Origin of the sequence: Pseudomonas sp. RIT-PI-r (genome assembly GCF_001297015.1) — a bacterium.
Lineage (GTDB): Bacteria > Pseudomonadota > Gammaproteobacteria > Pseudomonadales > Pseudomonadaceae > Aquipseudomonas.
In genome coordinates this window covers 978,430-1,090,433 of record NZ_LIGE01000025.1, presented here as the reverse complement: position 1 = coordinate 1,090,433, position 112,004 = coordinate 978,430, and the positions used below count along the sequence as shown (strand labels likewise).

Genomic DNA, 112,004 nt, shown 5'->3' with positions numbered 1-112,004 from the left:
CGTACATGCCACCGGAGTTGGCGCACGAACCCATGGAGATAACCCACTTCGGCTCGAGCATCTGCTCGTAGAGACGCTGAATGATCGGCGCCATCTTGATGAAGCAGGTACCGGCGATAACCATGAAGTCGGCCTGACGCGGCGATGCCCGGATAACTTCGGCGCCGAAGCGCGCGATGTCGTGGGGCGCCGTGAAGGCGGTGGTCATTTCCACGTAGCAGCACGACAGGCCGAAGTTGTACGGCCACAGGGAGTTCTTACGTCCCCAGTTGACCGCGCCACTCAGCACGTCTTCCAGCTTGCCCATGAAAATGTTTTTGTGGACTTGATCTTCTAACGGATCGGAAACGGTTTCCCGTTCGCCAATCGGATACTGCTCGTTAGGAGCATCGGGGTCGATCCTGGTGAGATTGTATTGCATTGCCAAAGCCTCATTGTTTCAGCTTCGCCTGCCGCTTGCGACGAGCTTCCGGAGCCCAGTCAAGGGCGCCCACTCGGAACAGGTAGACAAGACCTGCCAACAGAATTGCTATGAAAACGAGAGCTTCGACGAATCCGGTCCAGCCGCTTTCGCGGACGGACACAGACCATGCAAAGAGAAAGAGGGCTTCGATATCGAAGATCACGAAGAGCATCGCGACCAGATAGAATTTGGCTGAGAGCCGCAAGCGGGCGCCACCGGTAGGTAGCATGCCGGACTCGAACGGTTCGTTTTTGCTGCGACCCCAGGCTTTTGACCCGAGGAGGCTGGAGACGCCAAGCATGAAGGCACACAGGCCGACGACACCCAGAAGGAAAATGGCAAAGCCCCAGTTGTGGGCCATGAGTCCTGTCGCTTCGGGCATGCTGGTAATCCTTAACAGAGAGCAAAGGTCTCTGAGCTTGATAAAGAAATAGGCAGTGACGATATGTCGCAGCAATCAATCGCGCTGATTTTATGGCTAAACACCCTGCAAGTAAAATTCCTATAGCGAAATTATTTATTGGAATAAGGACATAGCGCATCTCCACTGCCCTGCAGCCCATGCGTTGCGGGCATTAGGCGGGTTTATGCAAATAATGTTTTGTAGGGAATGTAACGAACATAGTTGCGGCTAAATGATAATTGATATCGTTTGTAGTGGTTTTGTAACTGTTTAACGGGATGGAAGTTGGGAAGTTGTCTTACTTGCGCGTTACTGCAAGTAGCGACGGGGCCCGTTTTAGCGGATTTTTCTGACGGATGTACCGCGCTGGATCAATGTTTTCTCCGAACGACGCCGATCCCTGTAGGAGTGAGCCTGCTCGCGATAGCGGTGGGTCAGTCACAGTATGCGCAAGCTGACACACCTCTATCGCGAGCAGGCTCACTCCTACAGGGATTTGTGGTGTTCATTAAATCGGGGCAAAAAAACGCCCCGAACCAGTCGGGGCGTCAGTTTTTCGGCTCTGCGGTTAGCTTTTTATTCGATCCGCAGAGGCCGTTTGCTCAGGCGAAGCAGATCAGTGGAACTGTTCTTCTTCAGTCGAACCGGTCAGTGCGGTTACCGAAGACGAGCCACCTTGAATCACGGTGGTCATGTCGTCGAAGTAGCCGGTGCCCACTTCCTGCTGGTGAGCCACGAAGGTGTAACCCTTGGCAGCGTCAGCGAATTCCTGCTCTTGCAGCTTCACGTAGGCAGTCATGTCGTTGCGGGCGTAGTCGTGCGCCAGGTTGAACATGCTGTGCCACATGTTGTGAATGCCAGCCAGGGTGATGAACTGGTGCTTGTAACCCATGGCGGACAGTTCGCGCTGGAACTTGGCGATGGTCGCGTCGTCCAGGTTTTTCTTCCAGTTGAAGGAAGGCGAGCAGTTATACGACAGCAGTTGGTCCGGGTATTCCTTTTTGATCGCTTCAGCGAAGCGACGAGCCTCGTCCAGATCCGGCTTGGCGGTTTCGCACCAGATCAGGTCGGCGTATGGCGCGTAAGCCAGGCCACGAGCGATGGCTTGATCGAGGCCAGCGCGAACCTTGTAGAAACCTTCCTGAGTGCGCTCGCCAGTCACGAACGGCTGGTCGTACGGGTCGCAATCGGAAGTCAGCAGGTCAGCAGCGTTCGCGTCGGTACGGGCCAGGATGATGGTCGGCGTACCGGCAACGTCAGCGGCCAGACGTGCAGCGGTCAGCTTCTGTACGGCTTCCTGGGTAGGAACCAGTACTTTACCGCCCATGTGGCCGCATTTTTTCACGGAAGCCAGTTGGTCTTCGAAGTGAACGCCGGCGGCGCCTGCTTCGATCATGCTCTTCATCAGCTCGTAAGCGTTCAGGACGCCACCGAAACCGGCTTCAGCGTCAGCCACGATCGGCGCGAAGTAGTCGATATAGCCGTCGTCGCCCGGGTTCTTGCCGGCTTTCCACTGGATCTGGTCAGCACGACGGAACGAGTTGTTGATGCGCTTGACCACGGTTGGAACCGAATCCACCGGGTACAGCGACTGGTCCGGGTACATGGATTCAGCGGAGTTGTTGTCCGCAGCAACCTGCCAGCCCGACAGGTAGATCGCCTGGATACCGGCTTTAACCTGCTGAACAGCCTGGCCACCGGTCAGGGCGCCCATGCAGTTGACGAAATCTTTCTCAGGACGGAAGGACGGCTTGGCACCCTGGGTGACCAGGTTCCACAGCTTGTCGGCGCCCATTTTTGCAAAGGTGTGCTCAGGTTGAACCGAGCCACGCAGACGGACGACGTCAGCAGCGGAGTAAGTGCGTGTCACGCCTTTCCAGCGCGGGTTTTCAGCCCAGTCTTTTTCGAGGGCTGCAATTTGCTGTTCGCGTGTCAGTGCCATGGAGATAAACCTCGTCGCGTCTTTTATGAAAAGTTGTTCTGCGGTGGAAAATTCCTGCGCTCGCTGACCAGAAGCTTAGGTGGTCAAGTCGGTTTCGGCGGGGTAGGCGACGGGATGAACGATGGGCTCGAGGGGAAGTGAGCAGGTAGTGGCGGACTGTGGGCGCATTCGGGCGTCGTGGGCCTCTATACGGTCTACAGTGTGGAGCCGGGTTACCTAATTACGCTTCCGTCCCTCGGGACAACTTCGTTCCAGTCGGCAACCTCGTCAAACACACCTTGTGGGCGGTACAGACACGAAACGGTTCGCGGGGTAGGTGCGAACATCGCTTCGAAGGCCCTTGCCAGGGCCTCTGATTAGCGGGAGCGAGGCCATCATGCCTTCGCTTTTTTGCCTCGTCAAACGTTTTGTAGTGCTTTTTTTCAAGCACTACATCTTTCGTCTAATACGACTAATCAGTCAGTTTTCGGTGCTTTAGTCCAACGTGTCGACTTTGACCCGCAAGGTCATGTCATCCCGACCTTGAGTCGAGTAGCTGCGGGTCAGACCCTGTTTGTCAGCCTGGGTCTGGCTGTTGACGCCGGCGAGGGTGATCCATTCACCGAGGCGTCCGCTGACAGTTGTGTCGGTACTTTGTACGTTCACTACATCGGAACGTTCCTGGCTCATTCGGTCATTGTTGGTCGTGATCGCCAGGTGAACGGTGTCGCCGGTGACGCTGGCGGTGACGTAAAACCCTCGAGTGACGTTGCGGTATTGGGTCTGGCTGTTGTAACCGCCATAGGAATCGCTCTGCACGTTGGTGATCGGCACGCTTTGCCCGACCTGGATCAGCGCCGGCATGCCTTCGCTGGCTTGCACCTGTTGCACGCCGCCGTTACGGCTGGTGGTGCTGCGGCTGATGATGCGGGTTTGACTTGGCTGGGCGCCATTGACCGAATAACCCTCGTCGCCCCGACCATTGTTTTCGTTGGTGTCGACGGTGATCAGCAGGCGCTTGGGCGCGGTGTCGAGTTGGGTGATCAGCGCCTTGAGTTCCTGGATCTTGTCCGGCTCTGCCTTGATGATCAGTTGATTGCCGTAGGCGCTGACTTGACCGTCCTTGCCGAGGAAGTCTTGCGCCATTGGCAGCATGTCGGTGCTGGTGCGGTAATTGAGAGGCACGATTTCTGTGGCTGCCATCACCGAAAAACTGCAGCCGAGCAGCAGGGTGGTGAGCAGGGTGCGTAGGGACATGTCCGTTATCTCCGCTTTCGAAAGGCTTGATATTGCCAGTTTGTCGGCCTGGGGTGGGGCAAGTTGAATCGTAGACAGCAAAACGCCCCGGCATCGGTGATGCCGGGGCGTTTTGGGGTGTGCTTGCGGGCGCCATCGCGAGCAGGCTCACTCCTACAGGGAATCGCATTTCAATTGTAGGAGTGAGCCTGCTCGCGATCGCCGCGCCGCGGTCTTATGCCGAATGGCGAACCATGTCGACATGCGGAATCCCGGCTTCGAGGAATTCCTCGCTGACCAAGCTGAAGCCCAAACGCTCATAGAACGCCGTGGCCTGCACCTGCGCGCTGAGCATTTGCTGCTTCAACCCGCGTTCTTCAGCTTCAGCAATCACCGCTTGCATCAGCGCATCACCGACTTTCATGCCGCGCCAGTCTTTCAGCACCGAAACCCGGCCGATGTGCCCATCAGGCAACAGACGCGCAGTGCCAATCGGAAAGTCGCCTTCAAACGCCAGAAAATGTACGGCGGTCGCGTCATCCGCGTCCCATTCCAGCTCAGGTGGCACCGATTGCTCGGCAATGAACACCGTTTCACGAATGCGCCGGATCTCGGCGATGTCCTTCTGCCAGTCTGCGACACGAACGCGAATTTTATTCATCAGCGAACCCCAGGCTACCTTGCTTGACCAGTTCGCAGAGCAGGCCGCGACCGTCTTCGTCGTTCAGCCACTCACCGAGGTTCTCGGTGTGCAGGGCGTCAGCGGCGCAGATCAGCTTCAGCAGTTCGCGCAGCTTGCCCGGCAGGTAACGGCTCTGGCCGCTGGCGAACAACAGCAGATCGTCATCGACTTCCGACCACGCCAGGCGCGCGCTCGGGTTGCGGATCAAGATGGCGCCATCCTGCAGAGCGCTGAGGAAATCTTCTTCTTCGACGTCTTCCGGGCCAACCACCAGCTCTGGATAACGCGGCTCGGTCATGTACTGGCCGAACCAGGTCAGCAGCAGGCGCTCATCGCTCATGTGCTCGGCGAGCAGGCTTTTCAGGCGATCCAGCGCATCGTGCTGAATCTGGTGCGGATCGACGGCTGGCTTGGCGTCAGCATCGGTGTAGCGCTCTTCGTCAGTCAGGAACTGGCTGAGGAAGTCGGTGAAGTGGGTCAGCACTTCGGAGGCGCTTGGTGCACGGAAGCCGACCGAGTAGGTCATGCAGTTGTCCACGGCGACACCGCAGTGGGCCAGACGCGGCGGCAGATAGAGCATGTCGCCTGGTTCCAGAACCCATTCTTCGGTTTCGTGGAATTCGGCGAGGATGCGCAGATCCGCGTGTTGTAGCAGCGGGCTCTCGGAATCGCACATCTGGCCGATTTTCCAGTTGCGCTTGCCGTGACCTTGCAGCAGGAACACGTCGTAGTTGTCGAAGTGCGGACCGACGCTGCCACCCGGGGCGGCGAAGCTGATCATCACGTCGTCGACGCGCCAGCTCGGCAGGAAGCGGAAGTTTTCCAGCAGCTCGCTGACTTCCGGGACGAATTGATCGACGGCTTGAACCAGCAGGGTCCACTCTTTTTCCGGCAGCTTGCTGAACTCGTCTTCAGCGAACGGGCCGCGACGCAATTCCCATGGGCGCTCGCCGTGCTCGATCACCAGGCGCGATTCGACTTCTTCTTCCAGGGCCAGGCCGGCCAGTTCGTCGGCGTCGATCGGGCTTTCGAAGTCAGGAATCGCCTGGCGGATCAGCAGCGGCTTTTTCTGCCAGTAGTCGCGCAGGAATTCACGTGCTGTGATGCCGCCCAGAAGTTGAAGAGGAATATCGGGATTCATATGTAACCTATTGAAAAAAAGCACTTTTCAGACGGGAATAAAAACGCCCGGCGCGGCCGGGCGTCTCAAACGGGTCAAACGGTCGATCAGATGCGTTTGGCTTGCGCTACAGCGTTGCCGATGTAGTTGGCCGGAGTCAGTTGCTTGAGCTCGGCTTTCGCTTGCGCAGGCATGTCCAGGCCGTCGATGAAAGTCTGCAACGCTTCCGGGCTGATGCCCTTGCCGCGGGTCAGTTCTTTCAGCTTTTCGTACGGGTTTTCGATGTTGTAGCGGCGCATCACGGTCTGGATCGGCTCAGCCAAGACTTCCCAGCACGCGTCGAGGTCAGCGGCAATCTTCTGCTCGTTGAGCTCCAGTTTGCTGATGCCTTTGAGGCTGGCTTCGTACGCGATCACGCTGTGGGCGAAGCCGACACCGAGGTTACGCAGTACGGTGGAGTCGGTCAGGTCGCGCTGCCAGCGGGAAATTGGCAGTTTGCTCGCCAGGTGCTGGAACAGTGCGTTGGCGATGCCCAGGTTGCCTTCGGAGTTTTCGAAGTCGATCGGGTTGACCTTGTGCGGCATGGTCGACGAGCCGATTTCGCCAGCGATGGTGCGCTGTTTGAAATAACCCAGGGAGATGTAGCCCCAGATGTCACGGTCGAAGTCGATCAGGATGGTGTTGAAGCGCGCAATGGCGTCGAACAGCTCGGCGATGTAGTCGTGCGGTTCGATCTGCGTGGTGTACGGGTTGAAGCCCAGGCCCAGTTCGTCTTCGATGAAGGCGCGGGCGTTGGCTTCCCAGTCGATCTGCGGGTAGGCCGACAGGTGCGCGTTGTAGTTGCCGACGGCGCCGTTGATCTTGCCCAGCAGCGGCACGGCAGCGACCTGAGCGATCTGACGCTCGAGACGGTAAACCACGTTCGCCAGCTCTTTACCCAGAGTAGTCGGCGAAGCCGGCTGGCCGTGGGTACGCGACAGCATCGGCACGTCAGCGAAACGGATGGCCAGTTCGCGGATGGCTTCGGCGGTCTGGCGCATCAGCGGCAGCATCACGTCGTCACGGCCTTCGCGCAGCATCAGGGCGTGGGACAGGTTGTTGATGTCTTCGCTGGTGCAGGCAAAGTGGATGAACTCGCTGACCTGGGCCAGCTCCGGCAGCTTGGCCGCCTGCTCTTTGAGCAGGTATTCGATCGCTTTGACGTCGTGGTTGGTGGTGCGCTCGATCTCTTTGACGCGCTCGGCGTGCTCCAGCGAGAAGTTTTCAGCCAGTTCATTGAGAACGGCGTTGGCCTCGGCGGAGAAGGCTGGCACTTCAGGAATGCCAGCGTGGGCGGCCAGGCGCTGGAGCCAGCGCACTTCAACCAGAACGCGGGCACGGATCAGGCCGTACTCGCTGAAAATCGGGCGCAGGGCCTGGGTTTTGCCGGCGTAGCGGCCGTCAACAGGGGAAACCGCAGTGAGCGAAGAAAGCTGCATGGGGTGTTCTCGGACAGTCGGGCAACGAAATGGGGCGCGTATCATACATGAAAAAATCCGCCGGTCCGTTGCCAACTGACCGGCGTATTACGCGTTACAGACTACAAAGCTTTTATTGCGTGGCGTTTACTCGCTGCGCATCAACGGATACAGCTCTTTGAGCAGCTTGCGCCGGCTGATCACCAACTGCCAGCGATGGCCGCCGAGCTGTCGCCACAGGCGTGCCGAACGAATGCCGGCGAGCAGCAGGGCGCGAATTTTCGAAGCGTTGCTCGGCTGCTGCAGGTTGCGCATGTCGCCGTGCACCTGGATGCGTTGGCGCAGGGTGCTCAGGGTGTCCTGATACAGCGCACCGCAAGCCGCGACCACGTTTTCGTGGGCCGGGCCGAAATGCTCGACCTGCGACTGGATCTGCGGCAGACGCTTGCCGATGGTGTCGAGCATGTCGTCGCGCTTGGCCAGTTGACGTTCCAGACCGAGCATCGACAGGGCATACCGCAGCGGTTCACGCTGCAACGTACTCGGGTCGCGTTCGAGGGCGCCGATCAGCGCTCGGTAACCTTCACGCAGATTGAGATCGTCGCCGCCGTACACGTCCAGCGTGTCCTTTGGGTCGCGCACCAGCAGACTGCCGAGCATGCAGGTCAGGCCGGCCTCGCTGGTCTGGCCGGTCTTGGCGATCCGGTCGACCAGCACAGCGGCGAGAAACACGCCGCCCAGCGCCGTCAGTTGCTCCTGAGTCGGGCTCATGCCTGGCCGCTCCATGGCTCGGCCACTTCGATCACGCCGCCACCGAGGCAGATTTCACCGTCATAGAACACCACCGATTGGCCCGGCGTCACCGCGCGTTGCGGTTCGTCGAACACGGCGCGGTAGCCGTTGGTGGTTTTTTCCAGGGTGCAGGCCTGGTCACTCTGGCGATAACGCACCTTGGCGGTCAGGCGCAGCGGCTGGCTCAGGTCGATCGGGTTGACCCAATAGATTTCCGAAGCGAGCAGGGCGCCGGAGAACAGCCACGGATGGTTGTTGCCCTGGCCGACGATCAATTCGTTGGTGTCGAGATCCTTGCGCAGCACGTACCACGGCTCATCGCCGGCGTCTTTCAAGCCGCCGATGCCGAGGCCCTGGCGCTGGCCGATGGTGTGGTACATCAAACCGTGGTGGCGGCCGATGACTTCGCCTTCGGTGGTCTTGATTTCGCCCGGTTGCGCTGGCAGGTATTGCTTGAGGAAATCGCTGAAACGACGCTCGCCGATGAAGCAGATCCCGGTGGAGTCTTTCTTCTTGGCGGTCGCCAGCTCGTATTTCTCGGCAATTGCGCGCACTTCCGGCTTTTCCAGTTCGCCGACCGGGAATAGGGTCTTGGCGATCTGTTCGCCGCCGACGGCGTGCAGGAAGTAGCTCTGATCCTTGTTCGGATCGAGGCCTTTGAGCAGTTCGGTGCGGCCATCGATGTCGCGGCGGCGCACGTAGTGGCCGGTGGCAATCAGGTCGGCGCCGAGCATCATGGCGTAGTCGAGGAACGCCTTGAACTTGATCTCGCGGTTACACAGGATGTCCGGATTCGGCGTGCGCCCGGCCTTGTATTCGGCGAGGAAGTGCTCGAACACGTTGTCCCAGTACTCGGCGGCGAAGTTGGCGGTGTGCAGTTTGATACCGATTTTGTCGCAGACAGCCTGAGCATCCGCCAGGTCGTCCATGGCGGTGCAGTATTCCGTTCCGTCGTCTTCTTCCCAGTTCTTCATGAACAGGCCTTCCACCTCGTAACCCTGCTCGATCAGCAGGAGAGCGGAAACGGAAGAGTCCACGCCGCCGGACATGCCGACAATGACGCGCTTCTTGGATGTGTCAGAAGGGGCTGGATCACGCATAGGGATTCAATGAGTGTCTTGAAAAAGGACGCGATTCTATCAGGCTCACGGCCTCAAGGCTAAAGAGAAGGGCGGATCAGTTCGAGGCTGAAGTGATGGCCGGCCAGATAATCGTCGATGCAACGGATGATCAGCTCACTGCGCCAGTTGTCGCGCTGGGCGATTAATTCGTCGCGGGTCAGCCACTTGGCGCCGACGATGCCGTCGTCGAGCTGGTAATCCGGGTGATGTTTCAAGGCTTTGGCGCTGAAGCACACGCGTTGGTAGGTCACGCCGTTGCTTGGGGCGGTGTACAGATAAATGCCAATGACGCCGGTGGGTTCGACGTCCCAACCGGTTTCTTCGAGGGTTTCGCGCACGGCGGCTTCGACCAGCGTTTCGTCCGGGTCGAGATGGCCGGCGGGCTGGTTGAGCACATTGCGCCCGGCCTTGTGTTCTTCAACCATCAGGAAGCGACCGTTGTCCTCGACGATGGTGGCGACGGTGATGTGGGGGAGCCAATCCATAAAACCTTCCTCAATTCTGGGATTGAAATGCAATCCAATGTAGGAGTGAGCCTGCTCCGGGCGGCGTTCCGACGATAGCGGTACACCAGCCACCATATTTGTTGAATGGTATACCGCTATCGTCGGAACGCCGCCCGGAGCAGGCTCACTCCTGCAGGGGATTTATGTTGTATTCAGAAACACAAACCCCGGCACTAGGCCGGGGTTCGTTTACAGCGCTACAACCTTAAACCAGCGCAGCAATCGCCGCGTTGAGGGTTGCGCTCGGGCGCATGGCCTTGCTGATCAGCTCGGCATTGGCGTGGTAGTAACCGCCGATGTCGACTGGCTTGCCCTGAACCGCGTTGAGCTCGGCAACGATGGTTGCTTCGTTCTCGGTCAGGGTTTTTGCCAGCGTCGCGAACTGCGCTTGCAGTGCAGCGTCTTCAGTCTGGGCGGCCAGGGCCTGAGCCCAGTACATCGCCAGGTAGAAGTGGCTGCCGCGATTGTCGATGTTGCCGACTTTGCGCGATGGCGACTTGTTGTTGTCGAGGAACTGGCCAGTGGCCTGATCCAGAGTCTTCGACAGCACCAGTGCTTTCGGGTTGTTGTAGTTCACGCCCAAATGCTCGAGGGATGCTGCCAGTGCGAGGAACTCGCCCAGCGAATCCCAGCGCAGGAAGTTCTCTTCAACCAGTTGCTGCACGTGCTTCGGAGCCGAACCGCCGGCGCCGGTTTCGAACAGGCCACCGCCGTTCATCAGCGGCACGATCGACAGCATCTTGGCGCTGGTGCCCAGTTCCATGATCGGGAACAGGTCGGTCAGGTAGTCGCGCAGTACGTTGCCGGTCACCGAAATGGTGTCCTTGCCTTCGCGGGTGCGCTGCAGGGTGAACTTCATTGCGTCGACCGGCGCCATGATCTGGATGTCCAGACCGGCCGTGTCGTGATCCTTCAGGTAGGCCTGAACTTTCTCGATCACTACGCCATCGTGAGCGCGCATCGGGTCGAGCCAGAAGATCGCTGGCGTGCTGCTGGCGCGAGCACGGTTGACAGCCAGCTTGACCCAGTCCTGGATCGGCGCGTCTTTGGTCTGGCACATGCGGAAGATGTCGCCGGCTTCAACAGCCTGTTCCATCAGCAGGTTGCCCTTGCTGTCGGTGACGCGAACCACGCCGTCAGCCTTGATCTGGAAGGTCTTGTCGTGCGAGCCGTACTCTTCGGCTTTCTTCGCCATCAGACCAACGTTTGGCACGCTGCCCATGGTGGTCGGGTCGAAAGCGCCATTGGCTTTGCAGTCTTCGATCACGGCCTGGTAGATGGTCGCGTAGCAACGATCCGGGATCACCGCCTTGGTGTCGTGCAGTTGGCCGTCGGTGCCCCACATTTTGCCGGAGTCACGGATCATCGCTGGCATCGAGGCGTCGACGATAACGTCGCTCGGCACGTGCAGGTTGGTGATGCCTTTGTCGGAGTTGACCATCGCCAGCGATGGACGAGCAGCGTAGACCGCGGCCATGTCGGCTTCGATCTGCGCTTGCTGCTCGGCCGGCAGGGCCTTGATGCGCGCGTACAGATCGCCGATGCCGTTGTTCAGGTTGAAGCCGATCTCGGCCAGCACTTCAGCGTGCTTGGTCAGGGCATCTTTATAGAACTCGGCAACGATCTGGCCGAACATGATCGGGTCGGAGACCTTCATCATGGTCGCCTTCAGGTGCACCGAGAGCAGCACGCCTTGCGCCTTGGCGCTCTCGATTTCAGCAGCGATGAACGCGCGCAGGGCGTTTTTGCTCATCACGGCGCAGTCGAGGATCTCGCCAGCCTGAACGGTGGTTTTTTCTTTCAGAACGGTTGCGGTGCCGTCTTTGGCGATCAGCTCGATCTTCACGGCGTCAGCGGCGTCGATCAGGGCAGCTTTTTCGCTACCGTAGAAATCGCCGGTGCTCATGTGAGCGACGTGGGACTTGGAGTCTTTGGCCCAGGCGCCCATTTTGTGCGGGTGCTTGCGCGCATAGTTCTTCACCGACAGCGGTGCGCGGCGGTCGGAGTTGCCTTCACGCAGAACCGGGTTCACGGCGCTGCCCTTGACCTTGTCGTAACGCGCCTTGGCGTCTTTGTCGGCGTCGCTGGTTACGGTTTCCGGGTAGTCCGGCAGGTTGTAACCCTGAGCTTGCAGCTCTTTGATCGCGGCTTGCAGCTGTGGCACCGAAGCGCTGATGTTCGGCAGCTTGATGATATTGGCTTCAGGCGTAACGGCCAGGTCGCCCAGTTCAGCGAGGTGGTCGGCTACGGCTTTGTCGCCCAGTTGCTCGGGGAAGCTTGCCAGGATGCGTGCTGCAAGAGAGATATCGCGGGTTTCCACGGCGATATCGGCCGAGGCGGTGTAAGCCTCGATGATCGGCAGCAGGGAATAGGTGGCGAGGGCAGGAGCTTCGTCGGTGAAGGTATAGATGATCTTCGAGCGGGTGGGCATATTCGGATTAACTCTCTCTTCTTTGCTAAAGCGTGCGCAGAAACTCGAGGGGCGCCGGGTAAGCGCGTTCGTTCAAAGTCATCCATGAACCGAATGTCGAGATTCTTCGCGGTGATGTTGGGTGCATCAGTAGAGCGTCAAGCAGTCAGGCTGCGGTAACAACCCGACCAATCAGGCGGAAAGTCTCGTACTAGAGAGGCCAGCCGTCGTGACCCTGTGGTCAGCGGGCGGCATTATACATAGGTAGCTGGCAATCTGCCGATGGTTCATATGCAACGATTCTCGTCCATTGGTCTAAAGGTCGCAGGGCAGGATGGCGACTAAGGTCAATGGGAATGCTTGAGTTTGGCGCTTTTCCCTTTGCTTTCAGGCTTGTACGAAACGACTTGTGCGAATGCCGGGAACTGAGGGTTTGCGTGTTGATTTAACTGGGTTACGCTCGAACCAAGCCAGATGTTCAATCCAAACAATGGAGTTCAGCATGGGTTACAAGAAGATTCAGGTTCCAGCCGTCGGCGACAAAATCTCCGTCAATGCAGACCATTCTCTCAATGTTCCTGATAACCCGATCATCCCCTTCATCGAAGGTGACGGCATTGGTGTCGACATCAGTCCGGTGATGATCAAGGTTGTCGATGCTGCAGTTCAAAAGGCATACGGCGGTAAGCGCAAGATTTCCTGGATGGAAGTCTACGCCGGGGAAAAAGCCACTCAGGTTTACGATCAGGACACCTGGCTGCCTCAGGAAACCCTCGATGCAGTCAAGGACTACGTGGTTTCCATCAAAGGCCCGCTGACCACGCCGGTCGGTGGTGGCATCCGCTCGCTGAACGTGGCCCTGCGTCAGCAACTCGACCTGTACGTCTGCCTGCGCCCGGTGCGCTGGTTCGAAGGCGTGCCGAGCCCGGTGAAAAAGCCAGGCGACGTCGACATGACCATCTTCCGCGAGAACTCCGAAGACATCTATGCCGGCATTGAGTGGAAGGCCGGTTCGCCGGAAGCCACCAAGGTCATCAAGTTCCTTAAAGAAGAAATGGGCGTCACCAAGATCCGTTTCGACGAAAACTGCGGTATCGGCGTCAAGCCGGTTTCGCTGGAAGGCACCAAGCGCCTGGCACGCAAGGCCCTGCAATATGTGGTCGATAACGACCGCGATTCGCTGACCATCGTGCACAAAGGCAACATCATGAAGTTCACCGAAGGTGCCTTCAAAGAGTGGGCCTACGAAGTGGCCGCTGAAGAGTTCGGCGCGACCCTGCTCGACGGCGGCCCGTGGATGCAGTTCAAAAACCCGAAAACCGGCAAGAACGTTGTGGTCAAGGACGCCATCGCCGACGCCATGCTCCAGCAGATCCTGCTGCGCCCGGCGGAATACGATGTGATCGCGACCCTGAACCTCAACGGCGACTACCTTTCCGACGCCCTGGCGGCGGAAGTGGGCGGTATCGGTATCGCGCCGGGCGCCAACCTGTCCGACACCGTGGCGATGTTCGAAGCCACCCACGGTACGGCGCCGAAATACGCCGGCAAGGACCAGGTCAACCCGGGTTCGTTGATTCTTTCGGCAGAAATGATGCTGCGCCACATGGGCTGGACGGAAGCGGCGGATCTGATCATCAAGGGCACCAACGGCGCCATTGGTGCCAAGACCGTGACTTATGACTTCGAACGTTTGATGGAAGGAGCCAAGCTGGTTTCGTCGTCGGGCTTTGGGGATGCGTTGATTTCGCATATGTAAGAAACACCGGCAAACGAAAAAACCGCCCGACTCAGATGATTGAGGAGGGCGGTTTTTTATGGCTGAAGGTTCTGAGGCGTCAGCTGGTCACCGTTTGTTTTTCGGTGGTGATCGGGGGCGCTTCTTGTTTGGCTTCGGCCGACTCAATCTTCACCGCATGCAAGCCTTTCGGGCCCTGCACGATGTCGAATTTCACCAGTTGTCCGGCCTTGAGGGTTTTATACCCTGCCATTTCAATGGCCGAGTAATGGGCAAAGAAATCGATGTCTTTGCCATCCTCATCGCGGCCTTCGCGGGCATCGGTATTGATAAAGCCGAATCCCTTGGCATTGTTGAACCATTTCACCTTGCCGACAGCCATGCTCAAATCCCTCTGCAACAGACTCCATCGCTGGAGTATCATCCAGGTCATCCGCAATCTAATCCGTTAAAAGAATTGACTCCGCGGATCTTTTTTACCCACTGTGGGCTCTATTGGTTGTAACACCGTTTTCCCGATAGTCAAGGTGACCGGGCAGTCGGAGTTGAAAACGTGGACAACCGCCCCCACCACTGTATTTGCACAACTGACGAACCTTTCTTTCCCATGCATGCAATCAGCCAGATTCGACTAACATTCAATCAGGATCGCCCGCTTCTCCAAAAGGATCTTCCACAGGAGCACGACGACGATTCGGCAGGCGTTGCTGTTCAGGAAGCAAAGCCTGCGTTACAGGCGCCGCCAATGTACAAGGTGGTTTTGTTCAATGATGACTACACACCGATGGATTTCGTCGTCGAAGTGCTCGAGGTGTTTTTTAACCTGAATCGCGAGCTGGCGACCAAGGTCATGCTGGCCGTCCACACAGAAGGACGGGCAGTATGTGGAGTGTTTACCCGCGACATCGCCGAGACAAAGGCCATGCAGGTCAACCAGTACGCCAGGGAAAGCCAGCATCCGCTACTCTGTGAAATCGAGAAGGACGGTTAATCGCCGACCACTTGGGTATGAGGTGAAGCTATGTTAAACCGCGAGCTCGAAGTCACCCTCAATCTAGCCTTCAAGGAGGCTCGTTCGAAACGTCATGAATTCATGACCGTCGAACACCTTTTGCTGGCCCTATTGGACAATGAGGCTGCCGCCACCGTTTTGCGTGCCTGCGGCGCAAACCTCGACAAACTCAAGCATGACCTGCAGGAGTTCATCGACTCCACCACGCCATTGATCCCCGTTCATGACGAAGATCGCGAAACCCAGCCAACCCTGGGCTTCCAGCGTGTACTGCAACGTGCTGTTTTCCACGTACAGAGCTCGGGCAAACGCGAAGTGACCGGCGCCAACGTGCTGGTTGCCATCTTCAGTGAGCAAGAGAGTCAGGCGGTGTTCCTGCTGAAACAGCAGAGCGTTGCGCGCATCGATGTCGTCAACTACATCGCTCACGGCATTTCCAAAGTGCCGGGGCATGGCGATCACTCTGAAGGTGAACAAGATATGCAGGACGATGAGGGCGGTGAGTCTTCTTCTTCAGGCAATCCTCTGGATGCTTATGCCAGCAACCTCAACGAACTGGCGCGCCAGGGTCGCATTGATCCGCTGGTCGGCCGTGAATCGGAAGTCGAGCGTGTCGCGCAGATTCTCGCGCGCCGACGCAAAAACAATCCGCTGCTGGTCGGTGAAGCTGGCGTGGGTAAAACCGCGATTGCCGAAGGCCTGGCCAAGCGCATTGTCGACAACCAGGTGCCTGATCTGCTGGCCAACAGCGTTGTCTACTCGCTCGATCTTGGCGCCCTGCTCGCGGGGACCAAGTATCGCGGTGATTTCGAGAAGCGCTTCAAGGCGCTGCTCAATGAACTGAAAAAACGTCCGCAGGCGATCCTGTTCATCGACGAGATCCACACCATTATTGGTGCCGGCGCTGCGTCGGGCGGGGTCATGGACGCTTCGAATCTGCTCAAGCCACTGCTGTCGTCTGGCGACATTCGCTGCATCGGCTCGACCACGTTCCAGGAATTTCGCGGCATTTTCGAGAAGGACCGTGCCTTGGCGCGTCGCTTCCAGAAAGTCGATGTCGTCGAGCCATCGGTGGAAGACACCATCGGTATCCTGCGCGGCCTGAAAGGGCGTTTCGAGCAGCACCACAACATCGAATACAGCGATGAGTCGTTGCGCGCCGCTGCTGAACTGGCATCGCGCTACATCAATGACCGGCACATGCCGGACAAGGCCATCGACGTGATCGACGAGGCGGGCGCCTACCAGCGTCTGCAACCGGTCGAAAAACGTGTGAAGCGCATTGAAGTGCCACAGGTCGAAGACATCGTCGCGAAAATCGCGCGGATTCCGCCCAAGCACGTCACCAGTTCCGACAAGGAACTGCTGCGTAACCTGGAACGTGATCTGAAGCTGACGGTGTTTGGTCAGGACGCGGCGATCGATTCGCTGTCGACTGCGATCAAGTTGTCCCGTGCCGGCTTGAAGTCGCCTGACAAGCCAGTCGGTTCGTTCCTGTTCGCAGGGCCGACCGGTGTCGGTAAAACCGAGGCCGCGCGGCAATTGGCCAAGGCGTTGGGGATCGAACTGGTTCGCTTCGACATGTCCGAGTACATGGAGCGCCATACCGTATCGCGTCTGATCGGTGCACCTCCAGGCTATGTCGGTTTCGATCAGGGCGGTCTGTTGACCGAAGCGATCACCAAGCAACCGCATTGCGTATTGCTGCTCGATGAAATCGAGAAGGCGCATCCGGAAGTCTTCAACCTGCTGTTGCAGGTGATGGATCACGGTACGCTGACCGACAACAACGGGCGCAAGGCGGACTTCCGCAACGTGATCGTGATCATGACCACCAACGCCGGTGCCGAAACGGCGGCGCGTGCTTCGATCGGTTTCACCCATCAGGACCACTCGTCTGACGCGATGGAAGTGATCAAGAAGAGCTTCACGCCGGAATTCCGTAACCGTCTGGACACCATTATCCAGTTTGGTCGCCTCAGTCATGAGGTCATCAAAAGTGTGGTGGACAAGTTCCTTACCGAGCTTCAGGCGCAGCTGGAAGACAAGCGTGTGCTGCTTGAGGTCACTGATGCCGCGCGTAGTTGGCTGGCGGCGGGTGGTTATGACTCGGCGATGGGTGCGCGTCCGATGGCACGTCTGATCCAGGACAAGATCAAGCGTCCGTTGGCGGAGGAGATTCTGTTTGGCGAGCTGGCCGAGCATGGCGGTGTGGTACACATCGACATCAAGGATGGTGAGTTGACGTTTGACTTCGAGACTACGGCTGAGATGGCCTGACGGTTTGATGTTGATTGGGAAGGCGCCTTCGGGCGCCTTTTTGTTGTCTGGTGTTTTTGTGTGTATATCCGTTGCTGCGGTAACGGCTTCTTAGGGTTCCGCCCTTACGGCGGGTCACTTTTTCCAGACGCCCGGAATGCCGGCCCAGAAAAAAGTAACCAAAAAGGCTTGCTCCTACGTGCGGCCCGCTCGCTGGGGCTCGGGGTCCCTTCGCTCCGGGATCGATCCGGGCGCAGCGCCTACGGTTTGCTGCGCTGCACCTCCTCTCGCTGTGTTTGGCTTCGCCAAACGGTCGCTGCGCTCCCACGCCCGGATCAATCCCTCCACTCAGCCTTCCGACGTCGCCTTACAGATCAAGAGCTGCAGCCGAGCTAACGCTCATCCTGTTGAGTGGTGAAGAGCGCGGGTGTTCGGCTTTAGATTTGTGGTGGTGCTTCCCCTCACCCCAGCCCTCTCCCGGAGGGAGAGGGGGCCGATCTGTGGGCTTGTCAAAATTTTCGTTCAACTCGGTATCCCAGGTCGGCGTATCTCTTCCAGTCCACGCGATCAGTTCCCTCTCCCTCCGGGAGAGGGCTAGGGTGAGGGGCTCTTGATCCGGCTTTTGATCTTGCTTTAGCTTTGGCTTTGGCTTTGGCTTTGGCTTTTGATCTTTTGCCCCATCGGCAGGCCGAGCGAAGGTGTTCATCCGGGGGTTAGGCGCGCAGCGCCGTGCGGCGTAGCCGCATACATCGAGAGGAGGTGCAGCGAAGCAAACCGTAGGCGATGCCCCCGGATGGACACCGTAGCTCGGGAACCCCGAGCCCCAGCGAGCGGGCCGTACGCCAGGGGCAAAGCCTTTTGGTTCCTTTTTGGCCTTTGAAAAAGGGACTCGCTGTAAGAGCGAAACCGCCAGCGGCAACAACCGCAGCAACGGATATGCCCCCAAACCCAAACCCAAACCCAAACCCCAAAACGCAGATACAAAAACGCCCGGCATAAACCGGGCGTTCTGTATTGACTTGATTAACGAGCGCGGTAAGTGATGCGCCCTTTGCTCAAGTCATAGGGCGTCAGCTCGACGCGCACTTTGTCACCGGTAAGAATACGAATGTAGTTCTTGCGCATCTTGCCGGAAATATGCGCGGTTACGACGTGCCCATTTTCCAACTCCACACGAAACATGGTGTTGGGCAGGGTGTCGACGACAGTGCCTTCCATTTCGAAGCTGTCTTCTTTCGACATGCAGTAAAGCCCTCGGTATCCAATGAATGGCCCGGTGCAACTGCGCCAGGCAAAAGCGGCGTGCATTGTGCCCGAAAAATGGGGTTTACGCCAAGGGGTTTACGGCTTGGGTTTAGTTGAGGATGACCCAGCGTTGATTAATCAGCAATTCGATGGGTCGATATTGCGTCTTGTAGTTCATCTTTTTGCAGTTCTTGATCCAGTAACCAAGGTACACCGCCTCAAGCTCGAGGCGCTGTGCCTCGGCGATTTGCCAGAGGATGGCAAATCGGCCAAGGCTGCGGCGCTCTTCGGCGGGTTCGTAGAAGGTGTACACCGCCGACAAACCGTTCGGCAGCAAATCGGTCACCGCCACGGCCAGTAACCGTCCGTCGAGTCGGAATTCGTAAAAGCGCGAGAAGGGTAGGTCACGGACTAGAAAAGTCGAGAATTGATCACGACTTGGCGGGTACATATCGCCGTCAGCGTGGCGTTGTTCGATATAGCGCTGGTACAGATCGAAATATTCTTCGCTGAACTGCGGTTTGGCCGGGCGCACCTGCAAATCCGTGTTGCGTTTGAAAATCCGCTTCTGCTGACGATTGGGTGCGAACTGCGCCACCGGAATGCGCGCAGGCACGCACGCATTGCAGTTCTGGCAATGCGGGCGGTACAGATGATCGCCGCTGCGACGAAAGCCCATTTCCGACAGGTCTGCGTAGACATGCACATCCATGGGCTGACTCGGATCGAGAAACAGGGTCGTGGCCTGCTCCTCGGGCAGATAACTGCAAGAGTGAGGCTGAGTGGCATAGAACTTCAACCGCGCCAACTCGGTCATGATCAACCCTCGGGATAAGCTGGTGAATTAAGTGTAAGCCACGCGCGCAAAAGTCGCTCAGCAAACCCAGGTGGCACGATTGGGTTGATCCAGGTGCCGGGCCAGATAATCAGCGAATTCGTCGCGGGGAATGGCCCGGGCGCCGAGACTGTGCAGATGATCGGTTGGCATCTGGCAGTCGATCAGCACGAACTCCGAATCTTTCAGATGGCGCACCAGCGTGGCAAAACCATATTTCGAAGCGTTGTCGGCACGGCTGAACATCGATTCGCCGAAGAACAATTGGCCCATGGCCAAGCCGTAGAGGCCGCCGACCAACTCGCCCTCATCCCAAACCTCCACCGAATGGGCGAAGCCGCGCCGATGCAGTTCAATGTAGGCATCCTGCATCGCTTCGGTGATCCAGGTGCCATCGGCGTAATCCCGGGGCGCAGCACAGGCGCGTATCACCGCGTCGAAGTCCTGATCGAAGGTCACTTGATAGCGCGCTTTGCGCAGCAATTTACCGAGACTGCGCGAGACATGCAGTTCGTCGGGAAACAGCACAGTGCGTGGATCCGGTGACCACCAGAGAATCGGCTGGCCCTCGGAAAACCACGGAAAGCAGCCATGCCGATAAGCCTGAATCAGTCGGTCGGCCGACAGATCGCCACCGGCGGCGAGCAGTCCGTTGGGGTCGCGCATGGCCTTTTCCAATGGCGGAAAAGTCAGGGAATTACGTTGTAACCAAGTCAGCATGGCATCCAGGCTTGCAGAAGGGGAGGGCGGTGCGAGCCGTTTGGCCCGCGATAAAGTGTGCCGTTAAATGACAGGAATGTCGTCCAGATACTTCTCGGCATCGAGCGCGGCCATGCAGCCGGCGCCCGCTGAGGTGACAGCCTGACGGTAAACATGGTCGGCGACATCGCCAGCGGCGAACACCCCCGGGATCTCGGTAGAGGTGGCGTCGCCGTCGCTGCCGCCCTTGATCAGCAAGTAGCCGTCGCGCATCGGTAACTGCCCTTGAAACAGGTCGGTGTTCGGTTTGTGACCGATAGCGATGAACACCCCGGCCAATGGCAGCTCGCAGGTGTCGCCAGTGTGGCTGTCGCGCAGGCGGGCGCCGGTCACGCCGCTGGCGTCCCCGAGCACTTCGTCGAGATTCTGATTCCAGTGCAGGCGCACGTTGCCGTTGGCGGCTTTCTCGAACAGTTTGTCCTGAAGGATTTTCTCCGAGCGCAGCTTGTCGCGACGATGAATCAGGTGCACCTCTTTGGCGATGTTCGACAAATACAGTGCTTCCTCGACAGCCGTGTTGCCGCCGCCGACCACTGCGACCACCTGATTACGGTAGAAAAAGCCGTCACAGGTCGCGCAGGCAGAGACACCCTTGCCGGCAAAAGCCTCTTCCGAGGGCAGTCCGAGGTATTGCGCCGAAGCGCCGGTGGCAATGATCAGTGCGTCGCAGGTGTAAGTGCCGCTGTCGCCGACAAGCTCAAACGGGCGCTGCTGCAACTTGGCGGTGTGGATGTGGTCGTAAACGATCTCTGTGGCAAAGCGTTCGGCGTGCTTCTGCATGCGCTCCATCAGCACCGGGCCGGTGAGGCCTTCGACGTCGCCAGGCCAGTTGTCGACCTCGACGGTGGTGGTGAGTTGGCCACCGGCCTGCAGGCCGGTGATCACCACGGGTTTGAGGTTGGCACGGGCGGCATACACGGCAGCGCTGTAACCGGCCGGGCCGGAGCCGAGGATGATCAGGCGTGAATGCTTCGCTGCGTTCATCAAATACACCTCATAAGCCTTTGTCACAAAAGGTAATGCATGCTCAAATTGAATCGCGGCTTCTGTGTGCTTGACTATGCTCAATGCTGGGGTTTGAAGCATGGCATCGGACGCACAAACCCGTACAATGACGAGCTGTTACAGAATGTTCGCGGTGCGCTGTGTTTATAAAAGCGCCAGCACAGTGTTAAAAGTAGTCTCAGTTGCGCTCGTTCACTTTTTTACCTGCCTGGATTGGGCAGTTTTTTATCGTCATTCAATAGATGGACGCGCCTCGGGCGCAGGAAAAGAAGCGTTTTGAAGAAATCCACCGAAGCAGCAAAAACAGTCGTTCCGCTCTGGCGCCAACAGTTGCACTACCGGCTCAAGGAAGGTGCATTGATCGCCATTGGTGCCTTGTGCCTGTTCCTGATGATGGCCTTGCTGACCTACGGCAAGGACGATCCGGGCTGGAGCCACAACAGCAAGATCGACGACGTGCAGAATTTCGGCGGCCCGGCGGGCTCCTACAGCGCCGACATCCTGTTCATGGTGCTGGGTTACTTTGCGTACATCTTCCCGTTGCTGCTGGCGATCAAGGCCTACCAGATCTTCCGCCAGCGCCACGAACCGTGGCAGTGGAGCGGCTGGCTGTTCTCCTGGCGCCTGATCGGTCTGGTGTTTCTGGTGCTGTCCGGCGCGGCGCTGGCGCATCTGCATTTTCACGCTGCGTCGGGTCTGCCGGCAGGTGCTGGCGGGGCGCTGGGCGAAAGCCTCGGTAATCTGGCGAAGAACGCGCTGAACATTCAGGGCAGCACGCTGCTGTTCATTGCCTTGTTCCTGTTTGGCCTGACGGTGTTCACCGACCTGTCCTGGTTCAAGGTGATGGACATTACCGGCAAGATCACTCTCGATCTGTTCGAACTGTTCCAGGGCGCGCTCAATCGCTGGTGGTCGGCGCGTACCGAACGCAAGCAACTGGTCGCGCAACTGCGTGAAGTCGACGATCGTGTGCATGACGTGGTCGCGCCCACGGTCACCGACAAACGTGAGCAGGCCAAAGTCAAAGAACGCCTGATCGAACGTGAGCAAGCCTTGAGCAAGCACATGTCTGATCGCGAGAAACAAGTTCCGCCGGTCATTGCGCCAGCTCCGGTCAAAGCGCCCGAGCCAAGCAAGCGCGTACAGAAAGAGAAGCAGGTGCCGTTGTTCGTCGACAGTGCCGTGGAAGGCACCTTGCCGCCGATCTCGATTCTTGATCCTGCGGAAAAGAAACAACTCAATTACTCACCGGAATCCCTGGCGGCAGTCGGCCATTTGCTGGAGATCAAGCTCAAGGAGTTCGGTGTCGAGGTCACGGTGGATTCGATCCACCCGGGCCCGGTGATTACCCGTTACGAAATCCAGCCTGCCGCCGGCGTGAAAGTCAGCCGCATCGCCAACCTCGCCAAAGACCTCGCGCGTTCGCTGGCCGTGACCAGTGTGCGGGTGGTTGAGGTGATTCCGGGCAAGACCACCGTTGGTATCGAGATTCCCAACGAAGACCGGCAGATCGTGCGTTTCTCTGAAGTACTGTCGACACCCGAGTACGACAACTTCAAATCGCCGGTCACCCTGGCACTCGGTCATGACATCGGCGGCAAACCGGTCATCACCGATCTGGCGAAGATGCCGCACTTGCTGGTGGCCGGTACGACCGGTTCCGGTAAGTCGGTGGGTGTGAACGCGATGATCCTGTCGATCCTGTTCAAGTCTGGCCCGGAAGACGCCAAGCTGATCATGATCGACCCGAAGATGCTGGAGCTGTCGATCTACGAAGGCATTCCGCACCTGCTGTGCCCGGTCGTGACCGACATGAAGGACGCTGCCAACGCCTTGCGCTGGAGCGTTGCCGAGATGGAGCGCCGCTACAAGCTGATGGCGAAGATGGGCGTGCGAAATCTCTCTGGCTTCAACGCCAAGGTCAAGGAGGCCCAGGACGCCGGCGAACCGTTGAGCGATCCGCTGTACAAGCGCGAAAGCATCCACGACGAAGCGCCGCTATTGCAGAAACTGCCGACCATCGTGGTGGTGGTCGACGAATTCGCCGACATGATGATGATCGTCGGCAAGAAGGTTGAAGAGCTGATCGCCCGTATCGCCCAGAAGGCCCGTGCGGCCGGTATTCACTTGATCCTTGCGACCCAGCGGCCGTCGGTGGACGTGATCACCGGTCTGATCAAGGCCAACATTCCGACGCGGATGGCGTTCCAGGTGTCGAGCAAGATCGACTCGCGAACCATCATCGACCAAGGCGGCGCCGAACAACTGCTCGGCCACGGTGACATGCTTTACATGCCACCGGGCACCAGCCTGCCGATCCGCGTTCACGGTGCGTTCGTTTCCGACGATGAAGTCCACCGCGTGGTGGAAGCGTGGAAGCTGCGCGGCGCGCCGGAATACAACGATGACATCCTCAACGGTGTCGAAGAAGCCGGCAGCGGTTTTGAAGGCAGCAGCGGTGGCGGCGATGGCGATGATCCGGAAGCCGACGCGCTGTACGACGAAGCCGTACAGTTCGTCCTGGAAAGCCGTCGTGCCTCTATTTCCGCTGTACAGCGCAAGCTGAAGATCGGCTACAACCGTGCCGCACGGATGATCGAGGCCATGGAAATGGCCGGCGTCGTCACCTCGATGAACACCAACGGTTCCCGTGAAGTCCTGGCCCCGGGCCCGGTTCGCGACTGATTGCAAAAGCAAGAGGCGGGACAATGATGTTCCGCCGCTCTCCCACGAGTATTCAAGAGGACTCCCATGCGTCTTATCCGCATGCTGTTGCCAGTACTGGCGTTGACCACGCTCACGGCCCACGCCGATGACAAGGACGTGGCGCGCCTGACCCAATTGCTGGAAACATCCAAGACCCTGAGCGCGAATTTTTCGCAGCTGACCCTCGACGGCAGCGGCACGCAGCTGCAGGAAACCACTGGCGACATGACCCTGCAGCGTCCGGGCCTGTTCTACTGGCACACCAATGCGCCGGCCGAGCAGACCATGGTTTCCGACGGCAAGAAAGTCACTCTGTGGGACCCGGATCTGGAACAGGCGACCATCAAGAAACTCGACGAGCGTCTGACCCAGACCCCGGCACTGCTGTTGTCCGGCGATGTTTCGAAGATCAGCCAGAGCTTCGACATCAGCGCGAAAGAGGCGGGCGGCGTGATCGACTTCACCCTCAAGCCGAAGACCAAGGACACCCTGTTCGACAACCTGCGTCTGTCGTTCCGTAACGGTCTGCTTAACGACATGCAACTGATCGACAGCGTCGGCCAGCGCACCAATATCCTGTTTACCGGGGTCAAGGCCAACGAGCCAGTACCGGCATCGAAGTTCAAGTTCGACATCCCCAAGGGTGCCGACGTGATCCAGGAATAAACCCAAAACCTTGTAGGAGCGAGCCTGCTCGCGATTCGATTTGTCAGTCACATCTTCATCGTCTGACCCACCGCTATCGCGAGCAGGCTCACTCCTACAGGGTCAATGATCGGCAAAATAGAGGTTTCAACGCTACGTGATGGATCTGTTTCGCAGTGCACCGATTGCCCAGCCACTGGCCGCGCGTTTGCGTGCGACCAATCTGGATGAGTACGTCGGTCAGGAGCACGTGCTAGCTCGCGGCAAGCCTCTGCGTGAGGCGCTGGAGCAGGGTGCCCTGCATTCGATGATCTTCTGGGGCCCGCCGGGCGTGGGTAAAACCACTTTGGCGCGGTTGCTCGCGGAAGTCTCCGATGCGCACTTCGAAACGGTCTCGGCAGTGCTCGCCGGGGTCAAGGAGATCCGTCAGGCCGTTGAAATCGCCAAGCAGCAGGCCGGCCAGTACGGCAAGCGCACGATTTTGTTCGTCGATGAAGTGCACCGTTTCAACAAGTCGCAGCAGGATGCTTTTCTGCCGTACGTTGAGGACGGCACGCTGATCTTCATCGGCGCCACCACCGAAAACCCTTCGTTCGAACTCAACAACGCCTTGTTGTCGCGCGCCCGCGTCTACGTGCTGAAAAGCCTCGACGAAGCGGCGCTGCGCAAACTGGTACAGCGCGCGCTCACCGAAGAGCGCGGCCTGGGCAAGCGCAATTTGACGTTGAACGACGAAGGCTTCCAGATGCTGCTGTCCGCCGCCGATGGCGATGGCCGGCGCCTGCTCAATCTGCTGGAAAACGCTTCCGATCTGGCCGAAGACAACAGCGAGATCGGCACGGAGTTGTTGCAAAGCCTGCTCGGCGATACGCGTCGACGCTTCGACAAGGGCGGTGAAGCTTTTTACGACCAGATCTCGGCGCTGCACAAATCGGTGCGCGGTTCCAACCCCGACGGCGCGTTGTACTGGTTCGCGCGAATGATCGACGGCGGTTGCGATCCGCTGTACCTGGCCCGGCGCGTGGTGCGCATGGCCAGCGAAGACATCGGTAATGCCGATCCGCGCGCCTTGAGCCTTTGCCTTGCGGCGTGGGAAGTGCAGGAGCGCCTCGGCAGTCCGGAAGGTGAGTTGGCGGTGGCGCAAGCCATTACCTATCTGGCCTGCGCGCCGAAAAGCAACGCGGTGTACATGGGCTTCAAAACTGCCCTGCGTGCCGCTGCTGAAAACGGCTCGCTTGAGGTGCCACTGCACTTGCGCAACGCACCGACCAAACTGATGAAACAATTGGGCTACGGTGACGAATACCGCTACGCCCACGATGAACCGGACGCTTACGCCGCCGGCGAAGACTATTTCCCGGAAGAACTCGAGCCGATTCCGTTCTACCAACCGGTGCCGCGCGGCCTGGAATTGAAGATCGGCGAGAAGCTCAACCACCTCGCCCAACTCGACCGTTTAAGCCCTCGGCAGCGGAGAAAATAGTGCTTCCATTGATTGTTGCGGTCTCCGTCGGCGGTGTCGCCGGCACCTTGTTGCGCTTCGCCACCGGCAATTGGGTCAACGCCAATTGGCCGCGGCACTTCTATACCGCGACGCTGGCCGTTAATATCGTGGGCTGTCTGTTGATTGGCGTGTTGTACGGCCTGTTTTTGATACGCCCGGAGGTGCCGATCGAGGTGCGCGCCGGGTTGATGGTCGGCTTCCTCGGGGGGCTGACGACTTTTTCATCCTTCTCACTGGATACGGTGCGCCTGCTGGAAAGCGGGCAAGTGCCGCTGGCCCTGGGCTATGCGGCACTCAGCGTATTCGGCGGGCTGCTCGCAACGTGGGCTGGCCTGTCTTTGACCAAACTTTGATAACGAGAAACCGACATGCTCGATTCCAAACTGTTACGTAGCAACCTTCAGGACGTAGCGGACCGCCTGGCTTCCCGTGGCTTTGCCCTGGATACCGCGCGCATCGAAGCGCTGGAAGAACAGCGCAAGACCGTCCAGACCCGCACCGAAGCACTGCAGGCTGAGCGTAACGCGCGTTCCAAATCCATCGGTCAGGCCAAGCAGCGCGGTGAAGACATCGCGCCGTTGATGGCGGACGTCGAGCGCATGGCGGGCGAACTGAGTGCCGGTAAAGTCGAACTGGACGCGATCCAGACTGAACTGGACTCGATCCTGCTCGGTATCCCCAACCTGCCACACGAATCCGTGCCGATCGGCAAAGACGAAGACGACAACGTCGAAGTGCGCCGCTGGGGCACGCCGACTGCATTCGATTTCGAAGTGAAAGACCACGTGGCGCTGGGCGAGAAGTTCGGCTGGCTGGACTTTGAAACCGCCGCCAAACTGTCCGGCGCGCGTTTCGCCTTGCTGCGTGGCCCGATCGCCCGTCTGCACCGTGCCCTGGCGCAGTTCATGATCAACCTGCACGTCAATGAGCACGGCTACGAAGAGGCGTACACGCCTTATCTGGTTCAGGCCCCGGCGCTGCAAGGCACCGGTCAACTGCCGAAGTTCGAAGAAGACCTGTTCAAGATCGCCCGCGAAGGCGAAGCCGATCTGTACTTGATCCCGACCGCCGAAGTGTCGCTGACCAACATCGTCGCCGGTGAAATCGTCGATTCGAAACTGCTGCCGATCAAGTTCGTCGCCCACACCCCGTGCTTCCGCAGTGAAGCCGGCGCATCGGGTCGCGACACCCGCGGCATGATCCGTCAGCACCAGTTCGACAAAGTCGAGATGGTCCAGATCGTTGAACCTTCGACCTCGATGGAAGCGCTGGAAGGCCTGACCGCCAACGCCGAAAAGGTCCTGCAACTGCTCGGTCTGCCTTACCGCACCCTGGCACTGTGCACCGGTGACATGGGCTTCAGCGCGGTCAAGACTTACGACCTCGAAGTGTGGATCCCGAGCCAGGACAAGTACCGCGAAATTTCCTCGTGCTCGAACTGCGGCGACTTCCAGGCCCGCCGCATGCAGGCGCGTTTCCGTAACCCGGAAACCGGCAAGCCTGAGCTGGTGCACACCTTGAACGGTTCTGGTCTGGCCGTAGGCCGTACTCTGGTGGCCGTGCTGGAAAACTACCAGCAGGCCGACGGTTCGATTCGCGTGCCAGACGTACTGAAGCCGTACATGGGTGGCCTTGAGGTCATCGGCTAAATGAAATATCTGCCGCTGTTTCACAACCTGCGCGGCAGTCGTGTGTTGGTTGTCGGTGGGGGGGAAATTGCCTTGCGCAAATCCCGCCTGCTGGCCGATGCCGGTGCGCTGCTGCGGGTGGTCGCACCTGAAATCGAAGCGCAACTGCGTGAACTGGTTACTGCCTCCGGCGGTGAATGCCTGTTGCGCGGTTACGTCGAGGCGGATCTGGACGGTTGCGGGCTGATCATTGCCGCCACCGACGATGAGACGCTGAACGCCCAAGTCTCCACCGATGCGCACAAGCGCTGCGTGCCGGTCAACGTGGTCGATGCGCCGGCCTTGTGCAGCGTCATCTTCCCGGCGATCGTCGATCGCTCGCCGCTGATCATTGCCGTGTCCAGTGGCGGCGATGCGCCGGTGCTGGCGCGGCTGATCCGAGCCAAGATCGAAACCTGGATTCCATCGACTTACGGTCAGTTGGCCGGACTCGCCGCGCGTTTTCGCAATCAGGTGAAAAGCCTGTTTCCGGATGTGCAGCAGCGTCGTGGTTTCTGGGAAGACGTGTTTCAGGGCCCGATTGCCGACCGCCAACTGGCCGGGCAGGGCGCTGAAGCCGAGCGTTTGCTGCAAGCCAAGATCGATGGTGAAGCCATGGTCACCACCGGCGAGGTGTATCTGGTCGGGGCAGGGCCGGGCGATCCGGATCTGCTGACCTTCAAGGCTCTGCGCCTGATGCAGCAAGCCGACGTGGTGCTTTACGACCGCTTGGTCGCGCCGGCGATTCTTGAGCTGTGCCGTCGTGATGCCGAGCGAGTCTACGTCGGCAAGCGTCGCGCCGATCACGCCGTGCCGCAGGATCAGATCAACCAGCAGCTGGTCGACCTGGCCAAGGCCGGCAAACGTGTGGTGCGGTTGAAGGGCGGTGATCCGTTCATCTTCGGCCGTGGTGGCGAAGAGATCGAAGAACTGGCAGCCCACGGCATTCCGTTCCAGGTCGTGCCGGGTATTACAGCGGCCAGCGGTTGCGCGGCGTATGCCGGGATACCGCTGACCCATCGTGATTACGCGCAGTCGGTGCGCTTTGTCACCGGGCATTTGAAGGACGGTTCCACCGATCTGCCTTGGTCCGACCTCGTCGCGCCGGCGCAGACGTTGGTGTTCTACATGGGCCTGGTGGGTTTGCCAGTGATCTGCGAACAACTGATCAAGCATGGTCGTTCGGCGGATACCCCGGCGGCGTTGATCCAGCAGGGGACCACGGTCAATCAGCGGGTTTTTACCGGCACGCTGGCTGATCTGCCGCGACTGGTGGCGGAGCATGAAGTGCATGCGCCGACATTGGTGATCGTTGGTGAAGTGGTGCAACTGCGCGAGAAGCTGGCGTGGTTCGAAGGGGCTCAGGCGCAGGTCTGAGTCAGATCAAAAGATCGCAGCCTTCGGCAGCTCCTACATGAGAATGCGTTCCCTGTAGGAGCTGCCGAAGGCTGCGATCTTTTGCTTTTTGCTATTAACCCTTCAACCAAACCCCTTTCCCAGCCAGCCGCGCCCGATCATGCGCCAAGGTGAAATCCTGCTCCGGCCCCTTCGGCACAACCCCCGTTGGGTTGATGGTCTTGTGGCTGCCGTAGTAGTGGTTCTTGATGTGCTGGAAATCCACTGTCTCGGCAATCCCCGGCAGCTGATACACCTCACGCAGCCAGTTCGACAGATTCGGGTAATCGGCAATCCGCCGCAGGTTGCACTTGAAGTGCCCGTGGTACACCGCATCAAACCGGATGATCGTAGTGAACAGACGCACATCCGCTTCGGTCAGGTATTCCCCGCTCAGATAACGGTTGGCGCCTAAAACGCGCTCCAGATGATCAAGCTCGGCAAACACTTCATCGAACGCTTCTTCATAAGCTTGTTGCGACGTAGCGAATCCGGCGCGATAGACACCGTTGTTTACCGCCGGATAGATCCGCTCGTTCAACGCATCGATTTCACCGCGCAACGGCGCCGGGTAGAAGTCCAGATCGTTGCCAGTCAAGCCATCGAACGCGCTGTTGAACATGCGGATGATCTCGGCTGACTCATTGCTGACAATACGCTTGAGTTTCTTGTCCCACAGCACTGGCACGGTAACGCGGCCGGTGTAATCGGCGGTATCGGCGGTGTAGCGCTGGTGCATGAATTCGAAGCCATCGAGCTTGTCGCCGGTCGAGCCGAGTGCTTCGTCGAAGGTCCAGCCGTTCTCCAGCATCAGCCAACTGACCACCGACACGTCGATCAGACTTTCCAGACCTTTGAGCTTGCGCAGGATCAGCGTGCGATGCGCCCACGGGCAGGCGAGGGAAACGTAGAGGTGATAGCGCCCGGCTTCGGCGGCAAAGCCACCTTCACCGCTCGGGCCGGGTTGACCGTCTGCGGTCACCCAGTTGCGGCGCTTGGCCTGTTCGCGCTGGAACGCGCCGTCCTTGCTGCTTTCGTACCACTTGTCCTGCCAGTGGCCATCGACGAGTAAACCCATGATCAAGACTCCGTAAACCAATAATCGTTGGAGTCGAGTCTATTCCGATGAGTTCGAACAAAAAGCGCAAAGATCGGGCGCGAATGATCGGTTAAATCGATTTGTCCCGCGCAGCCCAGTATTGCTCGGCAGTTTCGAAGGCTTGCTCACGCGGCTGGCCAAGGCCACGCAGGGCCAGCGCCATCGTCGAGATCAGCGCCATTTGCGGGTAGCTGTCGACCACTTCACCGCGCCACACGGCTTTCAGATGTTCGACGTCCAAAGTTGCCGGTTTGACGTGGCGTTGTGCCGACATCTGTGGCCATTCCTCATCCCAGCTCTCGCCGCCCGTGGTGCCGTAGAGATGGCTGTCAGCGTCCGGGTTGATCTCGATTTCGCCGCCGTCACCCTTGACCACAATCGCCGTGTCGCCCAGCAGCCCGCTGGCATCGCGATGCACTGCCTGATAGCCAGGATGGAAAATACTTTGCAGCCCGCAACGTGCGCCCAGCGGATTGAGAATCCGCGCCAGCGAATGAATCGGCGAGCGCAGGCCCAAGGTGTTGCGCAGGTCGATCATGTTCTGCAGTTGTGGCGCCCAGTCCACCAACGGCATGAACGCCAGGCCACCGTTATCCAATGCTGTACCGACCTGCTGCCAGGTGCGGCACAACGGGATGTTCAGCTCGCCGAGCAGTTGCTCGCTGTACAGACGCCCGGCGGTGTGCGCGCCGCCGCCATGCATGAAAATGCGCATGCCGTTCTGCGCCAGACACTTGGCGGCCAGCAGGTACCACGGCAGATGGCGCTTCTTGCCGGCATAGGTTGGCCAGTCCAGGTCGACATTCAATGCAGGCGCCTGCAAACGCGCGCGCAGCGCTTCGGTGAACCCAGCCATTTCCTCGGCGCTTTCTTCCTTGTGCCGCAGTAACATGAGAAAGGCGCCGAGCTGGGTGTCTTCGACCTTGTCGTCGAGGACCATGCCCATGGCTTCGCGAGCTTCCTCGCGGGTCAAATCGCGGGCGCCGCGCTTACCCTTGCCGAGGATGCGCACGAATTGAGCGAATGGGTGTTCGGCAGGCGTTTCGAGGGTCAGCGCGGGAAAGTCGGTCATAAGCAATTCGTCGGTTTGGGCAGGCCCGCCAGTTTCGCGGCGAGTTTGGCAGGGGTGCCTTTGAACAGTCGGTTCAGGTGCAGGCTGTTGCCTTTGTCCGGGCCGAGCTTCAGTGCTGTGTACTTGATCAGCGGTCGCGTGGCCGGGGACAGCTCGAATTCTGCATAAAAGCTGCGCAGCAGTTCGAGGACTTCCCAGTGCTCAGGGGTCAACTCGATCTCTTCAGCGGCGGCGAGGGCGCTGGCGACATCAGCCGACCAGTCACTCAGGTCGACGAGAAAGCCATCCTTGTCCAGTTCGATGGCGCGGGCGCCGACGGTCATCGAATTCATAGCCAGCTGTTGACCTTGTCGTGGTGGATCGACAGCTCGACGAAGGCAGGATAATCGATCACTTCGGCCCATTCCGGAACTTCGATGGCGCGAGCCTGAGCATCTTCGGCAAGGACGAATAATTTGATTTGGCGGGTTTGCAATGCGCTGAACGGCGCGGTGCCCGGTTGCAGCGCATAAACCGCATCGCCGGACAGTAATAAGGCATCAGCGCTGCCGACCAGGCGCAAGCAACTGCTCAGGCGATCGTCGCCGAACGGGGAATGAGACAACACATGCAAAGTCGACATCAGAGGGTGATCACCTGGTCGTAACGGTCAATAAGGGCGGTGATGTGCTCGGCGGCCAGTGGCTGCGCTTCGTCCAGCGACAACTTGTCGAGGCCTCGGGCGCTGGCGCTGTCGGCGCAGTAGAACAACTCTTCTACACCAAACATCGGCAGCGCTTGAAGGTTGGCGCTGAGGTCTTTCTGTTGCAAAGCCTTGGCGTTTTGCCCGGCAGCCAGTTGCAACACACCGTCATCGAGAAACAGCAGGCCGATCGGCAGATCGAAGGCGCCACCGGCGAGGACGATGTCCAGCGCTTCGCGGGCAGCGGGGCCGGACCATGGCGATTGGCGACTGATGAGCAGCAGGGATTTGGCCATGTTACGCACCTCCGAAGCAGATCAGACGGTCGGCGTCTTGCACCGCGTCGTGCAACTGGCCCAGACCGGACAATTCCCACGGTGCGCTGACGGAGACCGCTTCACGCTGATAGCGCCTGGCTTCTTCATTGTTCAGCACGCCGCGACGCAGGGCGGCGGCGATACACACTACGCCGTCGAGCTTCTGCTCAGTGATGAATGCGCGCCACTGCTTGGGCAGGTCGAGTTCATCCTGCGGCGTGACCACCGCATCAGAGGCGTTGTAGACGCCGTCCTGATAGAAGAACAGCCGGACAATTTCATGCCCACCGGCCAGCGTAGCCTGCGCGAACAGCAGGGCGCGGCGCGAGGAGGGCGCGTGGGCGGCGGAAAACAGCGCGATGGCAAACTTCATGACGGACTCGATCAGCAAAACTGCGGCCATGATAAAGCATTGCAGACCGCAAAGGATCGCAGCGCTTACAGGGAAACACGATCTCTGTAGGAGCTGCGGCACGCTGCGATCTGTTGATTTTGATTTTGAGAAACAAGATCAAAAGATCGCAGCCTCGTTTCACTCGACAGCTCCTACAGGGAGTACGGGTCGGGCGTTGGTTAGCGGGGCATATAGCCCAGTTGCCAGCGCCGCGGGATTTTCAGAGAGAGCAGCCCGATCGTCGCGGCCAGCAAACCGCTGACAAACATCGCTTTGAGTCCCAGATGGTGTTCCAGCACCGCCCCCAGAATCGCGCCGACAAACATCCCGCTCCAAGGCACCAGTTGCACGCGCCAGCCGCTGCGCCGTTCGCCGAGCATCCAGCGGCCCAGTCCTCGCCCGAATCGCGACAATGCACCCGTGACATAGGTAAGTCCGACCGGTAAACCATTCACTTCTTCGACGGAGGCATTGAGCATGCCCATCGCAATGATCGCCGCCATCAGCGCCGGCAGTTGTGTGTCGAATGGCCAGACCGCCGCCGCACAAAGCAGGGCGGCGATACACAGCAGCAGCGGTAACGCCCGGCGTCCGCCGAAACGTGCGACGACAACCCCCAAGGCATTCCCGACAATAAATGTTGCGACGAGGATCAACAGGCGCACAGTCAACCCGACGTCGCCATCACTGATCGCCACGGCAAGTCGGGTGGTGTTGCCGCTCATGAACGAGACGAAGTCACCGCTGGCCATAAAGCCAATGGCGTCGGTCATTCCGGCCAGCACCGAAAGGCTGGCCACCAGCGCCAGACCAATCCGCCCGCGCCACTTTTGTGTGTGCAGATGGCCGGGGCTGGCGCGGTGAGTCGAGGCGGATGGCAGCATGAGTGCGGTGTCCTGGGGCGACAGTTACGGTTCTATGCCATATAGATCGCAATATTCCAGCCAATCCATCCCGGCCATTTCCGCCACCTCACGGTGGACTTCCAGCCGCTGCGCCTGATACTCCTCAGGCGAATCAGCGGTCAGTTGCAAGGTCAACTCCCAGGCGAACAGCCCAAGACTTTCCGCCTCGGCTTCAAATGCTTCGTGCAGGCGCTCTTCACGATACTGCGCCTGAGTTTCGCCTTTGGCCTGGGCCAGCAACGGGTTGAGATGATCGAGGGTTTCGCGCAGTTCGGGACGCGCGTCGAGAAATACTTGCAGGGCATGTTCATGTCGCTGGTCGGTAGGCGCCATGTGGTTTCCTTATGAGGCTGATGAGCTTGGGTTGCCGCAGCGGCCTGCGTGTGTCGCGCTATAAATGCAGTAAAGCAGAACGATTTCTGCTGCTGCAATGATACAGTCCGCTTTTTTCTGAATGAGCGAATGCAATGCGAATTCTGATGGTAGCGCTGGCGGCGACGATGCTGGCCGGTTGCGCGGGTTCGGCGATGAACGATGCTCGCACTCAAGCCCCTTACAAGGTACTGACTTCGGACAAAGCCGAGAAAGTCGTGGCCCAGTGCGTGCAATTCGGCTGGCAGGATGAGGCGGTGTTCGGTGTCGATGCGGCGGCTTATCTGGAACCGCGCAAGCTCGGCGGGACGACGGTCTACACGCGTTCGGCGGAGTCGTTTGTGGACGTGATCACCGAAGCCTCGGGCACGACGTTGAATTACTACGCGCAGAAGGATGATTTTGTTGCCAAGCGCCGGTTGGCGGCGTTGGCGACCTGCCTCTGATCATGTGTTGACGCAGCTGTCGGCATCGTCGGAACGCCGCCCGGAGCAGGCTCACTCCTACAGTGGAATGCATTCCAGATGTGGGAGCGAGCCTGCTCGCGAAGGGGCCGCAACATTCAACCGATCAATCGCTTCTGGAAGAAATGCCGCTTATGCCCCAGTGGATAATCCAGAATCTCTCCGCATTCGCTGAATCCAAGCTTCTTGTAAAACTCCGGTGCCTGGAAGGAGAAGGTGTCGAGCCAGATGCCAACGCAGTCTTTTTCCCGTGCCAGATCTTCTGCCCTCTGCATCAACTGCGAGCCGATACCCTTGCCGCGACCTTGCTCCGGCACGGCCAGTAACTCAATGAACAGCCAACGATAGAACGTGTGGGCATACAAACCACCTAGAATCGCGTCGTGTTCATCACGTACTAACAGAGCGATCGGCTCGAAGGTCGACGGTCCGGCTTTGGCAACGTTGTGCGCACGCAGCGGCGCGAGGATGGCTGTGCGTTCTTCTTCGGTCGGGTTTTGTGACAGCTCGATACGCAGGTTCATGCATGACTTCCTTGTTGTTTGAGTTCGCAGCCTATCCTGCCGCGCGGTCATCTTCCAAGCCCCGTTTCAACCCTTTGGAACTGCCGCTCACGCGCCGGGGTCTAGCTGTTACAGCGTCATTCCAGCACGCGGTTGATGAGGACATCCCATGAACATTTTCGAAGCCCTTCGCGAAAGCCATGACCGCCAGCGTACGTACGCCAAGACGTTGATCGAAACCAGCGGTGACACGCCTGAGCGGGTCGAAGCCTACAAACAGCTCAAGGCAGAACTCCAGGCCCATGAAACCGCCGAAGAGCGCCATTTCTACATCCCGTTGATGGAGCTTGACGAGGGGGTCGATCTGAGCCGCCATGCCATCGCCGAACACCATGAAATGGACGAGATGATGGAAGAACTCGACGAGACCGAGATGTCCAGTCCGGCGTGGTTGGTAACTGCCAAGAAGCTGTCGGACAAGGTTCATCATCATTTGAAAGAAGAAGAGCAGAAATTCTTCCAGATGGCCGGCAAATTACTCAACGAAAAACAGAAAGTACAGCTCGCCGGTCAGTACGAAAAGGAGTTCAAGGCACAGCTGCCGTGAGTACTGAATGGCAGCTTTTGCAGCATTGACGTGTAATCCTTTGGCGTCATTTAGGGTGGGTTTTATCGCAATGGCTGTATATACATCCAGTGTTTGCGGTGTTTTCAGGTTTTAACGCCGCTAACTGCGACAAAACCGCCGATGGACAAAAAATCCGTCTCCGTTAGCTTGAAGGCCTCTCCTCGGAAAGGAGAGTTCTTAAATCAACGGAGTGAAAAACATGAATCAACCACAAACCCAACTGCGACACGGTCGTGTGATTTCCCCTGCAAGCCGCGGTGCGGTAGCGATCGAGCAAGGATTGCTCGGCGCCTGGCAGGTCAATGAAATGGAAGGCGGGAAAAATTTCCCGGCGCTGGCAGCGGGCCCGTTCCCGGCCCCTTACCAGACCGACTCGGACAGTGTCACGCCACCGGCTGATGGCTACATACTCAGCGGCGGCAAGAGCGATGCCCGCGATTGCGTGAACTTCACCAATGACGAAATGAGCAAGAAGCTCTCCCGTCCATTCACCTGGCCGCTGCTCAATGTCACCCCGGGGCAAACCCTCGAAATCAAATGGGAATACACCGCGCCGCACACCACCCGTGGTTACCGCTGGCTGATCACCAAGGATGGCTGGGACCCGAAACAACGCATCACTCGTGCGCAACTGGAAGCCCAACCGTTCTTCGAGGACTTCTACACTCAGGTGCCTTATTACAGCTACCCGAATGAGTTGAAGGCCAAGGTCAATCATGCGGTGAAACTACCGGCCAACAAGACGGGCCATCATGTGATCGTACTGATGTGGATCGTTGCCAACACCGGCAACGCCTTCTATCAGGCCTTCGACGTCGACTTCAAGTAACGGCGCTGCGTCGTCAAACCCACACGTTCTGAAGGATTAGAACATGTCAAAAATCGATTTCTCTTTAGTGCAAAGCGCGGTGAGCGATGCCGCCTCGCTGATGCCGAGCATTGCCGGTAAAAAGATCCTTATGGGCTTCTGGCACAACTGGCCGGCGGGCCCGAGCGACGGTTATCGCCAGGGTCGCTTCGCCAGCCTTTCGCTGGAGGAGGTGCCCAAGGAATACAACGTCGTTGCGGTCGCTTTCATGAAGGGCAGCGGGATTCCGACCTTCAAGCCGTTCAACGTTTCCGATGCCGAGTTCCGCCGTCAGGTCGGCGTACTCAACAGCCAAGGGCGGGCCGTATTGATTTCCCTCGGCGGTGCCGATGCGCACATCGAGTTGCGCAGCGGTCAGGAACAACCGTTGGCCAATGAAATCATCCGTCTGGTGGAAACCTACGGCTTCGACGGACTGGACATCGATCTTGAACAGAGCGCGATTGACTTCGCTGCCAACAAGACCGTCCTGCCGGCCGCGCTGAAACTGGTCAAGGATCACTACGCAGGCCAGGGCAAGCACTTCATCATCAGCATGGCCCCGGAGTTTCCGTACCTGACCAGCACCGGTAAATACGTGAGCTACCTGCAGGCACTGGAAGGCTACTACGACTTTGTCGCCCCACAGTTCTACAACCAGGGTGGCGACGGGGTCTGGGTGCCGGAGGCCAACAATGGTGCGGGTGCGTGGATTGCGCAGAACAACGATGCGCTGAAGGAGGATTTCCTCTATTACCTGACCGAAAGTCTGGTGACCGGCACTCGCGGCTTCACGCGGATCCCGGCGGACAAGTTCGTCATCGGCATGCCAGCCAACAATGATGCGGCGGCTACCGGTTATGTGATCGATAAAACCGTGGTCGGGAATGTCCTCAAGCGTCTGGCGATCAAGGGGCTGCCGATCAAAGGCTTGATGACCTGGTCGGTGAATTGGGACAACGGCACCAGCAAGGATGGCGTGCCGTACAACTGGGAGTTCAGCCGGCGTTATGGGCCGTTGATTCAGGGGGGGCGTTCCGTTGGGCAGGATGTCGATGACATGCAATCGCACATCGCCCGGTAGTTGCAAATAAAGAAGCCCGGTAGCGCTGCCGGGCTTTTATTTTTTAAACGGTTATTGCATCAAGTCGGTAATGGGTGCGTAGAGTCGAGTGACTCAATCCAACGTTTGTAGTGTTTTTTCTGCTCTTCTATGTCGCTCGTTAGATCGTTTTCCTCGTAATCAAAAATACGAACGAGGTCTTCCTCTTCGGTCGGATGTCCCGCTCTGACTTCGTAAGCGACCAGACCTGCTGACATTTGCGAGCTCATGCGGGAAGGGTGGACGTTTATTTTGGCGCCTTTGCATAGAAATTTGATGTCGGGGAAGTCTGCTCTGATCAAGCCGAAGCATTGGTATAGATCTTCGGAGGTACGCGTTGTTGATAAACCATCCTTGGTAGAAAAAATAAGCGTTTTCGTTTTTCTATCTACCACTAAACTCGCCGTTTCTTTGATTTTGTTTTTTATTATCTGGATTTCTATTTTTTTCACGGTCACTTCCTATAGGGGTTGGGTATCGAATAGCCGATGTACTCACCGTCCTCTGTAACGGGAGTGGCGCCAACAATGTCCCTATTGTTGATACCTCCGGGAACGGCTATTTCTACCTCACGACGGTGCGGCGACATGGCCCCCAACTCTTTGTTGACGTTAAGGCCACGTATATTTTTCAGGATATAAATGTATCCATCAGCAAATCCATGACCAGTTGCGAATTTCATCGCTTCTTTTTCGGATACGGTGGTACTGACGAACCAGCTAGGAGGACTCTTGTTATCCAGAGCATGCAGATACAAATCTGTGCTATCGCCCCATGGTTCAAACCCTGCTTCAAATACCTCCCAAGGCTCTCGATCGTCTCCACGATAAAGGTAGTAGTTTTCATGGTGTGGGGTGGGAGGCTTGGGTTCACCCTCATCAACCTTAGCCCCACCAATCCCGCCCGGCACCTCACACCCAGGTTTCTTCGGCGGCGGGCAGTTAGAGTTCAACCCCAACGGATCCACCCACCCCGTTGGATTCGGCACGTACTGGTACTGATTCAATCCACCGGCCAACTTGATCGGATCCGGCGTCAGGTACCGCCCCAGCCTCGGGTCGTAATACCGGTGCCGGTTGTAATGCAGGCCGCTTTCGCCGTCGAAGTATTGCCCCTGAAAGCGCAGCGGCTGGTTGAGGTAGTCCTCGCCGGCCAGGCTCAGCGCGGCGACCTTGCCGTAGGCGTCGTACTGCGCAGCCCAGACGATTTCTCCGCTGTAATCCGTGAGTTCCAGCGGGGTGCCGAGGTGGTCGAGTTGGTAATAGAACGGGCAGGCCTTTTTCGGGCCTTTACCGTCGAGCAGCGCCAGCGGGCGGAAGGTGCCGGGTTCGTAGACGTAGCTGCGGTATTCGTGTTCGCTGCTTTCGGCGACGAGGTGGTCGCCCTGCCAGAAGAACTCGGTGGTCTCACCGTTGACGGTTTTGCTGATGCGCCGGCCAAAGGCATCGTAGCGGTAACTGGCGGTCTGGCCGTCGGGGCGGGTCAGGCCGATCAGGCGGTGCTGGCTGTCGTAGCGGTATTCGGTGACGAGTGTCTGGGCGCGGCCGCGGCGTTCGCGGATCAGGTTGCCGAAGGCGTCGTAGTCATAGTGGCGGTCGCCCTGCATCAGCAGGCGATTGCCCGTGATCTGACTGGGGCCGGGGCGGTCCTGCATCAACAGGTTGCCGGCCGGGTCGTGGGCAAAGGATTCCGGCAGTTCGTCGCGCGAATGGCGCACGCGGATCAGCCGGTCGAGGGCGTCGTAGGCGTAGGTGCGCTGGCCGTGGCGGCTGTCGGCAATGTGAGCGAGATTGCCGTTGGCGCTGTAGGCATAATCGCGGCGGTACAACGAATCGCGCTGATGGCCTACGGCGTGGGCGGTTAATCGTCCCTGATCGTCGTAGGAGTATTCGCTGAGCAGCAAACCCTGTTGGCGTTGCAGTTCGCGCCCGGACTGGTAGACGTGGCGGGTCAGCGGCGTGCCGTTGAGGTCGATGTCGGTCAACGCGCCACCCTTGGCGTGGCGGTAGTCGAGCACGCTGTTGTCCGGCAGGCGCATGCGTTTGAGCTGGCCGCAGGCATCGTAGCGGTAGCGCAGAGTGCCCCAGCCCTGATGCTCGGTGATCAGCCGGTCCTGACGGTCGTACTCGAAGGCCAGCGGGTGTTGCTGGCCGTCGTCGACCCCAATCAAACGACCGAGTCGGTCGTATTGGTAGGTGACCTTGATCCCGTCGGGCAGGGTTTTGAGCAGAAGACGCCCGGCAGCATCGCGCTCGTAAGCAGTGGCCAGTTGCGAGCCGTCATCACCGAACTCGGTCTTCTCCAGCAGATGCCCATTGAGGTCATAGGCATACGCTGTACGCCGGCCGTCAAAACCGCTTTCCTGACGAATCAGCCCGGTCGGCGTGTAGTCCAGCCGATATTTTTCCCCGGACTCGTTTTCGATCTCGGTGAGCAATAACTGCGCATGGTCGTAGCGGTACTGCACCCGTGTGCCATCAGGGTTGATCCGCCGCGAAACCAAGTGCAGGTCATCGTCGTATTCATAACGAGTGATGCGCCCGAGTTCATCGCGCTCGGCAGTGACCTGACCGTAGGCGCCGTAGCTGTAGGCGCGGGTGCTGCCGTCAGGAAATGTCGTCTGAATCAGTCGGCCGACGGCGTCCCAATGTTGCCGGATGACCGCACCGTGTTCGTCGGCGGTGGTGGTCCGTCGCCCCAACGCATCGTAGGAAAAGCGCCGTACGCCGCCGTCGGGCAGCGTTTCTTCGGTCAACTGGCCGAGGGCATTCCAGGCCAGCCGATGCCGACTGCTGTCCGGATAGCGGATCGACAGCAACTGGCCACGGGTGTCGTAGTAGTAATGGGTAACCTGACCGTCGGGGTCGACCGCTTCGGTGACATCACCCTCGGCATTGCGCCGGTAGATCCACACCGCCTCGCCGCGCGAACGCCGATGCAGGAAACCGTTGCGATACTCGTAAGAAGTGGGCGCCTCGTCCGGTGGAATCAGCGCAATCAGCCGTCCGACCTCGTCGTAGCGGTAATCGGTGACGGCGCCCAAGGCATCCTGCTCGGCTATCAAGCGGCCCGAGGAGTCATAGGCCTTGAGCTGCTCGCCGCCATCGGCCTCGACCTTGCGCACCAGCCGCGCACGCTCGTCGTGGACGTACGTCTCTTCGGTGCCATCGACGTAATGCACCGCGACGCTGCCGTCGTCCTTCCAGACGTAACGGGTGTCCATCTGCGAAAACGACGCCCAGTGACGCACGCAACGCGCGGCTTTCCCCGACCGCTCCCATTCCCAGAAGAAACTCGCCCCACCGGCTAGTTGCCGCTTCAGGATCACGTGGGCGTCGTCGTAGTCGTAGCGCTCGCTGTCACCGACGGCGTTGCTGGCTTCGATCAGGTGCTGATAGGTGTCGCAGCGATAACTGACCAGCGCCTGTTCGGTGCTCCAGGCACCGTCACGAAACACCTGATAATCAACACCGAGCAATTGCGCGCGGTCATACCGCAACAGCAGCGAGCGTCCGGCGCCGTTATCCAGTCGCTGCACCCGGTCAGACCGATCGCGCTGCAGCGTCAGACGATTGCCATAGGCATCGCTGATCGCCGTCAGCCGTCCCGCACGAAAGTGATAAAACCGCGCTGTTTCCCCGGCCAGCGCGAGAATCAGCTCCTCCGGCTCATCGCCAAGAAAGATCGCCGCCCGCGACAAACTGTTGTGAATCGCCGGCTGTTCAATACTCGGCAACGGAAAACGGGTACGCCGGTTTTCGTGATCGACCCAAACAACCTCATCAGCGAAAAATTCCAGCCGATGCGCCAGCGAATGACTCCAGCCAAACCCCAACCCAACATCGATTTCGGCGGCGCTGGAGCGATACAACCGCGTGAACTCAAAAGGCAACACGCCATCGAGCACGGCATCAGTCAGGGTCAGCAGTTCTTCACCGGTGACCATCGACACCGGACAACCGTTGGTGCAGGTGCGCGGCACGCAATCGGCGCTGTCACCGTTGGGATTTTTCGCCTGATCCGGCGAATCGTCATGCGGCTCATGTCGCTCGATCCTGCTCGAACCGCCAGGCTTGTCACGCACAACAGGTGCCGGATTCGGCACGGTCAACACCAGCGAATCGGCCTGACGAATGTTCAGCGGTATCGCCGGTGTCGGTTTCAACTCAACGTCACGCACATTGAGCATCAGCGGCTTCAAAACGCTGGCATGCCGCGTCAAATCCGCCGAGGACGTCAGTTCGGCCAAGCGCAAAGCCGAAGCCGCCAGCCATTCCCGCGCGCGCGGCGACTTGATCTTCGCCAGCACCTTGCTGCTCAAGCGCAGCGGCACGCCGACGCCACCCGACAAGCCCATCAGCAGAAAACTGATCAGCAGTTCGACCCGCACCTCGGCCACCACTTCGGCCAGGTACTGCGGCGGCAGCATCTTCAGCCAACTGGTAAACGCGGCCAGATGAATAAACAGAAGAGGTTCGTCACTGAGGATCAGCAGACCGTTGGCGATGGCGTCGCTGGAGGCATTCAATAACGCCTCAAGCTCGGCCTCGCTGAGGTATTCCAGCAATTTTTCACTGTTGGCCTGCAAGTCGGCGAGCAGGGCGAATACCTGGCGGATGTCATCCCAGACGCCATTCAGAGCTTTCTCGAACCCGCGCCAGTCGGCCTGTTGCAACTGACCGTAACGCTGAAGAAACCCGGCGCTGGAAAACTCCGTCCACTGTGGTTGAAACTCGCGCCATTCCCCGCGTAACCAGCCCTCCAGGCCATCGATGATGCCCTGATAGGAGGCATACAACGCCTGCACATGGTCGGTGGAAACATCGGGAAAGAAGGTGATGCGATAACGCTGGCCCCGATCGCAATCGGTCACCTGCAGAATGCCGCTGGGGCCGATGGTGTGGTGCCGTGGTTCGCCGAAAGTCAGTACGCCGCCGACATCGCCAAGCACCGGTTCGAGCGTCACCGGCGTATCGCCGATCGGCACGAACCGCGCGGCCTCGAACATATGCACCAGCGTCAGCGACCCGCTGGCCGAGCACATGACCACCGATGAACTGAGGGATTGGCGCGACGTGATCGGCGCGCTGAGGCGCACGTCGTTACCGACGGTGAAGACCTGCTCGACATCCAGCGCGGTGCCTGTCCAGAACTGCTCGGCCCAGGCGTCGTAGTGGTTCAGGCACAGGCGGAATTCGCGGATCAGGTGTCCGAAGTCCGGCTCATCGGGATTCAAAGCAGCAACAACGAGCAGGCCGATGCTGTTGTTCAGGGCCAGCAGCCGATCGGTTGGAAGCATTCGCAGTCTCTCGCGCACATCAAAAAGGTGCGGGGACTTTGCGGGGGGTCAGTCAGGAAAGAAGTCGGGCGAGTAGGTGATGTCTGTAGGATGTTTCGACATTGTTTGTAGGGCGGTATAGGGTTTCGTTTTTTCGTTCACAAAAAAGGCCTTTTACCTACCCAGGTGCCTTCAATGACAAAAGGATCAAGCGTCATGTCCAACACAGCCGAGCGGGTCAACATCGTCGACACTCAGGTGTTGTCCCATGACTGGTATCTGCTGAAGAAAATCACCTTCGACTATCACCGCAACAATGGCGAGTGGCAGCGTCAGACCCGTGAGGTCTACGACCGTGGTAACGGTGCAGCGATTTTGTTGTTCAACCGCGAGCAGCGCACGGTGGTATTGACCCGGCAGTTTCGCTTGCCGGTGTTCGTCAATGGTCATGATGGTTTGCTGATCGAGGTGGCGGCGGGGTTGCTCGAAGGCGCGGCACCGGAGCAACGGATTCGCGACGAAGCCGAGGAAGAGACCGGTTATCGCGTACATGATGTGAAGAAGGTATTCGAGGCTTACATGAGCCCCGGCTCGGTGACCGAGAAGCTGCACTTTTTCATTGCCGAATACGACGCCGCATCGAAGGTCAGCGACGGTGGTGGTCTGGAAGAGGAGACCGAAGAACTGGAAGTGCTGGAATGGGCGTTCGATGACGCGCTGGCGGCGTTTCAGCGCGGTGAGATCTGCGACGCCAAGACCATCATGCTGTTGCAGTATGCGGCGATGAATAACTTGTTTGACTGATAAATCAAAAGATCGCAGCCTTCGGCAGCTCCTACAGGTCAACGCATTCCAGGGTAGGAGCTGCCGAAGGCTGCGATCTGACGGCTAAAACAAATCCCCGGTTTTGCCAATCTGCGACCAGTCGCCACCTTCAAGTGTCAGCAAGCGCTCTTTCGCCTCCAGGCCCCCGGCAAATCCGGTCAGTTTCCCTGACGCGCCGATCACCCGATGACACGGTGCCACAATGGAAATCGGGTTGCGTCCGTTCGCTGCGCCCACTGCCCGCACGGCGCTGGGATTGCCGATCTGTTCGGCAATCTGGCGGTAGGTCCGCGTCTCGCCAAATGGAATGGTCAGCAGCGCCGCCCAGACCTTTTTCTGAAAATCGGTGCCAGCGAAATCCAGTTCCAGATCAAAACAGTCACGCGTCCTGGAAAAATATTCTTCAAGTTGTCGAGCCGTTCGAATCAGGATCGGATTGTCGTGTGCCTCGCTCATCGGCCCGAGGCGCACGCGGTTCGGTTTGTCATTTTCCCAGAGGATGGCCGCCAGTCGTGAACCGTTCGCGACCAGCTTCAGCTCGCCGACGGGCGAGGGCAGGGTGATGAACGTATAGGACATGACGGCAGACTCCGGATCAGGACGGCAACAGCGCCCAGCATACTGCCTGAGCGGGGAGGCGCAATACGCAAAGCCGACCATACTGCTTGGTGCTCTTGCAGCGTTCCCCGCTCTGTTTTGCACAGACCCTTGAAAACAAAAAAAGAGATCGACTCATGAAGTACGAACCTTTGGCCAGATCGCTGATTGCGACCTCACTGGCACTCAGCTGTCTCATGGCTCACGCGGCGTCAGTCGCACCGGTTGCAGCCGAAAACGGCATGGTGGTTACCGCGCAGCATCTGGCCACTCACGTGGGCGTCGACGTATTGAAAAGTGGCGGCAATGCCGTCGATGCGGCGGTCGCTGTGGGTTACGCGCTGGCGGTGGTGTATCCCGCAGCCGGCAACCTCGGCGGTGGCGGCTTCATGACCATTCAATTGGCGGACGGGCGCAAGACCTTCCTCGATTTCCGCGAAAAGGCCCCGTTGGCGGCGACGGCCAATATGTACCTCGACAAGGAAGGCAACGTCATTCCCGACCTGAGCACCCGTGGCCACTTGGCCGTCGGCGTACCGGGGACCGTGTCCGGCATGGAACTGGCGCTGAGCAAGTACGGCACCAAGCCGCGCAAGGAGATGATTGCCCCGGCGATCAAACTGGCTGAAGACGGTTTCGCGCTGGAGCAGGGCGACGTCGAGTTGCTGGAATACGCCACCGATGTGTTCAAGAAGGACATGCGCGATTCCGGTTCGATTTTCCTGCACAACGGCGAGCCGATGCAGGTCGGACAGAAACTGGTGCAAAAGGATCTGGGTAAAACCCTGCGGACCATTTCCGAAAAAGGCGCCGATGGCTTCTATAAAGGCTGGGTCGCCGATGCCATCGTCACTTCCAGTCAGGCCAACAAAGGCATCATCACTCAGGCCGACCTCGACAAATACAAGACCCGCGAACTGGCCCCGGTGGAGTGCGATTACCGTGGTTACCACGTGGTCTCGGCGCCACCGCCAAGCTCCGGTGGTGTGGTGATCTGTCAGATCATGAACATCCTCGAGGGCTATCCGATGAAGGATCTGGGTTTCCATTCGGCCCAGGGCATGCATTATCAGATCGAAGCGATGCGCCACGCATACGTGGATCGCAACAGCTACCTCGGCGATCCGGATTTCGTGAAAAATCCCATCGAGCACCTGCTCGACAAGAACTACGCCACCAAACTGCGCGACGCCATCCAGCCACAGAAGGCCGGGGTCTCGGCTGAGCTGAAACCCGGCGTCGCACCGCATGAAGGCAGCAACACCACGCATTATTCGATCGTCGACAAGTGGGGCAATGCGGTCTCGGTCACTTACACCCTCAATGACTGGTTCGGCGCCGGTGTGATGGCCAGTAAAACCGGGGTGATCCTCAATGACGAGATGGACGACTTCACCTCCAAGGTCGGCGTGCCGAACATGTACGGCCTGGTGCAGGGCGAAGCCAACGCCATCGCTCCGGGCAAGGCGCCGCTGTCATCGATGAGCCCGACCATCGTCACCAAGGACGGCAAAGTGGTGATGGTGGTGGGCACGCCGGGTGGTAGCCGCATTATCACGGCGACTTTGCTGACCATGCTCAACGTCATCGACTACGGCATGGGCCTTCAGGAAGCGGTCGATGCGCCACGCTTCCATCAGCAGTGGATGCCGGAGGAAACCAACCTCGAGGACTTCGCCGCCAGCCCCGATACGCGCAAGATTCTCGAGAGCTGGGGCCACAAGTTCGCCGGCCCGCAGGACGCCAACCACATCGCCGCGATTCTGGTGGGGGCACCTTCGCTGGGCGGTAAGCCCGTTGGCAAAAACCGTTTCTACGGCGCCAATGATCCTCGCCGCAACACCGGCTTGTCACTGGGTTACTGAGGGGCGTAAAAAAGGGGCGGGCTCACGTCCGCCCCTGTCTCAAGGACTGATCAAGGAAGGCTCATCATGACCACCGCATTACTGATCATCGACGTCCAGCGCGCCCTCTGCTCGGGCGAATATCAGTGCCATGACATTCACCGGGTGATCGACACCATCAACGGTCTCAGCATCCGCGCCCGCCAGGCAGGTGTGCCAGTGGTGCTGATTCAGCACGAAGAGAAGGACAGCCCCTTGGCCCATGGTGCCGAAGGCTGGCAATTGGCCGAAGGGCTTGAGACATCGCCCAAAGACCTGCGCGTACGCAAAACCACCCCGGACTCGTTCTACCAGACTGACTTGCGCAAACTGCTGCCGAGCGAAGATTTCGAAAAACTGGTCATCTGTGGTCTGCAAACTGATTACTGCGTCAACGCCACCGTGCGTCAGGCCCATCAACTGGGTTATGACGTGGTGCTCGTTGCGGACGCCCATTCCACCGTCGACAACGGCAAAATGAGCGCCGAAGACATCATCGCCGAACACAACAAGGATCTGGCGCACCTGACCGGCTCCGTGGCGCGTATCGACGTCAAACCCGCAGCCGACATCACGTTCTGACAACCCACACAAAACCTGTAGGAGTGAGCCTGCTCGCGAAGGCAGTGTGTCAGTTGGCGCAGCATCGTCTGACTGGACGCTATCGCGAGCAGGCTCACTCCTACAGTGATTGCGAAACCCTGATTGCCATGTACATCAGGGATTTCCGCTGGCGGCACTGGCATACTGCCCGCCGTCCGAAGAATGGAATCTCTCGATGTTCGCTATTTCCCTGCGTCACGTTCTGGCGCTGACGTCCTTTGCATTTGCCTCCGTCACCCACGCCAGCAGTTTCGATTGCGCCAGCGCTGCCAGCAAAACTGAAAAAGCCATTTGCGCCGATTCGTACCTCTCGAATCTTGACCAGAAACTGGGTTCGCTTTGGCGTTCCACTCTGGCAGAGGTTGCCGATCCGAAGGCGCTTAAAACGGATCAGCGAGGATGGTTGAAGCAACGTAATCAATGTGAAGACCGGGTTCCCTGTTTGCGCCGGCAGTATTTGATGCGTCTCACGGCACTTGAATACATGGTCAAACCGTTTTCCTGGGACGCCACCTGGCAGCTCATTCCCTGGGGAGTTTCGGAAGGGGCAGAAATCACCACCAGGCGCCAGGATGCTTCTCACATCGCCTTTGATATTTCAGCCGCAAACGGCTCCCACTCGGGGGAACTGGAAGGCATTGCAACGATAAAGGGGACGCAGGCCCGATACGAGCAGGGAGAATGTGTCTTGACCTTCAAGGCTCTCAACGGCCTGATCGATGTAGTACAGGATGGCGCTGATTCCGATTGCGGCGCCGGCATGGGCGTTTACTACGGTGGACGGTATGTGCCATCGAAGCAGGCAGTCTTGGTCGACTATGATTTGCTCACGCTGGGTGTGGCACAAACCCAGCGGGAAAACGAAATCCTGCACACGCTGCTCAAGGACGACTATCAGACGCTACTGCAAAACTGCGGCTTGAAGATGGACGGTGAGTCCTCTGAAGACGTGCCGAACAGTGAGGTCAGCAACTATTGGGTCCGGGGATTGCCATCGAGCAACGCGGCGATTGTCATGCGTGCACCGAATGAGCAGTTCTGGATCATAGTCCTGGTACCCCAGTCCGGGGGTAAAACCCTTGCGCGTTACTACACCAATGTTGCGCAATGGAAAGGGCGTATGCCCGACGTCCTGCAAGCCTGGTATGCAAGTAAAGGCGGGGAAGGCCATATGCCTGTGGATTTCATGCCCTGACCCGCATCAATCCTGCTGGCGTCCGAGGGGTTGTGAAACCACAGCCCTTCAAGTCGCAAACAAAACCCCACGAATCTCGCCGACTCGCGGCGCTACGACCACGCCCTCAAGCACCATACGCGTAATCGTCTGCGCCGCCATTTGATAATCCTCATCCTGCGGCACTTCGCGCCCGGTGATCCGGCCCATTTGCCAGCCAATATTGGTGTACGTCCACGTCGCCGACCAGATGAACAGCATCAAATGCTCCGGGTCCACCGGCGCGAGCAAACCGCGTTCGATCCAGCTGCGCAGGCATTCAACATTGCGCCGCGCTTCGGTCCGCAACAGATCGCGGCACTCGTCGGGCAACTGTCGACCGCCAAGCAGTAACTCGCCACTGAACACCTTGGCAATCGCCGGATGTTCGCGGGCTATACCAATCCGCGCGGCGACGTAGGCGCGCAGCCCCGTCAGCGGATCATCGCTTTCACGCAGCACTGCCGAGGCCTCCAGCAGCGGTTCGACAAAACCCAGCAGCACTTTGCTGTAGAGGTTTTCCTTGGTCTGGAAGTAATAATACAGATTGGCCTTGGGCACCCCAGCACGCGCCGCGATATCGCGGGTCTGGGTGGCGTCGAAGCCGTTGGCGGCAAACTCCTCGCTGGCGGCGGCGAGGATCAACTGCTCGTTGCGGACGCGGATGGCACTCATGGACACACAGATTGGCTGGACGGCATGAAAAGGTTCTGGCGATTTCGGATTCGCAATATACAAAACTATATAGCGATGAGGCCAGTACACTCGACAGACAGCGCTATGATGATTCGATCATTGATTGGAAACGGAGCGAGGCCATGTCCCTTCATGCTTTGCGGGCCGACGCGACACATCTGGATGCGGTGGCGGCGTTGTTCGACGCTTATCGAAGCTTTTATCAGCAGCCGTCGAACCTTGAGCAATCGCGCGCCTTCATCGCCGAGCGCATGGCCGGTGACGAGTCAGCGATTTTTCTCGCTCAGGATGAGAACGGTGAAGCGCTGGGTTTCGTGCAGCTGTATCCGACATTCTCGTCAATCGATGCCCACCGCACCTGGCTGCTCAGCGACCTGTTCACTGCACCTGCCGCCCGTGGGCGCGGCGTTGGCCGACTGCTGATGAACACGGCGCGGGATTTTGCCTTGGCGACCGGCGCCAAGGGATTGGTGCTGGAAACCGCCACGGATAACTTCACGGCGCAAGGCTTGTACGAATCCCTCGGCTACGTACGCGACAGTGGTTTCTACACCTACATGCTCGACTTGCGGCAGGGCTGAGCAATTTTTTTGCCGATTTCGCCATTTCAGGCTTTCGCTGGAAGGCCGCTCTCTCTAGAATCCGCCCGGCCTTCGCAATGAAGGCTCAATGCCATCATTTGGTCGTGTACACATAGGGACGGACATCATGCAATTCGGGAAAATTCTGGCGCTGGGGCTGGTACTTGCGCTGGGCGGCTGTGCCAGTTTCACCAAAGACGAAGTGGCGCCGGTGACCATGCCGTCGATGGCCAGCTACACCAACAAGCCAAACGTCTACGTCGATTTCGATTTCTATCAGGGCGAGCCGAAAAGTGGTTCCGCCGTGGAAGTGCCGCAGGCACGTGATCAACTGAAACCACAGCTGCAAAAAATCCTTACCGATTCGGGTCTGTTCGGCCGTGTCACTCTGGACGAGTTCCAGAAGCAGCCGGGCGACTACAGCCTGCGTCTGAAAATGTACAACCATCCGCCGAATGCAGGTTCCATGGTGCTGGCCTTCATCAGCGGCTTCAGCATGATGGTGATCCCGGCGTACGGCACTGATCAGTACACCTTGAGCCTGGAAGGCATGGATGGCCAAGGTCAGGCCCTGACCACTGCGAGCAACCACGATGCGGTCGGTACCTGGATCGGCATCTGGTTTATCCCGCTGATGGCCAACACGACTAAAGACGCGGTAAATGACACCTTTACCCGTCAGGTCAACGCGTTGCTCAAGCAAATGGTTGATAACAAAAACCTGAAGTACTCGGCACTCGAAACCGGTATTCCACGGGTTTGAAGCGAAAAAAGAGCCGCAATCGCGGCTCTTTTTTTTGCCCTTATTTCAGGGCCTGAATGAACTGTGGATCGCTGTACAGTTCCTTCAGCAAATCGCGCACCATTGGGTTGTAAGCGTTGACCGCGTTCGGGATCGCAATGAAACCGAAGAAGCTGCTGCTCCACTGGCTGCTGACATCTTTGGTGGCGTCGTACACCACATCGTTGCCGTTGAGCAGTGTAAAGCGAGCGGCCAGTTTGCCGTCGCCGGTGCCCATGCCGGCGGACAGTTCGTTCTTCACCACCAGTACTTTCAACTGACGCTGCGCCTGTGGATCGAGCAGACCGGCCTTTCTCAGTTCTTCGGTGATCGCGTCCTGAATGTGCGCCGGGATGCTGCCGGACGGCGAGCGCACCGGGTTGGCGCGGACCACCAGCGAACCTTCACCGGATTCGGCGGTGACCTGAGGATTGCTGATCGCGTGCAGCGGCGGGGTCTGCTTGAGCTTCTGGACGTTCTCAAAGCTTGGCTCGTAGCGGGTCATGGTCATGCCACAGCCTTGCAGTAGCAGGGCCAGCATCGGGATCAACAACAGCGACTTCTTCACGGCAGTTCCTTGCGTGGGAATAGAGGAGGGCGCGAATTATGGGCAGAGTGCCATCATTGAGCAACCTCGTTCGCTTGCACGTTGAGCAAGTGCTCGATCTGCGCCAGTTCCCAAGTACTGAGCAAACTTACCGGGTCGGTGCCAAAACGCTGCCAGTGTTCTAGCGAGCCTTCTTGTCCATCGCCGCTGCGGGCATATTCACAGTGATGTAATCGCCCCCCGGCAAAATCCAGCAGCAGGCGCCAGCCGTCGATATCGACTGTGACCATTGCGGTCTCGACGGGTGCTTCGCAGACTTTGAACGCGAGCACTCCGAGTGCCGCTTCACGCAAACGCTGGCACACCTCGCGGGACGTCAGAAATGCAGACATGTCGAACTCAATGACCAGAGGAGCGCGCCAGCATAAAGCCCGAGCCGACAAGTGTCAGCGTTCACTGGCCCGATCCTGAACAATTCCGTAACATCCGCAACCCTCTTTTCCCCGAACACCTGCGGCCGTACTCGTCGGCCGCTCAGTCAGGTAAGCCATGAAACCGAAACGTCTGCGCGCCGATGTCCTGGCCGGACTCACCACCTCGTTTGCCCTGTTGCCCGAATGCATTGCGTTCGCGCTGGTGGCGCACCTCAATCCGCTGATGGGCCTGTACGGCGCTTTCATCATTTGCACACTGACCGCATTGTTCGGCGGCCGGCCGGGGATGGTCTCCGGTGCCGCAGGTTCGATGGCCGTGGTCATTGTCGCGCTGGTGGTGCAACAGGGCGTGCAGTATCTGCTGGCGACGGTGCTGCTCGGCGGTCTGATCATGATGGCGTTCGGGCTGCTGCGCCTGGGCAAACTCGTGCGCATGGTGCCGCACCCGGTGATGCTCGGCTTCGTCAATGGCTTGGCGATCATCATTGCGCTGGCGCAACTGGAGCATTTCAAGAGCGGTGAGGACTGGCTCAGCGGCACGCCGTTGTACCTGATGACCGGTCTGGTGGCGCTGACCATGGCCATCGTCTACATTCTGCCGCGCCTGACCAAAGCAGTGCCGCCGGCACTGGTGGCGATCCTTGGCGTCGGTTTGCTGGTTTATCTGTTCGGCCTGCCGACCCGCACCCTCGGCGACATGGCGCACATTGCCGGCGGCCTGCCGACGTTCGCGCTGCCGGACATTCCGTGGAACCTGGACACCCTGCGCATCATCGCCCCGTACGCGATTCTGATGGCGCTGGTCGGTCTGCTGGAAACCTTGCTGACCCTGAACCTCACCGATGAAATCACCGAAACCCGTGGCTACCCGGATCGCGAATGCGTGGCGCTCGGTGCGGCGAACGTGGTGTCCGGCGCGTTCGGCGGCATGGGCGGTTGCGCGATGATCGGCCAGACCGTGATCAACCTCAGTTCCGGTGGTCGCGGGCGTTTGTCCGGGGTGGTCGCGGGCGTGCTGATTCTGTTGTTCATTTTGTTTCTGTCACCGCTGATCGAGCGCATTCCGCTGGCCGCATTGGTCGGCGTGATGTTCGTAGTGTCGCAGCAGACCTTCGCCTGGGCGTCGCTGCGGGTGGCGAACAAGGTTCCGCTCAACGATGTGCTGGTGATCATCGCCGTGACCACGATCACCGTGTTTACCGATCTGGCCACGGCGGTGCTGTGCGGGATCATCATCGCTGCGCTCAACTTCGCCTGGCAGCAAGCCCGCGAGTTGTACGCCGATGAGCATCTGGAGAGCGACGGCAGCAAACTCTATCGCCTGCACGGCACGCTGTTCTTCGCCTCGACCACGCCGTTTCTCAACCAGTTCGACCCGGCCAACGACCCGCAAAAGGTCACGCTGGACTGTCGCCACTTGAGCTTCGTCGATTACTCGGCGATCGCCGCGTTGAAAACCCTGCGTGAACGCTACGCCAAGGCCGGCAAGCATGTGCAGGTATTTCATCTGTCGGAGCGCTGCAAGAAGTTGCTCAAGCGCGCCGGTGTCGATCACGACTGAGTCGGGCTCCGATCAGCCCTTGAGCCAGGTCTTGCCGAGGATGCGCGAGACCTGATCGGCAGAGTAGGGCTTGGGCAGAAAGTCGTAACCTTCGTAACCGCTGCGCGCCAGTTCTTCGCTGTAGCCCGAGGTCAGCACCACCGGCAGGTCCGGGCGTCGCTGGCGCAGCTCTTTGGCCAGCGCGACGCCGCTGATCCCCGGCATCACCACGTCGGAAAACACCGCATCGAACGCCATGGCATCGGCGCCCACCAGTTGCAACGCTTCTTCGGCGTTGGTCGCCCAAGTGGTTTCGTAACCCAGATCCTCAAGGATCTGCTGGGCGAAACGGCCGACATCGAGATTGTCCTCGACCACCAGCACCCGACGGCGGATATCCGCCGTTGGCGTCTCCTTGATTTCGATGTCTTCCGGCGCTGCGACCACGCTGGCGCTGACTTGCGGCAGGTAGAGCGTAAACACCGTGCCCTCGCCAACCACGCTGGATACATCGACGTTACCGCCCGACTGCTTGGCGAAGCCGAACACCTGCGACAACCCAAGGCCGGTGCCTTTGCCGACATCCTTGGTAGTGAAGAACGGTTCGAAAATATGCTCGAGGGTTTTTGCGTCGATGCCGGTGCCGTTGTCGGTCAGGGTAATTGCCACGAACGGACTGCGCGAACCGGCATGCGCACGAATCGCCGGCAACGGTTTGCCGCCTTCCAGTCGCAGCTTCAGCAGACCCTGACCGTCCATGGCATCGCGGGCGTTGAGGGCAATGTTGATCAGCGCGGTCTCGAACTGGCTCAGGTCGGCGCGGATGTAGCACGGCTGATCCGGACGCTCGACGCTGATATGAATCTGCGCGCCAGTCACTGATTCGAGCATTTCGCCAATGTTCGCCAGCCGCTCACCGGCATCGACGACTTCCGGGTTCAACGGCTGACGACGGGCGAAGGCGAGCAGTTGGCTGGTCAGTTTCGCCGCGCGTTCGACCGTATCGGACACTGCGCGCATGTAGCGCTGGCGGCGCTCGTCGGAGAGGTTCGGCAGCCGCAGGAAGTCCACCGAGGAACGAATGATCGTCAGCAGGTTGTTGAAGTCATGGGCCACGCCGCCGGTGAGCTGGCCGATGGCTTCGAGTTTCTGCGACTGGCGCAACGCCGATTCGGCATGGGCCAGGCGCACGCTGCGCTCCTCGACCCGCTGCTCCAGCGTGGCATTGAGTTCCTCCAGCGCCAGCAGGCCCTGACGCACTTCGGCGTCGGCGCGCACGCGCTCGATGTGCGCCCAGCAGCGTTCGGTCACTTCACTCAACAGCGCCTGTTCGAACCGCGACCAGGCGCGTGGTTGCTTGTCGTGAATGGCCATCAGCGCGGTCAACCGGCCTTGCTTGATCAGCGGCATGCAAATGGTCGCGGTGAGGCCGATGGCCTGGAATGTCGCCGATTCCTCGGGCGGCAGTTCGGTGCGGTTGTCGTGGATGATCAACGGCTGGCCGGCGTGCAGCAGGGTCACGGCTTTCTCGCCGAAGTCGCGCAAGCTGTAGTGCCCGACGATGCTTGGCGAGCCCGCCGCGGCAAAGTCGCCGCGAATGGTGAAGCCGTCCTCGTCGGCATCCATGTCGGCATAGGCGCAATTGGACAGGTTAAGGTGCTCGACCATCAGGCGCGTGCTTGCGGCGAGAATCGCCTCGGCGTCGCTGGCGTTGGTCACCGCGTTGCCGATCGCCTCCAGCACAGCGAGGCGCTGGTTGAGAAAAACGGTTTGAGTGGTTTCGGTCACAGTGTCGAGCAGGCCGACGATGTGGCCTTGGGAGTCGCGAATCGGGCTGTAGCAAAACGTGAAATATGCCTGTTCCGGGCCCGCGCCGCGTTCCACCACCAGAGGAAAGTTTTCGATATAGGTGGCTTTGCCGGCAAACGCAGCCTCGGCAATCGGGCTGATCTCGCGCCAGGCTTCTTGCCAGACTGTACTGAAAGGACGCCCGAGCGCCTGCGGTTTGTTGCCGAGGATCGGCCTGAACGCGTCGTTGAAGAGAGTGATCAATTCAGGGCCCCAGACAATCGCCTGAGGAAAATGCGAAGCGAGACAGAGCGAGACGGTGGTCTTGAGTACATCCGGCCAGTGTTCCAACGGGCCGAGGGGCGTGCTCGCCCAGTCGTGCCTGCGGATCTGTTCGGCCATCTCGCCGTTGTCTTGCAACCAGTTTGTCATAGGGGGTCGGGTCTTTCCTGACGTCAGCCTGTGAAAAAAGACCCGCGCGCGTGGTGTTTGGTTTCAGAGCACCAGACCTTGGTTGGCAACGCAGACGATTCGAGCCTGTGAACATCATGGCACGGCCAAACGATTTGTGGCGAGAGAGCACGCTCCCTCGCCACCGTTTCGATACAGGCGTTTATCAAGCGTCGATGGCCGGGAAATCGATGTCCGTCAGCGCGGTGTTGTTCAGATAATTGGTCAGGGTCTGAACCGCCACCAGGGCAATCACTTCGATGATTTTCACGTCATCGATCCCGGCGTCACGGGCGGCGGCAATCTGCGTGTCGCTCAGGTGACCACGGCTCTCGGTCAGTTGGCGGGCGAGGGCGGCGTACGCATTGAGTTCGCCCTGACGCGCCGCGACGATGTCCTGCGCCGACAGCCCCGACTTGCCGGCAAACAAGGTGTGCGCCGCCAGGCAGTAGTCGCAACCGTTGACCTGAGACGTGGCGAGGTACACCGCTTCTTTTTGCTGGGCGCTCAGCGAGGTCTTGCCGAGGATCGCCGAGGCTTGCACATAGGTGTCGAGGGCAACCGGCGCTGTAGCCAGTGTCGCGAACAGATTCGGCAGGAAGCCGATTTTCTTTTTCACGCCTTCCAGCACAGTGCGGGTGGCGTCGGTGGTGGTGTCGAGGTTGATGGTGTTGATGCGGCTCATGGTGATGCTCCGAAAGTCCGGTGCGAAGTGCGCCGGCGATGGAGTGAATGGTAGGCATCGCGAGTAGCGCTTTGGCGGCAAATCGTCGAGGATATGCGACAGATCGTCCAGATATGTCGACGGGAGTCAGCCATGGATCGTTTATCCACCTTGCTCAGCCATTTTGGCGTGAACGCCGGAACCTTTCACAGCGGCACGTTCTGCGGTGTCGCCGTGCACGAGGGTGAACCCGCCGGCCATGTGCATCTGTTGCAAGCGGGTGAACTGCTGGTCAAGCCGGGTAACGAACGTGAGATCCGTCTGACCGAACCGTCGCTGATTTTCTTTCCCCGACCGTTTGCCCATCGGATGTTTGCCGACGAAGCCATGCACAGCCAGGTGGTGTGCGCAACGCTGACCTTTGACGGTGGTTCAGGCAATGCCCTGGCCGCCGCGTTGCCGGATTATCTGGTGCTGAAACTGACTGAAATCCCCGAGTTGGCGAGCACGGTCGAATGGCTGTTCAGGGAAGCTTTCGAAGGGCATTGCGGGCGGATGGCGGTGATGGATCGGCTGTTCGAGCTGCTGGTGATTTTGCTGTTGCGGCATCTGATCAGCAGCCGTGAACAGCAACCGGGGATGATCGCCGGGCTGGCGGACGCACGTTTATCGCGGGCCTTGAATTCGATGCATGAGCAACCGCAAACGCCGTGGAGCGTGGCCGAACTGGCGACGCTGGCGAACATGTCCCGCGCCAGTTTTGCCGAGCAGTTTCGCCGCGTGGTCGGGCAGACACCCGCGGATTATCTGCTGAGCTGGCGGGTCAGTCTGGCGCAGAAGCGTTTGCGCGAAGGCAAGCCGATTGCGCTGATTGCCGAGGAAGGCGGCTACGAAAGTCCGTCGGCGCTGGCCCGGGCGTTTCGGCGCAAGACCGGCCTCAGTCCACGGGAATGGAAGGCCGGTTCCTGAAGGTCATTTGGCGAATCTCTTCGCCCCGGCCACGCACACGATCACACCCAAGGTCACCGCGAGCATGCCGAGGCTGACCTGTTCGTGCAGCAAGGTCGCCGCCAATGCCAGACCGAAAAACGGTTGCAGCAACTGCAACTGACCGACCGCGGCGATCCCGCCCTGGGCCAGACCGCGATACCAGAACACAAACCCGATCAGCATGCTGAACAACGACACATACGCCAGACACAGCCACGCCGACAGGCTGATCTGGCCGAACGAGGCGGGCGCCAGCCACACACGCGACAGCGCCATCAGCGGCAACGCCAACTCCAGCGCCCAGCAAAGCACCGGCCAGCCGCCGAGGCCGCGCGACAGCTTCGCGCCTTCGGCATAGCCGAGGCCGCAGGCCACAATCGCTGCGGGCATCAGCAAGTCGCCGGTGGGCGAGGCGGTCAGCCCCTGAGAGACCGCGTAGCCCACCACCAGCGCACTGCCCAGCACGGAAAATATCCAGAACACCGGCCGTGGACGCTCGCCGCCACGCAGCACGCCGAAAAGCGCCGTGGCCAAGGGCAATAATCCGACGAACACAATCGAATGCGCCGACGTCACGTGTTGCAGGGCCAATGCCGTCAGCAACGGAAAGCCGAGCACCACACCGAGCGCCACGATCAGCAACGACAACCACTGATTGCGCGCCGGGCGCCGTTCGCGAAACAGCCACAGCAAGGCCACGGCCAGCACGCCAGCGATGGCCGCACGCAGCACCGTGAGAAACACCGGGTCGAACTCCAACACCGCCAAGCGCGTGGCCGGCAACGAGCCGCTGAAAATCACCACGCCGATAAAACCGTTGATCCAGCCACTGGTTTTTTCCCGGATCGGGGTGTTCAGGGTCGAGGTTCGTTCCATGTCTGATCGCGCTCGGCAGTGGGGTTGCGTTGTGATCATCCTAGGGTCGAGAATCAGCACAATCAAAAAATTGTCATGGATACATCTCGCATGCCGCGTTCGCGCTACAAGACCATCGTGGATGCCTACGCGGCAGGCATTCGCTGCGGGCGTCTGGCGCCGGGCCCGCGCTTGCCGACCCACCGGCAACGGGCGGCGCAGGAGGGGCTGGCGCTGGTCACTGCGTCGCGGGTCTATGCCGAGCTGGAAGCGATGGGGCTGGTCAGCGGCGAAACCGGGCGCGGCACCTTCGTGCGCGAAACCGTGTTGTCGCCGGGGCAGGGCATCGATCAGAAAGACGTCGCGGTGGGCATGATCGACCTCAACTTCAACTACCCGTCGTTGCCCGGTCAGGCAGAGTTATTGCGCACAGCGTTGCGGCAACTGGCGTTGTCCGGGGACCTGGAAGCGCTGCTGCGATATCAGCCCCACGCCGGTCGCGCCCATGAGCGTGCTTCGGTGGCGCGGCATCTGCTCGCGCGCGGCGTGCAGGTCGATGCCGCGCAAGTGCTGATCGTCAACGGCGCCCAGCAAGGGTTGGCGGTGACGTTGATGGCGTTGCTCAAACCCGGTGATGTGATTGCTGCCGATGCGCTGACCTATTCCGGTTTCAAAGTGCTGGCTGAAGCGCTGCATCTGGAGGTCGTGGCGATCCCGGTCGGCGCGCACGGGCCGGATCTGCAGGCGCTGGAAAAACTCTGCCGCAGCCGCTCGGTGCGCGCCGTGTACAGCATGCCGACCCTGCACAATCCGTTGGGTTGGGTGATGCCGTTGGCAGCGCGCGAACAGTTGGTGGCGATTGCCCGACAGCATGATCTGACCATCATCGAAGACGCGGCCTACGCGTTTCTCGTAGAAAATCCACCGCCGCCGTTGGTGCAATTGGCGCCGGAGCGCACCGTGTACGTGTCCGGCCTTTCGAAGAACATCGCCACCGGTTTGCGCGTCGGCTTCATCGCCGCGCCTGAACCTTCAGTGCCGGCGCTGGAGCGCATCATCCGCGCCACGACCTGGAACACCCCCGGCGTGATGACGGCCATTGCCTGTGGCTGGCTCGATGACGGCACGGTCAGCGTGCTGGAAGAGCAGAAACGCAACGATGCAAAGGCACGGCAAGCACTGGCGGCCAAGGTGCTGAAGGGATTGCCGTACATCGGCCATCCGGTTTCGTATTTTCTGTGGTTGCCATTGCCAGAAGATGTGCGCGCCGATCAGATCGTGGTGGCGTTGATGCACGAGCAGATTCCCGTCCCCCCCGCCGAGCCGTTTTCCGTATCGGTGCATGTGCCCCATGCGATTCGTCTGGCGCTGGGTTCGGTGGACATGGCGGTTCTGCGCCAGGCCTTGACCACGGTCAGGCAGATCATCGGCGCTTACCTGTAAAAACAAATGCTACCCTTGCGCCGCCCGATTCACGCCGATCCGGAACCCTCGATGAACAACTCCGCACGCCTGTCCCTCGCCCTGACGTTAACCGCCGCGCTGTTCAGCCCGCTCACTCACGCGGCGGGCGACCCCGCAGCCGGGGCGAAAATCTTCCCGCGCCTGTGCGGTGGCTGCCATCAGGTCGGCGAGTCGGCGCGACCGGGGTTCGGCCCGCAGCTCCACGGCATCATCGGCCGCCCGGCCGGCACCCCGGCGAACTATGTGTATTCCGATGCGATGAAAAACTCGGGGCTGACCTGGAACCGCGAAACGCTGATCGCGTACCTGAAAGACCCGAAAGGCGTAGTGCCCGGCACACGGATGATTTTCTGGGGGCTGAGTGACGAGGAGAAGGTGGAAAACTTGCTGGCCTATCTGCAGAGCTTTCAAGCCACTGCGCCATAAAACTGCGGCTCAAGTCTGAGCCTGATCGGCAAACCACTGCATGACTGAACTGCACCCCGGATGCGCCGCCGAGCCCGGCTGCGGGCACAACGCGTAAACCCCTCCAGTCTTCAACGGCTCCCCAAACGGCACCCGCAACACGCCACGCTCGATCGACTCCGCTGCCAGCGTCATGTCAGTCACCGCCACGCCCAAGCCGCGTGCGGCCGCGCCCAGCGCCAACTCATCCAGATTGAACGGAATGTGCCGGTAATCCTCCAGCGGCTGACCGTCGTTGGCCGCCAGCCATTCGATCCACGCCTGACGATCCGCCGAGCGGTGCAGCAAGGCAAAGCGCTGCAATTCTTCGATCGAGCGCGGTGCATGGGCCAGATTCGGCGAGCACACCGGCACCAGGGTTTCCTCGAACAGCGTCAGGCACGCCGCGTCGCTCGACGGCTGTGGCAGGTAAAGAATGTAGGCATCGCTGTCGCTCGCCGGCTCCACCACTTCAGTCGCCACTGTTTCAATCGCTAGCGATATTTCCGGGTGGCGCAGATAGAAATCGCTGAGCTTGGGCAGTAACCAGCGCACCGCCAGCGACACATGCATGCGGATGCGAAACGGGCGCTTTTGTGGCGCGAGGCGTTCTTCGAGGGTTTTCAGTTGCTCAAGGATGCTGCGGGCGCTGGCCAGTACCAGTTCGCCTTCCGGGGTCAGGCGCAGGCTGCGGCTGGTACGCATGAACAGGGCCACCTTGAAGTGGTTTTCCAGTTGTTGGATTTGCCGGCTCACCGCGCTTTGCGTCAGGCACAGGGTCTGCGCAGCGCTGGTGAAGCTGGCGCAACGGGCGACTTCAACCAGCGTCTGCAAGGCTGGCAGGGAGGGCATGTGACGAATGTTATCCATGCGTTTTCCGAATGGCTCGATGATTTTATAGCGTTGGTCGGTTTGGCGAAGACCTTATAAATTCTAGCTCTGGTCGCGATCTTCTCAAGCGGTGCATGCGATTCACGCATGCCGAATCAGCAGAAGCAAGGCGCAGAACGACAGTCGAAGAGGTGGAGCATGGAAAATGTATGTGGCTGGATCGCGCAAGCCGGCAGCGCACCGCAAGGCGCTCGCCTGAGCGGCGCGCAAAAGGCTGACTGGCTGGTGATCGGCGCTGGCATCACCGGGCTCAGCGCGGCGCATACGCTGGCCGCATTGCATCCGCAGGCGCGCATTATCGTGGTGGATCGGCAGCGGGCGGCGCAGGGCGCTTCGGCGCGCAACTCGGGATTCGTCGTGGCCCATGAACACCCGGCGCACAGCGAATTGATCGGCGAGCCGGGTTTTGCCGGATTTGAAGTCGATACCGCCATTTCCCGCGCGGCCAGCGACGAAGTGCGCCAACGCATTGCCCGGCATGCCATCGACTGCGACTTTCGGGACAGCGGCTATTACTTCGCCGTCAACGACCGCGCCAAACTCGACCACGTCGACGCCAAACTGGCCACGCTGCGGGCCCTTGGGGCGCGGGCGGAATTTCTTCAGGGCGCGGCGTTGGCGCAAAAACTCGGTATCTGTCATTACCAAGCGGCGATCTGGTGCGGCCAAGGCAACGCGTTGCTGCAACCGGCCAAATACGTGAAAGGTTTGCTCAACGCTTTGCCGGGCAGCATTACGCTGTACGAGGACACAGACATCAGCGGTCTTGAACGCCTGAGCCATGGACGCCTGCGCGCCAATTCGGTAGACGGCAGCATTGAGGCGAAACAAGTGCTGGTCTGCCTCAACGCCTTTGTTCCCAGGGTCGGAATCGCTGACACCGCGACGTTCCCGATGGAACTCAGCGCCAGCCTCACACGGCCCCTCACCGAACAGGAGTTTCAGGCCATCGGTGCGGTTGAGCCGTGGGGCGTGTTGTCGACCCGACCGCTGGGGGCGACGGTGCGGCTCACCCCGGATCGTCGGGTGATGATCCGCAACACCGCCGAATACCGCACGCGCGACCTGTCCAACGGCGAACTGACTTTACGCCGCCAGCATCACGTCCGTGGTCTGCAACGGCGCTTTCCGTTCCTCGGCGAGTCGGACATTCAATACACCTGGACCGGTCACCTGAGCGCGAGCCGCAGCGGTCAGGCGTATTTCGATCGGGTCGAGGAGGGCGTTTTCGCCGTCGCCGGCTGCAATGGTTCCGGCGTGGCGCGCGGCACGTTGTGGGGACGGTTGCTGGCGGAACTGGCCTCGGGCATCGATTCACCGCTGCTGCAATCGGTGATGCACAGGGCCGAGCCGGGCTGGTTGCCGCCGCGTCCATTGTTCGATATCGGCGCAATGTTGCGCATGCGTGTGGAGGCGGTCAGGGCCAGAACAGAAATCTGAATATTCACCCCATTACCCAAGAACAAAAGCCACTCAACTCAGGTGATAGAACATGCGCATCCAGCCACTTTTTCTGACGGTCGTGCTCGCGGCCGCATCGGCAACGGTTTACGCCGATGAAACCGTCAACATCTCCAACTGGAACAGCTACATCGCCCCGGACACCCTGGCCAATTTCACCCAGGCCACCGGCATTAAAACCACCTACGACATTCACGACAGCAACGAAGTGCTGGAGTCGAAACTGATGACCGGCAACACCGGTTATGACGTGGTCAGCCCGTCGAACCACTTTTTGTCGCGGCTGATCAAGGCCGGGGCGATTCAGAAACTCGACCGTTCGCAGTTGCCCAACTGGAAAAACCTCGACCCGGTGCTGATGCAGAAACTGCAGGTCAACGACCCGGGCAATCAATACGGCTTTCCGTACATGTGGGGCACCGCGGGCATCGGCTACAACGTCGAAAAGATCAAAGCCATCTTCGGCACTACGGACGTCACCCGTTCATGGAAGCTGTTGTTCGACGAAGACAACATCAAGAAACTCAGCCAGTGCGGCGTGGCGTTTATCGACAACCCGACGCAAGTGTTGCCGATCACCCTCAATTATCTGGGCCTGCCACCGCACAGCCATGAGCCCGACGATTACAAAAAGGCCGAACAGGCGTTGTTGAAGATCCGTCCGTATATCCAGTATTTCCATGCGTCCAAGTACATCAGCGATCTGGCCAACGGCAACGTCTGTGTGGTGATTGGTTTCAATGGCGATATCGTTCAGGCAGCGGCGAGTGCCCGGGAAGCGAAAAACGGCATCGACATCGCTTACTCGATTCCCGACGAAGGCACGACGTTATGGTTCGACATGCTGGTCATGCCCAAGAGCGCGCCCCACGAAAAAAGCGCCTACGCGTACATGAATTACCTGCTCGAACCGAAAGTCATCGCCAACATCAGCAACAGCATCCACTACGCCAACCCGAACGCGGCGGCCCATGAATTCCTCAATGCAGATGTGCAGCAGGATTCAGCGATCTACCCGCCGAAAAGCGTGCTGGAAAAACTGTTCACCGTGGAAGAGTTGCCAGCGAAGATCGCGCGCCTGACCACGCGGTTGTGGACCAAGTTGAAAACCAATACGTGAGACCGGATGTGGCAACAGGGCGCTGGTCTGACGGGATGATTTGCGCTATTGCTAACAGGGTTGGCATACCGCCGTTATCAAGGAGCATCTCATGAAGTCGATGTTATTGGCCGCGCCACTGTTGCTCGCCGCGGGATGGGCCCAGGCCGCAATCCCGATGTTCAACGCCACATGCCCGGGCAAGATCGAAGTCCACGCCGATGAGGGCGGGCCGATCTACATCAATGGCAAGGAAGGCAAGCTGAAGACATTCAACGACAACTACTTCGAAGCCAAGGGCGCGGGCGTGACCATTTCCTTGAGCATCAACCCCGATGGCTCGGCCGGGGTCTCGTACACCGGCAAGAACAGAGCCAACGGCATTTGCGAAGTGAAGAAGAGCTGATCACGCCACCTGATTTCGGCCTGCCGCTTTTGCCTGATACAACTGCTGGTCGGCACGCTTGATCAGTGCGCTGTGGCTGTTGTCGGCCGGATCGGCCAGGCCGACGCCGATGCTCACGGTCACATGCTCGACGACCGGGAAGTGCGCTTCGGCGATGGCCACGCGAATCTTTTCCGCAACGACCTCGGGGGTGTCGGGTTGGGCGATTTCCGGGAGCAGCACGGCGAACTCTTCGCCGCCGTAGCGGGCGACGAAATCGGTGGTGCGCAGGCTGCTCTGGATCAACTGCGCCAACTGCTTGAGCACGTCATCACCGACGGCATGGCCGTGGGTGTCGTTGATCCGTTTGAAGTGGTCGGCGTCGATCAGCAGCAGCGCAAACGGGCGCCCGGTGCGCCGTGACAGCAACGTGTACTCGGTGAGTTTTTCGTCGAAGCGCCGACGGTTGTAAACGCCGGTCAAGCCATCGTGAACGGCCAGGCTGAGCAGTTCGGCGTTGGCCTGGGTGAGGGCGGCGGTGCGTTGGGCGACGGTGGCTTCCAGCGAGGCGTTGGCCTCCTGCAGTTCGCGCTCCTTGCCGAGCAGTGATTGCGTCATCGCATCCAGTGACTGGCTGAGCTGGGCAATTTCCTGCACCGGATGCTCGAGGGGAAAACGCGCACCGGGTTCGTTGCACTGAACTTGTTTGGCTGAACGCGCGAGCTGTTCGATCGGACGGCTCAGGTACAGCGCCAGGTAATACGCGACCAGACCGAAAAGCACCGCCGCGACGACACCCAGAATCAGCAATTTATACAGTAGCAGGCGTGCCGGTTGCAGCGCGGTTTCCAAAGGTTGGCGCACGGCAATCGACCACGACAGCGCGGTACTCGATGGCGTCGGCACGGTGACCATGCTGGTCAGGTAGCCATCGCCCACCGACCAGCCCGGCGCAGGCGAATTATTCGCCGCCAGTTGCTGGCCCATCAATGCTTCGGGGTACAACACCTTGCCGTCGTGATCGACGATCAACGCTTCGATGTCCGGTGCGGAATTCTTGTGGGAAAACGCCGCCGATTCGACAATTCGCGTCACCCAGCTCCAGTGCGCATGAGCACCGAGTACGCCGATGACCTGGCCTTCGGCATTGTGAATCGGCGCAGCGAAATCGATGAAGCGCAGCGGTTCGCCATTCGGCATGCCCGGCAGCAACTTGGCCAGCAGCACGGCTTCATGGGGATCGCCGGTGTATTCGCCGCGCAAGCCGGCCTGGAACCACGGGCGCTGTTGCACCGATTGCCCGACCAGCAAATTGTTGACCGCTTGATGCACGTTACCTTCAGCATCGGTGACGCCCATCCACGCATATTCGTTGCGGGCCTGGGTGCGCAATTGCATCGATCTCAGAATCGCCGGGTTGTCCAGATCGCCGCGCTCCAGGTGCGGTGCGCGGCTGAGCAGATAAACCTCCAGTTGCCGCTCGCGCAGTTGCTCGCCCAATAACGAGGCGGCCGAACGGGCGGTGTTGAGCAAGGCATTGCCACTGGCCTGTTTCATTTGTTCGGTGGCGATATGGCCGACATAGAAGCCCACGCTCAACAACGTCAGCAGGGACAAACCGGTAAACCAGAGGGTGAGGTGGCTGCGCAGACTGGCTTTGAGCATGGGCGATGTCGGTCTTGATTGGCGTGACGCCATGGTATGCGACATGGTCGATGGGCTGCCAGCAAAGTGCTGGATGAAACTTGTCGAGATTGATACCAATGAGCCATCATTTTCGGTAAGGTGTGCGCCGCCCGAGAGACGGATCCCGGGCGTTTTCCTATGGAGTTAAACCGTGAAGTACTTCAGCAAAGTAGTCGCCGCCGCTCTGTTCGGTGCGGTTCTGGCAGGTTGCACCGGCACCCCGATGAACACCCAGCAGTACGACAGCAGCCAATACACCGTGGTTGGTCACAGTGAAGCCACCGCCACCGGCCTGCTGCTGTTCGGCGTGATCCCGATCCAGCAGAACAACCGCTTCGTCCGCGCCCAGACCGCTGCGATCAAAGCCAAGGGCGGCGACGCCATGATCAACACCCAAGTTCAGGAAAACTGGTTCTGGGCCTGGGTTCTGACCGGTTACACCACCAAGATTTCCGGTGACGTGGTCAAGCTCAAGACCGTGCAATAAGCCCCGGTTGAATGCAAAAAAGCCCGGCTGATCAGGCCGGGCTTTTTTGTGGGCGTGCGGTACAACTATTCAATCATGCGACGCGGCGCTCAATCAGGCGATCGGAACCACCTTCAGCAACACGGCGCTCAATCAGGCGATCGGAACCACCTTCAGCAACACGGCGCTCAATCAGGCGATCGGAACCACCTTCGGCAACACGGCGCTCGATCAGACGATCCGAGCCACCTTCGGCAACGCGGCGCTCGATCAGACGATCCGAGCCACCTTCGGCAACGCGGCGTTCGAGCAGACGATCCGAGCCACCTTCGGCAACGCGGCGCTCGATCAGACGATCCGAGCCACCTTCGGCAACACGGCGCTCGATCAGACGATCCGAGCCACCTTCGGCAACGCGGCGTTCGATCAGACGATCCGAACCCCCTTCAGCCAGACGACTTTCAATCAGCTTGTCCGAACCGCCTTCGGCGATCAGGGTGTGAGCCGGGGTGGCGGCAAAAGCGTTAACTGCGAAAACCGAGAAAGCGATGCTGAGGATGGTTTGGCGTTTCATGATCGTGTGCTCCAGAAGGTTGTTTGTTTGTCTGGAGCCGATCTTACGCCGCGGATTTTTTATGAGAACTTCATTGGCGTGATGGTGACTATCAACGCCAACGATGTTTGCCAATCCCCCGGATTACGGGGTCTTCACCCGAACACACAACTCCCCGGTAGCACGCGTCAGCGCCAGTTCATGCAGCGCATCCTTGGTCAGACCGCTGCGTGCCTCGGCCAGCCATGCCGGGCAATCAGGGTCTTGGCGATAGGGCGTGAATTCGGCGTACTGCTGCAATAGACGGGTCTGCAGTTCGTCCAGTTGCGGGCGAATCTGCCCGGCAAGATCCGGACGCGGCGTATCCGGCGCCGCTCCGACGGCTTGCCACTGGGCGAGCAAACCGTACTGCACCAGTTTGTTCGCCTCCATTTGCGCGGCGAGCAGTTGCGCCACGTCTTGCGGGTCAAGCTTGCGTTCGCTGGCCAGCGTGCGGGCGTTGGCGATCACCTGCGCTTCACGGGGGCTGTCTTGAATCGGCTTGCCGCTGTCCCATTTGGTCAGCGCGACGAGATCGCCGATGTTCAGGCGTTCGTTCAGTGTTTCCAGTAACGGTTTCAGCGCTTGCGGTTGGCTGGCTGTCGGGGCTGCCTGGGCGGTCGCGGCGCAGAGGACGAAGAGCGTGCCGGTCAGCACGTGGGGCAAGCGGGGCATGGACAAAGCCTCTTTGAAGAAATTGAAAGTGCACGGTTATTTACCACAGCCGGGCGCCGACAATAAACGTCGGTGTGAAATGTTAATTGCACCCCACACGCAACTCACCGAAGCTATCCTTCATTAGCCCTCCCGCCGTCGAGATGGACCTCCAGTCAATGCAAACCCCCGCTGCCGTCAAACCCCTCTGGCACACCTACCTGTTGTTCCTCGCACCCATGGTGCTGTCGAACTTTTTGCAGTCGATGTCGGGCACGGTCAACAGCATCTACATCGGTCAGATGCTCGGTACGCAGGCGTTGGCGGCGGTGTCGGGGATGTTTCCCATCGTGTTCTTTTTCATTGCCTTGGTGATCGGCCTTGGTGCCGGCGCAGGCGTATTGATCGGCCAGGCGTGGGGCGCGCGTGAGCCGCACATGGTCAAGGCGATTGCCGGGGCGACGCTGTTGCTCGGCGTACTGATCGGTCTGGTCGCGGCGGTGCTCGGCAGTGTGTTCGCGCGCCAAGCGTTGACCGGGCTGGGGACGCCGGCGGATGTGCTCGATGATGCGGTGGCGTATGCCCATGTGATGCTGTGGATCTTGCCGTCGCTGCTGGTGTTTGTGCTGTTTACGCAATTGCTGCGCGGGGTGAGCGATACGTTGTCGCCGCTGTTGGCGTTGATCGTGTCGACGTCGGTCGGTCTGGCGCTGACGCCGGCGTTGATTCGCGGCTGGTTCGGCTTGCCGCAACTGGGCATTCAGAGCGCGGCATACGCGGGGCTGGCCGGTAATCTGGCGGCGATGGCGTGGCTGGCGTGGCGGCTGATTCGCACCGGCCATCCGCTGGCGCCGGACCGCGAGTTCTTTGCCGCTTTGCGGCTCAATGGGGCGATTCTCGGCAAGGTGCTGCGCATCGGTCTGCCGACCGGGGTGCAGATGATTGTGCTGTCGCTTTCGGAATTGGTGATCCTTGCACTGGTCAACCAACACGGCTCGCAGGCGACGGCGGCGTATGGGGCGGTGACGCAGATCGTCAACTACGTGCAGTTCCCGGCGCTGTCGATCGCGATCACCGCCTCGATTCTTGGCGCTCAAGCCATCGGTGCCGGACGCCTGGAACGCATGGGGCCGATTCTGCGCACCGGACTGTTGATCAACGTGTGCCTGACCGGTGGCTTGATTGTGCTGGGTTATCTGCTGTCGCACTGGCTGCTCGGGCTGTTCCTCACTGAAGAGCCAACCCGGGTGATGGCTGAACATCTGCTGCACATCATGTTGTGGAGCCTGCTGGTGTTCGGCTTTCAGGCGATCATCGGCGGCATCATGCGCGCCAGTGGTACGGTGCTGGTGCCGGTCGCCATCGCGATCATCTGCGTGGTCGGCGTGCAACTGCCAGCGGCGTACTGGCTCGATGCGCAATATGGTTTGCAAGGCGTGTGGATGGCGTTTCCCGTGGCGTATCTGAGCATGCTGGTGTTGCAGACGCTGTATTACCAGCTGGTCTGGCGGCATCAGAAAATCGAGCGGCTGGTGTAGAAGCTGCCGCAGGCTGCGATCTTTTGATCTTGCGCCGGCGTAACAACAACAAGATCAACGGATCGCAGTCTGCGGCAGCTCCTGCAAGGGTGGATTTTCTGCTGTTATCCGTGGAGAAAGCATCGTAGGTTACGCGCCATAACTATAAGGACGTTTGAGGGTGTAAATGGGGGCTTTTCGACTGCTGTTGGCGGTGCTGGTTGCCGTTTCGCATATGGGCGTAACCGTCGCCGGGCTCAATCCCGGTGTGGTGGCGGTGATTTCTTTTCTGATCATCAGCGGTTTTGTCATGACCTCGCTGATCGAGCGCAACTACAGCTCAACCGGTAAAATCGCATCGTTCTATCTGGACAGGGCCCTGCGCCTGTACCCGCAGTTTCTGTTCTATTTCATCGCATCATGCATCGTGGTGCATGTGCTGATGCCCGGTTCGGCACCCGACCTCGAACTGACGGTGCCGCGCGTGGCCGCGAGCCTGTCCATGGTGCCGCTGGGCTTCTATATGTTCGGGGTTTCGAGCCTGTGGATTCTGCCGCCCGCGTGGTCGTTGGGGCTGGAGATGTGTTTTTACCTGGTGATTCCCTTTCTCCTTGTCTTCAAGTGGCGCGGCGCTGCGTTCGCTTTGTCTGTCGGCGTGTTTGTGCTGGCGTGTTTCGGTTACATCAACACCGATTATTATGGCTATCGCTTGTTGCCGGGCGTTCTGTTCATGTTTCTGTGCGGCAGCTATCTGTACAAAGCCAACAGCAAAGGATTGGTAGTGGTGGCCGCGACAGCGATCAGTGCCGGGCTGTTGTTTGTGGCGATCATGGCGGGCGTGATTGAACGCCAGCCTTACAACGCCGAGGTGACGCTGGGCACCGCGCTGGGTATCCCTGCGGTGTATTGGCTGAGCAGGCTCAAGTATCACCGAGCCGACGAGTTCCTCGGCAACCTCAGCTATGGCGTGTTTCTCAATCACTTTGTGCTGATTTACTGGCTGCACGGTTTCTGGTCAGGGACGTACGATGCAGCAATCATTCTGGCTGTGTTGCTGGTCGCTTTTTTGTGCAGTGGCCTGACTTACTACTGCATCGAACGGCCAGTGTTGAAATTGCGCCATCGGCTTCGGACAGGTGTGCGGCCGGGCGCCGCTGATGTTCGCAGCGCTGAAGCCCTGGTCTGAGCGCAGGCACGCCAGCCTGCACTGGCGTAACCGGCGGATGTTTGCTTAAGTCAATCGAGGCCCTCGATGTCAGGCGCCGCCCGGAGAATCCCATGTCGATCCGATTGCTGCTGGCAGCCGCGTTTGTCCTGTGCGCCATCCCCGCTGCGCAGGCTGTCGAGTACACCCGGGTCAACACCCACGCCAGTCAGATCAGTTTCACCTACAACCAGATGGGCACGCGGATGTACGGCACCTTCGCCAGGTTCGAAGCGACGCTGGATTTCGACACTGAGCATCTCGACCGCGCCCACACCACGTTGCAGATTGACCTCACCAGCATCGACGCCGGCAGCGAGGACGCCAACACCGAACTGGTGAAACCGGCGTGGTTCGACACGGCAAAATTCCCCGTGGCAGTGTTCGAATCGAGCCACTTCACTCTGCTCGCCGAGAACCGTTATCTGATTGCCGGCCAACTGACCCTCAAAGGCATCACCCGCGATGTGCAAGTGCCGGTGGAATTGAAACCGGGCAGCGCCATCGGCATTTTCGACGGCGAGTTGCTGCTCAAACGCGACGAGTTCGGCCTCGGCGCGGGGGAGTGGGCGGACAGCGTGGTGTCCAAGGACATCGCGATCAAATTCAAGGTGGTGGCGCCACAGCAGTGAGTCCGCTGGCTGGGGTGACAAGGTATGATGTCGCGGTTTTCTGCCGGAGTTCACCCGCCATGCCACGCATCACCCACTACAAGTCCCCCTGCCCGGAAGGCGTCAACAGCCAGATTCTGCAGATGGTCGTCGACTACCTGACGGACATCAGCGCCGTGGGCCTGGGCCCGAGCAATCTGCTGTACAACGTCTATCAGTACGCGGTCGGCTATGAGGTGCATTTGTATCTGGAAGCGTTGAACGGCGAGAAGGGCACCGAAGTGGAATTGCTCGTCGCCACTGCTGAGGACGACCCGGAACAGGTCACCGGTTTCCTCCTGTACCTGCCGGTGCAGGGCGATTGGGAAGCGTGCAGCGTTGCCTACATGGCGGTGCGCGAAGGGCATCGGCGTCAGGGCGTGGCGCGGGCGCTGATCAGCGCAATGGTCGGGCGTTATCCCCACGCGGAACTGGCCTGCACCGTGGGTAAAGTCCCGTACTTCGAAGCCTTGGGTTTTGAAGTGATCGGTTCACGGGAAACGCAGGTATTGATGAGCACCCGGCATTACCGCAGCAACGGCCTGCGTGGATTTATTGACACCACGCCGATTTACCGGTCGCTGGAAGTGCAGCAGATCCACACCTATCTGCTGCAGAAAAACGGCAAACGCGCGATGCTCGACGCTGAGAAACAACGCGACCGCCACCTCGATCAGACCAGCCGCCATGTCGAGGAATTTGTCCGCCAGCGCCTGACCGTGCACTGACATCTCATCAGCGAAAAAGCCCTTGCCGTGAATTCCGTAGCAAGGGCTTTTTTGTGTCCGCGATTCAGCCGAGTTTGACGTTCATGGTGATCCGCGCCGTGAACACTTTTTTGCCCTCGGTATCGTGAATGTCGACGGTTACGATTTTGTCGCCCTCGCTTTGCCAATCCACGCCTTCACCGCTGGCCACTGCCGTCACATCGGTTTTCGCCTTGGCCAGATATTCCACGCTCATGCCTTTGGGAATCCAGCGTGCGCCGGCCGGGATCGACACATCGGTCATCATGCCGGCGGCGAGTTCGGCGGCGTTGCACATGGCAATGGCATGCACGGTACCCAAGTGGTTGGTGATCTCACGGCGGAACGGTACTTGCACCGTCGCCGCGTTCGCGCGCAACTCGCTCACCAGCGGGTTGATGGTGCTGAAGTAGGGCGCGAACTGACAGGCCATCTGACTGAAGGCCTGCGCACCCACACTATTGAACATGCTAAGAGATTGACTCATGGAAAGCCTCGCGGAAGATGATTAACCGAATGATGTTCCGTAACAGAATATGATTCTGTAACGGAACGGTATTCTGTCTGCGGTAAATCTGTCAACCTGTGCGTGTTTTTGGCACGGGCACGGCAAGTGCCTTTCAACTCCAATCTCCAGGCAGTGAGCCGCATGGACACCGTAGATTTACTTGAACGCAGCTACCCCGGCCGCCGTGCCGAACTCAAGCGCGACATCTTTCGCAAGGCGCTGAGCCTGTTCAACGAGCAGGGGATTGAAGCCACTACCATCGAAATGATTCGCGCCGAGTGCGACACCAGTGTCGGGGCGATCTATCACCATTTCGGCAACAAGGAAGGCTTGGTAGCGGCGCTGTTTTTCACCGCGCTGGAAGACCAGGCGCGCCTGCGCGATGCCTATCTGGAGGCGGCGCAAACCACCGAGGAAGGCGTGCAAGCGCTGGTGTTCAGCTACGTCGATTGGGTCGAACGTCAACCGGAGTGGGCACGCTTCCAGTACCACGCACGATTTGCCGTGACCAAAGGGCCGTTCAAGAACGAATTGGCGGAGCGCAACAAGACGCGCAATGTGCGTCTGCGCGACTGGCTGGCCGAATCGGGGCGCGCTGCCGAGCTCAAGGCGCTGCCCGCAGAACTGTTGCCGTCGTTGATCATTGGTCAGGCCGACAGTTATTGCCGCGCCTGGTTGGCCGGACGGGTGAAGGGCAGCCCGGCGGAATATCGCGAGTTGCTGGCGCTAGCGGCCTGGTGCTCGATTCGCACCGATTCGCTGCCGGACAGCTGATTTGCGCAGACAAAAAAAGAGCCTCAAAGCTCTTTGATGGGGAGGAAGTGGAGCCCGTGAATTCCATCCTGGGAGTGTGCAAGTGGCGGCTCAAGTACCGCCAGTCGCCCGGGCAACTAGACGCTGGCCTCTTTCATGAATGTTCACAGACTCCCTGTAGGAGCTGCCGAAGGCTGCGATCTTTTGATCTTGTCTTTTAAAAGCAAAATCAAAAGATCGCAGCCTTCGGCAGCTCCTACAGTGTTTTGCGGTGTCAGCGGGCGCCGGGCCAGCCTGATTTTTCGAGGGCAGCGAGCAGGGTGTCGGCGTCGAGTCCCGGTACTGAATGCCCGTTGCCCTCGGTGCTGTCGCTGGCCAGCAAGGCATTGATGATCGCTTCTTCAACCGCTTCGGTTGCGGCCAGGAACAGCTCGCTGATGTGGTCATTGTTGACCATGCGCAAACCGTCGCAGGTCGGCGCGCCTTTGCCTTCGTAGGCCGCCGGCGGGACATGAGCGTTGCCAGTGGCAAAAGCGATAAAGATGTCGCCGCTGTGATCCTCGTTGCCACCGCCGGTGCGCGCCAGACCCAGGCTCGCGCGCTGTGCCAGACGTGTGCACTGATGCGGCAACAGCGGCGCGTCGGTGGCCAGGCAGACGACAATCGAACCCATGCCCGGATGCGGCAACGATGCTCGCAAGAACGGCGAGTTTTTCTGTTCCATATAACGCCCGACCGGGTAGCCATCGACTCGCAACTCATTGCGTATACCGTGGTTGGCCTGCACGATCGCGCCGACGGTCCAGCCGCCCTGCACAGGGCTCAAACGCCGCGACGAGGTGCCGATGCCACCCTTGAATTCGTGGCAGATCATACCGCTGCCACCGCCGACGGCACCTTCCATGACGGAACCGTCGACGGCGGCGGCGAGCGCTTCTGCGACGTGTTCGGGGTGGACGTGAAAGCCGTTGATGTCGTTAAGCAAACCGTCAAAGGTTTCCAGTACCACCGGCATGTTCCAGTAGAGGCGACCGTCGTCGGGTTGCTGCTGGCGATCCAGTGCAATCAAGGCATCGCGCACCACGCCGAGGCTGTGGGTGTTGGTGAACGCAATCGGGCTGGTCAGCAGGCCCGCCTCGCGAATCCATTCAAGCCCGGTGGCGTCACCGTTGCCATTGAGCACATGTACACCGGCAAAACACGGTTGCAGATTGGTCGAGCCCGGGCGCGGTTCGATCAGCGTGACGCCGGTGCAGATGTCGCGCCCGGCGCTGCTGCGGCCGCGCACATTGCTGTGGCCGACGCGTACGCCGGGGACGTCGGTGATGGCGTTGAGCGGGCCGGGCGGCAGCTGGCCGATGCGGATATTGAGGTCACGGGCGCGAGGTTTCATTGATGGTTATCTCTCTAAAAAAGTCTGAGTTGCTCACCGTCCCCTGCAGGAGTGAGCCTGCTCGCGATAGCGTCGGCACTTTCAATACACCGGTGCCGGATCCACCGCTATCGCGAGCAGGCTCACTCCTACAGAGGGGAAATGTGTTGGATTCACTGGCCGTTCTTGACCTTGCTCCACACCCGCGTCCGTACGCGTTCAATGGCTTTGGGCAGCGGTTCCAGGGTGTACAGCGTGGCCATCGCCGCAGCAGACGGATAAACCGCCGGGTTGTCCCGAGTCGCTGCGGCTACCAACGCTGTCGCCGCGCGATTGCCATTGGGATAAGACAGATGATCACTGACCGGCGCGATCACTTCCGGGCGCAGCAGATAGTCGATAAACGCCAGACCCTGAGGACGATTCGGCGCGTCTTTGAGTAGTACCAACGTGTCGAACCACACCGGCGCGCCTTCCTTGGGCAGGCTGTAGGCGATCTTCACGCCGTTGTTGGCCTGCTCGGCATTGGTCTTGGCTTCGAGCATGGCGCCGGACCAGCCGACCGCCACGCAAATGTTGCCGTTGGACAGATCGCTGATGAACTTCGATGAGTTGAAGTAGGCAATGTGCGGGCGCAGTTTCAGTAGCAGCGCCTCGGCTTTTTTATAGTCTTCGGGATCGGTGCTGTTGGGTGGCAGACCGAGATAATGCAGGGCAACCGGCAGCATCTCCGACGGCGAATCGAGCATCGCCACACCGCACTGGCCGAGTTTGGCGAGGTTGTCTTCGTTGAACACCAGCTCCCACGAATCCACCGGCGCCTTGTCACCGAGCGCGGCGCGAACCTTGTCGACGTTGTAACCGATGCCGTTGGTGCCCCACAGGTACGGCACCGCGTACTGATTGCCGGGATCGTTGTTGGCCAGTTTCGCCAGCAGGTCGGCATCGAGATTCTTCCAGCCCGGCAGTTGCTCGCGCGGCAGCGGGGCGAGGGCGCCGGCCTTGATCAGCGTCGGCAGGCTGAAATTGCTCGCCACTACCACATCGTAGCCGCTGCGGCTGGTCATCAGTTTGCCTTCGAGTACTTCGGCACTGTCGAAGGTGTCGTAGACCGGTTGGATACCGCTGTCGCGCTGGAAATCGTGCAGGGTGGCCGGGCCGATGTAGTCGTACCAGTTGTAGACGTGCACGCTCGGCGCATCGCCGGCCATAACGGTCGAGCCGGCGCCAATACTGGCGAGCAGGCCCAGGTTGAGGCCCAGGTTGATATAGCCACGGTGACGACGCATGATGCGGCACTCCTGGCCTGTGCAGGCCGGTGATGAACAGGAGTGGTCAGCCTATCGGGCCGGTCGCGCCGGACCCATTCCCATCATGGGTTACTCAAAAGGGGTAGTGCGTGGACGCGTTGTTGCAGGAAATGCCGGTGCATCAAAGTCTGGCACGGGTGTTTGCCGACGTCGGGCAGGACGGCTTCTGGCGTGCGCTGGTCGACACCTTGCGCTTGCTGGTGCCGCTGGACAACGCGCTGGTGGCGTTGATGAAAGCGGGGCAGGCACCGCAATTGCTGATCGACTTCGACAGCAAGGGTCGATCCGACGAGCAGGAAGAACTGGCCGGGTACACGGCCGGGATGTACTTGCTCGATCCGTTCTATCTGACCGCGTCCACCGGTATTGCCGATGGCTTGCACAGCCTGGCCTCGGTGGCGCCGGACCAGTTTCTGCACAGTGAGTATTACCAGAGCTACTTTCGTTCGGTGGTGGGCGAAGACGAGTTGCAGTTCATGATCAACGTCGACGGCGGCGTGCTCGGTTTGTCACTGGGACGCTCGACGACGTTCACTATGGCTGAGCAAGGCCGCTTGCTCTGCGTGCGCGACTGGGTGTTGGCGGCGATGCGTCGACACGTGCAACTGGTGCCGCCGCAAGGCCCGCCTGCGGAAGGGGTGGCGGGGGATCTGGCGACCTTGCTTGACCGCTTCGACGCGCGGCTGACGGTGCGCGAAGTCGATACGGCACGGCTGATCTTGCAGGGCTTTTCCAGCAAGGCGATGGCCCAGCAGATGGGCATCTCGCCGGAGACGGTCAAGGTGCATCGGCGCAATCTTTATCACAAGCTCAATGTCACCGGGCATGGTGAGTTGTTTGCCCTGGTGTTGCGCCCACCAATTCCCTGACCCAACACAATCCCCCTGTAGGAGTGAGCCTGCTCGCGATAGCGGTCTATCAGTCAAATAAGTACTAACTGACACACCGCTATCGCGAGCAGGCTCACTCCTACAAGGGGATTATGGTGGGTCAGATAGTGCGCTGGAAGACTAAAGCCTTGAGTCCGCTTTCAGGATCGACATCCGCAAACTCCGGCGGATTCTGCAGCCGCTGCTCAAAACGCAACCCCGGCGCTTCCTGCGTGACGCCGTCAATCAGAAAGTCCGAACCGAACGCCGGATCGTTCATGCAGGCCAGCACTGTGCCTTGCGCCGTGAGCAATTCCGGCAGACGACGCAGCACGCGCTGGTAATCCTTGGTCAGTAGAAAACTGCCTTTCTGGAACGACGGCGGGTCGATGATCACCAGATCGTACGGGCCGCTGTTGATCACTTTGCCCCAGGATTTGAACAGGTCGTGGCCGAGGAAACTGACCTTGCTCAAGTCGTGGCCGTTCAAACGGTGATTGTCGCGCCCGCGACTCAAGGCTGCGCGGGACATGTCCAGATTGACCACATGATCGGCGCCGCCCTCGATCGCGGCCACGGAAAATCCGCAGGTGTAGGCGAACAGGTTCAACACACGCTTGCCGTTGGCCTGCTCGCGCACCCAGTTGCGACCGTAGCGCATGTCGAGAAACAAACCGGTGTTTTGTTTGAGGCCCAGATCGATCCGGTACTGCAGACCTCCCTCGACGATAGTCATTTCGTCGATCTCGGCGCCCAGCAGCCATTCAGCCGTGCTTTGCGGCAAGTAACGATGCTGGATCAACAACGTGTGCGCGCCGCACTGCTGCCACTCCGGTGAACGGCTGATCTCCAGCAGCAAGCGCTTGAGGTCGTCCAGTTGCTCGGGCAGCGGTTCCTTGAACAACGACACCAGCACCACGCCTTGCAGCCAGTCCACGGTCAACTGCTCCAGCCCCGGCCAGCAACGTCCGCGCCCGTGAAACAGGCGACGGGTTTCGCTCGGTGCCGCCGCAAGCGCAGGCAACAGATGGGCGTGGAGGGTGGCGAGGGCTTCAGGGTTCATCGGTCAGGGTCGGCAAACAAAAGGGCCGGCATTTTAACCCTAAACACGCCTCTGGGAACGATTGCTGCTGACCGGTAAAAAAGACCTTTTGGAAAAGAGCTGTATCAAAAATGAATTTCTGCAAGACGCGCTGCTCATACCAGATAAGCAGCGGATTCAAGCCGCTAAATCGTTAATGCAATTCAGGGAGTGCAGTTTCATGTGCCCAACACCGACGGCGGACGCGCACCTTCCTGACGGATTGATTCTGGTGGTTGAGGATGATCCGTTGATTCTGGAGTTTCTCTGCGAAATTCTTCAGGAGGAAGGTTTCAAGGTCGAGCCGCACACCAGTGCTGACGCCGCATCGCTTTATCTGGAGCAACACGCCCAGCAAGTGGCGTTATTGCTCACCGATATCACCATGCCCGGCACCCTCAATGGCGCCGATCTGGCCAACCTGGTCGGTGACCGCTGGCCGGACAAGCCGGTGATGGTCATGTCCGGCTATGAAACGCCGGAGACCTCCGGGGTCAAGCATTCGGTGGCGTTTATCAAAAAGCCTTGGGCTATCGGCCAGTTGCTCGACTGTGTGGACAGCGCGTTCAAGTCCAAGGCCCCGCGCCTGCACTGACACGTTGGGTGAATCGGCCCGGCAAGTGCTACATTGCTGGCCCGGTTTCTAGCCAAAGGATGCGACGTTTTGTCTGCTCACGATTCTGTTTTCGATCGCGCATTCGGCGCGTTCCTGTTCGACATGGACGGCACCGTCCTCAACTCCATCGCCGCTGCCGAGCGCATCTGGTCCGCTTGGGCGGTGCGTCATGGTGTTGACGTGGAAACATTCCTGCCGACCATCCATGGTGCCCGTGCCATCGACACGATCAATCGCCTGAACCTGCCCGGCGTTGATGCCGAGGCGCAAGCGGCGTTCATTACCCAAGCGGAAATCGAAGACGTTGAAGGCATTGTCGAGATTCCCGGCGCAGCGGCGTTTCTCGACAGCTTGCCGAAAGAACGCTGGGCGATGGTGACCTCGGCGCCACGGGATCTCGCCTTGCGGCGCATGGCGGCAGCGGGGATTCCTGCGCCTGCGGTGATGATCACTGCGGAAGATGTGCAGGCGGGCAAGCCTGATCCAGCCGGCTATTTACTGGCTGCCAAACGTCTTGGCCTGGAAGCGCGTGATTGCCTGATTTTCGAAGACGCCACGGTCGGCATTCAGGCTGCCGAAGCGGCCGGTGCACCGCTGATGATCATCACCACCACGCACCAGCATGCGCTGGAAACGGCGCATGCGACGTTGGCCAGTTATGCTGCTGTTCAGGTCGAAATCGACAGCGACGGCAAACTTCACCTGCAAAAAAACTGACACAACACAGTCCCTTGTAGGAGTGAGCCTGCTCGCGATAGCGGTGTGTCAGACACACAGATTTGACTGACACATCGCTATCGCGAGCAGGCTCACTCCTACAGGGTGACGGTGTTCGCAAATCAATAAACCCCAGGCACCAAACGCCAACTCCTCGCGCAATAAGCGTCGTACTCAACCCCAAACTGCGCACGCAGCAGCGCCTCTTCGGAACGAATCCGGGCAATCAGCGGAATCAAGGTCAGCGCCGCCAGCAACAGCCCGACCACCGAACGAAGCGCCAGCGCCCAGCCCACAGCATTGATCACCAATCCCAGATAACTCGGGTTACGCAGGTGCTGATAAATGCCATCGGTGACCAACCGGTGCCCCGGCTGAATCGCCACCAAGCCACTGAAACGCCGCCCCAGCACAAACACCGGCCACAATCGCAGCGCGCCGCCGACGATAAACAGCAAAGCGCCGAGCCAGCGCACGCCTTCACCACCGAAGGTCCAGACATTCACCCGGTCGCAGTAGGCCGGCAAGAATCCGCTGACCAGACCAATCACGCCAAAGGCCGGAATCACCCAGCGATTGGCGCGGTCTTCACGCTCGCCAGCACTAAGGTTGACCTCGCTGAACAGTGAAGCGATCACCATGGCCATCGTCGCCAGTGCCACGATCACCAGCGAACCGTGGGAAAAGAACATCGCCACACCGCCAATGCCCCACACCGCCAGACCCAGCCAGGCGAGGGTGGCGAGGACTGCGACGACGGTCATTTGCGCAGACATTTTCATGGTCAACTCACGGCAGGGGGCTGATTCGTTCAGTGTAGAACGCTGACCAAACCCTGTAGGAGTGAGCCTGCTCGCGATAGCGTTGAATCAGTCAACGAAGATATCGACTGGCGCGACGCCATCGCGAGCAGGCTCACTCCTACAGGGTGTGTGTCAGTCGTCAGTGAGGACTTTGCGGAACGTCTCCACCAACGGCCGCAAATTGACCCGGTGCCACGCCGCCCACAATGGCGTGGTCAATGTCAGCCACGGCACCTCACGCAACACCACTCCCGGCGGTGCGTTATGGCTCAAACCTTTCTGGATCATCGCAATCCCCAACCCCGACGCCACCAGCCCCAGCGCGGTAAACGGCTCGGTCGCCTGCATGCGCACATCCGGATTGAAGCCCGCGCGGATGCACGCGCTGACAAACTCATCGTTGGCATCCTGACGCGGCTGCACGCCGATCCATTCCTGCTCGGCCAGATCCTCGGGGCTCAGCACGTTCTGCTGGGCTAACCGATGATGCTCCGGCAAGGCCAGCAGCATCGGATCATCGAGCACTTGAAAACCCAGCAGATCCGGGTCGTCATCGGTCGGCGGCTCACTCACCAAGGCGATATCGAGACTACGCTGTCGCAAGCCTTCCAGTTGCTCGGCGGAACTGAGGTTGTACAACGCGACGTGCACATTCGGCCGATCGGCGCGCAGCACGCGCAAGGCATTGGGCAAAACTCCGGCGTGCATGGCGTTCTCGATATAGCCGATGCACAGGCCGCCTTCTTCACCGCGACCGAGGCGTTTGCCGAGGGATTCCAGGCGATTGGCGTGGGTCAGCAGGGCGCGGGTTTCAGCAAGGAAGGTCTGGCCGTCGCGGGTCAGGCGAATGCGTTGCTGGCTGCGCTCGAACAGGGTCAGCCCCAGGCGCTCCTCGAGCTGGGCGATCTGTCGGCTCAGCGGCGACTGGGAAATATGCAGCCGTTCGGCGGCGCGGCCGACGTGTTCTTCCTCGGCGACTACAACGAAGTAGCGCAATTGGCGGATGTCGATCATGTCAGACCTATAGGGACTCAAGTGCTGCAGATTATGTCTTGGACGGTCTCGGTGCCGCAATCTAGGATCTGCTCAACGGTCACGCAGACCCAGAACCTATCGAGGAAAAACCCATGAGCTTGAAAGACAAATTGCCCGGCCAACTGGGCTTCGGCACCGCCCCGTTGGGCAACATGTTCCGCGCCATTCCGGAAGCGGAAGCGCAAGCCACCGTGCATGCGGCCTGGGATGCCGGCGTGCGTTACTTCGACACTGCGCCGTTTTACGGATCCGGCCTGTCGGAGATCCGCCTCGGCGAAGCACTGAAGCAATACAAGCGCGACGACTACGTGCTCAGCAGCAAAGTCGGTCGGGTCATTCTCGATGAAATCGAGGATGCCGCCGCCCGCGATCTCGGCGAAAAAAGTGGTGTATTCGAACACGGTCGCCCGAACAAGATCGTCAACGACTACAGCGCCGACGCGACCCTGCGCTCCATTGAAGACAGCCTCAAGCGCCTGCAAACCGATCGCCTCGACATCGTCTGGGTGCACGACATCGCTCAGGACTTCTACGGCGATCAATGGCTGGAATACTTCAACCAGGCGCGTACCGGCGCGTTCAAAGTGCTGACCCGCTTGCGCGAAGAAGGCGTGATCAAGGGCTGGGGCCTGGGTGTGAACAAAGTCGAGCCGTGTGAACTGACCCTCGATCTCACTGAAGCGCAACCGGATGGTTTCCTGTTGGCCGGTCGCTACACGCTGCTCGATCACGAACGCCCGCTGCAACGCCTGATGGATGCGGCGCTGGCCCAGAACGTTGAAATCGTCGTCGGTGGCCCTTATAGCTCAGGCATCCTCGCCGGTGGCGCGCACTTCGAATACCAGAAGGCCAGCCCTGAGATCATCGCCAGGGTGGAACAGATCAAGCGCATCGCCGCGGCCTATAACGTCGATGTAAAAGCCGCTGCACTACAATTTTCGCTGGCCAACCCAGCGGTCGCGGCGGTGATTCCCGGTGCAAGCAAACCGGGGCGGATTGCTGAAGATGTCGCGGCGTTGTCGGCGGTCATTCCTGCCGGTTTCTGGCAGGCATTGCGTGAAGCGAAACTGGTTTCTGAACGGGCGCCGTTGCCGGATCAAAAGATCGCAGCCTTCGGCAGCTCCTACATGGGGGGTGTGCAATGAAGATTGACTTGGGTGGCAAACTGGCGATTGTCAGTGGCAGTACGGCGGGCATTGGTCTGGGCATCAGCCAGTCGTTGGCCGAAGCCGGGGCTACGGTGGTCGTCATTGGCCGCGACACCGGCAAGGTCGAACAGGCGCTGGCGAGCATTCGCGAGAAAGTCCCTGGCGCGCAACTGCGTGGTCTGGCTGCCGATCTGGGCACTGCAGAGGGCGCGCAGAAACTGTTCGCCGCCGAACCGCGCGCGGACATTCTGGTGAACAACCTTGGCATCTTCGACGCTGTCGATTTCTTCGAAGCGCCGGACAGCGAGTGGACGCGTTTCTATGAAGTCAACGTGATTTCCGGCGTGCGCCTGGCGCGGCATTACGTGCCGGCGATGGTCGAGCAGGGTTGGGGCCGGGTGATTTTCCTGTCCTCGGAATCCGGTGTGGCAACGCCTGCCGACATGATCAATTACGGCGTGACCAAAAGCGCCAATCTGGCGGTATCCCACGGTTTGGCCAAACGTCTGGCTGGCACCGGTGTAACGGTCAATGCGATCCTGCCGGGGCCAACCTTCACCGATGGCCTGCAAGACATGCTCAAGGATGCCGCTGCCGAGTCCGGGCGCAACCTGCGCGATGAAGCCGACGCCTTTGTACTCAAGGCCCGCCCGACCTCGATCATCCAGCGTGTCGCGGACGTTGAAGAAGTTGCGCACCTGGTCACCTACATCGCTTCGCCGCTGTCCTCAGCCACCACCGGCGCAGCCTTGCGCGTCGATGGCGGTGTGGTCGACAGTCTGACTATCTGAATTCTGGAGAGACGTTTATTTATGCCAACAGCATCCGCAACCATCGATATTCCGGCCTCGGCCGATCAGGTCTGGCAATTGATCGGCGGCTTCAACACGCTGCCCGATTGGCTGCCCTTTATTCCCAACAGTGAACTGAGCGACGGCGGCCGCGTGCGCACGCTGCAAACCGCTGACGGCGGCGTGGTGGTCGAGCGTCTGCAAGCGTTCGATAACGCGGCGAAGACTTACAGCTATTCGATTGAACAGGCACCGTTCCCGGCGACGGATTATCTGGCGACGATCAAGGTTGAAGCCCAAGGGCAGGGCGCACGGGTGACGTGGTCGGGGCGTTTCAATGCCAAAGGCGTGAGCGATGAGGAAGTGGTGGCGCTGTTCAGCGGCATCTATCAGGGTGGCCTCGAGGCACTGCGCGCCAATTACCCAACCTGAGCTGATGATCGTTCCCACGCTCTGCGTGGGAATGCAGCCCGGGACGCTCTGCGTCCCATTCTCAAGCTGGAACGCGGAGCGTCCCTTGAGGCATTCCCACGCAGAGCGTGGGAACGATCATGTCGGGAGTCAGGAATTCTCGATCAAGCTCTGCCGGCAATCGAGCAGCAGTTTCGCCCCGCCCAGATCGCTGCTGCCGACTTCCAGACTGAAGCCGTGCAAGCTGACAATCGCGGCGACAATCGACAATCCGAGACCAAAGCCACCTTGCGGCTGCCCACCCTCGGCGCGATAAAACCGCTGGAACACCGCCTCACGCTCAGCCTCGGGAATCCCTGGCCCGGAGTCGTGCACTTCAATCCGCGTCTGCCCACCCGCGTTTACACCACGCAACATCACCGTGCCGCCCGGCGGGGTGAACTTGATCGAGTTGCTCAACAAATTCGCCAACGCTTCGAACAACAGCGCCCGATCACCGTTCAGCGCTGGCAACGTCTCCGGCATGTTCAAGTCGAAACGCAGTTCGCCTTCCTCGGCCAGCGGCAGGTAAAACTCGTGCAGCTCTTCCAGCAATTGCACCGGATCGAGTTCGACAAAACCTGAGCGGCGCTGCCGGTCCTCCAGCTCGGAAATCCGCAGCAACCCGCGAAACCGCGCCATCAGCGTGTCAGCTTCGGCCAGCACCAGATCCAGTTGCGCCGCTTCCTGCGAGCCTTCGCCGGCCTGTTGCTGCATGCGGTAAAGCTGCGCGCGCAGGCGGGTCAGTGGCGTGCGCAAGTCATGGGCGATGTTGTCGCAGACACCTTTGACTTCATTCATCAAGCGCTCGATGCGTTCGAGCATGGCGTTGACAATGGCGGCGAGCATGTCCAGTTCATCGCGGCGATTGGACAGCGGCAAGCGGTGCGTCAGATCGCCGGCAACAATCGCCTGCGCGCTGGCCTGAATCGCGCGAATCCGCCGCAACGGCCGGCGTCGCAGCAAATGCCAACCGGCAATCCCCGGCAGAATCGTCAGCGATACGCCCCAGAACAACGCGTGCAAAATGATCCGCGTCACCGCGAACAGCGAGCCGTTGTCGCGCAACAACACCAGCCAGCGACCGTCGCGGGTTTGTGTGGCGACGGCGTCGCAGCTGTCATTGGGCAGGGTCGGGTCGTCGGAGTTGGCGCAATCGGCGAGCATGTGGATCTTGCCGTCCAGCGGCAGCCCCTCGGGGATCTGCTGCAACGCGCCGCCGAGGTAAACGCCGTCGGCATCGAACAAGCCATAGGCGTCGATGCCGCGAATGTCGAAAGTCATGCTGGCGGCGAGGGCGTCTTCCAGCTGTGCGCCGCGAAAGTGCGAAAACAGGTGCTGACGTTGCATCAGCGAGTGTTTGGCGAGGTTGTCGAGGTAGCCGGAGACCTCGTAATACATGACCCCCATGAGGATCGCGCTCCACGCCACGAACAGCGAACTGTACAGCGCCAGCAAGCGGCTGCTGGAAGAGCGCCAACCGTCAGACGGGTTCGGCAATGACATAACCCGAGCCCCGTACCGTGCGGATCAGCGGAACATTGCCCGCCGCGTCGATTTTCTTGCGCAGGCGACCAATGTGCACGTCGATCAGGTTGGTGCCGGGGTCGAAGTGATAGCCCCAGACTTCTTCGAAAATCATCATCCGCGAGAGAATCTGGCCGCTGTTGCGCATCAGGAATTCGAGCAGTTTGTATTCGGTCGGCAGCAGCGTCAGGACTTGCTCGGCACGCCGCGCCTCATGGCTGATCAAGTCGAGTTCAAGGTCGGCCACCTGCAACGTTGTCGCTTGAGTGGCGCCGCTGTTTTGTCGACGCAGCAAGACTTCAACCCGTGCGGCCATTTCATCGGTGGCGAACGGTTTGGTCAGGTAATCATCGCCGCCGGCCCGCAAACCACGTACACGCTCGTCGACATCGGAAAGGGCGCTGATCATCAGAATCGGGGTGGCCACGCCCATGGTGCGCAGGGTGGTGACGATGGCCAGGCCATCGAGTTCGGGCAACATGCGATCAAGGGTGATCAGGTCGTAGTTGCCGCTGACAGCGCGGTCGAGGCCTTCGCGGCCATTGTCGACCCAGTCGACGTCGAGCCCGTGGCTGCTCAGTTCGGCGACGATTTCCCGGGCGGTCACGGCGTCGTCTTCGATGGTCAAGATACGAGTCATAGGCAGGCCTGTTGATCGGTTCAAACGGAATGGCTGCATTTTGCCAAGAAAATCCGTTGACGCTTTAAATTAACTTTCATGTTCACCTGTCACAAACGCAAATTTCGAGCGTGATGGGTATTCGAGGCCAATGCATAAAACCCGCTGTTATCCGGCAGTTGTTGCAATTTGCAAGGTTTTCGGAAGTTCATTCTTTATAACTAGCTGAAATTAAACGACTTATTTAATTCTCGCGACTGGCACGGTCACTGCAATTCCTCTGATGACGAGTTGTAACACCATTTTTCATGCCTGGAGCAGAACAACAATGAATAGATCCCCTGATGGGTTTTATCCCGCCGTTGAAGAGTCGAGCAGCGTTTCGGGCGTGTCCTGGGGCGCGATTTTCGCCGGTGCTGCGGCTGCCGCAGCCCTGTCGATGATTTTGGTCCTGCTCGGTTTCGGTTTGGGTTTCTCTGCCGTTTCACCGTGGGCCGGAGAGGGCGTCAGCGCCAAGGGCCTGGGCATTTCAACGATTGTCTGGTTGGCGGCGACGCAGATCATCGCTTCCGGTATGGGCGGCTACATCGCCGGTCGCCTGCGGGTGAAGTGGGCGAACATGCACGGTGACGAGGTGTATTTCCGCGACACCGCGCACGGCTTCCTCGCCTGGTGTGTGGCGACGCTGGTCACCGCAGTGCTGGTGGTCGGCTCGGTCAGCAGCGTCATCAGTGGTGGTGTGCAGGCCGGTGCCAGTGTGGCTGGCGGTGCAGCCGGTGCCATGACCCAAGCGGCCGGTACTGCTGCGGCGAACACCGACAGCAACCAGTACGGTTACTACATCGACAGCCTGTTTCGCGACGACCGTCCGGCCTCCGTCAGCGATGACGCTGCGCATGGCGCCGTGGCCCGGATCTTCGCCCAGAGCCTGGCCAACGGTCAGCTCAGCGCCGAAGACCGTACCTACCTCGCGCAGTTGGTTGCCCAACGCACCAACCTGACTCAGGCCGACGCCGAACGTCGTGTCGATGAAATCTACGCGCGTACTCAGAAAGCCCTGGCCGACGCCAAGCTGAAAGCTCAGCAAGCCGCCGACACCGCTGCGAAAGTCGCTGCCTGGACCTCGCTGTGGATGTTCATCTCGTTGTTGGCCGGCGCGTTCTTCGCCAGTTTCGCGGCCACTTTCGGCGGTCGTCGTCGCGATGCGGTCGAGTACGTTGAAGTCGACACCTACACCACGACCACTCCAGTCCGTTAAACAAGGAGCATCACCATGCGCTCACTACTGCTGTTTTTCCTCGGCGTACCGATCCCGATCATTATCCTGATCGCCCTGTTCGTGCACTGATTGCTCCATTGAGGCCCATGCCTCGGCCGCTTCCACCTTAGGGTGGAAGCGGCTTTTTGCTTTCTGACGGGCAACAAGGCGAGAATCCGCGTCGGCAACGGGTCGGCCGTTGCGCGCATGTTTAAGGATGAATACGTTGGACAGGCAAGCAATCAAACGACGAGTCGTCGAAATGCTCGAGGGCGGGCATTCCAGGAGCGAAACCTTCAAGGCGCTGTCGGGCGGCAAGGTCAAGGATCGAGTGCTGGCGGGCTGGATCGGCGGGCGTCGCGATCCCGTCCTCAGAAAACGCCACGCCGTTAAAGTCAACATCCTGGTCGCGCTGATGGGCATCTGGGGACTGCTCGGGGGGATAGCCGGGCTTGTGCAAATCAATGACGGCGGCATCGTTATGGCGGTGGCCATGGTGTTGATTGTCGGCGTAATTCCGCTGTTGTTCGCATGGGGTTTTTATCAGGGCATCGCGGTCGTTTACACAATCTACATCACCTTCACGATCAGTCAGATTCCGCGAGAATTGGCAGGCTTCAGTGAAGAACCCGTGTCGACTCTGCTCGGCGTGGCTTTCATTCTGGCCATGGTGTTCTACGCCGCCTGGGTCAAATCGCTGCTGTTCCCGGACCTCGCTATGATCGGCCCGAAGAAGATCAAAGGGCAGTTCGTCTTCGCCAATTGATCGCTGGACAATCCAACCGCTTTCACTGGCCTGGATCAATATTTCGTCCGGCGATATCGCCTACCGTAAATGATCCAAGCCTTTGCCGCGGTATCGACTACATTGCCTGTACGCGCACCAGGTTGCGCTGACGGAGTACCGCAGTCAGACCCTCAAAATGCATTAGAACAACGGGTCGGCACGGTGTAGTGCAGCAAGGAGCTGGCGCAAAACTCCACTGAAATTTTCACGGAAGATCATTCAATGCACTGCCAAGAAAGAACCTTCGATATCCAGCCCTTGGCGCAGGCGGATATGACTGTCCACATCAACGGTCAAGCGGTCAGCGCTGCTATCGGCGAAACCGTCCTGAGCGTCATTCAATCCCTCGGCGTACGCCAGATTGCCCGCAACGATCATGACCAGATCAGCGGCGCCTATTGCGGTATGGGCGTGTGCCAATGCTGCCTGGTGAAAATCAACGGCCGGCACAAGCGCCGCGCCTGTCAGACCGTGGTACGCGACGGCATGCGCATCGAAACCCAGGTCAACCGCATCGTTGCGCAGGAGGTCGTATGAACCTGCAACCGGTGATTGTCGGCGGTGGCCCGGCGGGAATGGCAGCCGCCATCGAGCTGGCACGCCACGGTGTGCGCAGCACCTTGCTTGAAGAGGCTTCGCGCCTCGGCGGGGTGGTCTATCGCGGGCCGCTGCGTGACGGTGTGCAACTGGATTACCTCGGTCCGCGTTACTCCGAAGCGCTGGGCAAACTGCACGGTGAATTTCAGGAACAGTCGGGGCTGATCGACGTGCGCCTCAACCATCGGGTGGTCGGCGCCGAAGGTACTCGCGCCCTGGTAGTGCTGGACGGTGACGAGCAACTGCGCGAGATCGAATATCCGCAATTGCTGCTAGCCGCCGGTTGCCACGAACGCAGTGTGCCGTTCCCCGGCTGGACGCTGCCGGGCGTCATCATGCTTGGCGGTCTGCAACTGCAAATCAAAAGCGGCGTGGTCAAGCCGCAAGGGCCGGTGATCATCGCCGGCACCGGGCCGTTGTTGCCGTTGGTGGCGACGCAGTTGCATGCCTCGGGCGTCAGCGTCGCGGGCGTGTATGAGGCGTGTGCGTTCGGCAAGATCGCCCGCGAAAGCCTCGCACTGTTGAACAAGCCGCAATTGTTCCTCGATGGCTTGAGCATGCTCGCTTATCTGAAACTGCACGGCATCCCGATGAACTACGGCTGGGGCGTGGTCGAAGCCCATGGCGAAGGTGAACTGAAAAGCGTCAGCGTCGCGCCGTACTCGGCCACGTGGGCGCCGGACTTGTCGCGGGTCGAACGCTTCGAAGCGAAGACCCTGGCGGTCGGTTACGGCTTCATTCCACGCACGCAAATCAGTCAGCAAATGGGCCTTGATCACGGTTTCAGTGATGACGGTTACCTGCGCGCCCATTCGAATGTCTGGCAGCAAAGCAACGAGCCGCACGTGCATTTGGCCGGTGACATGGGTGGGATTCGCGGCGGTGAAGCGGCGATGCTTGCCGGCAAGATCGCGGCGACTTCGATCCTGCTGCAACGCGGTGTCCTCGAAGAAGAACTGGCCCGCGTGCGCCGCGACCGTTATCTGGGCAAACTCAGAGCCATCGTGCGTTTTCGCGCCGCCGTTGATCGCTATACCGAGCGCGGTGTCGGCCAGACCGCTTTGCCCGCCGCCGACACGGTGATCTGCCGTTGCGAACACGCCACCCGTGCCGACATCGATCTGGCGCTGGAGCAGGGCGTGCAAGACATCGCCAGCCTGAAAATGCGCACCCGCGTAAGCATGGGCGATTGCCAGGGGCGCATGTGCGTCGGCTATTGCAGCGACCGGTTACGCCAGGCCACCGGGCGCAAGGATGTCGGTTGGCTGCGCCCGCGTTTCCCGATTGATCCGATTCCTTTTTCCGCGTTCCAGTCCGTCAGCACGGAGGCCGCTGCCCATGAGTAAGTTCTATGACGTGATCATCGCCGGTGGCGGCGTGATCGGGGCGTCCTGCGCCTATCAATTGTCCAAGCGCAAAAACCTCAAGGTCGCGCTGATCGATGCCAAGCGCCCCGGCAACGCGACGCGTGCTTCGGCCGGTGGTTTGTGGGCGATCGGTGAATCGGTCGGCCTCGGCTGCGGGGTGATTTTTTTCCGCATGATGTCAGCCAACCGCAAACGCGAAACCCAGGGCGCGGCGGTGGCGGTGGACGCGAGTACGCCGCACATTCTGCCGGAGTCATTCTTTGATTTTGCCCTGCAGTCCAACGCCCTGTACCCGGCGTTGCACCGCGAACTCAAAGACAACCACGGGATGGATTTCAAGTTCGAAAAGACCGGGCTGAAATTCGTCATTTATGACGATGAAGACCGGCTCTACGCCGAGCACATCGTCGGCTGCATTCCGCACCTGGCCGACCAGGTGCGCTGGCTCGATCAGGCGGCGTTGCGCGAGTCTGAACCGAGCGTCAGCCATGAAGCACGCGGGGCGCTGGAGTTTCTCTGTGATCACCAGGTCAGCCCGTTTCGCCTCGCCGACGCCTACATGGAAGGCGCGCGGCAGAACGGCGTCGACATTTTCGTCAATACCAACGTCACCGGCGTGTTGCACCATGGCAGCCGCGTCACTGGAGTGCAGACGGCCGAGGAGGGCGTGTTCCACTGCAAGACGCTGATCAACGCGGCGGGCGCGTGGGCGGCGGATCTGAGCGAGTGGGCCAGCGGCATTCGCATTCCGGTCAAACCGGTCAAGGGCCAGATTCTGTTGACCGAGCGTATGCCGAAAATCCTCAACGGCTGCCTGACCACCAGCGACTGTTACGTGGCGCAGAAGGACAACGGCGAAATCCTGATCGGCAGCACCACCGAAGACAAAGGCTTCGACGTCACCACCACCTACCCGGAAATCGCCGGGCTGGTGCAGGGCGCGGTGCGTTGCCTGCCGGAACTCAAGGATGTGAATCTGAAACGCACCTGGGCGGGGTTGCGTCCGGGTTCGCCGGATGAATTGCCGATACTCGGGCCGATGCGCGGGGTGGAAGGGTATTTGAATGCCTGCGGCCACTTCCGTACCGGGATTCTGACCTCGGCGATTACTGGCGTGTTGCTGGATAAGATGGTCAACGATGAGCCGCTGCCGCTGGATATCACGCCGTTTTTGGCGGATCGGTTTGAGGTCACGCCAGTCAAGCAAGCGCCCGAACTCGAACTGGTCTGAAACAATCCCTGTAGGAGTGAGCCTGCTCGCGATAGCAATCTGTCAGTAACGAATAAGTTGACTGAAACACCGTCATCGCGAGCAGGCTCACTCCTACATTTGGATTCTGGCAAGGTTCAGGATTTGCGTGATTCTTCTTCCAGTTGATCGGATTCGAACAACCGCGCCAGTTCCGCCCGGGCTTCCTGGGCGGTTTGCAGGACTTTCGCCGCATCGTCGTAAATCGCGTGTTGCGCCTCCAGCACCTGTTCGTCGTGGTGTTTGAAACGCTTGATCCGCGCATCGGCCTGGGCCTGGGTCAAACCGAGGCCAACCAATGTGCGTCGGCTCATTTCCAGACTTGAGTAATACGTTTCCCGAATCGCTTCAGCGCCCACATCGACCAACCGATGCACATGCTGACGGTTACGGGCCCGAGCGATGATCTTCATGTGCGGATAAAGCTTGCGCACCACCTCGGCCGTTTTGATATTGGTCTCCGGATCATCTGTGGCAATCACGAAATATTCCGCCTCGCCGACCTTGGCCGCGTTGAGGATTTCCGGGCGCATCGGGTCGCCGTAGAACACCGGCACACCGCCGAAACTGCGCGACAGTTCGATGGTTTCCACCGAGGTGTCCAGCGCGACGAACTTGATGTTCTGCGCCCGCAGGATACGCGCGACGATCTGGCCCATCCGGCCCATGCCGGCAATCACCACGCGTGGGGCTTCGGTGTCGATCTCACGGTATTTTTCCGGCACTTCCACCGGCTGCACTTTCGGGCTGACCAGTCGCGCGCAGATCAGCAGCAACAACGGCGTCAGCGCCATCGACAGGGTGATGGTCAGCACCAGCAAGTCGTACAGACGCGGCTCGAACAGGCCTTGATCGCGACCGATCTTGAACACCACAAAAGCAAACTCACCGCCGGCCGCCAACACGATGCCAAGGCGAATTGCACTGACCTTGTTCAAGCCACCGGCCAGGCGTCCGACGACAAACAACAGCGGCAATTTCAGCCCGATCAGCAGCAGTGTCAGCCCCAACACGGTGATCGGCGCACTCAGCAGCAGACTGAGATTCGCACCCATGCCCACGCTGATGAAAAACAGCCCGAGCAGCAGGCCCTTGAACGGCTCGATCTGCGCTTCCAGTTCATGGCGATATTCCGAATCCGCCAACAGCAAACCGGCAAGAAACGCCCCCAACGCCATCGACACGCCGACCAGATCCATCAGCCACGCCGTGCCGATCACCACCAGCAACGCGGTGGCCGTGGAGACTTCCGGCAGACCGGTTTTCGCCACCACGCGGAACACCGGACGCAACAGATAACGTCCACCAACCACCACCACGGCGATGCCGCCGAGCACTTGCAAGGCGTGATTCAGATCTTCGGTGGTGCTGGTGGTGTGATTGCCACCCGCGAGCATCGGCACCAAAGCAATCAACGGGATCGCGGCGATGTCCTGGAACAGCAGAATCGCAAATGCCAGACGTCCATGGGGGCTGGTCAGCTCTTTTCGTTCGGCGAGGCTTTGCAGACCGAACGCCGTGGACGACAAGGCGAGTCCGAGGCCGAGCACAATCGCGCTGTTCAACGGTTGGCCGAACACCGACAACGCCAGCACGCCGATTACCGAAGCGGTCAGCAGCACCTGCGCCAGGCCGACGCCGAATACCGATTTGCGCATCACCCACAAGCGTCGCGGCGACAGTTCCAGACCGATGATGAACAGCAGCAACACCACGCCGAGTTCGGAAATGTGCGCAACGCTCTGTGGATTGCCGATCAGGCCCAACACCGACGGGCCGATGATCACCCCGGCAAACAGGTAACCGAGCACCGCGCCCAGTTGCAGACGTTTGGCCAAAGGCACGGTGAGCACGGCCGCGAACAGAAACACGACGGCGGCTTGCAACAGATTGCCTTCATGGGGCATGGGGGAACTCCTGACAACGGTACGGCGGGGGGGGACAAGGATAAGGGCTACAGCGACTTTTCATCCACCGAAGATCCCCTGTAGGAGCTGTCGAGTGCAACGAGGCTGCGATCTTTTGATCTTGCTTTTGCCTTCGAAGAAGCAAGATCAGAAGATCGCAGCCTGCGGCAGCTCCTACAGGGGATTTTCGTTGTTTCTGTGATAATTGGCATCAATTGGTTACATTTATAACCCCTGCGTATCAATCTCTGCGAGTCCCGCCATGGCCATCAACTTCGACCTCAACGACTTGCAAGCCTTCCGCGCCGTGGTCGAGCAGGGCAGTTTTCGCAAGGCTGCCGACACCGTGCGCCTGTCGCAACCGGCGCTGAGCCGGCGCATCGAAAAACTCGAAGACGCCCTCGGCGTGAAGCTGTTCGAGCGCACCACACGCAAGGTCAGCCTGACCCAGGCCGGACGCGGTTTCATGCCGAGTGTCGAGCGCTTGCTGGATGATCTCGATATCGCCCTGCTGGGGATCAGCGAGGTGGCATCGACGCGGCTGGGCCACGTCACCGTCGCCTGCGTGCCTTCGGCGGCGTACTACTTCATGCCGCGGGTGGTCGCCCGCTATCACCAGCAATTCCCGCGGATCAAGGTCAAAGTCCTCGATTCCAGCGCCCACGATGTCTTGAGCGCGGTGGTCAATGGTGAGGCGGATTTCGGTCTGAGTTTCTTGGGTACGCAGGATGCCAAAGTCGATTTCGAAGCGCTTGTGCAGGAGTGCTATGTCGTCGCCTGTCGCCGCGATCACCCGTTGGCCGGGCGCAACAGCGTGACGTGGGACGAGTTCTATCAGCAGGATTACATCTCGCTGGACAAAACCTCAGGCAACCGCTTTTTGCTCGATCAGGCCTTGAGCACCGTGGTGCCGCAGCGTCAAAGCATCTGCGAAACCAAGCATGTGACGACGATGATTGGTCTGGTCGAGGCGGGATTGGGAGTGGCGGCGGTGCCGTTAATGGCGATGCCGGGGCCGGATCATCCGATCCTGACACGTATTCCGCTGACCGATCCGCAAGTGATGCGCAGTGTCGGCATCATCAAGCGCCGGGGCCGTACGTTGACCCCGGCGGCACTGGAACTGGAGCGGCTGGTGGTGGAAATGAAAGTCCAGCCGCCAACGATCAACGTTTGACCGAATCCAGCCCGGTGGCCTGCACGTCAGGTTGCGCAGCCGGTGCGGCGAGGTAGGCGAGCAGGGCTTTCGCCTCTTCTGGATGTTGCGCGCCGACCGGAATGCCGGCAGCAAAACGCGTCACCGACTGCACCGATTCCGGAATCTTCGCGACGAAGCTCACGCCCGGCACCGGTAGCAGTTCGCTGACCTGCTGGAAGCCCAGTTGATAGTCCCCGGTGGCACCCACCGAGCCCACCGGGACTTTCGCAATCATCTTGGCCTTCGGTTTCAGTTGATCTTCGATGCCCAGTTTCTTGAACACCTGCTGCTCGATGTACACGCCGCTGGCGCTGTCGGAGTAGGCCACCGACGGCGCGTCGAGTAAGGTTTTCTTTAGATTGTCGACGCTGCTGATGTCCGGTTTCGGCGCACCTTCGCGCACCACCAGGCCGATCCGCGAATCCGCCAGTTCCACACGAGAAGCCGGGTCGACCTTGCCTTGCTTGATCAAATCATCGAGGGCGTAGCCGACCATGATTACCACGTCGGCGTGTTCACCGCGTGCGAGGCGATTGGGGATCGCTTCCGGTGCCTTGCCCATCGACGGACCGAGTTGGGTGTCGAGGGTGTTGCCGGTGGCGGCAGCGAATTTCGGCCCGAGGATTTTGTAGGCGGCGGTGAAGCCACCCGACGTCATCACGTTCAGCTGTTCAGCATGTGCCAGGGTGCTGAAAGCGCAGAGGGCGATGGCGGCGAAGTTAAAGAGTTTTTTCATGGTCATGGTTCCTTATGCTGCGACCGGTTGCAGACGGCCGCCTGCGCGGCGATAGAGGTACAGCGTGGCGCACAATGCGCAGACCGCACCGATGCTCATCCAGTAACCCGGCGCGGCTTTGTCGCCGGTGTACTGAATCAGGAAGGTCGACATTGCCGGGGTGAAACCGCCGAAAATCGCCGTCGCCAGGCTGTACGCGAGGGAGAAACCGGCCACGCGCACTTCCACCGGCATGATCTCGGTCAGCGCCGGAATCATCGCGCCGTTGTACAGGCCGTAGATGAACGACAGCCACAGCAGCGACAGCAACATGTGGCTGAAGCTCGGGGCCTGCACCAGGTACGACAGCGCCGGATAGGTGGTGGCCAGTGCCAGCAGCGACATCGCGATCAGCACCGGACGACGGCCGATGCGATCGGACAACATGCCGCCAATCGGCAACCAGAAGAAGTTCGACACACCCACCAGCAAGGTCACCAGCAGCGCATCGGACGTGCTCAGGTGCAGCACGGTTTTACCGAAGGTCGGCGCATACACGGTGATCAGGTAAAACGCGGTGGTGGTCAGGGCGACCATCAGCATGCCGCCAAGCACCACGGCCCAGTTCTGACCGAGGGTGCGGAACACTTCGCCCATGCTCGGACGGTGTTTGCGCGCGGCGAATTCTTCGGTTTCCGCCAGATTGCGACGCAGAAAAAAGATGAACGGCACGATCATGCAGCCGACGAAAAACGGAATCCGCCAGCCCCAATCGGCAATCACGTCCGGCGCCATCCACGCGTTCAATGCGTAGCCCAGCGCAGCGGCAACGATGATCGCCACTTGCTGACTGGCTGACTGCCAAGCGGTGAAGAAGCCTTTACGGCCCGGGGTGGCGATCTCGGACAGATACACCGAAACCCCGCCCAATTCGGCACCAGCGGAGAAGCCTTGCAGCAGGCGCCCGATCAGCACCAACGCCGGCGCAAACAGGCCGATGCTTTCGTATCCGGGCACCAGCACAATCAATATCGTACCGCTGGCCATGATTGACAGCGTAACGATCAAGCCCTTGCGGCGGCCGACATCATCGATGTACGCGCCGAGCACGATGGCTCCCAGTGGACGCATCAAAAAGCCTGCACCGAACACCGCAAAGGTCATCATCAGGGAAGCGAACTCACTGCTCGCCGGAAAGAACACCGCCGCGATCTGCGTGGCGTAAAAACCAAACAGAAAGAAGTCGAACTGTTCGAGGAAGTTACCCGAGGTGACCCGGAAAATGGCACCGGCCCGCGAGCCGCCGTGTGGGATTGAGGCTGTCATAACAAAGGACTCCACCGCTTTTATGACGTGCGCCACGGAGAGGCAGCGCACGGTTCTTATTGAGGCGGATGGTGGCCCAGCTGTAACAGGATGTTAATTGCATTATTGGCATGCATTGATGTGCAAAGCGGATCAATGTGCTCGACGCATGCTTTTTGTAGGAGCCGAGCTTGCTCGCGAAAGCGGCGGATCAGGCAATGACGAGGTTGAATGTATCGGCCCTATCGCTGGCAAGCCAGCTCCCACAGGTTTTCGGGGTGCCCGCAACTTTCGCTAACACCCTGGCCCCTCGTGGGAGCTGGCTTGCCAGCGATGGCGGCCCGGCTGACGACTACAATCCCCGAGCCCTCCCAGGCAAAAAACAAGGAATGATTCCCGAGCCGCGCAGTCCGAGTTCAGGTATCACACATCAATGGAGGTTCACCGATGAACAGCAAAACCCTAATCGCCAGCCTGGCCCTCGTCGCCGGCATTTCCGGGATCAGCCCACTTGTTCAAGCGGCGCAAACCTCAAGCGAGCCCACCGTTCAATCCCCGGTCAGCGACCGCGAACTCAAGGTCAACGACCGCGCCCCAGACATTTATCAACGCAGCGAAAAAGCCATCGACTGGAAAACCAAAGGCCTGAAAAAACCGGTTGATCAGGCGCAGTGGGTGCAGATCAATGACCAGTACGTCATGGTGATGATCACCAACGGGACCATTGTCGAGATGCAACCGGTTCCGCGTTGAGTCTCCAGCGCTAACTGGCCATGGACGGATGATTGCAATCGAGCGCCGTTCGGGTAAAACCCTTGGGGCGTTTCGAGTGACTGCAAGTCAGGAGCAATCGGTTGGACAAGAAACCGCTTTATCGCAAAGTAAACACGCGCACTTGGGGGGTTCGACGTAATGAATCGGTCGCGCATTATCGCGATCAGCGCAATACCAAGACCGAAAGTCGCCGCGAAGCATCGCGAGGTTCAATGCATCCAGGCAAACGATACGGGCTGGATTACACGCCGCTGTTCCGGTTCTTGTTATCCCGGGTGGGTGGCCATTGGGATCGGATTTTCAGTGAAGCGGTGTCTCGCCTAGATCGTCCCGATCCACTGTTCTGGATGGTTGCCATTCGGGAAGATGAGCGCAAGGACATCGTCCGATTGGGCGAGTCGAGCTACTTCAGTGGCCTGTACGTCGATGAAAAGAACCATCTGCAAATCGTCAATCCCGACTTGAAGGCCGAGAACATGACGCCGGGTTGCCAGTGCTGCACTCACACCTTCAACGGCGTTCCATTTGGCCAGCCTGCGAATTGAACGGGCCATTTCAACCGCTGTGACTCAACACTTGCCCACCGCCCAACCGATCTTGAACCCGAACATGCCGTAGATCGCATCCGACCAGTACAGCCGATCCGTATCGACCTCCCAGTCCCAGGTGCCGATGCGGGCAAAATACTGGCTGCGCTTAAACCGCTCGGCGTCGGCGTCCTGATGAATATTGCGACCTTCAGCGGCGCGGCTCAACAAGTCGCGGTATTCGGCGAGTTGCCGACGCAAACCGCGTTCGCGCCAAACCAGCAGGGCAATCACGGCCAGCATGATCGTGCCGGCGGCAAGGCCGATCCAGAGCTGAATCATTTCGGCGCTGCCTGCATGGCGAATCGATCCGTGGAATAGTGGCGGTTGGCTATGTTAATGCTTCATCACTCGACTCGGATACAGCGTTGATCTGCGCGTGCGGGTTGCCAATGACCGGCAATTCTGGGAAAACGGCGGCCTGCTGAACAATAGAGTGATTGTTATGAATGATGAACTGCAGGTAATCGATCTTCAGGTGGGCGAGGGCAAAGCGGCGGTCAAAGGCGCGCTGATCACCACCCAATACACCGGCTGGCTGGAAGACGGCAGCGAGTTCGATTCTTCCTACAGCCGTGGCAAACCTTTTCAGTGCGTGATTGGCACTGGCCGGGTCATCAAAGGTTGGGATCAAGGGCTGATGGGCATGCAGGTGGGCGGCAAACGCAAACTGCTGGTGCCGGCGCATCTGGGCTATGGCGAGCGGACGATGGGCAAGATTCCGCCGAATTCGAATCTGCTGTTCGAGATTGAGTTGCTGGAGGTTTTGACGCGGGAGGATTGATCACCAGGATATCGTTCGGGAGCCGGATAAATGGATGTAGATCAGATTATTTACAAGGCCGTCGCGTGGCTGAGTCTGGAGCATGAAGGGCGGCGAGGTCCGATTCACAACATAGAAATCCTGTTGATGGGGCTCGGCTGTATTTTCGCAATGTTCGTATCGAAAAGTGCCCTGGCAAAACGCAAAGCTTTCACGGCCAGCACTGCACAGACCTTGAAAGTGGCAACCCTGAAGGCGACGTCCTTTACCGAGAAAAGTGGACGGCAGGTCAAAATTTCAGGCGTATTGCTTGAGGAAAGTGACGCCTACATCGTCAAAGTGACGCATGAGGATGAGGAGGGTGAAATCGAATCGTCCAGTGATTCACTCTCTACGCTGGAAGACGTCGAAGCTTATCTCAGGGCCCATACGCCGTTCATCCTGGCGGATTTTCGGCGGTGAATGCGCAACTGCTTTCGCGAGCAGGCTCGCTCCCACATTGGCATGGCGGTGTACTCAAATGCTGTGAGCCACCGCGAAGCTGTGGGAGCGAGCCTGCTCGCGAAGAACGATTACGCGGTCGATCAGGCTGCGTGCGCCATCTCGGCCAGTTCATCGAGTTGGGCGAGGGGGGTGACGGCGCAGGCGACAACCTGTGCATCTGTTTTGTTGGTCATGGTCATTGCCTCTGGTCGGGTTCGAGTTTGTCGAGGGCGCGGTTGACCGCGAGCTCGCCGAGCATGACCACTTGCTGGATGCCTAGCAGGGTGTTGCGGTAGGGCGTTTCGAGCAGGCCGGCGAAGTCGCTGAGCATGATGCTGGCCGAGGCCATGGATTCGCAGGCGTGGGCCAGCAGGGATTCGGTGTCCATGTCCGGGGCGACGAGGAACATGGTGCTGGGCGTTCGCTGGGGTGGGGCGGGAGGTTTGAGGTAGTGGTCGAGGGCACGTTCGGCGGCCTCGTTGAGTTTTGTCGGGTCGAGCGTGGAGTAGGGGGATACTGGATCTGATTCGGTTGTGGGATCCGCTTCTGGCGGATTTGGCGTTACTTTTAACATTTCGGAGGTTTCCAAAGTGATGCTGACACCACCTCGCGACTAAACCAGAAGGTGGCAGCTATGCACAGGTTAGTCGACCGGAAACCCACCCAAACCGGCGCACCCGAAGGCGCCCTGCGCACAGCTACCATTGAGTGAGGTACCGAAATACCTACTGTCTGGAATGTTATGCAGTTTGAATAGATTACCGAGCGACTAAACCCGATCACTGAACATTCAGTGACGCGAACCAAGCTACCGGCAGCCCTCAAACCGCACAAGCCGGCGGATTCTGGCGTAGTTGTAGGCAAAGGCGCAAGGCGCTGTAGCCCGCACGATGATGCCGAAATGATGCTGCGTTTTTCCGGCCGCCAGCGCCGACCCCATAACTTTTCGACACCACAAAAACCTGTGGGAGCGGGCTTGCCCGCGAAGTGGCCGGCACATCCAGCAACTCTGCAGTCAGGTACGCCGCCTTCGCGGGCAAGCCCGCTCCCACAGGGGGGGGGAGTTGTTCACAAAACCGCTTCCAACCCTGAACACCTGACCGGTCTTGCCATTGTCGAAGCCATCGATGATCATTCTCGCCATATAGGGGTAGGAGGTATAGGTATGTCGCACATTCACCAACACAAAGACGAACTGCTCAACCGCGTAAGGCGGATAGCCGGGCAGGTGCAGGCGGTCGAGAAAGCGCTGGAGGGTGATGCCGATTGCGCCAAGACGCTGCACCTGGTCGCGGCAATTCGCGGTGCGGTCAATGGGCTGATGGAGCAATTCATCGAGGCCCACGCCCGCGAACACGTTGCCCTTGCGGGCCTGCGCGACGACGAACGCGCACAGGGCGTTGAAGAATTGCTGCAAGCCATCCGCCGTTACTCCAAATAGAGCGCAGACATCATGACTCTGACTCCGAAAGCTGAACACTTCAGTCACGACCACCAGTTTCTCGGCGCTTCTCACGATGAAAATGGCCGCCGCACCTTGTGGGTCGTCGTGCTGACATTCGTGATGATGATTGCCGAGATCGCCGCCGGTTACGTCACCGGTTCGATGGCGCTGTTGGCCGACGGATTCCACATGGCCACCCACGCTGGCGCGTTGGGCATTGCCGCGGCGGCGTATGGCTTCGCCCGGCGCAACGCCCACAACCGCCGCTACAGTTTCGGCACCGGCAAGGTCGGCGATCTGGCCGGTTTTGCCTCGGCGATGATTTTGGGGCTGGTCTCGTTGGGCATTGCCGGTGAGTCCGTTTTGCGTTTGTTCCAGCCCACCACGGTGGCGTTTGGCGAGGCTACGGTGATCGCGATTGTGGGCCTGGCGGTGAACCTGATCAGTGCCTTCCTGCTGATGGGACCTCACGGTCATGACCACGGCCATGCGCATGCTCATGGCCACGATCATCATCACCATCACGACAACAACCTGCGTTCGGCCTACGTCCATGTACTGGCCGATGCCTTGACCTCGGTGCTGGCGATTGCCGCGTTGCTGGCCGGGCGTTATCTGGGTTGGGTGTGGCTGGACCCGGTGATGGGGATTGTCGGTGCCATCGTCATTGCCAAGTGGGCGTACAACCTGATGCGCGACAGTGCTGCGGTGTTGCTCGACGCCACCGATGAGCCGGTGGCTGCAGAGATTCGCCAGCTGCTGGAATCCTCCAACGACGTGCGCATCAGCGACCTGCACGTCTGGCAAGTCGGCCCGCAGGCGCGGGCGGCGATCGTCAGTGTGGTCGCGGCAGCGGATGTCACGGCGCAAGCGATTCGCGAGCGGTTGGCGCCAGTGCATGAGCTGGCGCATCTGACCATCGAGCTGCGTAACGCTTAAGCCGTGGCTGCGCTGAACATCGGGATGCGCCCGTTGAGAGACGGGCGGTACTGCCAGTGCAGCCGGTTCGGGTCGACGCCGTGAGCGAGGAGTTCGCTGACCGTCGCACTGGCGATACTCATCGCCAGCAACTGCCCCGGGCAGTGATGCCGGCCACTGCCAAAACTGAAACTGCGCTGATTCGTGCGCTCCAGCAAAAACGCGTCGGGCTGTTGATTGAGCGCCGGATCGCGATTGGCCGAGGCCAGCAGCACCAGAATCACATCTCCAGCCTCGACCCGAACGCCATCAATCTCACAAGCCTGAGCCACAAACCGTCGGGTGTTTTGCACTGGCGGGTCGAAACGCTGCACTTCGGCCAACAACGCCTGCGTCGGTGCGTCGCGCAACTCAGGTTGCCGCCGCAGCGCCAGCAGCGCGTTGCCGATCAATCCCGCAGTGGCTTCATGAGTCTGTGAACAAAGCCCGATCAGATTGGCAATCAACGTTTCTTCAGCGCCGTCAAATCGCTGCTTGATCTCCGTCAGCAACGCGCTATCCGCTTGCGCCAGCAACTCGATGAAATAATCGCGCAACCGCTCCGCCGCCGAATGTGCGGCCATCAGCTGCAGGTCATTGCTCAATGGCGACAGGCAGGTGACGAAGTCGGCGGTCAGCTCACTGACGGCTCGACCCTGTGCCGGGGTGAAGCCGAGTAGCGCCGCAACCACGCACACCGGGCCGCGAAACATGGCTTTATACAGGCCGTCGGTGTTTACAGTGATCAGTCGCGCGGCTACCAATGCTCGTACTTGGGCCTCATCAATCAACTCAAGCGCAGGCTCGATCGCCGAACGCGGGCAGCGCTGACGCTCGCCATCATTCATCCGCATCAATTGCCCGAACACCTCGCCCGCCATGCCCGAAGCAATCGCCGTGGGCACCGGTTCCTGCGCCGGACGCACCCGGCAATCGGTATGCGCCAGCACCGCACACACCGCCCGGGCACTGCTGGCGACCCACAGTCTCAGTTCGTGATGAAACGTGAATCCGCCCTGAGCACGCAGTCCGGCGTAATAAGGATAGGGGTCGGCATGAGTCGCAGCGCTGATCGGGTCCATGGTTCGCAGCCTTGTCGTCGAGAAAGTGATGCGAGTATCGTCAGTGCTCAGCGGTGATGATTCGTCGGGGAGCGAAATATGCACGCAGAACATCAAGACATCGGCGTCTCGCAGGTGGCTGCCGCCATCGCGGAGCCGGCGCGAACGAAAATCCTCTGCTCGCTGATGGACGGCCACGCGCGCACCAGCACCGAGTTGGCGGCCATCGCCGAAGTCAGCGCGTCTACTGCCAGCGCGCACCTGGCCAAGCTCAAGGATCTGGCGTTGGTGCGCCTGCACGTGCAGGGTCGTCATCGTTATTACAGCTTGGCCGACCAACGCGTGGCCCAGGCGCTGGAAGCGCTGATGGTGATCGGCCAGAGCGCCACACCGACTTTCAAACCGCACACGCCGGATCGCCTGCAATTCGCCCGCACGTGCTACGACCACATGGCGGGGACGCTGGCGGTGTTGCTGCATGACCGTTTGCTCGAGGCGGGGTGGCTGGACGAGTCGGACAAGCAAGCGTATTGCTTGAGCGACAGTGGCGCGGCGTTGTTCGAAGGCTTGGGCATTGAAGTGCGGGATTTGACTACGTTGCGGCGCAAGTTTGCCTGCCCGTGCCTGGACTGGAGCATGCGCCGCCCGCATCTCGGCGGGTCGTTGGGGGCGGCGCTGTTGCAAACCGCGTTGAAGCGCAAGTGGCTGACGCAGGATCTGGACAGTCGGGCGTTGGCGTTGACGGTGGTGGGGCGCAGGGAAATCGCCGTGCGGTTTGGCGTTGAGTTGGCGAATGAAAATGGCCAGATCAAAAGATCGCAGTCTGCGGCAGCTCCTACAGGGCGGGTGTACACCCGATGAAAATCGGGTGCATCCGATAAATCCCGATCTCGAATCTACGTAGGAGCTGCGGGACGCTGCGATCTTTTGATCTTCGCTCTAAGCCGACGAGGGGTCGTGCCCAACCTTGTGCCCACGTTCGCGACGCTATACTGTATATCCAAACAGTAAAGAGCCCGCGCCATGCAAATCATCGACAAGCTGAGCATCCTCGCCGACGCCGCCAAGTACGACGCGTCCTGTGCGAGCAGTGGCGCGCCCAAGCGCAGCTCCGAGGGCAAGAGCGGGCTGGGCTCGACCGATGGCATGGGCATCTGCCACAGCTACACGCCCGACGGACGTTGCGTGTCGTTGTTGAAAATTCTGCTGACCAATTTCTGCCTTTACGATTGCCAATACTGCGTCAATCGCCGCTCCAGCGACGTACCGCGGGCCCGCTTCACACCCGAAGAGGTGGTGACGCTGACCCTGGATTTCTACCGGCGCAACTGTGTCAGCGGGCTGTTCCTCAGCTCCGGGATCATCCGCTCGGCGGACTACACCATGGAGCAACTGGTGCGGGTGGCGAAGCTGTTGCGCGAAGAACATGAGTTTCGCGGCTACATCCATCTCAAGACCATTCCCGACGCCGACCCTGCACTGATTGAGGAGGCGGGGCGTTACGCCGATCGGCTGAGCGTGAACATCGAACTGCCCACCGATGCCAGTTTGCAAACCCTGGCTCCGGAGAAAGACATCGCTTCGATCAAACAAGCGATGAACACAATTTACACCGGTGTGCAGACCGTTTTGAACGAACCGCGTTCGGCAAAGTTCGCCCCTGCCGGGCAGAGCACGCAACTGATTGTGGGCGCCGATGACACTGACGACAGCACGATCTTGCACAGTGCTCAGTCGTTGTACGGCAACTACCGTTTGCGTCGCGTTTACTATTCGGCCTTCAGTCCGATCCCCGACAGCCCGAAAAGCGTGCCACTGGCCGCGCCGCCGCTGATGCGCGAGCACCGTTTGTACCAGGCCGATTTCCTCCTGCGCAGCTACGGTTACCGTGCCGACGAACTGCTCAAGGGGCCGGGCAATCTGGCCTTGGACATCGACCCGAAACTGGCGTGGGCGTTGCAGAATCGCGAGGTGTTCCCACTGGATCTGAACCGCGCCGAGGCGTCATTGATCGCGCGTATTCCCGGCATTGGTTTGCGCACCACCGAACGTCTGGTCGAGCTGCGCCGACAACGCAAGATCCGCTACGAAGATGTCGCACGCATGCGCTGCGTCCTGGCCAAGGCCAAACCCTTCATCATTACCAGCGACTACCATCCGCAGCAGGCCGAGGTCACCAGCCACTTGCTCTATCAGCAATTACGCGACCGGCCGATGCCGCAACAGATGGGGTTGTGGGGATGATCAATCTCGACTGCGACGATCTGTTCGACACCTGGCGTCAGCAGGCACGCTGGCTGCTCAGCCATGAAGTCGATCCGAGCCTGGTGAGCTGGGCCTCGGAAGGCGTGGGCGATCTGTTTGCCAGTGATGCCCCTGTGCCTGAAGGGCAAGGTCCATTTATGGCGAAGATCCCGCGTGTACTGCTCGAAACGCTGGAGCACGCCGCGCAATACCGTGGTGATCAACGCTGGAGTCTGTTGTACGAAGTGTTGTGGCGCGTCAGCCACGGTGATCGCACGGCAATGATGGCCGGTGACAAGCTGGGCAGCGAGTTGCAGCGGCGAATCAAACAAGTGCGCCGCGAAGCTCATCACCTGCATGCGTTTGTGCGCTTCATTGAACGGCCGAAAAACAGCCAAGGCCCGCAATACGTGGCGTGGCACGAACCGGCTCACGACATCCTGCTCAGCGCCAGCGAGCATTTCGTCGGGCGCATGGGCCAGCATCGCTGGCTGATCGCCACGCCGCGTGACGGGGTTTATTACGATGGCGAACAACTGATCCATCAGCGCCAATGCCCGCTGGAATGGCAGCAACTGGCGCAGAATGTCGACGATCCTCACGGTGATCTGTGGCTGACTTATTACAGCCACATCTTCAATCCGGCGCGGTTGAACGAGAAGGTCATGCAGGGGCATTTGCCGGCGCGGTTCTGGAAAAATCTGCCGGAGGGGGAGTTGATTCCGGGGTTGATTACGCAGGCGCGGATGGGCAAGCAGCAGAATGGGCAGGCGAGCGGGATTGCCAACCGTGCAGGCAAACGGATTGCCTTTAAGAGCTAAAAGCATACCCTCACCCCAGCCCTCCCGAAACGTCGGACCGCCCATAGGGAGAGGGGGCCGACCGAGGTGTTCTCGCGTACTACATCGACCTGAACGATCAAGTCGAACTCAGGTTTTGAAAAGCACAAAAATCGGCTCCCTTTCCCCCTCGCCCCCCTGGGGGAGAGGGCTGGGGTGAGGGGGAAAGGATCGCCAGCACGCCACACATATCCCGCCACACGCCACAAAAAAAGCCCCCCACCAATCACTCGGTGGAGGGCTTTTCTACATCAGCAGCCGTCAGATCAAACCTTGACGATCCAGCCCGCTGGCGCTTCGATGTCGCCGGTCTGCACGCCCGTCAGCTCTTTGTAGAGCTTCTGGGTCACTGGGCCGACTTCGGTTTCGCTGTGGAACACGTGCAGATGGTCGTTGTAGCTGATGCCACCGATCGGCGTGATCACCGCCGCAGTACCACAGGCACCGGCTTCCTTGAAGTCCGACAGCTTGTCGATCAGCACGTCGCCTTCAACCACTTCCAGACCCAGACGGGACTTGGCCAGTTCGATCAGCGACAGGCGGGTGATGCCTGGCAGAACCGACGGCGAGTTCGGGGTGATGAACTTGTTGTCGTGGGTGATCCCGAAGAAGTTGGCCGAACCGACTTCCTCGATCTTGGTGTGGGTCATCGGGTCCAGGTAGATCGCGTCGGCGAAGTTGGCTTTCTTCGCTTTCGAGCCCGGCATCAGGCTGGCGGCGTAGTTGCCACCGACCTTGGCGGCGCCGGTGCCTTGTGGGGCGGCGCGGTCGTAGCTGGAGATCTGGAAGTTGTGCGGGGTCAGGCCGCCCTTGAAGTAGGCGCCGACCGGAATGCAGAAGATCGAGAAGATGAACTCGGGTGCCGTGCGCACGCCGATGTTGTCACCCACGCCGATCACGAACGGACGCAGATACAGCGCGCCGCCGGTGCCGTACGGCGGAATGAAGCGCTCGTTGGCGCGAACCACGGCTTTGCACGCTTCGATGAACTGCTCGGTGTCGACTGTCGGCATCAGCAGACGCGCGCAGCTGCGTTGCATACGCAGAGCGTTCTGGTCCGGGCGGAACAGGTTGATCGAGCCGTCCTTGCAACGATAGGCCTTCATGCCTTCGAAGCACTGCTGGCCATAGTGAAGGGCAGTCGAGCCTTCGCTGATGTGCAGCACGTTATCTTCGGTCAGGGTGCCTTTGTCCCACTCGCCATCGCGAAAGTACGACAGATAGCGTTTGTCGGTCTTGATGTAGTCAAAACCCAGCTTGTCCCAATTGATGCTTTCGTTACCCATGACACCCTCTATCACTGAACAACCGTCGAAACGGTTCAAGGCTTCTGACGTTTTTTGGATGGGCACAACAATACTTCATTCTTGAGCGGTTTCGCAGCCGGAATTCGCTCCACTGATCGTTCCCACGCTTGATCGTTCCTACGCTCTGCGTGGGAATGCCTCATCGGACGCTCCGCGTTCGGCTTTTGGGACGCAGAGCGTCCCCGGCTGCATTCCCACGCAGAGCGTGGGAACGATCATCGCAGCTACAGGTGCAACGCATGCCCGAGGGCACGCAACGCCGCTTCCTGCACCGCTTCACCCAGGGTCGGATGCGCATGAATGGTGCCGCCGATGTCTTCCAGCCGCGCGCCCATTTCCAGGCTTTGCGCAAACGCCGTCGACAACTCGGAAACCCCAACGCCCACCGCTTGCCAGCCGACAATCACATGGTTATCCCGACGAGCGACCACGCGCACGAAACCGCTTTTCGACTCCAGTGTCATCGCCCGGCCATTGGCCGCAAACGGAAAACTGGAAACAATGCAGTCCAGCCCCGCAGCTTTAGCCTCGTCCGGCGTCTTGCCGACCACCACCAGTTCCGGGTCGGTGAAGCACACGGCAGCAATGGCAGTCGGGTTGAATTCACGGGTTTTGCCGCTGATCAACTCGGCAACCATTTCGCCTTGGGCCATGGCGCGATGGGCCAGCATCGGCTCGCCGCTCAGATCGCCGATGGCGTAGACGTTGCGCATGCTGGTCTGGCAGCGGCTGTCGATCTTGATCGCCGAGCCGTTCATGTCCAGATTCAACGCTTCAAGGTTCCAGCCCTGGGTATTGGGTTTACGACCGACAGCCACCAGCACCTGGTCTGTTTCCAGATTAAGGGTTTCGCCTTCAGGGTCGCGCACCTGCAACGTGCCGTCGAAACCCAGCACACTGTGTTTGAGGTACAGCTTCACGCCCAGTTGCTTCAGCGCGTCATGCACCGGTTGCGTCAGTTCAGCGTCGTAAGCCGGCAGGATACGATCCTGCGCCTCGACCACGCTGACCTCTGCGCCGAGCTTGCGATAGGCAATGCCCAGCTCCAGACCGATGTAACCACCGCCCACCACCACCAGACGTTTTGGCACGGATGTCGGCGCCAACGCTTCGGTGGAGGAGATGACCGGCCCGCCAATCGGCAGGATCGGCAGATTGACGCTGGTCGAACCGGTAGCGAGTACCAGGTGCTCGCACTGGATGCGCGTGTCGCCGACATCCACGGTTTTACCGTCGATGACTTTGGCCCAGCCATTGATGACCTGAACCTTGTTCTTCTTCAACAGTGCAGCGACGCCGGTGGTCAGGCGATCAACGATGCCGTCCTTCCACTCGACGCTTTTAGTGATGTCGAGCGTCGGCGCCGAAACGCTGATGCCCAGCGCCGAATGCTGATTGTGATGCTGAGTCTGGTGAAACTGCTCAGCCACGTGAATCAGCGCTTTCGACGGGATGCAGCCGATGTTCAGGCAGGTGCCGCCCAGCGATTGGCCTTCCACCAGAATGGTTGGAATGCCCAGTTGCCCGGCGCGGATCGCCGTCACATAACCGCCAGGGCCGCCGCCGATGATCAGCAGCGTAGTGTTCAGAGATTGCATGCGCGCCTTACTCCACAAACAAAGTGGCAGGTTGTTCGATCAGGCCGCGAATGGCCTGGATGAAGAGCGCCGCGTCCATGCCGTCGACCACGCGGTGATCGAACGAGCTGGAGAGGTTCATCATCTTGCGGATCACTACCTGGCCCTTGACGACCATTGGCCGTTCGACGATTTTGTTGACGCCGACAATCGCCACTTCCGGCAGGTTCAGCACCGGCGTGCTGACGATGCCGCCCAGTGCACCGAGGCTGGTCAGGGTGATGGTCGAGCCGGACAGCTCATCGCGACTGGCCTTGCCATTGCGTGCGGCGTTGGCCAGGCGCGAGATTTCTGTGGCGCTGTCCCACAGGCTGCGCGCCTCGGCGTGACGCACCACCGGCACCATCAGGCCGACATCGCTTTGCGTGGCGACGCCGACATGCACCGCGCCGAGGCGGGTGATGACTTGGGCTTCGTCGTCGTAACGGGCGTTCATTTGCGGGAAGTCGCGCAGGGCGACGACCAAAGCGCGGACAAGGAACGGCAGCAAGGTCAACTTGCCACGGCTGGCGCCGTGTTTTTCATTCAGATGCGCGCGCAGTTCTTCAATGGCGGTGACGTCGATTTCTTCGACATAACTGAAGTGCGCGGCACGCTGGGTAGCGTCCTGCATGCGCTGGGCGATCTTGCGGCGCATGCCGATGACTTGAATCTGTTCTTCGTCGTTGCGCTGGGCGTAAGCAGCGGCCACCGGCGCCGAGGCGTTCGACTGACCTTGCGCCAGATAGGCTTCAAGGTCTTCGTGCAACACCCGACCGGCCGGTCCGGAACCGCGCACCAGACGCAATTGAATGCCCAGATCCAGCGCATGTTTGCGCACGGCCGGAGAGGCGAGCGGGCGTTCGTCTGCTTCGCGAGCAACCATCGGGCCTTGGCAAACCGCAGCCGGACGCGACGCGGCTGGAGCAGGTTTGCTCTCAACAACGGTTTCAACTTTCGGCGCAACCAGTGCTTCTTTAGCCGGCGCAGGTGCGGCGGACTCTTTCAAATTACCGGCACCTTCAACCTCAATGCTGATCAGCACACTGCCAACCGCCATCACTTCACCCGGCTGACCACCGAGGGCAATCACTTTGCCGTGCACCGGCGAGGGAATATCGACCATCGCCTTGTCGGTCATCACGTCTGCCAGCACCTGATCTTCAACCACCAGATCGCCAACCTTGACGTGCCACTGCGACAGTTCTACTTCTGCGATGCCTTCGCCGATGTCCGGCATCTTGATAACGTGCGTGCCCATTCAGACCTCCATAACCCGTTTCAACGCCGCGCCCACTCGGGACGGCCCTGGGAAATACGCCCACTCTTGCGCGTGCGGGTAGGGGGTGTCCCAACCGGTGACGCGCTCGATCGGCGCTTCCAGGTGATGGAAGCAATGCTCTTGCACCAACGACACCAGTTCGGCGCCGAAACCGCAGGTGCGGGTGGCTTCGTGAACCACCACGCAGCGGCCGGTTTTCTTCACCGACTTGACGATGGTGTCCAGATCCAGCGGCCACAGGCTGCGCAGGTCGATGACTTCGGCATCTACGCCGCTTTCTTCAGCCGCGACTTGCGACACATACACGGTGGTGCCGTAAGTCAGCACGGTCACGTCCTTGCCCGGACGAGTGATCGCAGCAACGTCCAGCGGCACGGTGTAGTAGCCGTCCGGAACCTGCGCTTGCGGGTGTTTCGACCAAGGCGTTACCGGGCGGTCGTGGTGGCCGTCGAACGGGCCGTTGTACAGGCGTTTCGGCTCAAGAAAGATCACCGGGTCATCGTTCTCGATGGAGGCGATCAGCAGGCCTTTGGCGTCATACGGGTTGGATGGCATCACGGTGCGCAAGCCGCAGACCTGAGTGAACATCGCCTCGATGCTCTGGCTGTGGGTCTGGCCGCCGTAGATGCCGCCGCCGCAAGGCATGCGCAGGGTCATCGGTGCGGTGAACTCGCCAGCCGAGCGATAGCGCAGGCGCGCCGCTTCGGAAATAATCTGGTCGGACGCCGGGTAGACGTAGTCGGCGAACTGAATCTCGGCGACCGGACGCAAACCGTAGGCGCCCATGCCGACGGCCACACCGACGATGCCGCTTTCCGAGATTGGTGCGTCGAACACCCGCGAGGTGCCGTACTTGGTCTGCAGGCCTTCGGTGCAACGGAACACGCCGCCGAAATAGCCGACGTCCTGACCGAACACCACCACGTTGTCATCACGCTCAAGCATCACATCCATGGCCGAGCGCAGGGCCTGGATCATGGTCATGGTGGTCGTGGTCATGGCGGTTTCCAACTGAATATTGTTGTTGTGGTCGTTCATGTCAGATCCCCAACTGCTGACGCTGGCGCTTCAAGTGCTCCGGCATCTCTTTGTAGACGTCTTCGAACATGGTCGCGGCGCTTGGAATCTGGCCACCGGCGAGGGTGCCGTACTGTTCGGCCTGTTTCTGCGCGGCAATCACTTCGGCTTCGAGTTCGGCGCTGACGGCGGTGTGTTCTTCCTCCGACCAGTGGCCGACCTTGATCAAGTGCTGTTTGAGACGGGCGATCGGGTCGCCGAGCGGGAAGTGGCTCCAATCATCGGCCGGACGATATTTCGACGGATCGTCGGAGGTCGAGTGCGGGCCGGCGCGGTAGGTGACCCATTCGATCATGGTCGGGCCGAGGTTGCGGCGGGCGCGTTCGGCAGCCCAGGCGGATGCCGCGTAAACCGCGTAGAAATCGTTGCCGTCAACGCGCAGCGAAGCGATGCCGCAGCCGACGCCGCGTCCGGCGAAGGTGGTGGCTTCACCACCAGCGATAGCCTGGAAGGTCGAAATCGCCCATTGGTTGTTGACTACGTTGAGGATCACCGGCGCGCGATAAACGTGAGCGAAGGTGAGGGCGGGGTGGAAGTCCGATTCGGCGGTAGCGCCGCCGCCGATCCACGCCGAGGCGATTTTGGTGTCGCCCTTGATCGCGGGGGCCATGCCCCAGCCCACGCCCTGAATGAACTGCGTGGCGAGGTTGCCGGAAATGGTAAAGAAACCGGCGTCCTTGACCGAATACATGATCGGCAACTGACGGCCCTTGAGCGGATCGCGCTCGTTGGACAGCAGTTGGCAGATCAGGTCGACCAGCGGCACTTCGCGGGCCATCAGAATGCTTTGCTGACGGTAGGTCGGGAAGCACATGTCGTCGATGTTCAGGGCCAGGGCCTGAGCGCTGCCGATGGCTTCTTCGCCAAGGCTCTGCATGTAGAACGACATTTTCTTCTGACGCTGGGCGACCACCATGCGGTTGTCGTAGATGCGCGTCTTGAGCATGGCGCGCATGCCTTTACGAAGGATCTCGACCGGCACGTTCTCAGCCCATGGGCCGAGGGCGTTGCCCTGATCGTCAAGCACGCGAATCAGCCCACGGGCCAGGTCGGCGGTGTCGGCAGGTTCTACATCGACGGGAGGTTTGCGCACCGTACCGGCATCGGTCAGATGCAGGTAGGAAAAATCGGTTTTGCAGCCGGGACGGCCCGAGGGTTCAGGGACGTGCAGGCGCAGTGGTTCATACGCTTGGGTCATGGCTTCTACGCTCGATCTTGTGAATTTCTTGTAGTGAGCTGGCAGTCATTCTTCGGTAGAAGAAATCTTGTCCTACAACAATCATAGGCCCGGGCAAGAAGAATATTTATCTCTGTTTCGTTGCGCTGGAGACGATTTGCAGATAGAAATTCTGCATAAACATAAAAAACAGGTGGTTTTGTCTCATGCGCAAACTGGACCGTACCGATATCGGCATTCTCAACAGCCTTCAGGAGAACGCGCGCGTTACCAACGCCGACCTCGCGCGCTCGGTGAATCTGTCGCCGACACCTTGTTTCAATCGGGTGAAAGCGATGGAGGAGTTAGGGCTGATTCGCGAGCAAGTGACGTTGCTCGATGCCGACCTGCTGGGGCTGCATGTGAACGTGTTCATTCACGTCAGCCTGGAGAAGCAGGTCGAGGAAGCGCTGCAGCATTTTGAGGAAGCGATTTCCGATCGCCCCGAGGTGATGGAGTGCTACCTGATGGCCGGCGACCCGGATTACCTCATCCGGGTCCTGGTACCTACCATTCAGTCGCTCGAACGCTTCATGATGGACTTCCTGACCAAAGTGCCGGGTGTGGCGAACATCCGTTCCAGCTTTGCGCTGAAGCAGGTGAGATACAAAACTGCATTGCCGCTGCCGGCAAACGGTTTGACGTTGGGGACGTGAAGATCAAAAGATCGCAGCCTGCGGCAGCTCCTACATCGGATTCGCATTTCTCCTGTAGGAGCTGCCGCAGGCTGCGATCTTTTGACGTTAAAGCTTGTCGATCGGGATCTTCAAATAAACCACGCCATTGTCCTCAGCCGCCGGCAGGTTCCCAGCCCGTACATTCACCTGAATCGCCGGCAACAATAACGTCGGCATACCCAGCCCGGCATCGCGCTTGGTGCGCATTTCGACGAACGCTGCTTCATCGATCCCGTCATGCACATGAATATTGCTTTTGCGCTGCTCGCCGACCGTGGTCTGGCACTGCGAGGCGCGACTCTCGGGCGGATAATCGTGGCAAACGTAGAGTTTTACGCTGGCGGGGAAGGCCAGCAGTTTGTGGATCGAGGCAAACAGCTGATGGGCATTGCCGCCGGGAAAGTCACAGCGCGCCGTGCCGACATCGGGCATGAACAGCGTGTCACCGACCAGAATCTGCTCGCCATCGATCAAATAAGCCATGTCCGCCGGGGTGTGGCCGGGGACGTGCAGAGCGGTGGCTTTAAGGTTGCCGATGCGGAACGACTCGTTCGGCGCGAACAGGTGGTCGAACTGCGAGCCGTCTACGCAGAACTCCGGCTCCAGATTGAACAGTGCCTTGAACACGTGCTGCACTTTGCTGATCGATTCACCAATGGCGATCTTGCCACCCAGTTCCCGGCGCAGATAGGGCGCGGCGGACAGGTGATCGGCATGCGCGTGGGTTTCCAGCAACCACTGCACCTGCAGATTGTGTGCGCGAACGAAGGCGATGATCTTATCGGCCTGGGCGGTGCAGGTACGTCCGGCGGCGCCGTCGTAGTCGAGTACCGGATCGACGATTGCACATTGCCCGCCGTCGGCTTCATAGACCACATAGCTGTAGGTCGAGGAGGCGGAGTCGAGGAAAGCTTCAATCTGTGCGGACATGGACACCAACCTGAACATGGAAAATGGGTTGCAACACTTTATCTAAAAACATAATGTTCGCAGCTTAAGTGACGTTGAAGGCATCGTGCAAATGCAATCCAGTCTGACCGAATGTGAAGTCGCGCAACTGCGTGCCTCGGCCTCCAAGGCCTGCGCGCTGCTCAAGGCCTTGGCCAATGAAGATCGCTTGCTGATCCTCTGTCAACTGACCCAGGGCGAACGCAATGTCGGCGAACTGGAGAAAATGACCGGTGTGCGCCAGCCGACCCTGTCTCAGCAATTGGGCATCCTGCGTGATGAAGGGCTGGTCGCGACCCGGCGTGAGGGCAAGTACATTTTCTACGGCCTCGCCAGTCACGAAGTGATTCAAGTGATGAAGACCCTGTCGGGGCTTTATTGCGGTGCCGTCCTCAAAAGCTGGGAACAGCCATAAATGCCAGCCTTCACACCATCCCCCCTGTAGGAGTGAGCCTGCTCGCGATAGCGGTGGGTCAGCCAACATATTTATCGACTGA

General features: G+C 59.7%; 112 protein-coding genes and 1 pseudogene (1 of these 113 running past the window's edge). 55 read left to right on the top strand and 58 right to left on the bottom strand.

The genetic code is table 11. The features are described 5' to 3' along the window. The 11 genes from AK821_RS16615 to AK821_RS16565 form a co-directional block, all read right to left on the bottom strand. On the bottom strand, positions 1-421 hold the 5' portion of the coding sequence (locus tag AK821_RS16615; protein ID WP_003223809.1) for a NuoB/complex I 20 kDa subunit family protein. The gene continues 254 nt to the left of window position 1, outside the view; the window shows 421 of its 675 coding nt (coding positions 1-421); it begins with the start codon at positions 419-421; the stop codon falls past the left edge of the window. 10 nt (positions 422-431) lie between these two features. Next, a complete protein-coding gene (locus tag AK821_RS16610) occupies positions 432-845 on the bottom strand; it encodes an NADH-quinone oxidoreductase subunit A (RefSeq protein ID WP_003223812.1) in 414 nt (137 codons plus the stop codon). Positions 846-1,482: 637 nt separating this feature from the next. After that, on the bottom strand, positions 1,483-2,808 hold the full coding sequence (aceA, locus tag AK821_RS16605; protein ID WP_007920195.1) for an isocitrate lyase: 1,326 nt from the start codon (positions 2,806-2,808) through the stop codon (positions 1,483-1,485). 474 nt (positions 2,809-3,282) lie between these two features. Further along, positions 3,283-4,044, bottom strand: coding sequence for a secretin N-terminal domain-containing protein (locus tag AK821_RS16600; RefSeq protein ID WP_064390677.1), 762 nt, complete (start codon positions 4,042-4,044; stop codon positions 3,283-3,285). A 214-nt stretch (positions 4,045-4,258) separates the two neighbouring features. Beyond that, entirely contained in the window at positions 4,259-4,684 is a 426-nt protein-coding gene (locus AK821_RS16595) for a GNAT family N-acetyltransferase (RefSeq protein ID WP_034155132.1), read from the bottom strand. Further along, entirely contained in the window at positions 4,677-5,846 is a 1,170-nt protein-coding gene (locus tag AK821_RS16590) for a ribosomal protein uL16 3-hydroxylase (RefSeq protein ID WP_064390676.1), read from the bottom strand. Before AK821_RS16590 ends, AK821_RS16595 begins: the two co-directional genes overlap by 8 nt. Before the next feature lie 86 nt (positions 5,847-5,932). Next, positions 5,933-7,303 carry an adenylosuccinate lyase gene (purB, locus tag AK821_RS16585; RefSeq protein WP_064390675.1) on the bottom strand — a complete coding sequence of 457 codons (1,371 nt, stop codon included), beginning with the start codon at positions 7,301-7,303 and terminating at the stop codon, positions 5,933-5,935. Between the two features lie 126 nt (positions 7,304-7,429). Then, complete coding sequence (gene hflD, locus AK821_RS16580) at positions 7,430-8,053, bottom strand: high frequency lysogenization protein HflD (RefSeq protein WP_007920199.1); 624 nt, start codon at positions 8,051-8,053, stop codon at positions 7,430-7,432. After that, on the bottom strand, positions 8,050-9,174 hold the full coding sequence (mnmA, locus tag AK821_RS16575) for a tRNA 2-thiouridine(34) synthase MnmA (protein WP_064390674.1): 1,125 nt from the start codon (positions 9,172-9,174) through the stop codon (positions 8,050-8,052). The genes hflD and mnmA overlap by 4 nt, the downstream gene beginning before the upstream one ends. 59 nt (positions 9,175-9,233) lie before the next feature. Continuing rightward, on the bottom strand, positions 9,234-9,680 hold the full coding sequence (locus tag AK821_RS16570) for an NUDIX hydrolase (RefSeq protein ID WP_064390673.1): 447 nt from the start codon (positions 9,678-9,680) through the stop codon (positions 9,234-9,236). Positions 9,681-9,906: 226 nt separating this feature from the next. Next, entirely contained in the window at positions 9,907-12,132 is a 2,226-nt protein-coding gene (locus tag AK821_RS16565) for an NADP-dependent isocitrate dehydrogenase (protein ID WP_064390672.1), read from the bottom strand. Between the two features lie 481 nt (positions 12,133-12,613). On the opposite strand from AK821_RS16565, the gene icd reads away from it, so the two are divergent. Next, entirely contained in the window at positions 12,614-13,870 is a 1,257-nt protein-coding gene (icd, locus tag AK821_RS16560; RefSeq protein WP_016987407.1) for an NADP-dependent isocitrate dehydrogenase, read from the top strand. A 79-nt stretch (positions 13,871-13,949) separates the two neighbouring features. Here the strand turns inward: icd and AK821_RS16555 are convergent, their stop codons facing one another. Then, positions 13,950-14,231 (bottom strand): cold shock domain-containing protein, encoded by a 282-nt coding sequence (locus AK821_RS16555; RefSeq protein WP_064390671.1) that lies wholly within the window; start codon positions 14,229-14,231, stop codon positions 13,950-13,952. Between the two features lie 225 nt (positions 14,232-14,456). Between AK821_RS16555 and clpS the strand changes: the two genes are divergently transcribed. Beyond that, positions 14,457-14,840: an ATP-dependent Clp protease adapter ClpS gene (gene clpS / locus AK821_RS16550; RefSeq protein WP_011334948.1), complete on the top strand. Its 384-nt coding sequence runs from the start codon at positions 14,457-14,459 to the stop codon at positions 14,838-14,840. A 30-nt stretch (positions 14,841-14,870) separates the two neighbouring features. After that, a complete protein-coding gene (gene clpA / locus AK821_RS16545) occupies positions 14,871-17,141 on the top strand; it encodes an ATP-dependent Clp protease ATP-binding subunit ClpA (protein WP_016987404.1) in 2,271 nt (756 codons plus the stop codon). A 1,002-nt stretch (positions 17,142-18,143) separates the two neighbouring features. Here the strand turns inward: clpA and infA are convergent. The 4 genes from infA to trxB form a co-directional block, all read right to left on the bottom strand. After that, positions 18,144-18,362: a translation initiation factor IF-1 gene (gene infA / locus AK821_RS16540; protein ID WP_002553999.1), complete on the bottom strand. Its 219-nt coding sequence runs from the start codon at positions 18,360-18,362 to the stop codon at positions 18,144-18,146. 112 nt (positions 18,363-18,474) lie between these two features. After that, complete coding sequence (locus tag AK821_RS16535; protein ID WP_064390670.1) at positions 18,475-19,182, bottom strand: arginyltransferase; 708 nt, start codon at positions 19,180-19,182, stop codon at positions 18,475-18,477. Between the two features lie 57 nt (positions 19,183-19,239). Then, entirely contained in the window at positions 19,240-19,920 is a 681-nt protein-coding gene (gene aat, locus AK821_RS16530) for a leucyl/phenylalanyl-tRNA--protein transferase (RefSeq protein WP_064390669.1), read from the bottom strand. 63 nt (positions 19,921-19,983) lie between these two features. Further along, positions 19,984-20,943 carry a thioredoxin-disulfide reductase gene (gene trxB, locus AK821_RS16525; RefSeq protein WP_064390668.1) on the bottom strand — a complete coding sequence of 320 codons (960 nt, stop codon included), beginning with the start codon at positions 20,941-20,943 and terminating at the stop codon, positions 19,984-19,986. A gap of 297 nt (positions 20,944-21,240) precedes the next feature. On the opposite strand from trxB, the gene AK821_RS16520 reads away from it, so the two are divergent. From AK821_RS16520 to cysG, 6 genes are all read left to right on the top strand, one after another. Further along, positions 21,241-23,649: a DNA translocase FtsK gene (locus AK821_RS16520; protein WP_064390667.1), complete on the top strand. Its 2,409-nt coding sequence runs from the start codon at positions 21,241-21,243 to the stop codon at positions 23,647-23,649. Between the two features lie 66 nt (positions 23,650-23,715). Further along, positions 23,716-24,336: an outer membrane lipoprotein chaperone LolA gene (lolA, locus tag AK821_RS16515; protein WP_008087013.1), complete on the top strand. Its 621-nt coding sequence runs from the start codon at positions 23,716-23,718 to the stop codon at positions 24,334-24,336. A gap of 139 nt (positions 24,337-24,475) precedes the next feature. After that, complete coding sequence (locus AK821_RS16510; RefSeq protein WP_064390666.1) at positions 24,476-25,798, top strand: replication-associated recombination protein A; 1,323 nt, start codon at positions 24,476-24,478, stop codon at positions 25,796-25,798. Further along, a complete protein-coding gene (gene crcB / locus AK821_RS16505; RefSeq protein ID WP_064390665.1) occupies positions 25,798-26,172 on the top strand; it encodes a fluoride efflux transporter CrcB in 375 nt (124 codons plus the stop codon). The genes AK821_RS16510 and crcB overlap by 1 nt, the downstream gene beginning before the upstream one ends. A 15-nt stretch (positions 26,173-26,187) precedes the next feature. Then, a complete protein-coding gene (serS, locus tag AK821_RS16500) occupies positions 26,188-27,468 on the top strand; it encodes a serine--tRNA ligase (RefSeq protein ID WP_064390664.1) in 1,281 nt (426 codons plus the stop codon). Beyond that, complete coding sequence (cysG, locus tag AK821_RS16495) at positions 27,469-28,863, top strand: siroheme synthase CysG (RefSeq protein ID WP_064390663.1); 1,395 nt, start codon at positions 27,469-27,471, stop codon at positions 28,861-28,863. It begins immediately after the preceding gene. A gap of 94 nt (positions 28,864-28,957) precedes the next feature. Here cysG and AK821_RS16490 read toward each other — a convergent pair whose 3' ends face one another. The 8 genes from AK821_RS16490 to AK821_RS16455 form a co-directional block, all read right to left on the bottom strand. Further along, entirely contained in the window at positions 28,958-29,959 is a 1,002-nt protein-coding gene (locus AK821_RS16490) for a glutathione S-transferase family protein (RefSeq protein ID WP_064390662.1), read from the bottom strand. 91 nt (positions 29,960-30,050) lie between these two features. Further along, positions 30,051-31,052 (bottom strand): glycosyl transferase family protein, encoded by a 1,002-nt coding sequence (locus AK821_RS16485; protein WP_064390661.1) that lies wholly within the window; start codon positions 31,050-31,052, stop codon positions 30,051-30,053. Further along, positions 31,049-31,384, bottom strand: a complete 336-nt coding sequence (locus AK821_RS16480) for a TusE/DsrC/DsvC family sulfur relay protein (RefSeq protein WP_064390660.1) — start codon at positions 31,382-31,384, stop codon at positions 31,049-31,051. The genes AK821_RS16485 and AK821_RS16480 overlap by 4 nt, the downstream gene beginning before the upstream one ends. Then, the gene (gene tusB / locus AK821_RS16475; protein WP_064390659.1) at positions 31,381-31,674 is read right to left on the bottom strand and encodes a sulfurtransferase complex subunit TusB; all 294 of its coding nucleotides are present in this window, start codon (positions 31,672-31,674) and stop codon (positions 31,381-31,383) included. The genes AK821_RS16480 and tusB overlap by 4 nt, the downstream gene beginning before the upstream one ends. After that, positions 31,674-32,030 carry a sulfurtransferase complex subunit TusC gene (tusC, locus tag AK821_RS16470; protein WP_064390658.1) on the bottom strand — a complete coding sequence of 119 codons (357 nt, stop codon included), beginning with the start codon at positions 32,028-32,030 and terminating at the stop codon, positions 31,674-31,676. Before tusC ends, tusB begins: the two co-directional genes overlap by 1 nt. A gap of 1 nt (position 32,031) precedes the next feature. Then, positions 32,032-32,424, bottom strand: a complete 393-nt coding sequence (gene tusD, locus AK821_RS16465; protein WP_064390724.1) for a sulfurtransferase complex subunit TusD — start codon at positions 32,422-32,424, stop codon at positions 32,032-32,034. Positions 32,425-32,624: 200 nt separating this feature from the next. Further along, positions 32,625-33,329 (bottom strand): YoaK family protein, encoded by a 705-nt coding sequence (locus AK821_RS16460; protein WP_064390657.1) that lies wholly within the window; start codon positions 33,327-33,329, stop codon positions 32,625-32,627. 24 nt (positions 33,330-33,353) lie between these two features. Continuing rightward, complete coding sequence (locus AK821_RS16455) at positions 33,354-33,683, bottom strand: DUF6388 family protein (RefSeq protein ID WP_064390656.1); 330 nt, start codon at positions 33,681-33,683, stop codon at positions 33,354-33,356. A 134-nt stretch (positions 33,684-33,817) separates the two neighbouring features. Here AK821_RS16455 and AK821_RS16450 point away from each other — a divergent pair, with 134 nt between their 5' ends. After that, positions 33,818-34,168, top strand: a complete 351-nt coding sequence (locus AK821_RS16450; RefSeq protein ID WP_064390655.1) for a hypothetical protein — start codon at positions 33,818-33,820, stop codon at positions 34,166-34,168. 116 nt (positions 34,169-34,284) lie between these two features. Here AK821_RS16450 and AK821_RS16445 read toward each other — a convergent pair whose 3' ends face one another. Next, complete coding sequence (locus tag AK821_RS16445; RefSeq protein ID WP_064390654.1) at positions 34,285-34,710, bottom strand: GNAT family N-acetyltransferase; 426 nt, start codon at positions 34,708-34,710, stop codon at positions 34,285-34,287. A 148-nt stretch (positions 34,711-34,858) separates the two neighbouring features. Here AK821_RS16445 and AK821_RS16440 point away from each other — a divergent pair, with 148 nt between their 5' ends. The 3 genes from AK821_RS16440 to AK821_RS16430 all read left to right on the top strand — a co-directional run bounded on the left by AK821_RS16440 (position 34,859) and on the right by AK821_RS16430 (position 37,248). Then, positions 34,859-35,296, top strand: coding sequence for a hemerythrin domain-containing protein (locus AK821_RS16440; protein WP_064390653.1), 438 nt, complete (start codon positions 34,859-34,861; stop codon positions 35,294-35,296). 220 nt (positions 35,297-35,516) lie between these two features. Further along, complete coding sequence (locus AK821_RS16435; protein WP_064390652.1) at positions 35,517-36,146, top strand: lytic polysaccharide monooxygenase auxiliary activity family 9 protein; 630 nt, start codon at positions 35,517-35,519, stop codon at positions 36,144-36,146. A 43-nt stretch (positions 36,147-36,189) separates the two neighbouring features. Further along, positions 36,190-37,248, top strand: a complete 1,059-nt coding sequence (locus AK821_RS16430; RefSeq protein WP_064390651.1) for a chitinase — start codon at positions 36,190-36,192, stop codon at positions 37,246-37,248. Between the two features lie 59 nt (positions 37,249-37,307). On the opposite strand, the gene AK821_RS16425 is transcribed toward AK821_RS16430, so the two are convergent. Continuing rightward, positions 37,308-37,718 (bottom strand): hypothetical protein, encoded by a 411-nt coding sequence (locus tag AK821_RS16425; protein ID WP_064390650.1) that lies wholly within the window; start codon positions 37,716-37,718, stop codon positions 37,308-37,310. Between the two features lie 2 nt (positions 37,719-37,720). After that, entirely contained in the window at positions 37,721-42,565 is a 4,845-nt protein-coding gene (locus AK821_RS16420) for an RHS repeat-associated core domain-containing protein (RefSeq protein ID WP_064390649.1), read from the bottom strand. A gap of 195 nt (positions 42,566-42,760) precedes the next feature. On the opposite strand from AK821_RS16420, the gene AK821_RS16415 reads away from it, so the two are divergent. Beyond that, positions 42,761-43,348 (top strand): NUDIX domain-containing protein, encoded by a 588-nt coding sequence (locus AK821_RS16415; protein ID WP_064390648.1) that lies wholly within the window; start codon positions 42,761-42,763, stop codon positions 43,346-43,348. Positions 43,349-43,432: 84 nt separating this feature from the next. On the opposite strand, the gene AK821_RS16410 is transcribed toward AK821_RS16415, so the two are convergent. Then, on the bottom strand, positions 43,433-43,948 hold the full coding sequence (locus AK821_RS16410; protein WP_064390647.1) for a methylated-DNA--[protein]-cysteine S-methyltransferase: 516 nt from the start codon (positions 43,946-43,948) through the stop codon (positions 43,433-43,435). A gap of 155 nt (positions 43,949-44,103) precedes the next feature. Here AK821_RS16410 and ggt point away from each other — a divergent pair, with 155 nt between their 5' ends. The 3 genes from ggt to AK821_RS16395 all read left to right on the top strand — a co-directional run bounded on the left by ggt (position 44,104) and on the right by AK821_RS16395 (position 47,647). Further along, entirely contained in the window at positions 44,104-45,831 is a 1,728-nt protein-coding gene (ggt, locus tag AK821_RS16405) for a gamma-glutamyltransferase (RefSeq protein WP_064390646.1), read from the top strand. Positions 45,832-45,897: 66 nt separating this feature from the next. Beyond that, a complete protein-coding gene (locus AK821_RS16400) occupies positions 45,898-46,431 on the top strand; it encodes a cysteine hydrolase family protein (protein WP_064390645.1) in 534 nt (177 codons plus the stop codon). 196 nt (positions 46,432-46,627) lie between these two features. Beyond that, the gene (locus tag AK821_RS16395) at positions 46,628-47,647 is read left to right on the top strand and encodes a lysozyme inhibitor LprI family protein (protein WP_064390644.1); all 1,020 of its coding nucleotides are present in this window, start codon (positions 46,628-46,630) and stop codon (positions 47,645-47,647) included. A gap of 48 nt (positions 47,648-47,695) precedes the next feature. Here the strand turns inward: AK821_RS16395 and AK821_RS16390 are convergent, their stop codons facing one another. Continuing rightward, complete coding sequence (locus AK821_RS16390) at positions 47,696-48,340, bottom strand: TetR/AcrR family transcriptional regulator (RefSeq protein WP_064390643.1); 645 nt, start codon at positions 48,338-48,340, stop codon at positions 47,696-47,698. Between the two features lie 143 nt (positions 48,341-48,483). On the opposite strand from AK821_RS16390, the gene AK821_RS16385 reads away from it, so the two are divergent. Together AK821_RS16385 and AK821_RS16380 are read left to right on the top strand one after the other, a co-directional pair. Continuing rightward, positions 48,484-48,942 carry a GNAT family N-acetyltransferase gene (locus AK821_RS16385; RefSeq protein ID WP_064390642.1) on the top strand — a complete coding sequence of 153 codons (459 nt, stop codon included), beginning with the start codon at positions 48,484-48,486 and terminating at the stop codon, positions 48,940-48,942. Positions 48,943-49,069: 127 nt separating this feature from the next. Continuing rightward, positions 49,070-49,705: a hypothetical protein gene (locus AK821_RS16380; RefSeq protein ID WP_064390641.1), complete on the top strand. Its 636-nt coding sequence runs from the start codon at positions 49,070-49,072 to the stop codon at positions 49,703-49,705. A 40-nt stretch (positions 49,706-49,745) separates the two neighbouring features. Here the strand turns inward: AK821_RS16380 and AK821_RS16375 are convergent, their stop codons facing one another. Together AK821_RS16375 and AK821_RS16370 are read right to left on the bottom strand one after the other, a co-directional pair. Further along, on the bottom strand, positions 49,746-50,291 hold the full coding sequence (locus AK821_RS16375) for a hypothetical protein (RefSeq protein ID WP_064390640.1): 546 nt from the start codon (positions 50,289-50,291) through the stop codon (positions 49,746-49,748). Positions 50,292-50,344: 53 nt separating this feature from the next. Next, positions 50,345-50,662, bottom strand: coding sequence for a DUF7693 family protein (locus AK821_RS16370; RefSeq protein ID WP_064390639.1), 318 nt, complete (start codon positions 50,660-50,662; stop codon positions 50,345-50,347). Positions 50,663-50,819: 157 nt separating this feature from the next. Here AK821_RS16370 and AK821_RS16365 point away from each other — a divergent pair, with 157 nt between their 5' ends. Further along, positions 50,820-52,265: a SulP family inorganic anion transporter gene (locus AK821_RS16365; protein WP_064390638.1), complete on the top strand. Its 1,446-nt coding sequence runs from the start codon at positions 50,820-50,822 to the stop codon at positions 52,263-52,265. Positions 52,266-52,277: 12 nt separating this feature from the next. On the opposite strand, the gene AK821_RS16360 is transcribed toward AK821_RS16365, so the two are convergent. Continuing rightward, on the bottom strand, positions 52,278-54,464 hold the full coding sequence (locus AK821_RS16360; protein WP_064390637.1) for a GAF domain-containing hybrid sensor histidine kinase/response regulator: 2,187 nt from the start codon (positions 54,462-54,464) through the stop codon (positions 52,278-52,280). A gap of 184 nt (positions 54,465-54,648) precedes the next feature. After that, positions 54,649-55,167 (bottom strand): carboxymuconolactone decarboxylase family protein, encoded by a 519-nt coding sequence (locus AK821_RS16355; RefSeq protein WP_064390636.1) that lies wholly within the window; start codon positions 55,165-55,167, stop codon positions 54,649-54,651. A gap of 132 nt (positions 55,168-55,299) precedes the next feature. Here AK821_RS16355 and AK821_RS16350 point away from each other — a divergent pair, with 132 nt between their 5' ends. Beyond that, positions 55,300-56,115, top strand: a complete 816-nt coding sequence (locus tag AK821_RS16350) for an AraC family transcriptional regulator (RefSeq protein ID WP_064390635.1) — start codon at positions 55,300-55,302, stop codon at positions 56,113-56,115. A 3-nt stretch (positions 56,116-56,118) separates the two neighbouring features. On the opposite strand, the gene AK821_RS16345 is transcribed toward AK821_RS16350, so the two are convergent. After that, positions 56,119-57,012 (bottom strand): DMT family transporter, encoded by an 894-nt coding sequence (locus tag AK821_RS16345; protein ID WP_064390634.1) that lies wholly within the window; start codon positions 57,010-57,012, stop codon positions 56,119-56,121. A 90-nt stretch (positions 57,013-57,102) separates the two neighbouring features. Between AK821_RS16345 and AK821_RS16340 the strand changes: the two genes are divergently transcribed. Both AK821_RS16340 and AK821_RS16335 read left to right on the top strand, forming a co-directional pair. After that, the gene (locus AK821_RS16340) at positions 57,103-58,434 is read left to right on the top strand and encodes an aminotransferase-like domain-containing protein (RefSeq protein ID WP_064390633.1); all 1,332 of its coding nucleotides are present in this window, start codon (positions 57,103-57,105) and stop codon (positions 58,432-58,434) included. 51 nt (positions 58,435-58,485) lie between these two features. Further along, positions 58,486-58,881: a c-type cytochrome gene (locus AK821_RS16335; protein ID WP_064390632.1), complete on the top strand. Its 396-nt coding sequence runs from the start codon at positions 58,486-58,488 to the stop codon at positions 58,879-58,881. Positions 58,882-58,890: 9 nt separating this feature from the next. Here the strand turns inward: AK821_RS16335 and AK821_RS16330 are convergent, their stop codons facing one another. After that, entirely contained in the window at positions 58,891-59,769 is an 879-nt protein-coding gene (locus AK821_RS16330) for a LysR substrate-binding domain-containing protein (RefSeq protein WP_064390631.1), read from the bottom strand. Positions 59,770-59,928: 159 nt separating this feature from the next. On the opposite strand from AK821_RS16330, the gene AK821_RS16325 reads away from it, so the two are divergent. From AK821_RS16325 to AK821_RS16315, 3 genes are all read left to right on the top strand, one after another. Continuing rightward, the gene (locus AK821_RS16325; protein ID WP_064390630.1) at positions 59,929-61,230 is read left to right on the top strand and encodes an NAD(P)/FAD-dependent oxidoreductase; all 1,302 of its coding nucleotides are present in this window, start codon (positions 59,929-59,931) and stop codon (positions 61,228-61,230) included. 52 nt (positions 61,231-61,282) lie between these two features. Further along, positions 61,283-62,371 carry a polyamine ABC transporter substrate-binding protein gene (locus tag AK821_RS16320; protein ID WP_064390629.1) on the top strand — a complete coding sequence of 363 codons (1,089 nt, stop codon included), beginning with the start codon at positions 61,283-61,285 and terminating at the stop codon, positions 62,369-62,371. A 91-nt stretch (positions 62,372-62,462) separates the two neighbouring features. After that, complete coding sequence (locus AK821_RS16315; protein WP_064390628.1) at positions 62,463-62,756, top strand: hypothetical protein; 294 nt, start codon at positions 62,463-62,465, stop codon at positions 62,754-62,756. Here the strand turns inward: AK821_RS16315 and AK821_RS16310 are convergent, their stop codons facing one another. Continuing rightward, positions 62,757-64,400 (bottom strand): sensor domain-containing diguanylate cyclase, encoded by a 1,644-nt coding sequence (locus AK821_RS16310; RefSeq protein WP_064390627.1) that lies wholly within the window; start codon positions 64,398-64,400, stop codon positions 62,757-62,759. A 172-nt stretch (positions 64,401-64,572) separates the two neighbouring features. Here AK821_RS16310 and AK821_RS16305 point away from each other — a divergent pair, with 172 nt between their 5' ends. After that, the gene (locus AK821_RS16305) at positions 64,573-64,908 is read left to right on the top strand and encodes a hypothetical protein (protein ID WP_064390626.1); all 336 of its coding nucleotides are present in this window, start codon (positions 64,573-64,575) and stop codon (positions 64,906-64,908) included. 73 nt (positions 64,909-64,981) lie between these two features. On the opposite strand, the gene AK821_RS16300 is transcribed toward AK821_RS16305, so the two are convergent. Both AK821_RS16300 and AK821_RS16295 read right to left on the bottom strand, forming a co-directional pair. Beyond that, positions 64,982-65,461 (bottom strand): hypothetical protein, encoded by a 480-nt coding sequence (locus AK821_RS16300; RefSeq protein ID WP_064390625.1) that lies wholly within the window; start codon positions 65,459-65,461, stop codon positions 64,982-64,984. A 123-nt stretch (positions 65,462-65,584) separates the two neighbouring features. After that, on the bottom strand, positions 65,585-66,154 hold the full coding sequence (locus AK821_RS16295; protein ID WP_064390624.1) for a chorismate mutase: 570 nt from the start codon (positions 66,152-66,154) through the stop codon (positions 65,585-65,587). Positions 66,155-66,312: 158 nt separating this feature from the next. Here AK821_RS16295 and AK821_RS16290 point away from each other — a divergent pair, with 158 nt between their 5' ends. The 4 genes from AK821_RS16290 (at position 66,313) to AK821_RS16275 (ending at position 70,232) form a co-directional block, all read left to right on the top strand. Beyond that, positions 66,313-67,671: an MATE family efflux transporter gene (locus AK821_RS16290; RefSeq protein ID WP_064390623.1), complete on the top strand. Its 1,359-nt coding sequence runs from the start codon at positions 66,313-66,315 to the stop codon at positions 67,669-67,671. 166 nt (positions 67,672-67,837) lie between these two features. Further along, positions 67,838-68,836, top strand: coding sequence for an acyltransferase family protein (locus tag AK821_RS16285; RefSeq protein ID WP_064390622.1), 999 nt, complete (start codon positions 67,838-67,840; stop codon positions 68,834-68,836). Between the two features lie 92 nt (positions 68,837-68,928). Continuing rightward, positions 68,929-69,486, top strand: coding sequence for a YceI family protein (locus tag AK821_RS16280; protein ID WP_064390621.1), 558 nt, complete (start codon positions 68,929-68,931; stop codon positions 69,484-69,486). 59 nt (positions 69,487-69,545) lie between these two features. Further along, positions 69,546-70,232 carry a GNAT family N-acetyltransferase gene (locus AK821_RS16275; RefSeq protein WP_064390620.1) on the top strand — a complete coding sequence of 229 codons (687 nt, stop codon included), beginning with the start codon at positions 69,546-69,548 and terminating at the stop codon, positions 70,230-70,232. A 64-nt stretch (positions 70,233-70,296) separates the two neighbouring features. Here the strand turns inward: AK821_RS16275 and AK821_RS16270 are convergent, their stop codons facing one another. Beyond that, positions 70,297-70,737, bottom strand: a complete 441-nt coding sequence (locus AK821_RS16270; protein WP_064390619.1) for a hotdog fold domain-containing protein — start codon at positions 70,735-70,737, stop codon at positions 70,297-70,299. Positions 70,738-70,899: 162 nt separating this feature from the next. Between AK821_RS16270 and AK821_RS16265 the strand changes: the two genes are divergently transcribed. Continuing rightward, entirely contained in the window at positions 70,900-71,532 is a 633-nt protein-coding gene (locus AK821_RS16265) for a TetR/AcrR family transcriptional regulator (RefSeq protein WP_064390618.1), read from the top strand. Positions 71,533-71,785: 253 nt separating this feature from the next. On the opposite strand, the gene AK821_RS16260 is transcribed toward AK821_RS16265, so the two are convergent. After that, positions 71,786-72,904 carry a DmpA family aminopeptidase gene (locus AK821_RS16260; protein WP_064390617.1) on the bottom strand — a complete coding sequence of 373 codons (1,119 nt, stop codon included), beginning with the start codon at positions 72,902-72,904 and terminating at the stop codon, positions 71,786-71,788. 152 nt (positions 72,905-73,056) lie between these two features. Further along, a complete protein-coding gene (locus AK821_RS16255) occupies positions 73,057-74,172 on the bottom strand; it encodes a polyamine ABC transporter substrate-binding protein (RefSeq protein ID WP_064390616.1) in 1,116 nt (371 codons plus the stop codon). Positions 74,173-74,282: 110 nt separating this feature from the next. On the opposite strand from AK821_RS16255, the gene AK821_RS16250 reads away from it, so the two are divergent. Beyond that, positions 74,283-75,062: a helix-turn-helix transcriptional regulator gene (locus AK821_RS16250; RefSeq protein ID WP_064390615.1), complete on the top strand. Its 780-nt coding sequence runs from the start codon at positions 74,283-74,285 to the stop codon at positions 75,060-75,062. Positions 75,063-75,183: 121 nt separating this feature from the next. On the opposite strand, the gene AK821_RS16245 is transcribed toward AK821_RS16250, so the two are convergent. Further along, a complete protein-coding gene (locus AK821_RS16245) occupies positions 75,184-76,125 on the bottom strand; it encodes a class I SAM-dependent methyltransferase (protein ID WP_064390614.1) in 942 nt (313 codons plus the stop codon). A gap of 199 nt (positions 76,126-76,324) precedes the next feature. Here AK821_RS16245 and AK821_RS16240 point away from each other — a divergent pair, with 199 nt between their 5' ends. Both AK821_RS16240 and AK821_RS16235 read left to right on the top strand, forming a co-directional pair. Continuing rightward, on the top strand, positions 76,325-76,738 hold the full coding sequence (locus AK821_RS16240) for a response regulator (protein ID WP_064390613.1): 414 nt from the start codon (positions 76,325-76,327) through the stop codon (positions 76,736-76,738). 69 nt (positions 76,739-76,807) lie between these two features. Then, complete coding sequence (locus AK821_RS16235) at positions 76,808-77,476, top strand: HAD family hydrolase (RefSeq protein ID WP_064390612.1); 669 nt, start codon at positions 76,808-76,810, stop codon at positions 77,474-77,476. A 122-nt stretch (positions 77,477-77,598) separates the two neighbouring features. Here AK821_RS16235 and AK821_RS16230 read toward each other — a convergent pair whose 3' ends face one another. Both AK821_RS16230 and AK821_RS16225 read right to left on the bottom strand, forming a co-directional pair. Then, positions 77,599-78,258, bottom strand: a complete 660-nt coding sequence (locus tag AK821_RS16230) for a methyltransferase family protein (RefSeq protein WP_064390611.1) — start codon at positions 78,256-78,258, stop codon at positions 77,599-77,601. Between the two features lie 153 nt (positions 78,259-78,411). Continuing rightward, positions 78,412-79,293: a LysR substrate-binding domain-containing protein gene (locus tag AK821_RS16225; RefSeq protein WP_064390610.1), complete on the bottom strand. Its 882-nt coding sequence runs from the start codon at positions 79,291-79,293 to the stop codon at positions 78,412-78,414. A 113-nt stretch (positions 79,294-79,406) separates the two neighbouring features. Here AK821_RS16225 and AK821_RS16220 point away from each other — a divergent pair, with 113 nt between their 5' ends. From AK821_RS16220 to AK821_RS16210, 3 genes are read left to right on the top strand one after another with little or no spacing between them, the layout of a single operon-like run. Then, positions 79,407-80,459, top strand: a complete 1,053-nt coding sequence (locus tag AK821_RS16220; RefSeq protein ID WP_064390609.1) for an aldo/keto reductase — start codon at positions 79,407-79,409, stop codon at positions 80,457-80,459. Beyond that, on the top strand, positions 80,456-81,253 hold the full coding sequence (locus AK821_RS16215; protein ID WP_064390608.1) for an SDR family NAD(P)-dependent oxidoreductase: 798 nt from the start codon (positions 80,456-80,458) through the stop codon (positions 81,251-81,253). The genes AK821_RS16220 and AK821_RS16215 overlap by 4 nt, the downstream gene beginning before the upstream one ends. A gap of 21 nt (positions 81,254-81,274) precedes the next feature. Then, positions 81,275-81,685: an SRPBCC family protein gene (locus AK821_RS16210; protein WP_064390607.1), complete on the top strand. Its 411-nt coding sequence runs from the start codon at positions 81,275-81,277 to the stop codon at positions 81,683-81,685. 129 nt (positions 81,686-81,814) lie between these two features. On the opposite strand, the gene AK821_RS16205 is transcribed toward AK821_RS16210, so the two are convergent. Further along, the gene (locus tag AK821_RS16205) at positions 81,815-83,209 is read right to left on the bottom strand and encodes a sensor histidine kinase (protein WP_064390606.1); all 1,395 of its coding nucleotides are present in this window, start codon (positions 83,207-83,209) and stop codon (positions 81,815-81,817) included. Then, complete coding sequence (locus AK821_RS16200) at positions 83,187-83,870, bottom strand: response regulator transcription factor (RefSeq protein ID WP_064120914.1); 684 nt, start codon at positions 83,868-83,870, stop codon at positions 83,187-83,189. The genes AK821_RS16205 and AK821_RS16200 overlap by 23 nt, the downstream gene beginning before the upstream one ends. Positions 83,871-84,177: 307 nt before the next feature. Here AK821_RS16200 and AK821_RS16195 point away from each other — a divergent pair, with 307 nt between their 5' ends. The 5 genes from AK821_RS16195 to hcnC all read left to right on the top strand — a co-directional run bounded on the left by AK821_RS16195 (position 84,178) and on the right by hcnC (position 89,089). Then, positions 84,178-85,107 carry a hypothetical protein gene (locus tag AK821_RS16195; protein ID WP_064390605.1) on the top strand — a complete coding sequence of 310 codons (930 nt, stop codon included), beginning with the start codon at positions 84,178-84,180 and terminating at the stop codon, positions 85,105-85,107. 226 nt (positions 85,108-85,333) lie between these two features. Next, complete coding sequence (locus AK821_RS16190) at positions 85,334-85,873, top strand: hypothetical protein (protein WP_064390604.1); 540 nt, start codon at positions 85,334-85,336, stop codon at positions 85,871-85,873. Between the two features lie 243 nt (positions 85,874-86,116). Further along, positions 86,117-86,431 carry a (2Fe-2S)-binding protein gene (locus tag AK821_RS16185; protein WP_064390603.1) on the top strand — a complete coding sequence of 105 codons (315 nt, stop codon included), beginning with the start codon at positions 86,117-86,119 and terminating at the stop codon, positions 86,429-86,431. Further along, positions 86,428-87,837: a cyanide-forming glycine dehydrogenase subunit HcnB gene (hcnB, locus tag AK821_RS16180; RefSeq protein ID WP_064390602.1), complete on the top strand. Its 1,410-nt coding sequence runs from the start codon at positions 86,428-86,430 to the stop codon at positions 87,835-87,837. The genes AK821_RS16185 and hcnB overlap by 4 nt, the downstream gene beginning before the upstream one ends. Beyond that, on the top strand, positions 87,830-89,089 hold the full coding sequence (gene hcnC, locus AK821_RS16175; protein ID WP_064390601.1) for a cyanide-forming glycine dehydrogenase subunit HcnC: 1,260 nt from the start codon (positions 87,830-87,832) through the stop codon (positions 89,087-89,089). Before hcnB ends, hcnC begins: the two co-directional genes overlap by 8 nt. A 116-nt stretch (positions 89,090-89,205) precedes the next feature. Here the strand turns inward: hcnC and AK821_RS16170 are convergent, their stop codons facing one another. Continuing rightward, positions 89,206-91,014, bottom strand: coding sequence for a monovalent cation:proton antiporter-2 (CPA2) family protein (locus AK821_RS16170; protein WP_064390600.1), 1,809 nt, complete (start codon positions 91,012-91,014; stop codon positions 89,206-89,208). A gap of 262 nt (positions 91,015-91,276) precedes the next feature. On the opposite strand from AK821_RS16170, the gene AK821_RS16165 reads away from it, so the two are divergent. Beyond that, positions 91,277-92,191 (top strand): LysR family transcriptional regulator, encoded by a 915-nt coding sequence (locus AK821_RS16165; RefSeq protein WP_064390599.1) that lies wholly within the window; start codon positions 91,277-91,279, stop codon positions 92,189-92,191. Here the strand turns inward: AK821_RS16165 and AK821_RS16160 are convergent. Both AK821_RS16160 and AK821_RS16155 read right to left on the bottom strand, forming a co-directional pair. After that, positions 92,181-92,948 (bottom strand): substrate-binding domain-containing protein, encoded by a 768-nt coding sequence (locus AK821_RS16160; protein WP_064390598.1) that lies wholly within the window; start codon positions 92,946-92,948, stop codon positions 92,181-92,183. The two genes, AK821_RS16165 and AK821_RS16160, sit on opposite strands and share 11 nt — an antisense overlap. A 12-nt stretch (positions 92,949-92,960) precedes the next feature. Continuing rightward, positions 92,961-94,253 (bottom strand): MFS transporter, encoded by a 1,293-nt coding sequence (locus AK821_RS16155; protein WP_064390597.1) that lies wholly within the window; start codon positions 94,251-94,253, stop codon positions 92,961-92,963. A gap of 426 nt (positions 94,254-94,679) precedes the next feature. Between AK821_RS16155 and AK821_RS16150 the strand changes: the two genes are divergently transcribed. After that, positions 94,680-94,985, top strand: coding sequence for an RcnB family protein (locus AK821_RS16150; RefSeq protein ID WP_064390596.1), 306 nt, complete (start codon positions 94,680-94,682; stop codon positions 94,983-94,985). 101 nt (positions 94,986-95,086) lie between these two features. After that, positions 95,087-95,551 (top strand): hypothetical protein, encoded by a 465-nt coding sequence (locus AK821_RS16145; protein WP_064390595.1) that lies wholly within the window; start codon positions 95,087-95,089, stop codon positions 95,549-95,551. A gap of 45 nt (positions 95,552-95,596) precedes the next feature. Here the strand turns inward: AK821_RS16145 and AK821_RS16140 are convergent. After that, positions 95,597-95,875, bottom strand: a pseudogene (locus AK821_RS16140) (sensor domain-containing diguanylate cyclase); the annotation flags it as partial. A gap of 163 nt (positions 95,876-96,038) precedes the next feature. Between AK821_RS16140 and AK821_RS16135 the strand changes: the two are divergent. Together AK821_RS16135 and AK821_RS16130 are read left to right on the top strand one after the other, a co-directional pair. Continuing rightward, on the top strand, positions 96,039-96,377 hold the full coding sequence (locus tag AK821_RS16135; RefSeq protein ID WP_064390593.1) for an FKBP-type peptidyl-prolyl cis-trans isomerase: 339 nt from the start codon (positions 96,039-96,041) through the stop codon (positions 96,375-96,377). 30 nt (positions 96,378-96,407) lie between these two features. Beyond that, the gene (locus AK821_RS16130; RefSeq protein WP_064390592.1) at positions 96,408-96,818 is read left to right on the top strand and encodes a hypothetical protein; all 411 of its coding nucleotides are present in this window, start codon (positions 96,408-96,410) and stop codon (positions 96,816-96,818) included. 217 nt (positions 96,819-97,035) lie between these two features. On the opposite strand, the gene AK821_RS16125 is transcribed toward AK821_RS16130, so the two are convergent. Next, a complete protein-coding gene (locus AK821_RS16125; protein WP_064390591.1) occupies positions 97,036-97,413 on the bottom strand; it encodes a DUF6124 family protein in 378 nt (125 codons plus the stop codon). Positions 97,414-98,004: 591 nt separating this feature from the next. On the opposite strand from AK821_RS16125, the gene AK821_RS16120 reads away from it, so the two are divergent. Beyond that, entirely contained in the window at positions 98,005-98,280 is a 276-nt protein-coding gene (locus tag AK821_RS16120; protein ID WP_064390590.1) for a metal/formaldehyde-sensitive transcriptional repressor, read from the top strand. 12 nt (positions 98,281-98,292) lie between these two features. Then, complete coding sequence (dmeF, locus tag AK821_RS16115) at positions 98,293-99,222, top strand: CDF family Co(II)/Ni(II) efflux transporter DmeF (RefSeq protein ID WP_064390589.1); 930 nt, start codon at positions 98,293-98,295, stop codon at positions 99,220-99,222. Here dmeF and AK821_RS16110 read toward each other — a convergent pair. Beyond that, entirely contained in the window at positions 99,219-100,322 is a 1,104-nt protein-coding gene (locus AK821_RS16110) for a cytochrome P450 (protein WP_064390588.1), read from the bottom strand. The genes dmeF and AK821_RS16110 overlap by 4 nt on opposite strands. Positions 100,323-100,400: 78 nt before the next feature. Between AK821_RS16110 and AK821_RS16105 the strand changes: the two genes are divergently transcribed. The 3 genes from AK821_RS16105 to AK821_RS16095 all read left to right on the top strand — a co-directional run bounded on the left by AK821_RS16105 (position 100,401) and on the right by AK821_RS16095 (position 103,366). Continuing rightward, on the top strand, positions 100,401-101,162 hold the full coding sequence (locus AK821_RS16105; protein ID WP_064390587.1) for an ArsR/SmtB family transcription factor: 762 nt from the start codon (positions 100,401-100,403) through the stop codon (positions 101,160-101,162). A gap of 162 nt (positions 101,163-101,324) precedes the next feature. Beyond that, a complete protein-coding gene (locus tag AK821_RS16100) occupies positions 101,325-102,545 on the top strand; it encodes a putative DNA modification/repair radical SAM protein (protein WP_064390586.1) in 1,221 nt (406 codons plus the stop codon). Continuing rightward, positions 102,542-103,366: a TIGR03915 family putative DNA repair protein gene (locus AK821_RS16095; RefSeq protein ID WP_064390585.1), complete on the top strand. Its 825-nt coding sequence runs from the start codon at positions 102,542-102,544 to the stop codon at positions 103,364-103,366. Before AK821_RS16100 ends, AK821_RS16095 begins: the two co-directional genes overlap by 4 nt. A gap of 284 nt (positions 103,367-103,650) precedes the next feature. Here AK821_RS16095 and AK821_RS16090 read toward each other — a convergent pair whose 3' ends face one another. From AK821_RS16090 to AK821_RS16070, 5 genes are all read right to left on the bottom strand, one after another. After that, a complete protein-coding gene (locus tag AK821_RS16090) occupies positions 103,651-104,670 on the bottom strand; it encodes a branched-chain amino acid aminotransferase (RefSeq protein ID WP_008086978.1) in 1,020 nt (339 codons plus the stop codon). A gap of 245 nt (positions 104,671-104,915) precedes the next feature. Further along, a complete protein-coding gene (gene lpdA / locus AK821_RS16085) occupies positions 104,916-106,289 on the bottom strand; it encodes a dihydrolipoyl dehydrogenase (protein ID WP_064390584.1) in 1,374 nt (457 codons plus the stop codon). A gap of 7 nt (positions 106,290-106,296) precedes the next feature. After that, positions 106,297-107,568, bottom strand: a complete 1,272-nt coding sequence (locus AK821_RS16080; protein WP_064390583.1) for a dihydrolipoamide acetyltransferase family protein — start codon at positions 107,566-107,568, stop codon at positions 106,297-106,299. After that, positions 107,569-108,627: an alpha-ketoacid dehydrogenase subunit beta gene (locus tag AK821_RS16075; protein ID WP_064390582.1), complete on the bottom strand. Its 1,059-nt coding sequence runs from the start codon at positions 108,625-108,627 to the stop codon at positions 107,569-107,571. Position 108,628: 1 nt separating this feature from the next. Further along, on the bottom strand, positions 108,629-109,864 hold the full coding sequence (locus AK821_RS16070) for a 3-methyl-2-oxobutanoate dehydrogenase (2-methylpropanoyl-transferring) subunit alpha (RefSeq protein ID WP_064390581.1): 1,236 nt from the start codon (positions 109,862-109,864) through the stop codon (positions 108,629-108,631). Positions 109,865-110,049: 185 nt separating this feature from the next. Here AK821_RS16070 and bkdR point away from each other — a divergent pair, with 185 nt between their 5' ends. Beyond that, the gene (gene bkdR, locus AK821_RS16065) at positions 110,050-110,538 is read left to right on the top strand and encodes a Bkd operon transcriptional regulator BkdR (RefSeq protein ID WP_064390580.1); all 489 of its coding nucleotides are present in this window, start codon (positions 110,050-110,052) and stop codon (positions 110,536-110,538) included. 87 nt (positions 110,539-110,625) lie between these two features. Here bkdR and AK821_RS16060 read toward each other — a convergent pair whose 3' ends face one another. Further along, positions 110,626-111,489 (bottom strand): MBL fold metallo-hydrolase, encoded by an 864-nt coding sequence (locus AK821_RS16060; RefSeq protein WP_064390579.1) that lies wholly within the window; start codon positions 111,487-111,489, stop codon positions 110,626-110,628. A gap of 91 nt (positions 111,490-111,580) precedes the next feature. Here AK821_RS16060 and AK821_RS16055 point away from each other — a divergent pair, with 91 nt between their 5' ends. Further along, positions 111,581-111,922 (top strand): ArsR/SmtB family transcription factor, encoded by a 342-nt coding sequence (locus AK821_RS16055; RefSeq protein ID WP_016775194.1) that lies wholly within the window; start codon positions 111,581-111,583, stop codon positions 111,920-111,922. The last annotated feature ends 82 nt before the right edge of the window (positions 111,923-112,004 follow it).

Bases quoted from the DNA above. Each gene is read 5' to 3' on its own strand.
- AK821_RS16385 (WP_064390642.1), top strand. From the start codon at position 48,484: ATGTCCCTTCATGCTTTGCGGGCCGACGCGACACATCTGGATGCGGTG.
- lolA (WP_008087013.1), top strand. From the start codon at position 23,716: ATGCGTCTTATCCGCATGCTGTTGCCAGTACTGGCGTTGACCACGCTC.
- AK821_RS16230 (WP_064390611.1), bottom strand. From the start codon at position 78,258: ATGAAAATGTCTGCGCAAATGACCGTCGTCGCAGTCCTCGCCACCCTC.
- AK821_RS16155 (WP_064390597.1), bottom strand. From the start codon at position 94,253: ATGACAGCCTCAATCCCACACGGCGGCTCGCGGGCCGGTGCCATTTTC.
- AK821_RS16160 (WP_064390598.1), bottom strand. From the start codon at position 92,948: ATGAAAAAACTCTTTAACTTCGCCGCCATCGCCCTCTGCGCTTTCAGC.
- AK821_RS16265 (WP_064390618.1), top strand. From the start codon at position 70,900: ATGGACACCGTAGATTTACTTGAACGCAGCTACCCCGGCCGCCGTGCC.
- AK821_RS16225 (WP_064390610.1), bottom strand. From the start codon at position 79,293: ATGATCGACATCCGCCAATTGCGCTACTTCGTTGTAGTCGCCGAGGAA.
- AK821_RS16285 (WP_064390622.1), top strand. From the start codon at position 67,838: ATGGGGGCTTTTCGACTGCTGTTGGCGGTGCTGGTTGCCGTTTCGCAT.
- AK821_RS16315 (WP_064390628.1), top strand. From the start codon at position 62,463: ATGAAGTCGATGTTATTGGCCGCGCCACTGTTGCTCGCCGCGGGATGG.
- AK821_RS16245 (WP_064390614.1), bottom strand. From the start codon at position 76,125: ATGAACCCTGAAGCCCTCGCCACCCTCCACGCCCATCTGTTGCCTGCG.
- hcnB (WP_064390602.1), top strand. From the start codon at position 86,428: ATGAACCTGCAACCGGTGATTGTCGGCGGTGGCCCGGCGGGAATGGCA.
- AK821_RS16200 (WP_064120914.1), bottom strand. From the start codon at position 83,870: ATGACTCGTATCTTGACCATCGAAGACGACGCCGTGACCGCCCGGGAA.
- bkdR (WP_064390580.1), top strand. From the start codon at position 110,050: ATGCGCAAACTGGACCGTACCGATATCGGCATTCTCAACAGCCTTCAG.
- AK821_RS16220 (WP_064390609.1), top strand. From the start codon at position 79,407: ATGAGCTTGAAAGACAAATTGCCCGGCCAACTGGGCTTCGGCACCGCC.
- cysG (WP_064390663.1), top strand. From the start codon at position 27,469: ATGAAATATCTGCCGCTGTTTCACAACCTGCGCGGCAGTCGTGTGTTG.
- AK821_RS16610 (WP_003223812.1), bottom strand. From the start codon at position 845: ATGCCCGAAGCGACAGGACTCATGGCCCACAACTGGGGCTTTGCCATT.
- AK821_RS16325 (WP_064390630.1), top strand. From the start codon at position 59,929: ATGGAAAATGTATGTGGCTGGATCGCGCAAGCCGGCAGCGCACCGCAA.
- hcnC (WP_064390601.1), top strand. From the start codon at position 87,830: ATGAGTAAGTTCTATGACGTGATCATCGCCGGTGGCGGCGTGATCGGG.
- AK821_RS16490 (WP_064390662.1), bottom strand. From the start codon at position 29,959: ATGGGTTTACTCGTCGATGGCCACTGGCAGGACAAGTGGTACGAAAGC.
- AK821_RS16395 (WP_064390644.1), top strand. From the start codon at position 46,628: ATGTTCGCTATTTCCCTGCGTCACGTTCTGGCGCTGACGTCCTTTGCA.
- AK821_RS16170 (WP_064390600.1), bottom strand. From the start codon at position 91,014: ATGCCCCATGAAGGCAATCTGTTGCAAGCCGCCGTCGTGTTTCTGTTC.
- lpdA (WP_064390584.1), bottom strand. From the start codon at position 106,289: ATGCAATCTCTGAACACTACGCTGCTGATCATCGGCGGCGGCCCTGGC.
- AK821_RS16595 (WP_034155132.1), bottom strand. From the start codon at position 4,684: ATGAATAAAATTCGCGTTCGTGTCGCAGACTGGCAGAAGGACATCGCC.
- AK821_RS16480 (WP_064390660.1), bottom strand. From the start codon at position 31,384: ATGAATTCGATGACCGTCGGCGCCCGCGCCATCGAACTGGACAAGGAT.
- AK821_RS16415 (WP_064390648.1), top strand. From the start codon at position 42,761: ATGTCCAACACAGCCGAGCGGGTCAACATCGTCGACACTCAGGTGTTG.
- AK821_RS16080 (WP_064390583.1), bottom strand. From the start codon at position 107,568: ATGGGCACGCACGTTATCAAGATGCCGGACATCGGCGAAGGCATCGCA.
- AK821_RS16345 (WP_064390634.1), bottom strand. From the start codon at position 57,012: ATGGAACGAACCTCGACCCTGAACACCCCGATCCGGGAAAAAACCAGT.
- AK821_RS16390 (WP_064390643.1), bottom strand. From the start codon at position 48,340: ATGAGTGCCATCCGCGTCCGCAACGAGCAGTTGATCCTCGCCGCCGCC.
- AK821_RS16295 (WP_064390624.1), bottom strand. From the start codon at position 66,154: ATGCCCCGCTTGCCCCACGTGCTGACCGGCACGCTCTTCGTCCTCTGC.
- AK821_RS16270 (WP_064390619.1), bottom strand. From the start codon at position 70,737: ATGAGTCAATCTCTTAGCATGTTCAATAGTGTGGGTGCGCAGGCCTTC.
- tusB (WP_064390659.1), bottom strand. From the start codon at position 31,674: ATGTCGACTTTGCATGTGTTGTCTCATTCCCCGTTCGGCGACGATCGC.
- icd (WP_016987407.1), top strand. From the start codon at position 12,614: ATGGGTTACAAGAAGATTCAGGTTCCAGCCGTCGGCGACAAAATCTCC.
- AK821_RS16310 (WP_064390627.1), bottom strand. From the start codon at position 64,400: ATGCTCAAAGCCAGTCTGCGCAGCCACCTCACCCTCTGGTTTACCGGT.
- AK821_RS16070 (WP_064390581.1), bottom strand. From the start codon at position 109,864: ATGACCCAAGCGTATGAACCACTGCGCCTGCACGTCCCTGAACCCTCG.
- trxB (WP_064390668.1), bottom strand. From the start codon at position 20,943: ATGAACGCAGCGAAGCATTCACGCCTGATCATCCTCGGCTCCGGCCCG.
- AK821_RS16420 (WP_064390649.1), bottom strand. From the start codon at position 42,565: ATGCTTCCAACCGATCGGCTGCTGGCCCTGAACAACAGCATCGGCCTG.
- AK821_RS16430 (WP_064390651.1), top strand. From the start codon at position 36,190: ATGTCAAAAATCGATTTCTCTTTAGTGCAAAGCGCGGTGAGCGATGCC.
- AK821_RS16400 (WP_064390645.1), top strand. From the start codon at position 45,898: ATGACCACCGCATTACTGATCATCGACGTCCAGCGCGCCCTCTGCTCG.
- AK821_RS16555 (WP_064390671.1), bottom strand. From the start codon at position 14,231: ATGGCTGTCGGCAAGGTGAAATGGTTCAACAATGCCAAGGGATTCGGC.
- purB (WP_064390675.1), bottom strand. From the start codon at position 7,303: ATGCAGCTTTCTTCGCTCACTGCGGTTTCCCCTGTTGACGGCCGCTAC.
- AK821_RS16410 (WP_064390647.1), bottom strand. From the start codon at position 43,948: ATGTCCTATACGTTCATCACCCTGCCCTCGCCCGTCGGCGAGCTGAAG.
- AK821_RS16445 (WP_064390654.1), bottom strand. From the start codon at position 34,710: ATGAACCTGCGTATCGAGCTGTCACAAAACCCGACCGAAGAAGAACGC.
- tusD (WP_064390724.1), bottom strand. From the start codon at position 32,424: ATGAAGTTTGCCATCGCGCTGTTTTCCGCCGCCCACGCGCCCTCCTCG.
- AK821_RS16455 (WP_064390656.1), bottom strand. From the start codon at position 33,683: ATGGCGCCTACCGACCAGCGACATGAACATGCCCTGCAAGTATTTCTC.
- AK821_RS16185 (WP_064390603.1), top strand. From the start codon at position 86,117: ATGCACTGCCAAGAAAGAACCTTCGATATCCAGCCCTTGGCGCAGGCG.
- AK821_RS16535 (WP_064390670.1), bottom strand. From the start codon at position 19,182: ATGACCGAGTTGGCGCGGTTGAAGTTCTATGCCACTCAGCCTCACTCT.
- AK821_RS16450 (WP_064390655.1), top strand. From the start codon at position 33,818: ATGCGAATTCTGATGGTAGCGCTGGCGGCGACGATGCTGGCCGGTTGC.
- AK821_RS16110 (WP_064390588.1), bottom strand. From the start codon at position 100,322: ATGGACCCGATCAGCGCTGCGACTCATGCCGACCCCTATCCTTATTAC.
- AK821_RS16485 (WP_064390661.1), bottom strand. From the start codon at position 31,052: ATGACCGACTTTCCCGCGCTGACCCTCGAAACGCCTGCCGAACACCCA.
- AK821_RS16320 (WP_064390629.1), top strand. From the start codon at position 61,283: ATGCGCATCCAGCCACTTTTTCTGACGGTCGTGCTCGCGGCCGCATCG.
- AK821_RS16290 (WP_064390623.1), top strand. From the start codon at position 66,313: ATGCAAACCCCCGCTGCCGTCAAACCCCTCTGGCACACCTACCTGTTG.
- ggt (WP_064390646.1), top strand. From the start codon at position 44,104: ATGAAGTACGAACCTTTGGCCAGATCGCTGATTGCGACCTCACTGGCA.
- tusC (WP_064390658.1), bottom strand. From the start codon at position 32,030: ATGGCCAAATCCCTGCTGCTCATCAGTCGCCAATCGCCATGGTCCGGC.
- AK821_RS16355 (WP_064390636.1), bottom strand. From the start codon at position 55,167: ATGAGCCGCATCAACACCATCAACCTCGACACCACCACCGACGCCACC.
- AK821_RS16075 (WP_064390582.1), bottom strand. From the start codon at position 108,627: ATGAACGACCACAACAACAATATTCAGTTGGAAACCGCCATGACCACG.
- AK821_RS16195 (WP_064390605.1), top strand. From the start codon at position 84,178: ATGAATAGATCCCCTGATGGGTTTTATCCCGCCGTTGAAGAGTCGAGC.
- AK821_RS16255 (WP_064390616.1), bottom strand. From the start codon at position 74,172: ATGCGTCGTCACCGTGGCTATATCAACCTGGGCCTCAACCTGGGCCTG.
- AK821_RS16380 (WP_064390641.1), top strand. From the start codon at position 49,070: ATGCAATTCGGGAAAATTCTGGCGCTGGGGCTGGTACTTGCGCTGGGC.
- AK821_RS16370 (WP_064390639.1), bottom strand. From the start codon at position 50,662: ATGTCTGCATTTCTGACGTCCCGCGAGGTGTGCCAGCGTTTGCGTGAA.
- serS (WP_064390664.1), top strand. From the start codon at position 26,188: ATGCTCGATTCCAAACTGTTACGTAGCAACCTTCAGGACGTAGCGGAC.
- AK821_RS16260 (WP_064390617.1), bottom strand. From the start codon at position 72,904: ATGAAACCTCGCGCCCGTGACCTCAATATCCGCATCGGCCAGCTGCCG.
- AK821_RS16460 (WP_064390657.1), bottom strand. From the start codon at position 33,329: ATGCTGCCATCCGCCTCGACTCACCGCGCCAGCCCCGGCCATCTGCAC.
- AK821_RS16565 (WP_064390672.1), bottom strand. From the start codon at position 12,132: ATGCCCACCCGCTCGAAGATCATCTATACCTTCACCGACGAAGCTCCT.
- AK821_RS16105 (WP_064390587.1), top strand. From the start codon at position 100,401: ATGCACGCAGAACATCAAGACATCGGCGTCTCGCAGGTGGCTGCCGCC.
- AK821_RS16360 (WP_064390637.1), bottom strand. From the start codon at position 54,464: ATGACAAACTGGTTGCAAGACAACGGCGAGATGGCCGAACAGATCCGC.
- AK821_RS16350 (WP_064390635.1), top strand. From the start codon at position 55,300: ATGGATCGTTTATCCACCTTGCTCAGCCATTTTGGCGTGAACGCCGGA.
- AK821_RS16590 (WP_064390676.1), bottom strand. From the start codon at position 5,846: ATGAATCCCGATATTCCTCTTCAACTTCTGGGCGGCATCACAGCACGT.
- AK821_RS16120 (WP_064390590.1), top strand. From the start codon at position 98,005: ATGTCGCACATTCACCAACACAAAGACGAACTGCTCAACCGCGTAAGG.
- clpA (WP_016987404.1), top strand. From the start codon at position 14,871: ATGTTAAACCGCGAGCTCGAAGTCACCCTCAATCTAGCCTTCAAGGAG.
- AK821_RS16335 (WP_064390632.1), top strand. From the start codon at position 58,486: ATGAACAACTCCGCACGCCTGTCCCTCGCCCTGACGTTAACCGCCGCG.
- AK821_RS16210 (WP_064390607.1), top strand. From the start codon at position 81,275: ATGCCAACAGCATCCGCAACCATCGATATTCCGGCCTCGGCCGATCAG.
- AK821_RS16100 (WP_064390586.1), top strand. From the start codon at position 101,325: ATGCAAATCATCGACAAGCTGAGCATCCTCGCCGACGCCGCCAAGTAC.
- AK821_RS16435 (WP_064390652.1), top strand. From the start codon at position 35,517: ATGAATCAACCACAAACCCAACTGCGACACGGTCGTGTGATTTCCCCT.
- AK821_RS16205 (WP_064390606.1), bottom strand. From the start codon at position 83,209: ATGTCATTGCCGAACCCGTCTGACGGTTGGCGCTCTTCCAGCAGCCGC.
- AK821_RS16215 (WP_064390608.1), top strand. From the start codon at position 80,456: ATGAAGATTGACTTGGGTGGCAAACTGGCGATTGTCAGTGGCAGTACG.
- AK821_RS16150 (WP_064390596.1), top strand. From the start codon at position 94,680: ATGAACAGCAAAACCCTAATCGCCAGCCTGGCCCTCGTCGCCGGCATT.
- infA (WP_002553999.1), bottom strand. From the start codon at position 18,362: ATGTCGAAAGAAGACAGCTTCGAAATGGAAGGCACTGTCGTCGACACC.
- AK821_RS16280 (WP_064390621.1), top strand. From the start codon at position 68,929: ATGTCGATCCGATTGCTGCTGGCAGCCGCGTTTGTCCTGTGCGCCATC.
- AK821_RS16095 (WP_064390585.1), top strand. From the start codon at position 102,542: ATGATCAATCTCGACTGCGACGATCTGTTCGACACCTGGCGTCAGCAG.
- hflD (WP_007920199.1), bottom strand. From the start codon at position 8,053: ATGAGCCCGACTCAGGAGCAACTGACGGCGCTGGGCGGCGTGTTTCTC.
- AK821_RS16165 (WP_064390599.1), top strand. From the start codon at position 91,277: ATGGCCATCAACTTCGACCTCAACGACTTGCAAGCCTTCCGCGCCGTG.
- AK821_RS16060 (WP_064390579.1), bottom strand. From the start codon at position 111,489: ATGTCCGCACAGATTGAAGCTTTCCTCGACTCCGCCTCCTCGACCTAC.
- dmeF (WP_064390589.1), top strand. From the start codon at position 98,293: ATGACTCTGACTCCGAAAGCTGAACACTTCAGTCACGACCACCAGTTT.
- AK821_RS16330 (WP_064390631.1), bottom strand. From the start codon at position 59,769: ATGGATAACATTCGTCACATGCCCTCCCTGCCAGCCTTGCAGACGCTG.
- AK821_RS16135 (WP_064390593.1), top strand. From the start codon at position 96,039: ATGAATGATGAACTGCAGGTAATCGATCTTCAGGTGGGCGAGGGCAAA.
- AK821_RS16510 (WP_064390666.1), top strand. From the start codon at position 24,476: ATGGATCTGTTTCGCAGTGCACCGATTGCCCAGCCACTGGCCGCGCGT.
- mnmA (WP_064390674.1), bottom strand. From the start codon at position 9,174: ATGCGTGATCCAGCCCCTTCTGACACATCCAAGAAGCGCGTCATTGTC.
- AK821_RS16240 (WP_064390613.1), top strand. From the start codon at position 76,325: ATGTGCCCAACACCGACGGCGGACGCGCACCTTCCTGACGGATTGATT.
- AK821_RS16125 (WP_064390591.1), bottom strand. From the start codon at position 97,413: ATGTTAAAAGTAACGCCAAATCCGCCAGAAGCGGATCCCACAACCGAA.
- AK821_RS16440 (WP_064390653.1), top strand. From the start codon at position 34,859: ATGAACATTTTCGAAGCCCTTCGCGAAAGCCATGACCGCCAGCGTACG.
- AK821_RS16365 (WP_064390638.1), top strand. From the start codon at position 50,820: ATGAAACCGAAACGTCTGCGCGCCGATGTCCTGGCCGGACTCACCACC.
- AK821_RS16130 (WP_064390592.1), top strand. From the start codon at position 96,408: ATGGATGTAGATCAGATTATTTACAAGGCCGTCGCGTGGCTGAGTCTG.
- AK821_RS16055 (WP_016775194.1), top strand. From the start codon at position 111,581: ATGCAATCCAGTCTGACCGAATGTGAAGTCGCGCAACTGCGTGCCTCG.
- AK821_RS16300 (WP_064390625.1), bottom strand. From the start codon at position 65,461: ATGAAACGCCAAACCATCCTCAGCATCGCTTTCTCGGTTTTCGCAGTT.
- AK821_RS16600 (WP_064390677.1), bottom strand. From the start codon at position 4,044: ATGTCCCTACGCACCCTGCTCACCACCCTGCTGCTCGGCTGCAGTTTT.
- AK821_RS16275 (WP_064390620.1), top strand. From the start codon at position 69,546: ATGCCACGCATCACCCACTACAAGTCCCCCTGCCCGGAAGGCGTCAAC.
- AK821_RS16570 (WP_064390673.1), bottom strand. From the start codon at position 9,680: ATGGATTGGCTCCCCCACATCACCGTCGCCACCATCGTCGAGGACAAC.
- aceA (WP_007920195.1), bottom strand. From the start codon at position 2,808: ATGGCACTGACACGCGAACAGCAAATTGCAGCCCTCGAAAAAGACTGG.
- clpS (WP_011334948.1), top strand. From the start codon at position 14,457: ATGCATGCAATCAGCCAGATTCGACTAACATTCAATCAGGATCGCCCG.
- AK821_RS16090 (WP_008086978.1), bottom strand. From the start codon at position 104,670: ATGGGTAACGAAAGCATCAATTGGGACAAGCTGGGTTTTGACTACATC.
- AK821_RS16340 (WP_064390633.1), top strand. From the start codon at position 57,103: ATGCCGCGTTCGCGCTACAAGACCATCGTGGATGCCTACGCGGCAGGC.
- aat (WP_064390669.1), bottom strand. From the start codon at position 19,920: ATGCTGACTTGGTTACAACGTAATTCCCTGACTTTTCCGCCATTGGAA.